Annotated in this window: 100 protein-coding genes, 1 pseudogene, 1 CRISPR repeat array, 1 riboswitch and 1 other annotated feature; of the genes and pseudogenes, 28 read left to right on the top strand and 73 right to left on the bottom strand. The window is 37.0% G+C overall.

Features of this window, described 5'->3' with window-relative positions:
• Positions 1–198: 198 nt before the first annotated feature.
• Entirely contained in the window at positions 199–1,128 is a 930-nt protein-coding gene (locus RV17_RS04260) for a peptidylprolyl isomerase (protein ID WP_071868632.1), read from the top strand.
• 307 nt (positions 1,129–1,435) lie between these two features.
• On the opposite strand, the gene RV17_RS04255 is transcribed toward RV17_RS04260, so the two are convergent.
• A complete protein-coding gene (locus RV17_RS04255; protein ID WP_067481406.1) occupies positions 1,436–1,633 on the bottom strand; it encodes a hypothetical protein in 198 nt (65 codons plus the stop codon).
• A gap of 121 nt (positions 1,634–1,754) precedes the next feature.
• The gene (locus tag RV17_RS04250) at positions 1,755–2,483 is read right to left on the bottom strand and encodes a DUF554 domain-containing protein (protein ID WP_067481408.1); all 729 of its coding nucleotides are present in this window, start codon (positions 2,481–2,483) and stop codon (positions 1,755–1,757) included.
• A 156-nt stretch (positions 2,484–2,639) separates the two neighbouring features.
• On the opposite strand from RV17_RS04250, the gene RV17_RS04245 reads away from it, so the two are divergent.
• On the top strand, positions 2,640–3,530 hold the full coding sequence (locus tag RV17_RS04245) for a LysR family transcriptional regulator (protein WP_067481411.1): 891 nt from the start codon (positions 2,640–2,642) through the stop codon (positions 3,528–3,530).
• Between the two features lie 242 nt (positions 3,531–3,772).
• Here the strand turns inward: RV17_RS04245 and RV17_RS04240 are convergent, their stop codons facing one another.
• Together RV17_RS04240 and RV17_RS04235 are read right to left on the bottom strand one after the other, a co-directional pair.
• The gene (locus RV17_RS04240) at positions 3,773–4,837 is read right to left on the bottom strand and encodes a sensor histidine kinase (RefSeq protein WP_071868619.1); all 1,065 of its coding nucleotides are present in this window, start codon (positions 4,835–4,837) and stop codon (positions 3,773–3,775) included.
• Positions 4,834–5,508: a response regulator transcription factor gene (locus RV17_RS04235; protein ID WP_067481415.1), complete on the bottom strand. Its 675-nt coding sequence runs from the start codon at positions 5,506–5,508 to the stop codon at positions 4,834–4,836. Before RV17_RS04235 ends, RV17_RS04240 begins: the two co-directional genes overlap by 4 nt.
• 142 nt (positions 5,509–5,650) lie before the next feature.
• Here RV17_RS04235 and RV17_RS04230 point away from each other — a divergent pair, with 142 nt between their 5' ends.
• Positions 5,651–7,987, top strand: a complete 2,337-nt coding sequence (locus tag RV17_RS04230; protein ID WP_067481417.1) for an ABC transporter ATP-binding protein/permease — start codon at positions 5,651–5,653, stop codon at positions 7,985–7,987.
• A 79-nt stretch (positions 7,988–8,066) separates the two neighbouring features.
• Here the strand turns inward: RV17_RS04230 and RV17_RS04225 are convergent, their stop codons facing one another.
• The 3 genes from RV17_RS04225 to RV17_RS04215 form a co-directional block, all read right to left on the bottom strand.
• On the bottom strand, positions 8,067–8,363 hold the full coding sequence (locus RV17_RS04225; protein ID WP_071868618.1) for a hypothetical protein: 297 nt from the start codon (positions 8,361–8,363) through the stop codon (positions 8,067–8,069).
• A 175-nt stretch (positions 8,364–8,538) separates the two neighbouring features.
• Positions 8,539–9,246, bottom strand: coding sequence for a DUF4811 domain-containing protein (locus tag RV17_RS04220; protein ID WP_067481421.1), 708 nt, complete (start codon positions 9,244–9,246; stop codon positions 8,539–8,541).
• On the bottom strand, positions 9,243–10,721 hold the full coding sequence (locus RV17_RS04215; RefSeq protein WP_067481423.1) for an MDR family MFS transporter: 1,479 nt from the start codon (positions 10,719–10,721) through the stop codon (positions 9,243–9,245). Before RV17_RS04215 ends, RV17_RS04220 begins: the two co-directional genes overlap by 4 nt.
• A gap of 138 nt (positions 10,722–10,859) precedes the next feature.
• Here RV17_RS04215 and RV17_RS04210 point away from each other — a divergent pair, with 138 nt between their 5' ends.
• Positions 10,860–11,333 (top strand): MerR family transcriptional regulator, encoded by a 474-nt coding sequence (locus RV17_RS04210; RefSeq protein ID WP_067481425.1) that lies wholly within the window; start codon positions 10,860–10,862, stop codon positions 11,331–11,333.
• Between the two features lie 107 nt (positions 11,334–11,440).
• Here RV17_RS04210 and xylB read toward each other — a convergent pair whose 3' ends face one another.
• Entirely contained in the window at positions 11,441–12,955 is a 1,515-nt protein-coding gene (gene xylB / locus RV17_RS04205) for a xylulokinase (protein WP_067481427.1), read from the bottom strand.
• Positions 12,956–13,120: 165 nt separating this feature from the next.
• Positions 13,121–14,275, bottom strand: a complete 1,155-nt coding sequence (locus tag RV17_RS04200; RefSeq protein ID WP_082294005.1) for a class C sortase — start codon at positions 14,273–14,275, stop codon at positions 13,121–13,123.
• 159 nt (positions 14,276–14,434) lie between these two features.
• On the opposite strand from RV17_RS04200, the gene RV17_RS04195 reads away from it, so the two are divergent.
• The gene (locus RV17_RS04195; protein ID WP_071868617.1) at positions 14,435–16,102 is read left to right on the top strand and encodes a hypothetical protein; all 1,668 of its coding nucleotides are present in this window, start codon (positions 14,435–14,437) and stop codon (positions 16,100–16,102) included.
• 229 nt (positions 16,103–16,331) lie between these two features.
• On the opposite strand, the gene RV17_RS04190 is transcribed toward RV17_RS04195, so the two are convergent.
• The 3 genes from RV17_RS04190 to RV17_RS04180 all read right to left on the bottom strand — a co-directional run bounded on the left by RV17_RS04190 (position 16,332) and on the right by RV17_RS04180 (position 20,088).
• Positions 16,332–16,607, bottom strand: coding sequence for a hypothetical protein (locus RV17_RS04190; protein WP_071868616.1), 276 nt, complete (start codon positions 16,605–16,607; stop codon positions 16,332–16,334).
• A 445-nt stretch (positions 16,608–17,052) separates the two neighbouring features.
• The gene (locus RV17_RS04185; protein WP_071868615.1) at positions 17,053–17,883 is read right to left on the bottom strand and encodes an endonuclease/exonuclease/phosphatase family protein; all 831 of its coding nucleotides are present in this window, start codon (positions 17,881–17,883) and stop codon (positions 17,053–17,055) included.
• 36 nt (positions 17,884–17,919) lie between these two features.
• Positions 17,920–20,088 (bottom strand): PTS transporter subunit IIBC, encoded by a 2,169-nt coding sequence (locus tag RV17_RS04180; RefSeq protein ID WP_071868614.1) that lies wholly within the window; start codon positions 20,086–20,088, stop codon positions 17,920–17,922.
• Between the two features lie 291 nt (positions 20,089–20,379).
• Here RV17_RS04180 and RV17_RS04175 point away from each other — a divergent pair, with 291 nt between their 5' ends.
• The 5 genes from RV17_RS04175 to RV17_RS04155 all read left to right on the top strand — a co-directional run bounded on the left by RV17_RS04175 (position 20,380) and on the right by RV17_RS04155 (position 25,923).
• Complete coding sequence (locus tag RV17_RS04175) at positions 20,380–22,674, top strand: glycoside hydrolase family 65 protein (RefSeq protein WP_071868613.1); 2,295 nt, start codon at positions 20,380–20,382, stop codon at positions 22,672–22,674.
• The gene (pgmB, locus tag RV17_RS04170; protein WP_067481439.1) at positions 22,667–23,332 is read left to right on the top strand and encodes a beta-phosphoglucomutase; all 666 of its coding nucleotides are present in this window, start codon (positions 22,667–22,669) and stop codon (positions 23,330–23,332) included. Before RV17_RS04175 ends, pgmB begins: the two co-directional genes overlap by 8 nt.
• Positions 23,325–24,332 carry an aldose epimerase family protein gene (locus tag RV17_RS04165; RefSeq protein WP_071868612.1) on the top strand — a complete coding sequence of 336 codons (1,008 nt, stop codon included), beginning with the start codon at positions 23,325–23,327 and terminating at the stop codon, positions 24,330–24,332. The genes pgmB and RV17_RS04165 overlap by 8 nt, the downstream gene beginning before the upstream one ends.
• 24 nt (positions 24,333–24,356) lie before the next feature.
• Positions 24,357–25,370, top strand: a complete 1,014-nt coding sequence (locus RV17_RS04160) for a LacI family DNA-binding transcriptional regulator (RefSeq protein ID WP_071868611.1) — start codon at positions 24,357–24,359, stop codon at positions 25,368–25,370.
• 280 nt (positions 25,371–25,650) lie between these two features.
• The gene (locus tag RV17_RS04155) at positions 25,651–25,923 is read left to right on the top strand and encodes a SemiSWEET family transporter (protein WP_067481446.1); all 273 of its coding nucleotides are present in this window, start codon (positions 25,651–25,653) and stop codon (positions 25,921–25,923) included.
• An 89-nt stretch (positions 25,924–26,012) separates the two neighbouring features.
• On the opposite strand, the gene nhaC is transcribed toward RV17_RS04155, so the two are convergent.
• The 4 genes from nhaC to tyrS form a co-directional block, all read right to left on the bottom strand.
• Positions 26,013–27,380, bottom strand: a complete 1,368-nt coding sequence (gene nhaC / locus RV17_RS04150; RefSeq protein ID WP_067481448.1) for a Na+/H+ antiporter NhaC — start codon at positions 27,378–27,380, stop codon at positions 26,013–26,015.
• Between the two features lie 79 nt (positions 27,381–27,459).
• A complete protein-coding gene (gene tyrP / locus RV17_RS04145; protein WP_067481450.1) occupies positions 27,460–28,917 on the bottom strand; it encodes a tyrosine-tyramine antiporter in 1,458 nt (485 codons plus the stop codon).
• Positions 28,918–29,155: 238 nt separating this feature from the next.
• A complete protein-coding gene (gene tdc / locus RV17_RS04140) occupies positions 29,156–31,033 on the bottom strand; it encodes a tyrosine decarboxylase (RefSeq protein ID WP_067481452.1) in 1,878 nt (625 codons plus the stop codon).
• A 290-nt stretch (positions 31,034–31,323) separates the two neighbouring features.
• Positions 31,324–32,580, bottom strand: coding sequence for a tyrosine--tRNA ligase (gene tyrS / locus RV17_RS04135; RefSeq protein ID WP_067481454.1), 1,257 nt, complete (start codon positions 32,578–32,580; stop codon positions 31,324–31,326).
• A 108-nt stretch (positions 32,581–32,688) separates the two neighbouring features.
• Positions 32,689–32,892, bottom strand: a binding site (T-box leader).
• 295 nt (positions 32,893–33,187) lie between these two features.
• Between tyrS and RV17_RS04130 the strand changes: the two genes are divergently transcribed.
• On the top strand, positions 33,188–34,483 hold the full coding sequence (locus RV17_RS04130; protein WP_067481456.1) for a polysaccharide deacetylase family protein: 1,296 nt from the start codon (positions 33,188–33,190) through the stop codon (positions 34,481–34,483).
• Between the two features lie 347 nt (positions 34,484–34,830).
• Here the strand turns inward: RV17_RS04130 and nagE are convergent, their stop codons facing one another.
• Both nagE and RV17_RS04115 read right to left on the bottom strand, forming a co-directional pair.
• Entirely contained in the window at positions 34,831–36,825 is a 1,995-nt protein-coding gene (gene nagE / locus RV17_RS04125; protein ID WP_071868610.1) for an N-acetylglucosamine-specific PTS transporter subunit IIBC, read from the bottom strand.
• Positions 36,826–37,075: 250 nt separating this feature from the next.
• The gene (locus RV17_RS04115) at positions 37,076–37,672 is read right to left on the bottom strand and encodes a TetR/AcrR family transcriptional regulator (RefSeq protein WP_067481462.1); all 597 of its coding nucleotides are present in this window, start codon (positions 37,670–37,672) and stop codon (positions 37,076–37,078) included.
• Positions 37,673–37,893: 221 nt separating this feature from the next.
• Here RV17_RS04115 and RV17_RS04110 point away from each other — a divergent pair, with 221 nt between their 5' ends.
• Both RV17_RS04110 and RV17_RS04105 read left to right on the top strand, forming a co-directional pair.
• Positions 37,894–38,775 (top strand): ABC transporter ATP-binding protein, encoded by an 882-nt coding sequence (locus RV17_RS04110; protein ID WP_067481464.1) that lies wholly within the window; start codon positions 37,894–37,896, stop codon positions 38,773–38,775.
• Between the two features lie 21 nt (positions 38,776–38,796).
• Entirely contained in the window at positions 38,797–40,407 is a 1,611-nt protein-coding gene (locus tag RV17_RS04105; RefSeq protein ID WP_071868609.1) for an ABC transporter permease, read from the top strand.
• A 61-nt stretch (positions 40,408–40,468) separates the two neighbouring features.
• Here RV17_RS04105 and RV17_RS04100 read toward each other — a convergent pair whose 3' ends face one another.
• From RV17_RS04100 to RV17_RS04070, 7 genes are all read right to left on the bottom strand, one after another.
• Complete coding sequence (locus RV17_RS04100; RefSeq protein ID WP_067481468.1) at positions 40,469–41,128, bottom strand: Crp/Fnr family transcriptional regulator; 660 nt, start codon at positions 41,126–41,128, stop codon at positions 40,469–40,471.
• A gap of 12 nt (positions 41,129–41,140) precedes the next feature.
• The gene (locus RV17_RS04095) at positions 41,141–41,671 is read right to left on the bottom strand and encodes a ferritin-like domain-containing protein (protein WP_067481470.1); all 531 of its coding nucleotides are present in this window, start codon (positions 41,669–41,671) and stop codon (positions 41,141–41,143) included.
• Between the two features lies 1 nt (position 41,672).
• On the bottom strand, positions 41,673–41,903 hold the full coding sequence (locus RV17_RS04090; RefSeq protein ID WP_067481472.1) for a heavy-metal-associated domain-containing protein: 231 nt from the start codon (positions 41,901–41,903) through the stop codon (positions 41,673–41,675).
• Between the two features lie 26 nt (positions 41,904–41,929).
• Positions 41,930–43,837, bottom strand: coding sequence for a heavy metal translocating P-type ATPase (locus RV17_RS04085; protein WP_071868608.1), 1,908 nt, complete (start codon positions 43,835–43,837; stop codon positions 41,930–41,932).
• Between the two features lie 128 nt (positions 43,838–43,965).
• Positions 43,966–45,291 (bottom strand): DUF438 domain-containing protein, encoded by a 1,326-nt coding sequence (locus RV17_RS04080; RefSeq protein WP_071868607.1) that lies wholly within the window; start codon positions 45,289–45,291, stop codon positions 43,966–43,968.
• Complete coding sequence (locus RV17_RS04075) at positions 45,291–45,521, bottom strand: DUF1858 domain-containing protein (RefSeq protein ID WP_067481478.1); 231 nt, start codon at positions 45,519–45,521, stop codon at positions 45,291–45,293. The genes RV17_RS04080 and RV17_RS04075 overlap by 1 nt, the downstream gene beginning before the upstream one ends.
• A 115-nt stretch (positions 45,522–45,636) precedes the next feature.
• Positions 45,637–46,293: an HI_0552 family protein gene (locus tag RV17_RS04070; protein WP_067481480.1), complete on the bottom strand. Its 657-nt coding sequence runs from the start codon at positions 46,291–46,293 to the stop codon at positions 45,637–45,639.
• A gap of 145 nt (positions 46,294–46,438) precedes the next feature.
• On the opposite strand from RV17_RS04070, the gene RV17_RS04065 reads away from it, so the two are divergent.
• Entirely contained in the window at positions 46,439–46,759 is a 321-nt protein-coding gene (locus RV17_RS04065; protein ID WP_067481482.1) for a putative heavy metal-binding protein, read from the top strand.
• Between the two features lie 271 nt (positions 46,760–47,030).
• On the top strand, positions 47,031–47,180 hold the full coding sequence (locus RV17_RS13400; RefSeq protein ID WP_169819320.1) for a putative holin-like toxin: 150 nt from the start codon (positions 47,031–47,033) through the stop codon (positions 47,178–47,180).
• Positions 47,181–47,309: 129 nt separating this feature from the next.
• Here the strand turns inward: RV17_RS13400 and RV17_RS04055 are convergent, their stop codons facing one another.
• The 4 genes from RV17_RS04055 to RV17_RS04040 form a co-directional block, all read right to left on the bottom strand.
• Positions 47,310–48,155: an LPXTG cell wall anchor domain-containing protein gene (locus tag RV17_RS04055; RefSeq protein ID WP_071868606.1), complete on the bottom strand. Its 846-nt coding sequence runs from the start codon at positions 48,153–48,155 to the stop codon at positions 47,310–47,312.
• A gap of 252 nt (positions 48,156–48,407) precedes the next feature.
• Positions 48,408–48,704 carry a rhodanese-like domain-containing protein gene (locus tag RV17_RS04050; RefSeq protein WP_067481486.1) on the bottom strand — a complete coding sequence of 99 codons (297 nt, stop codon included), beginning with the start codon at positions 48,702–48,704 and terminating at the stop codon, positions 48,408–48,410.
• A complete protein-coding gene (locus RV17_RS04045; RefSeq protein WP_067481488.1) occupies positions 48,697–50,346 on the bottom strand; it encodes an FAD-dependent oxidoreductase in 1,650 nt (549 codons plus the stop codon). The genes RV17_RS04050 and RV17_RS04045 overlap by 8 nt, the downstream gene beginning before the upstream one ends.
• Position 50,347: 1 nt before the next feature.
• Positions 50,348–50,662 (bottom strand): rhodanese-like domain-containing protein, encoded by a 315-nt coding sequence (locus tag RV17_RS04040; protein WP_067481490.1) that lies wholly within the window; start codon positions 50,660–50,662, stop codon positions 50,348–50,350.
• Positions 50,663–50,867: 205 nt separating this feature from the next.
• On the opposite strand from RV17_RS04040, the gene RV17_RS04035 reads away from it, so the two are divergent.
• Positions 50,868–51,104 (top strand): metal-sensitive transcriptional regulator, encoded by a 237-nt coding sequence (locus RV17_RS04035; RefSeq protein ID WP_067481516.1) that lies wholly within the window; start codon positions 50,868–50,870, stop codon positions 51,102–51,104.
• A 198-nt stretch (positions 51,105–51,302) separates the two neighbouring features.
• Here the strand turns inward: RV17_RS04035 and RV17_RS04030 are convergent, their stop codons facing one another.
• The 15 genes and pseudogenes from RV17_RS04030 to RV17_RS03960 all read right to left on the bottom strand — a co-directional run bounded on the left by RV17_RS04030 (position 51,303) and on the right by RV17_RS03960 (position 69,397).
• Positions 51,303–51,866, bottom strand: a complete 564-nt coding sequence (locus tag RV17_RS04030) for a CDP-alcohol phosphatidyltransferase family protein (RefSeq protein ID WP_067481491.1) — start codon at positions 51,864–51,866, stop codon at positions 51,303–51,305.
• A gap of 85 nt (positions 51,867–51,951) precedes the next feature.
• Positions 51,952–53,883, bottom strand: coding sequence for an endonuclease MutS2 (locus RV17_RS04025; protein ID WP_071868605.1), 1,932 nt, complete (start codon positions 53,881–53,883; stop codon positions 51,952–51,954).
• Between the two features lie 379 nt (positions 53,884–54,262).
• Positions 54,263–55,144: a VOC family protein gene (locus RV17_RS04020; protein ID WP_071868604.1), complete on the bottom strand. Its 882-nt coding sequence runs from the start codon at positions 55,142–55,144 to the stop codon at positions 54,263–54,265.
• Positions 55,145–55,293: 149 nt separating this feature from the next.
• Positions 55,294–56,010: an MIP/aquaporin family protein gene (locus RV17_RS04015; protein WP_067481497.1), complete on the bottom strand. Its 717-nt coding sequence runs from the start codon at positions 56,008–56,010 to the stop codon at positions 55,294–55,296.
• Complete coding sequence (glpO, locus tag RV17_RS04010) at positions 56,007–57,839, bottom strand: type 1 glycerol-3-phosphate oxidase (protein ID WP_071868603.1); 1,833 nt, start codon at positions 57,837–57,839, stop codon at positions 56,007–56,009. The genes RV17_RS04015 and glpO overlap by 4 nt, the downstream gene beginning before the upstream one ends.
• 13 nt (positions 57,840–57,852) lie before the next feature.
• Positions 57,853–59,349, bottom strand: a complete 1,497-nt coding sequence (gene glpK / locus RV17_RS04005; RefSeq protein ID WP_071868602.1) for a glycerol kinase GlpK — start codon at positions 59,347–59,349, stop codon at positions 57,853–57,855.
• A 148-nt stretch (positions 59,350–59,497) separates the two neighbouring features.
• Positions 59,498–60,958 carry a helix-turn-helix domain-containing protein gene (locus RV17_RS04000; RefSeq protein ID WP_067481503.1) on the bottom strand — a complete coding sequence of 487 codons (1,461 nt, stop codon included), beginning with the start codon at positions 60,956–60,958 and terminating at the stop codon, positions 59,498–59,500.
• Positions 60,948–62,249: pseudogene (locus RV17_RS03995) on the bottom strand (FAD-dependent oxidoreductase). The gene RV17_RS04000 and the pseudogene RV17_RS03995 overlap by 11 nt, the downstream one beginning before the upstream one ends.
• A 510-nt stretch (positions 62,250–62,759) precedes the next feature.
• Positions 62,760–64,373: a glycoside hydrolase family 13 protein gene (locus RV17_RS03990; RefSeq protein ID WP_071868601.1), complete on the bottom strand. Its 1,614-nt coding sequence runs from the start codon at positions 64,371–64,373 to the stop codon at positions 62,760–62,762.
• A gap of 345 nt (positions 64,374–64,718) precedes the next feature.
• Positions 64,719–65,282, bottom strand: a complete 564-nt coding sequence (locus tag RV17_RS03985; protein WP_067483127.1) for a bactofilin family protein — start codon at positions 65,280–65,282, stop codon at positions 64,719–64,721.
• A 156-nt stretch (positions 65,283–65,438) separates the two neighbouring features.
• Positions 65,439–66,752, bottom strand: a complete 1,314-nt coding sequence (locus RV17_RS03980) for an NCS2 family permease (protein ID WP_067483128.1) — start codon at positions 66,750–66,752, stop codon at positions 65,439–65,441.
• Positions 66,753–66,941: 189 nt separating this feature from the next.
• Entirely contained in the window at positions 66,942–67,655 is a 714-nt protein-coding gene (locus RV17_RS03975) for a B3/B4 domain-containing protein (RefSeq protein ID WP_067483694.1), read from the bottom strand.
• A gap of 1 nt (position 67,656) precedes the next feature.
• Entirely contained in the window at positions 67,657–68,193 is a 537-nt protein-coding gene (locus tag RV17_RS03970) for a GNAT family N-acetyltransferase (RefSeq protein ID WP_067483130.1), read from the bottom strand.
• 18 nt (positions 68,194–68,211) lie between these two features.
• Positions 68,212–68,664, bottom strand: coding sequence for a MarR family winged helix-turn-helix transcriptional regulator (locus RV17_RS03965; protein ID WP_067483132.1), 453 nt, complete (start codon positions 68,662–68,664; stop codon positions 68,212–68,214).
• A 136-nt stretch (positions 68,665–68,800) separates the two neighbouring features.
• The gene (locus RV17_RS03960; RefSeq protein ID WP_071868600.1) at positions 68,801–69,397 is read right to left on the bottom strand and encodes an NUDIX hydrolase N-terminal domain-containing protein; all 597 of its coding nucleotides are present in this window, start codon (positions 69,395–69,397) and stop codon (positions 68,801–68,803) included.
• A gap of 191 nt (positions 69,398–69,588) precedes the next feature.
• Here RV17_RS03960 and RV17_RS03955 point away from each other — a divergent pair, with 191 nt between their 5' ends.
• Together RV17_RS03955 and RV17_RS03950 are read left to right on the top strand one after the other, a co-directional pair.
• Positions 69,589–70,296, top strand: a complete 708-nt coding sequence (locus tag RV17_RS03955; RefSeq protein ID WP_071868599.1) for an AzlC family ABC transporter permease — start codon at positions 69,589–69,591, stop codon at positions 70,294–70,296.
• Positions 70,283–70,612 carry an AzlD domain-containing protein gene (locus tag RV17_RS03950; protein WP_071868598.1) on the top strand — a complete coding sequence of 110 codons (330 nt, stop codon included), beginning with the start codon at positions 70,283–70,285 and terminating at the stop codon, positions 70,610–70,612. Before RV17_RS03955 ends, RV17_RS03950 begins: the two co-directional genes overlap by 14 nt.
• Before the next feature lie 455 nt (positions 70,613–71,067).
• Here RV17_RS03950 and RV17_RS03945 read toward each other — a convergent pair whose 3' ends face one another.
• From RV17_RS03945 to RV17_RS03915, 8 genes are all read right to left on the bottom strand, one after another.
• Positions 71,068–71,535 (bottom strand): hypothetical protein, encoded by a 468-nt coding sequence (locus RV17_RS03945; protein ID WP_071868597.1) that lies wholly within the window; start codon positions 71,533–71,535, stop codon positions 71,068–71,070.
• A 54-nt stretch (positions 71,536–71,589) separates the two neighbouring features.
• Positions 71,590–71,724 carry a hypothetical protein gene (locus RV17_RS13740; protein WP_256869189.1) on the bottom strand — a complete coding sequence of 45 codons (135 nt, stop codon included), beginning with the start codon at positions 71,722–71,724 and terminating at the stop codon, positions 71,590–71,592.
• A gap of 137 nt (positions 71,725–71,861) precedes the next feature.
• A CRISPR array of direct repeats spans positions 71,862–72,425; the repeat unit is 36 nt; unit sequence GTTTTGGAAGCATTCAAAACAACATAGCTCTAAAAC.
• A 219-nt stretch (positions 72,426–72,644) separates the two neighbouring features.
• Positions 72,645–73,298 carry a type II-A CRISPR-associated protein Csn2 gene (gene csn2, locus RV17_RS03940; protein ID WP_071868596.1) on the bottom strand — a complete coding sequence of 218 codons (654 nt, stop codon included), beginning with the start codon at positions 73,296–73,298 and terminating at the stop codon, positions 72,645–72,647.
• Positions 73,282–73,629: a CRISPR-associated endonuclease Cas2 gene (gene cas2, locus RV17_RS03935; RefSeq protein ID WP_067483145.1), complete on the bottom strand. Its 348-nt coding sequence runs from the start codon at positions 73,627–73,629 to the stop codon at positions 73,282–73,284. The genes csn2 and cas2 overlap by 17 nt, the downstream gene beginning before the upstream one ends.
• Positions 73,626–74,492 carry a type II CRISPR-associated endonuclease Cas1 gene (gene cas1, locus RV17_RS03930; protein WP_067483696.1) on the bottom strand — a complete coding sequence of 289 codons (867 nt, stop codon included), beginning with the start codon at positions 74,490–74,492 and terminating at the stop codon, positions 73,626–73,628. The genes cas2 and cas1 overlap by 4 nt, the downstream gene beginning before the upstream one ends.
• Positions 74,493–74,496: 4 nt before the next feature.
• Positions 74,497–78,480: a type II CRISPR RNA-guided endonuclease Cas9 gene (gene cas9 / locus RV17_RS03925; protein WP_071868595.1), complete on the bottom strand. Its 3,984-nt coding sequence runs from the start codon at positions 78,478–78,480 to the stop codon at positions 74,497–74,499.
• Positions 78,481–79,044: 564 nt separating this feature from the next.
• Positions 79,045–79,416, bottom strand: a complete 372-nt coding sequence (locus RV17_RS03920; RefSeq protein ID WP_067483149.1) for a DUF1622 domain-containing protein — start codon at positions 79,414–79,416, stop codon at positions 79,045–79,047.
• Positions 79,397–79,777, bottom strand: a complete 381-nt coding sequence (locus RV17_RS03915; RefSeq protein ID WP_071868594.1) for a DUF1622 domain-containing protein — start codon at positions 79,775–79,777, stop codon at positions 79,397–79,399. Before RV17_RS03915 ends, RV17_RS03920 begins: the two co-directional genes overlap by 20 nt.
• 233 nt (positions 79,778–80,010) lie before the next feature.
• On the opposite strand from RV17_RS03915, the gene RV17_RS03910 reads away from it, so the two are divergent.
• Positions 80,011–80,139 (top strand): methanol dehydrogenase, encoded by a 129-nt coding sequence (locus tag RV17_RS03910; RefSeq protein ID WP_067483153.1) that lies wholly within the window; start codon positions 80,011–80,013, stop codon positions 80,137–80,139.
• 55 nt (positions 80,140–80,194) lie between these two features.
• Positions 80,195–81,889 carry an oleate hydratase gene (locus RV17_RS03905; RefSeq protein ID WP_067483155.1) on the top strand — a complete coding sequence of 565 codons (1,695 nt, stop codon included), beginning with the start codon at positions 80,195–80,197 and terminating at the stop codon, positions 81,887–81,889.
• Between the two features lie 100 nt (positions 81,890–81,989).
• On the opposite strand, the gene RV17_RS03900 is transcribed toward RV17_RS03905, so the two are convergent.
• On the bottom strand, positions 81,990–82,421 hold the full coding sequence (locus RV17_RS03900) for a GNAT family N-acetyltransferase (protein WP_071868593.1): 432 nt from the start codon (positions 82,419–82,421) through the stop codon (positions 81,990–81,992).
• 252 nt (positions 82,422–82,673) lie between these two features.
• Between RV17_RS03900 and RV17_RS03895 the strand changes: the two genes are divergently transcribed.
• A complete protein-coding gene (locus RV17_RS03895) occupies positions 82,674–83,276 on the top strand; it encodes a sugar O-acetyltransferase (protein ID WP_075490992.1) in 603 nt (200 codons plus the stop codon).
• Between the two features lie 70 nt (positions 83,277–83,346).
• On the opposite strand, the gene RV17_RS03890 is transcribed toward RV17_RS03895, so the two are convergent.
• The 11 genes from RV17_RS03890 to RV17_RS03840 form a co-directional block, all read right to left on the bottom strand.
• On the bottom strand, positions 83,347–84,585 hold the full coding sequence (locus RV17_RS03890) for a class C sortase (RefSeq protein ID WP_071868592.1): 1,239 nt from the start codon (positions 84,583–84,585) through the stop codon (positions 83,347–83,349).
• A gap of 91 nt (positions 84,586–84,676) precedes the next feature.
• Positions 84,677–86,338 carry a SpaH/EbpB family LPXTG-anchored major pilin gene (locus RV17_RS03885; RefSeq protein WP_071868591.1) on the bottom strand — a complete coding sequence of 554 codons (1,662 nt, stop codon included), beginning with the start codon at positions 86,336–86,338 and terminating at the stop codon, positions 84,677–84,679.
• Positions 86,339–86,347: 9 nt separating this feature from the next.
• A complete protein-coding gene (locus tag RV17_RS03880; protein WP_071868590.1) occupies positions 86,348–87,643 on the bottom strand; it encodes a pilin N-terminal domain-containing protein in 1,296 nt (431 codons plus the stop codon).
• Entirely contained in the window at positions 87,640–92,283 is a 4,644-nt protein-coding gene (locus RV17_RS03875; RefSeq protein WP_071868589.1) for a VWA domain-containing protein, read from the bottom strand. Before RV17_RS03875 ends, RV17_RS03880 begins: the two co-directional genes overlap by 4 nt.
• 392 nt (positions 92,284–92,675) lie before the next feature.
• On the bottom strand, positions 92,676–93,923 hold the full coding sequence (locus tag RV17_RS03870) for a PTS sugar transporter subunit IIC (RefSeq protein ID WP_067483167.1): 1,248 nt from the start codon (positions 93,921–93,923) through the stop codon (positions 92,676–92,678).
• A 26-nt stretch (positions 93,924–93,949) separates the two neighbouring features.
• Positions 93,950–94,267: a PTS lactose/cellobiose transporter subunit IIA gene (locus tag RV17_RS03865; protein WP_067483169.1), complete on the bottom strand. Its 318-nt coding sequence runs from the start codon at positions 94,265–94,267 to the stop codon at positions 93,950–93,952.
• Positions 94,268–94,301: 34 nt separating this feature from the next.
• Entirely contained in the window at positions 94,302–94,622 is a 321-nt protein-coding gene (locus tag RV17_RS03860; RefSeq protein WP_067483171.1) for a PTS sugar transporter subunit IIB, read from the bottom strand.
• Between the two features lie 274 nt (positions 94,623–94,896).
• Positions 94,897–95,532, bottom strand: a complete 636-nt coding sequence (locus tag RV17_RS03855) for a DUF421 domain-containing protein (protein ID WP_071868588.1) — start codon at positions 95,530–95,532, stop codon at positions 94,897–94,899.
• An 11-nt stretch (positions 95,533–95,543) separates the two neighbouring features.
• On the bottom strand, positions 95,544–95,990 hold the full coding sequence (locus tag RV17_RS03850; protein WP_071868587.1) for a DUF3290 domain-containing protein: 447 nt from the start codon (positions 95,988–95,990) through the stop codon (positions 95,544–95,546).
• Positions 95,991–96,163: 173 nt separating this feature from the next.
• Entirely contained in the window at positions 96,164–97,549 is a 1,386-nt protein-coding gene (locus RV17_RS03845; protein WP_249024343.1) for a gluconokinase, read from the bottom strand.
• Positions 97,550–97,552: 3 nt separating this feature from the next.
• Positions 97,553–98,299, bottom strand: a complete 747-nt coding sequence (locus tag RV17_RS03840; protein WP_071868586.1) for a DUF2238 domain-containing protein — start codon at positions 98,297–98,299, stop codon at positions 97,553–97,555.
• A gap of 103 nt (positions 98,300–98,402) precedes the next feature.
• Here RV17_RS03840 and RV17_RS03835 point away from each other — a divergent pair, with 103 nt between their 5' ends.
• Positions 98,403–98,759: a hypothetical protein gene (locus tag RV17_RS03835; protein WP_071868585.1), complete on the top strand. Its 357-nt coding sequence runs from the start codon at positions 98,403–98,405 to the stop codon at positions 98,757–98,759.
• 26 nt (positions 98,760–98,785) lie between these two features.
• Here RV17_RS03835 and RV17_RS03830 read toward each other — a convergent pair whose 3' ends face one another.
• The 8 genes from RV17_RS03830 to RV17_RS03795 form a co-directional block, all read right to left on the bottom strand.
• Entirely contained in the window at positions 98,786–99,565 is a 780-nt protein-coding gene (locus RV17_RS03830; RefSeq protein ID WP_071868584.1) for a ChbG/HpnK family deacetylase, read from the bottom strand.
• A gap of 20 nt (positions 99,566–99,585) precedes the next feature.
• Positions 99,586–101,415, bottom strand: coding sequence for a beta-glucoside-specific PTS transporter subunit IIABC (locus RV17_RS03825; RefSeq protein WP_071868583.1), 1,830 nt, complete (start codon positions 101,413–101,415; stop codon positions 99,586–99,588).
• A 112-nt stretch (positions 101,416–101,527) separates the two neighbouring features.
• Positions 101,528–102,346 carry a PRD domain-containing protein gene (locus RV17_RS03820; protein ID WP_071868582.1) on the bottom strand — a complete coding sequence of 273 codons (819 nt, stop codon included), beginning with the start codon at positions 102,344–102,346 and terminating at the stop codon, positions 101,528–101,530.
• A gap of 356 nt (positions 102,347–102,702) precedes the next feature.
• Positions 102,703–103,173: a 6,7-dimethyl-8-ribityllumazine synthase gene (ribH, locus tag RV17_RS03815; RefSeq protein WP_067483187.1), complete on the bottom strand. Its 471-nt coding sequence runs from the start codon at positions 103,171–103,173 to the stop codon at positions 102,703–102,705.
• Positions 103,174–103,187: 14 nt separating this feature from the next.
• Positions 103,188–104,366 (bottom strand): bifunctional 3,4-dihydroxy-2-butanone-4-phosphate synthase/GTP cyclohydrolase II, encoded by a 1,179-nt coding sequence (locus RV17_RS03810; protein WP_071868581.1) that lies wholly within the window; start codon positions 104,364–104,366, stop codon positions 103,188–103,190.
• 16 nt (positions 104,367–104,382) lie between these two features.
• Positions 104,383–104,979: a riboflavin synthase gene (locus RV17_RS03805; protein ID WP_071868580.1), complete on the bottom strand. Its 597-nt coding sequence runs from the start codon at positions 104,977–104,979 to the stop codon at positions 104,383–104,385.
• A 1-nt stretch (position 104,980) separates the two neighbouring features.
• Entirely contained in the window at positions 104,981–106,039 is a 1,059-nt protein-coding gene (gene ribD, locus RV17_RS03800) for a bifunctional diaminohydroxyphosphoribosylaminopyrimidine deaminase/5-amino-6-(5-phosphoribosylamino)uracil reductase RibD (protein ID WP_071868579.1), read from the bottom strand.
• A gap of 118 nt (positions 106,040–106,157) precedes the next feature.
• Positions 106,158–106,294, bottom strand: a riboswitch (FMN riboswitch).
• An 80-nt stretch (positions 106,295–106,374) separates the two neighbouring features.
• A complete protein-coding gene (locus RV17_RS03795) occupies positions 106,375–107,394 on the bottom strand; it encodes a PocR ligand-binding domain-containing protein (RefSeq protein WP_071868578.1) in 1,020 nt (339 codons plus the stop codon).
• Positions 107,395–107,565: 171 nt separating this feature from the next.
• Here RV17_RS03795 and RV17_RS03790 point away from each other — a divergent pair, with 171 nt between their 5' ends.
• From RV17_RS03790 to RV17_RS03770, 5 genes are read left to right on the top strand one after another with little or no spacing between them, the layout of a single operon-like run.
• A complete protein-coding gene (locus RV17_RS03790; RefSeq protein ID WP_067483196.1) occupies positions 107,566–108,702 on the top strand; it encodes a glycerol dehydrogenase in 1,137 nt (378 codons plus the stop codon).
• Positions 108,703–108,718: 16 nt separating this feature from the next.
• The gene (gene dhaM, locus RV17_RS03785) at positions 108,719–109,117 is read left to right on the top strand and encodes a dihydroxyacetone kinase phosphoryl donor subunit DhaM (protein WP_067483198.1); all 399 of its coding nucleotides are present in this window, start codon (positions 108,719–108,721) and stop codon (positions 109,115–109,117) included.
• Between the two features lies 1 nt (position 109,118).
• Positions 109,119–110,108: a dihydroxyacetone kinase subunit DhaK gene (gene dhaK, locus RV17_RS03780; RefSeq protein WP_071868577.1), complete on the top strand. Its 990-nt coding sequence runs from the start codon at positions 109,119–109,121 to the stop codon at positions 110,106–110,108.
• Between the two features lie 33 nt (positions 110,109–110,141).
• Positions 110,142–110,744 (top strand): dihydroxyacetone kinase subunit DhaL, encoded by a 603-nt coding sequence (dhaL, locus tag RV17_RS03775; RefSeq protein ID WP_071868576.1) that lies wholly within the window; start codon positions 110,142–110,144, stop codon positions 110,742–110,744.
• A gap of 15 nt (positions 110,745–110,759) precedes the next feature.
• On the top strand, positions 110,760–111,926 hold the full coding sequence (locus RV17_RS03770; RefSeq protein WP_071868575.1) for an iron-containing alcohol dehydrogenase: 1,167 nt from the start codon (positions 110,760–110,762) through the stop codon (positions 111,924–111,926).
• 78 nt (positions 111,927–112,004) lie between these two features.
• Here the strand turns inward: RV17_RS03770 and RV17_RS03765 are convergent, their stop codons facing one another.
• The gene (locus tag RV17_RS03765) at positions 112,005–113,828 is read right to left on the bottom strand and encodes a glucose PTS transporter subunit IIA (RefSeq protein ID WP_071868574.1); all 1,824 of its coding nucleotides are present in this window, start codon (positions 113,826–113,828) and stop codon (positions 112,005–112,007) included.
• Positions 113,829–114,077: 249 nt separating this feature from the next.
• Between RV17_RS03765 and RV17_RS03760 the strand changes: the two genes are divergently transcribed.
• Positions 114,078–115,277 (top strand): enolase C-terminal domain-like protein, encoded by a 1,200-nt coding sequence (locus tag RV17_RS03760; RefSeq protein WP_071868573.1) that lies wholly within the window; start codon positions 114,078–114,080, stop codon positions 115,275–115,277.
• The last annotated feature ends 66 nt before the right edge of the window (positions 115,278–115,343 follow it).

Raw genomic sequence — 115,343 nt, 5'->3', positions numbered from 1 at the left:
ACAAAAAAATTTTTCAAGAGACCACCTTCAAAGCTACATTACAAAATTGAAAGTGGTTTATGCTAGCTTTTAATGGTACGGTCGAAATGAGCATTTATTTATAACTACTTAGTTGAAGAGGAAGCATAAAAAATGAATTATTCTCTAGTTCCTAATTCACTTCCTGCCTTCACTAAAAAATTTGGAGGACATTATTCCGTGAAAAAAACAAGCTCATTCCTACCTATCTTCATCAGCCTGTTCTTCTTGGCTGCCTGCACAGCGAATCCCGAAAACCAAACGGCTATTAGTTTCAAAGGTGGAACTATCTCAGAAAAAGACATTTTTAATCATTTAAAAAAAATTCAAGGAGCTGATGCAGCTGTTCAGCAGTTAGTTGTTTATCAAATCTTCGACAATAAGTATGGGGCTACCTTATCTACCAAAGAAATTGACGCTGAATTTGATAAAACAAAAGACATTTTAGGTGACTATTTTGAAGCACAGCTAAAGCAAGCTGGCTTTACTGAGAAAACATTTAAAGAAGAAATTAGACAACAATTGGCATACAAAAAAGGACTAGAAAAAAATGTCGAACTAAAAGATGAGGATCTACAAAAATTGTGGGCGTCCTTCCATCCAGAAGTAAAAACGCAACTTATTCAGTTACGTAGTGAAACGGATGCCAACGAAGTGAAAAAGGCTTTAGCTGCTGACGGATATTTTTCTGAATTAGCAAAAGAAAAATCCATAGAACCAAATGTAAAAAACGATGAAGGAAAAAAGACCTTTGACTCCGGAACCGAAACGATTGCAAACGAAGTAAAGGATGCAAGCTTCAAGTTAAAAGACGGTGAAGTCTCAAATCTAATTACGGCAACTAATCCAAAAACAATGGCGAAAGAATATTACCTTGTTAAAATGCTTAAAAATCAAGACAAAGGAACTGACAAAAGCCACTATTTAGATGAGTTAAAAGAAATCGGAACAAAAGCTAAATTAGCTGATCCTGAATTTATCAAAGCAACAATCAGCAAAGAGTTAAAAAATGCTAATGTCAAAATTAAAGATGAAGACTTTGAAAATAGCTTACAGTCATTCACAAAAGAAGTACCTGATAAAGAAGAAACAACAGCTACAAAAAAATAAACAGTCTTAACATTCAAGAATTGATTTCCGTATACAACAACGCACTGAAAACAATTACTTTTAGTTTTTCAACTAAAGATTTCTTGTAAAAAAGGATCGTGACAGAATTTATGTCACGACCCTTTTTACGAATAAACGTTATTCTCAGAGCAACTCCTTCGGAAATAACTCAAACCAGCTCAAAAATGGGTGAAACTCTTTTCGGATAGTCCTTCTTATTTCTTGGAAATAACTACCTTTATCGCGGCCTTCAATAACACTATGTAAGACAGCAACAAGTTCAGCAATAAAAAAATAATCAGCCACTCTATGTTCGCGGTTGAGGACTGGTTCCTTTTTTATTTTGGTTAGCCAAGCTAAGATGCCAAAAAATGATTGTCGCGATGAATACACAAAAACCGACGATTAGCTCTAAAGCTGATTCAACTGGTAAAAAAGTATTTCCTTTCTCTGAATCAAGGAAATACGCACCTTTGCTTCTTCTCACTTTTGATTGGCTAGCCACCGGCACAAACTCTAGTTTCATCTGATAGGATGTGTGTAGAATTGAGGACACTTAACTTTAAAATAAGTTAGATTTGTTATAGTTGCGCTCTCTTACTGTAATTGTTTATTGATTTTAGATTTTAGAGCAGTGGCAAAATGATATTCGTCCACAACCAACTAAGTGGCATCACTACAATCATCGCTGGAATCATATCAGCAACTGGAAACATCTTGACATGGATCATTCGAAAACCCGTCGCAAGCATCAAGAAGCCACCGCAAGCCTTGAAATCCAAAATCATTGCTGGCGTGGTCATCGGGAAAATGAATTTTGCTAATAAAAACAAAGCATAAAAAATAATAAATTGTGGTATTGCAACGACGGAAACTACAAATCCTAAATTACAAGCAAAAATCGTTGCTGTAAAAAAATCTAAAACTGATTTTGAAATCAAAATTGTATTATCTCCGGTCATTCCTGAATCAATACTTCCGTAAATCCCCATCCCACTTGCACAAAACAATACAATCACCGTGACTAACGTGTTAATGAACTCTTCATGAGACAAACCCAAATTTTCACTAGGAAATAACTTTGAAATTGGCTTTTGCATCAGATTTGCACCTTGATCGATTCGCTTGCCCAGATGAATGACTAGCCCAATCACTGTCCCAATCACTAAAGCAAAAATGACAGGTGGCATATTTTTCATCGGACCCATCGAATAAATTCCCATTCCCATTGAACAGACACCAAATACCATCATCAATTGTGTTTTAAATCGATTACTTAGCTTCTCTCCTAAAAAACCTCCAAACAGTCCGCCAAAAAAGACTGTTCCGACGTTGATCAATACTCCAGTTGGCATAAAAAAACTCCCTTCGACTTTAACGCTCTTCATTTACCTTTTATCAACAAAGCGTTCCTTTTCGCTGCATTTTTTAGTCTATCAAAGTTTTTTTATTCAACCAATTCAAATTTCATGTTAAAGTATTCGTAAACGGAATAGTTAGGAGAGGATTCCTTGAATATTCAAAAACTTGTTGTCTTTCTTGATCTAGCAAAAACATTAAGCTTTACTAAAACAGCAGAACACCTTTTCACGACACAAGGAACCATTTCCAAACAAATCATTGCTTTAGAAAAAGAACTGGACGTTCAACTCTTTGATCGTACACATCGAAAAATCGAGTTAACTGAAGCCGCTAAACTCCTTCTACCATATGCAAAAAAAATTGTCGAACAATATCAAGAGATGAACGATGTACTAGAAACGCATACAAAAAAGCAAAATCTTTCTTTAAGCATTTTAACCATACCTACTATGACTCATTATGCTGGCTTTCGTCACATCACCCAATTTTTGAAACTTCATCCAGAATTTTCAATTCAACTTAAAGAGGTTGAAAGTGCAGAAGTCCCCTATTATTCAACTGAGCAAACTGACTCAATTATTTTTGGTCGAAATTTTCATGAGCCGCCGGCAAACTTTGAATGGCTTCCAACCGAAAAAGATTATTTTGTTGCCGTACTTCCAGCTCATCATCCTTTAGCACAAGCTAAAAAATTAAATTTGCGCGAACTAAAAGACGAATCCTTTTTATTACTCGGACAACAGACCAATCTTTATCAGCCCGTAATTGATCTTTGCCACGAAGTTGGGTTTGAGCCTAACATTGTCTATAACGGTTCTCGAATGGACTTGATTCTCAACATGATTGCAAACGATATGGGCATCTCGATTGTGATGGAAAAAACGGTTAATTATCTATTAAAGGAAGATACAATACTTGTTCCCATCACACCAAACAGAGAAAGTTTTCTGGCATTTGCTAGAAAACAAGGTGAACATTCTTTAGCCTCAAATACGTTTTGGAAATACTTAAAACAAAATATACAGCTTCTTAGAAGTTAACTTTCTTGTTCAACTTCTAAGAAACTGTATAAAATAATGTATCTTTTCTTCGCTTCTCTGATATAAAAAATCATGAGGAGCTTTTTTGGTTAACTCTTTTGTACCATGTGCGCTATCTGTTCGGAGCTAAGCATTTTGTGCCACAACCTTCTGTGTTGCCAAAGTAGTTCCTTTGGCAATAAATCCTCTTTTCATAAAAATAGAGAGAGCTATTTTTAGAAAAGCATTCTTATTACTTGAAGCTAAACGCTTTGCGCCACAACCTTTTTCTCGGTATTCTCCAAACGTATCATCACCGTTGTCCCCACATTTTCAATACTGCTATAATCAATCCGACCCTGATGCAATTCTAAAATTTTCTTTACTAGTGAAAGACCCAAACCATTCCCTGCATTTTGATGGCTCGTATCACCTTGATAGAACTTATCAAAAATTTTTGTCACAGTTCCTTCATTCATTCCAATCCCAGAATCTGTCACTTCTAGCACGACTTCTTCCTTTGTTTGCGCTAGTTTTACTGAAATTTTGCCAGTAGGAAGATTATATTTGATAGCATTATCCATAATATTTAGCCAAACTTGATACAAGAGTTCTTCATTTCCAAAATACTTCACTTTTTCCATTTGGATATCCAACTGCAACTGTTCCTTTTCCCATTTTGGTTGTAAAAATAAAATCACTTCTCGAATTTGTTCGTCCAAACGAAATTCTTTTTTCTCCATCAATGTATGTTGGTTTTCTAGCTTATTTAATTTCAAAACATTTTCTGTTAATTGCGAAAGTTGCGTGATTCCTTCAATGATTCGTTGTAAAAATACCTGTCGTTCCTCACCTGAGAGGTCAGGATTTTGTAATAATTGGACATATCCTTGAATGGTTGACAAAGGCGTCTTGAATTCATGTGAAACATTGGAAACAAAATCATTACGTAAAGTTTCGATACTATTTAATTCTTGTACCATCACATTAAAATCTTGATACAATTGCTGAACTTCTGCTACTTTTTGTTGTTCATTCATCTGAATTGTAAAATCACCCTTTGCTACTTGGCTCATGTTTTTTCGTAGTTCACTAATCGGATACAAGATCCCTCTACCAACAAAAGCAGAAATCCCTGTACCAACTACTGCACTAAAGCCAGCTAAAACCATGATTGGATACAACGTTGGCCGTTCTGTCGGTGTCCAAGAGCGTTGATTTGCCAGTAAATAAACCAATCCTACAAAACAAGCAAGTGTCACTAAAATAGACAAAAAGACAATCAATGCAAAATAAATCCAGAGCTGAGAAAATATTTTTTTCTTCATTTTTTGATAACCGCCTTATATCCGAGTCCACGAATCGTCACAATTTGAAAATCTTGGTTGTTCTCAAAACGCGTACGCAAACGTTTCACATGAACATCGATCGTTCGTTCCTCCGTATTCGTGTCAATCCCCCAAATCTCATCCATTAGTTGTTGGCGCGTAAAGATTTTATTAGGATAGGATAACAATTTATACAATAATAAAAATTCTTTCTGCGGTAAAATCATTGCATCCTCTTTGCATGTCACCTCGTATGTTTCTTGGTCTAAACAAGTCTCGCCAATTATCAGACGTTGACTATGATTGATTTTTGCTCGACGTAATAAAGCCTCTACCCGCAAAACCATTTCATTGACATCCACTGGTTTCGTCATGTAATCATCTGCACCCAAATGAAACCCACGTTTCTTATCCTCAAAGGCATGCTTTGCAGTAATAATTAATACAGGCGTTTCAATATTACTTCCTCGTAAAGTATCCAATAGTGTATAGCCATCCATCGCTGGCATCATCACATCGGTAATAATCAAATCAACATGATTATTTTCAAGTTTTCTCAGCGCATCTTCGCCATTAAATGCGAGGATCACAGAAAATCCAGCTCGTTTTAACACCGATTGATACAATAATTGTAAATTTTCATCGTCTTCAACAACTAAAAGTCGGTTCATTACGCTTTTCCTCATTTTTCTAAAAAATTTCTTGAATGTTTCACTCAGTTCATATTCAGTTAACATTCATTCATTATACTTCTACTATCATTCTGTTATAGTTGTTATTATACAGAATATTTTTAATGAGAGAAGGATGAAGATGCTACAACTAAAAGATATTAAAAAGTATTATAAAGTTGGTGAAACGACAACTAAAGCATTAGACGGCGTTTCCGTTGCTTTTAGACAAAAAGAATTCGTCGCGATTCTCGGTCCAAGTGGTTCTGGAAAAACGACTATGTTGAACGTTATCGGTGGATTAGATAATTATGATTCAGGCGACATGGTAATCAACGGAAAATCAACAAAAGATTTCAAAGATAGTGACTGGGATGCCTACCGTAACAATTCGATTGGTTTTGTTTTCCAAAGTTATAACTTGATTGGACATTTAGGAATTATTGAAAATGTCGAACTTGGGATGACTTTAAGTGGCGTTCCTAAAGAAGAAAAACGAAAAAAAGCAGAAGATGCTTTGGTTCGCGTTGGCCTTTCTGCCCACATGCACAAAAAACCAAATCAACTTTCTGGTGGTCAAATGCAACGTGTAGCAATTGCCCGTGCTTTAGCAAATAATCCTGATATTTTATTATGTGATGAACCAACTGGGGCGCTAGATACCGAAACAAGTATCCAAATTATGGAATTGATTCGAGAACTTTCTAAAGAAAAATTAGTCATCATGGTCACACACAACCCTGAACTAGCTAATCAATACGCTGATCGAATCATTGAATTTTCAGATGGAAAAATTTTGGCAGACTCTCATCCACATATTGAGCGACCAAAAAATGATCAATTCAATTTGCGCCGAACAAAAATGAGTTTTTGGACAGCCCTAAAACTTTCTTTCAATAATATCCGAACAAAAAAAGGGCGAACATTTTTGACCTCTTTTGCATCAAGTATTGGGATTATTGGGATTGCGATCGTCTTAGCCTTGTCTACTGGCTTCCAAAAACAAATTGATAGTACACAATCAGAAACAATGTCAAAATTCCCAATTACGATTTCAAAAGTTACAACTAGTCAAACAAATAACTCTGCCGCACTTGGCGCAAGTAAAGCTGACTATCCAAACAAAAAAACAATCACCGCAAAAACTAGCGATGAAGATAAAGCTCAACACACAAATAAAATTGATCAAAAATACGTCGATTATGTAAATGATATTGATCCTGATCTAAGCAATAACATTGGTTTTACTCGCTCAACAGGAATTAATTTGCTTCGTGAAATTGATGGAAAAGCTCAACCAGTAAGCTTCTCGAATGCGAACCCTGACAACGATGGGCTTTCTTTCTCAAGTACGATGGCTTCCATGACTGGCGTTGGGGTCTCAACTTTCCCAACACAATTAGCAGCTGATAAAGGAAACTTTTTAAAAGACAACTATTCCCTACTTGCGGGTAATTATCCAAGTGCAGCAACTGATGTCGTTCTGATCGTTGATGGAAACAATAATACAAATATCAACGCACTTAAAAATCTTGGTTTTGATGTGAAAGAAGATCAAAAATTTGATTTTGATCAAATTATTGGCACAACATTAAAACTAGTGAACAACAATGATTACTACTCACAATTGCCAACTGGAACATTTATTCCGAATTCTGACTATGAAAAAATGTACAATGACTCAACAGAAGAATTAAAAATCGCGGGTATTTTACGTGTGAAATCTTCTTCAACAATGAATCTTTTATCTCCAGGTATTGCTTACAGCGACCAGCTAACAACACAAATCGTGAACAATAACAAGGATTCTGAAATCGTTAAAGCACAACGAGACAGTGATACAAATGTGATGACCACTGAAAAACTAGATGCCTCTGCCAAAGAAACATTTATTAGTTATCTTGGTGGCGACAGCTTACCATCAAGTATTATGATTTATCCAAATAACTTTGAAGACAAAGATAAAGTTCTTAATTATCTAGATGACTACAACAAAGGGAAATCAGAAGAAGATAAAATCATCTATTCTGACCTTGCGGGTACGATGACTGAATTAACTGGCGGATTGATGGATGCCATCACTTATGTATTAGTCGCTTTTGCAGGAATTTCATTGGTTACAAGCATGATTATGATTAGTATCATCACCTATACTTCAGTAATTGAACGAACAAAAGAAATCGGTGTGTTAAAAGCCCTGGGTGCTCGTAAAAAAGATATTACTCGAGTCTTTGATGCCGAAACTTGTATCTTAGGGATTTCTTCTGGTATTTTAGGAATCTTGATTGCTTGGTTAGCTACATTCCCAATCAACAGTATCTTGTATAGCATGACTGATTTGAAAAATGTTGCTCAACTAAACCCTGTTCACGCATTGATTTTAGTAGTTGTTTCAACTATTTTAACAATGCTTGGCGGACACATTCCAGCTCGTATGGCAGCTAAAAAAGATGCTGCTATTGCTTTACGTGCTGAATAACCAACTTATATTTACAACCAAAAAAGCAGTTGAAATCAGCGCTGATTTCAACTGCTTTTTTTATTTGTTTTTCAACTATTCACAGCTTTGGAATACTATCTTGTCCCTTATGCCAAAGTTCTTCTGCAGTGTAGCGATCGGTTTCATTCAACACAACCGTTCCATCTGGTTGAATTTCAGCTTTGCTCCCAATCCACATATTTGTCGTTGTTCCTAAAAGGTTTTTACGTGCCCCTTTGCTGTTTAGTTTGAAAGCATCTCCGAGATCTTCAACCCAGTGTGATTTTAGGTATTTGGTCTGACCATTATCAAAATCTACTTTCAAAATATTGGCTACATTTTCCACTTTGATTGCTTTCGGTATCTGTTCTTCCATTACTACTCCTCCAATCTTTTTTCAGATATCCCCCACACCGCAAAAAAGAAAGCGCTATCTCACACTAGTTTAACACGTTAGAAATCTTCCTACAATCACTCAAAAAAATAGACTAGAACCTTTACAGGTCCCAGCCTATTTTTCAAACAGTTGGTCAAACAACTGTTTTTGTCATTTATTTTTCTTTCACTTCTTGAATCAATTTGGCAAATGCTTCTTGTTGATAAGCAGCTGTCAATTTCTTGGTTAGCGCTTCTTGCTCAGATTGATTCATTTGTGGATTATTCATCATCGCTTGTTTCAAGCCGTCCTGAACATAAGCTTTTGCTTCACTTTCCATGGTACCTTGACGTTCTTTGGAAAGTTTAGCTAATTTTTCTGCTTGATCTGTACTTAAAGTAATCCAGTCTTTTGGTAACTTAAACGTATTGACGCGTTTGTCAAATTCGTGATTATTATCTGCTAAATTAAACCAAAATTTATAATGGTCGTTCTTGTATACCCAGTAAGTCGTTTTTGTGACTTTTTCAGCAGCTCCAGTGGTTGTTTCTACTTTGTTCGTTACATTGTCTGTTCCAGTAGCTGTTGGTTTTTTCTGACTGTCTTTGGTTTTATACAAGTAGATTTTTTCAGTGCCATCACCAAGTTCTTTATAAAGTAGCAGATTGGCACCCGAATCAGCACTAGAAACAATTTTTTTCGTTGTTGTTTCCGTCACTCTTTCCATTCCAAAATGGTTAGAAACATTCGCTACAATCAATCCTAAAGCTCCAACAAAAACGGCACCAAAGATTAATGAAAGGACTGTTTGCCATGCTTTTTTGGCAAAAACATTAACCAAAGCAAAGGCAAGTAAACTAATAATTAAAACACCAATTATCATGCTTGATCCCCCTTCACTGAAAGTTCTTTAAGTGGTTCTTTTTTCTTTAAGAAGAAAGCAATGACAAAACCAATGATTCCAAAAATAATCGCAACAACAAACGCAGCATGATACCCAGATAAAGTTGCATTGATTGCTTGATCTTTATAAGCCAACGGTGTTGCTTTTAATATTTCTTTGTCAGGTAAATTATCTTTTGTAACATTGGTCAAGACACTAATCAAAATCGCTGTCCCAATAGAACTTGCAATTTGACGGAATGTATTATTAACTGCCGTACCATGGCTAATCAAATTATTTGGTAAAGCATTCATTCCTGAAGTTGTAACTGGCATCATAACCATTGAAATACCAAACATCCGAATCGCATATAAAATCACGATATAAACAATTGGTGTTGTTTCTGTTAAAAATGCAAATGGTGCAGTGGCAGCAGTTAAAATAAACATACCCGTGATAGCTAAGCGTTTCGCACCATGCTTATCAAAAATCATCCCTGTGATTGGCATCATCGCTCCCATGATCAATGCACCTGGAAGTAGCATCAATCCTGAGTGGAAGGCTGATTCTCCACGAATATTTTGAATATATAATGGAACAACCATTTCAGCACCAACCATCGCCATGTTCGTTACACCAGCTAAAATGGCTGCAATGGTGAAAGTTGCTGATTTAAAGACACGAAGCTCTAAGAATGGATGTTCTAGACGTAACTGACGTAATGAGAATAAGATAATAAAAATTATCCCAACAATCAAGAAACCAATTACTTGGACACTTCCCCAACCTTCATTACCTACACTAGAAAATCCATAAAGCAAGCTACCAAATCCAATTGTTGATAGGATTGCTGAAAGTATATCAATACTTGGATTAGATAACGGAATTACGCTCTTCATCAAGAAGATTGCCAAGACTAAAACCAAAAGAACGATTGGAATAATCATTCCAAATAAATCACGCCATTGGTAATTATCAATGATATAACCGGATAATGTTGGTCCTAATGCTGGTGCAAGTCCAATAACAATTCCAGACATCCCCATGGCCGAACCTCTTTTTTCTGGCGGGAATATCGATAACATAATATTTTGCAATAATGGCATTGAAACACCAACACCTGCAGCTTGGATTAAGCGACCAATCAACAATGTTGAAAAGTTAGGTGCGATATAACAAGTAATCGTTCCAATTAAAAACACAGTCATCGCTGAAAGGTATAAGCTTCTTGAGCTGAACTTGTTAATTAGCCAAGCTGTAATTGGGATCATGATCCCATTCACTAATAAGAATCCGGTTGTTAGCCACTGTACATCGGAAGCTGTAATATCAAAAGCTTTCATCAATGTAGGAAAAGCTGTTGTCAACAGCGTTTGATTCAATACGGTACAAAAGGTACCAATTAGTAAAACAACCACTAATAATGAGCGGTTATATGGTTTGCCGTAAATATCTACGGGCTGTTTTTTACTCATGTGTCTCCTTCTTTCTAATTATTTTTGCGAAATCACTAGAATACTTTATTCCTAATCAGATAATTTGTCAACCTGCTTGACACGAAAGTCAACAAAAGTATAATTAAGGAAAGAAGAAGGTCAAAAGGAGTGACAAAAATGATTTATAACCACCTCAAAGAACTATTAAAAAATGATCATTTACTTGTTGGTATTAGTGAACTTAGTGAACTTGTTGGTGTTTCTCCACGTCAATTGCGTTATTGGGAAACGAAAGGTTTTATTCAATCTGTCGAAACCGATTCCACTGGGCCAAGAAAATATCGTTTGCCTACAGTTGCTAAGGTTGAAATTATCAAACAATACTTAGATGAAGGATATACTTTGACGAAAGCTGTTGAAAAAGCAACTGCTCATATTCAAAAAATGCATCACGTTCGTAAAGTTTTTTCAAAATGTATCAAAGAAATCGAATTATTCGATCAACGTTATACAGCGATTTCATTTGGGGATTTCAAAGAAGATGACTCTCAAATTTATATTATCCATGATGATGAAACAGATGAATTAACGTACAAAATCGTCCCTGTAGCTGAAAACGTAGACATTAAAGAACTAATTAGAGAAGCTTAGTCTTCGATCGCTCAAAATAAATTTCAAAAATTTGAAACACTCATTTTCTTCTTCAACTCAATTTATTTTGAGCACAATTAAGTGAGTGGTTCTTTTTTTTTGCTTTTTTATTCTTCTTCCACATTCTCATCGTCAAATGCACGCAATTCATGACTTATCACCTTTGTCTGACCATAAACTTGTTGATAAATCGAATAAATTTTTTGATAGGTTCGAACATTTTCGGTAATTGGTGTCGCTACTTTGTGATAACTCACAAAGCTTTTTGCACAAATTTCCAGTGAGTCAAACCAACCAACACCCACTGCTGCAATCATTGCAGCACCCATACTTGGTCCTTCTTCAACAGCCAAGGCAAAAATTTCTGCATCAAAAACATCCGCTTGAATCTGTGCCCATTCTTTATTTTTAGCACCTCCTCCCACAGAAATAATTTCAGTGAACGTTTTTCGTAGCATTTTTTCAAGCAATACCTGAACATCTTTCAAGGAAAAAGTAACACCTTCTATCACCGCACGCATAAAATGTGGAAATGTATGCTTCGTATCAATCCCTAAAAAGCTCCCTCTAATTTGTCCATCTGGATAAGGTACCCTTTCTCCAACAATATATGGAGTAAAGAGCAACCCATTTGCTCCTGGCAAAACCTTTTCAATTCCTGATAAAGCTTCTGGAAAGCTCTTCTCTTGAGCAAACGTCTGTTTCATCCACTGCAAACTATACCCTGCCGCTAAAGTAACACCCATCAAATAACAGCTAGCAGGAACTGCATGATTGAACCAATGAAGCTCCCCAGTGACTGGTTCCTGCCCCTCTCCACAAGTCAAAAATACGCCCGACGTACCAATACTTACTAAGCCTTTTTCTGAGGAAAAAATCCCCGCACTTAACGCTGCACAAGCGTTGTCCGCCGCGCCAGCCATAACTTTTACTTTTGGACTAATCTTTACATCGCCTAAAGACTCGGGCAACAACGTCCCAACACACTTTAATGATTCGACTAATGGTGGAAAATATGTGAATGGAATGCCAAAACTTTTTGCCACTTCTTCTGACCAAACTTGTCGTTCGAGATCCAGTAACAAGGTTCCTGCTGCATCTGAAAAATCTATGTGCATTTTTCCAGTTAATCGATATCTAAGATAATCTTTTGGTAATAAAATATGGCGAACTCTCGACCAGATTTCTGGTTCATTTTTCTTTACCCATAATAGTTTTGGAAGGGTGAATCCCTCCAGAACTTGATTTTTCGTAATTTCTAAAAGCTGTTCCCCCAGTTTGTCCTTAATCTGTTCACATTCTCGGCTTGTGCGAACATCATTCCACAAGATAGCTGGACGCAATACCTGCTTCTTTTCATCTAATAATACTAAGCTGTGCATTTGTCCTGAAAAACTTATTCCCTTTAGATTTTCGCTAAAATTTGCTACTTCTGCTATAAACTTCCTTAACACTTTTTGTAACGCAATGAACCAATCATCTGAATTTTGTTCACTCCAACCAGTCTGCTTCTGAAAAAAGGAATAATGCTCACTCGCACAAGCGATTACCTTGCCAGCTTTATTTGTCACAATTCCCTTTAACGAACTCGTTCCTAAATCAATCCCTACCACATATTCCATCAAAAACACTCCATTCTTTATTCTCTCTAACTGACAACTTTCGATCCCCTTCATCATGTAGTTACGTCTTTTTTTATTTTTGTGTGTCAAAAAGTAAATTTTTTTACAAAAAAATGCTGGAACAAATAATGTGTGTATCACTTGTCCCAGCTTTTTATTTTGATTTTATTCGACGATAAATTTTCGCTTACCAATTGCTAACTGTTTAACTCTTTTTCTTCTACTAATGAATAACATAGCTGATTCCTTCTTCTTTTTCACACCAAACTTAATCCTGCTGTCGTTATGGGAGACATCTACTAATTGATATTGTCCACCTGGCAATTGCTTAAATTCTACCCGTCCAAATGGATCACTCGTTGCTTCAACAGGTTCTCCCTCTCTAAAAACGAGTCGTCCTTTTTGCATTAAACGAAAAGTAGTTTCTGTTATTGGCGCCTCAGACGTATCAAGCACAGTAAAAGAAAAATCAAATATTTTTTTACTCAATTGATGGTGATAAACCAAACGATAAGCTAAATAAATTAAGGCTAACGTGGCAACAAGCACACCAACCAGAATCAAAACATACCGTAAAACTCGCCATTGATTTCCTTTTGATTCAGTTGCCTGCACTGCTTCGTTGTAAGGAATGCGGTACCCCGTCACTAATAAACGATGGGAATTAACCATATAAGGTGTACAAGTTAACAATGTAACCAGATCTCTGCCTTCTTGAATCGTTAAGGACGAAGTATCATCTGGCATTACCACTTCAATCGCATCGACTTGATAAGCTAATTTTTTGTCTAAGACAGTTAAGATAAACTGATCACCAATTTTTAATTCTTCTAAATCAGTAAAAAACAAGCGATTGGGTAAGCCTGAATGTGCGGAAATAACCGAATGTGTTGACTTCCCGCCGGTAGGAAAAGAGGTTCCCTGTAAAACTCCTGCACCAATTTCTAAAACATCAGTAGTTGTTTCATCGTAAAGTGGCAAATTGATGTTGATTTTAGGAATATTGATACTGCCAATCAATTCGGCTTGCGTGCTCTCTACCTTTTTTTCATCTTTAAAAGGATCTGCACCAGGATTGAGCCCGTTTTTTTGTAAACGTTCGTTCTCCGCTGTCATTTTTTGTTGTAAGGCATTCGTTTCTTCGACAGATTTCTTTTGCGCCTGTTCAATTCTCTTTTGATCAATCAATCCATTCAAAGAATCAACATAAAAAGGGTAGAGGGCTATCAGCAACCCAACGAGAATCAACAATAACATCGTTATTTTCAGTAATAGCTTTTTTATATTTTGTTTTCTTTGAGTTGGCTTTTCATTTTTCATACACACGCCTCCTTTGGTACCCTTTTCATTTATCATTACATAGTTAATAACCTTTTTCAACAATAGACAGTTGTTTCAATTTCTTTTCGAAATTCTTGCCTCCATTTTCAATTGGTTTTATCATAGAACTAATTCATTCAATTGAAAGGAGATTTCCCTTTGAAAAAAATCAGACCTTTTATGGTGATTGGCTTGATTGCGTTTATTTTTATTCTTCCACATTTGTTCACACACCAACTGATTCTTGGTGCAGATGCTTCGTTTCATTATAATCGCTTTTATGAAACAGCTCAGCAAATTAAAAACCATAATTTTCATTACTTTATTTCCGTTTATGGATTCCAACAAAGCGGCCGGATTGTCAACGCTGTTTACGGGCCATTTTTTGCTTATTTTCAAGGATTACTTGTACTGATTTCTGGAAGTTGGTTCCATTATCAGATAGTTTCTAATTTTATTTTGTATTTGATCGCTGGTTGCTCTATGATTACTTTGTTGAAGTATGCAAAAATAGTGGATTTGATTGTTGTACCAACTGCTGTCATTTTTATGAGTACTTATTCTATACAGTATTGGACAATCAATCAAGGGTTTACTAGCTGGGGAACAGCCTTTTTGCCTTTATGTTTACTACCAATCGTTGATTTTATCGTTAATAAAAAGTTCCCTTTGAAAAAAGTAGCTGTTTCCATAGCTTTAATGACTCAAATTCATTTACTTTCAACTATCATGCTTATTTTAATGTACGTGCCTTTTTATGTAGCTTTCTTTTTTTCGCAAACCGATCGAGGAAGCCAATTACTACAACTTGGAAAATCAATTTTACTTTACTTTCTTCTCACTGCGAATATCTGGGTTAGTCTACTAATTGTGTACTCTGGAAATGACATTTTAGCACCGTTCGTTAATAAAAACATGAGTGAAAAGGCAATTAATCTCGGTGGAAATTATTGGTTACACTATCCAAGAATATTTCCTATTATTTTAGCTATAGGTGTTCTGTTACTAGTTTTATTCCGAAAAAAGTTAACTTTCTTTGATAAATTACTCTTTGGGACAAGTTTGTTTTTCTTGTTACTCTCAACCAGTCTGGTACCTTGGACGACCCTGATAACAAATGGTGTCCCTTTTATTCGTTTGATCCAATTCCCTTTTCGTTTTTTCGTGCCCTTCACGGTACTGTTCTTACTACTCCTTGCATTGGTCTTCAGCCATTGGCATTCCCAAAAATGGTTAAAGGTAATCGGTGTATCTTTGGTAATTATTTGTACTGTTCAAACTATTCAAACACTCTCTAGTCACTTAGCCCAGTGGGAACAAACAAAATTTGTCAGCAGACATACTTATTTATTTGAAGACCAAGCTACCACCAGGAAAACATTTTTTAATAAAGATTTAGAAACTAGTTTATTTGCTTTTCAAAAAACAACGCCAGATTATCTACCAATCTATCAAGAAACTAGTGCAAATAAATATGACCGTTATAGTCAAGACATTCTAGATAATGAAACAAAATATATCAAGAGCTATTCCGACGGTGCTTTAACTGTTACGTGGAAAAACACGGGTACCCAAACAGTAAAACTGCCAATTATTGTCTACGATCGAACAAAATTAGTTCGAAATGGCCATACAATTACAGACTATCAATTAACTGATATTGGTACGCCAATCATTAAGCAACACAAAGGAATCAATAAAGTAACAGTTCATTACTCACCACCGTTTTATTTTTATTTTTCTTTCGTTGTCTCCCTTGTTACTTGGGGAATCTTATTATTGTTTTTTGGGTATCAAGTATATAAATCCTTCCGCAAAAGCAAATAAACAGTTAGGAAATTTTTTTAAATAAGAAACTATTCTCATGTATAACAACTGAATCAAAAAACACCCCTATGATAGCTGAGAATGTCAGCTATCATAGGGGTGTTTTGAGTCAATCATCTAATTTTATGCCAAGTAAAATGACGTTTAATCCTGTAAAAAGCCAGTCATTTTATAGGTGGCGGAAGCTCATTTATTCAGCGTCAGGTGGCGAAATAAGTAAACCACTACTTCATTTTCTTCGTCTCCTTCCCAAAGCAAATAAAACTGCAATAATAATCAAAATGATTCCTGCTACGACCAATTCAATATAAACATTTTCTCCAAAGGACGCGATGGATTGTTTCCCTTCACTCTCAATCAAGTTTTCTTTACTAGATGAGGGATAACTAGCCGAACTTTCTTCCACCTTGCTCTCTACAGATGACTCATCAGTCGTTTCTTCTGTTTCCGGAACATAAAATTTCACTTTACCTTTTGTATCCGTAGCAACCAATAGATTATGCATTCACTACTCCCTCCTTCCAATTTATGAAAGCTTCCTCTCATTCAAAGCCTTACCAGTTTTTTATCTTTTGACTACTGCAAAACCTCCACTTAAAATAAAACGTTATTGTTTAACGTAGACAAACTTCTTTTAAAACGATAAAAAGTCCTTTAACCTATGACTCAACTAAACCAACCTGAAATGCTCACTACTCACAGTTACTCTACGTCCTTCGAGAGTATTTTTTTGCATATATATTCTATTTTATGTATTAAATTTACCACACACACGAAGAAAGAAATATCTTTATGCTCATAGATTATTCCTAGTTTTATACTCTAAAAACAACGTCTTAAAGCTAGCTCTGCGAAAAAAACAACGCACAAAAAAACTACCGACCAAAGGTTTCTAGTCAGTAGTTTATTTGTTATTGTTTCTTGTTTCATTTCATCAACGCGTGTGCTGCTTAAAATTTAGTAATTTCTATTTCAACACCAAAATGATCACTAACAACTGGCGCATTTTTACCATCAAATACGACTTGGTGTGCGTCAACAATACTAGTTGCCGGAACAAAAATATAATCAATTCTTAGTTTCCGAGTATTTTCTTTCCAACCATCAATGGCTTGCTCTACCGTTGCTTCACCGCTCTTTACTTTTGCTATAGAATAGCTATCTCTTAGAGCAAGTGGACTTTTTTCAACGAGTGAGTAGCCTGCTTCTTGCGCTGGATTATTAAAATCACCAAGTAAGAAAAGGGGGTTAGTTTCTGTTAATAATCGTTTTTCTAACTGATGCCATTCGAAAGCAAAGCCAGAATTTTCATCCTGCCACCAAGAAAAGTGAGTACTTACGACACAAATTTCTTTTCCTTGGAATAACGTATTGCCAATCAGTAGTTTTCTCGTTCGATAATCTTGATAATTACTTGTTTCAGACACAACAATTGCTTCACTTGTCAAAGGATTTTTTGAAAGCAGAGCATTTCCTTCTTCATAAATATCATAGCCAATATGACTCATGTCCCAGCTCCAATAATAGGTCCGCCCTTTCATTGCCAACTTTTTGACTAAACAATAAGCAAAGTTATCTTCATGAATACTTTTTTGCCCACTTACTGGGCAAAAACCAATAAGCTCACTTTGAGAAACAATAACTGAATCCACTAATTGATTCACTTCTTGTAATGCAATCACCTCATAATCAGCTTCGATAATTTTCTCAACTAATTGTTGTAACTTTTGTTCAGCCTCTTTTTCTAGCCAGCTATGTGTATTTAGTGTGAGCAAATTCATTTGTCTGACTCCTTTTTTATTTCACAGATTTTCCCTTTAAATATGGATAGTTCCAACCACTTCATTCGCTTGAACATTTCCAAAACGTGGGATTTCTAACGTTTCAATTTTATCACTGTTAGTAAAAACTACCATAATTGTTTTTTCTTTACCCGCTTTTTCGACAACAGCTAGATCCATCGATGCAAGTTTTGTTCCTGCAGTAACTGTTTGTCCTTCTTTAACAAAAACTTCAAAAGCTGTTTCCGTTAATTCAACTGTATCAATCCCCATATGAATTAAGATTTCAATGCCGTCTGTTGTCTGCAAGCCCATTGCGTGTTTGCTTGGGAATATACTAATGACTTTCGCATCAACTGGTGCTACAACAGTTTCTTGTGCTGGAATAATAGCTAATCCTTCACCCATCATTTTTTGAGAAAATACAGGATCATCAACATCTTCTAGCGCAATCAGTTCTCCTGTTGCTACCGCATGAATCGCTTGCTCTTTGCCTAAAAAAGTCGTTTGTTCTTCTGTTGAACTTACTAGATTATTTTTTGGTAAAGGAATAGTTGCACCAGATTTTAACAAATCTTCAATATCAGATTTCAAAACATCTGCTTTTGGTCCATAAACGGCTTGCACTCCATTGTCTTTTACAATCAATCCCATTGCTCCAGCACGTTTCCAAGCATCTTCTGCTCCGACCTTTTCGCGATCATTGACACTCACACGTAAACGAGTCATACATGCGTCTACTTCACTAATATTTTCTTTACCACCTAACAAATGAATGATTTGAATAACTTGTTCGCTTGCTACACCTTCACTTGTAGTTGCCGTTTCCGTTGCTTCCCCGCCGTCATTGTCATAATTTCCATTACGTCCAGGTGTCGCAAAATTGAATTTTTTGATTAAAAAGTTTGCTAAGAAATAAGTTCCTACACCAAACACTACGACACACAGAACAAAGTTAAGTAGATCGCCACCTAATCCTGCCTTGATCGCTAATGGTGTCCGTGTCAATAACTCAATATTCCCAAAAGAATGTACTCGTAATGGCAAGATATCTGCCATTGCAAAAGCTGCCCCTTGGATAAAAGAATACACAATATATAAAGGCATTGCTGCAAACATAAACATGAACTCAAGTGGCTCTGTCACACCTGTCAAGAAAACTGCCAATGCTGCTGAGAAATACATTGATTTATATTTTGAGCGTTTGTCAGCATCCACATTACGATACATTGCCAAAGCCAAGCCCATTAAAATACCAGACGAACCAATCATTTGTCCGACTTTAAAACGTGCAGGTGTCCAATTTTCTAATACAAAAGCATATTGTGATGTGTCACCAGCACCTTTAAGGTTGACTAAGTCCGTTGCCCAAGCAAGCCATAATGGATCTTGACCAAATACTTGAGTTCCAGCTTGTGCACCAGATAAAATTTCATACGTTCCGCCCAATTGTGTGTAATTGATTGGAATCGTTAACATATGATGCAAACCAAAAGGTAAAAGTAATCTTTCAAGTGTTCCGTATAAGAATGGTGCTAAAATTGGCGCACTATCTTGTGATTGAGCAATCCATAGACCAAAGTTATTAATCCCTGCTTGGATATTTGGCCACACAATAGCAAGAATCAAAGCAACAATTGTAGACCATAAGATTACAACAAATGGGACAAAACGTTTCCCATTGAAAAATGATAATGCATCAGGTAATTTTCGATAATTGTAATATTTATTGTAAGCCATCGCACCAACAAATCCGGCGATAATCCCAACAAAAACCCCCATATTTAAAGCAGGTGATTCTAAAACACTAGTGAAGAAACCTTTAACCATGATTTTTGTACCAAATAAGGTATGAGTAAATGCCTCTTCATTCGCCAACATATCAGTAGTAACACCAAAAATTGCTCCAGTGATTCGATTGATTAATACAAATGAAATCCCTGCAGCAAATGCACCGCCTGCACGATCTTTTGCCCAACTACCTCCAATAGCTAATGCAAATAAAAGATGTAGATTTCCAATAATTGCCCAACCAATACTCTCAACTACACCACCAGTTGTAACTAGTGGTGCAAAATCTGGATTGATTAGTGGTAGTGACTTCCCAATACTAATCATTAACCCTGCAGCTGGCATCACTGCAACAACAACCATCAATGCTTTTCCGAATTTTTGCCAAAACTCAAAACTAAATAATTTCTTCATGTTCTCTCTCCTTTACGCAATCGGTTTCGCTACATTGCCATTATAGCTTGGGTTTTATTTTTTGTAAATGCTTTATTTTTAATCAGTGCCAAAAAAATTTTTCCTACTTCTATTAGTCTCTTTCCCTGTTAATCACATTATTTTTTCAAAATAACCGTAAACGCTCAGTATTCCGTGCTTTTCTCTTACTCCGTTTAAAATAAAAAGATTTCTTGAATTATTTTTATTGACTAACGCAATCGGTTGCGTTTATTATGGACGTATCAATATGAATTATCTAGGAGGCAAATCATGAAACAAATCAAACGTCTTTTTCAAATCGACCCATGGAAAATCAAAACGAATCAACTAAACAAAAATGAACTACGTCTACAAGAGTCCCTTACTAGTATCGGAAATGGTTACATGGGTATGCGTGGCAACTTTGAAGAAAGCTATTCTGGCGACCATCACCAAGGAACATATCTTGCAGGGGTTTGGTATCCGGACAAAACGCGAGTTGGTTGGTGGAAAAACGGCTACCCAGAATATTTCGGTAAAGTAATCAACGCCGTGAATTTTATCGCAATGGATCTACTGATTGATGACCAACCAATCGACTTAGCGACACACCAGCCAGAAGATTTTTATCTAGAATTAGATATGAAGAACGGGCTACTATCACGTCAATTCACGATCACTACTGACACAAATAAAGTACGCTTTTCTTTCGAACGTTTTCTAAGTATATCTAAAAAAGAAGCTGCGTTTATTCACTTGACTGTTGAAATGCTTGAAGGCACAGGTACAATCAAGCTTCGTTCAAAATTAGACGGAGATGTTCAAAATGAAGACAGTAATTATGAAGAACATTTTTGGTTGCCAATAGCAGTCGGTTCAAAAGAAGCGATTGGCTATTTAACTACCGAAACAATCCCTAATAACTTTGGAATTGAAACTTTCACTGTAACTTCTGCCATGCGTCATTTAATTGATGGTGAGCTAGCTTTACCAACATATGAAGAAACTGAATTGACTTTATCAGCAACATTCACCAAAACATTACAAGCTGGCGAATCGTTCACTATTGATAAAGAAGTCATTGTTTTAACCAGCCGTGATGTCGAAAAAGAAAAACAAGTTCAACGAGCAATCGAGATGCTTACTCAGCTTGATCAAACCTATGCACAAGAAAAATCAGATCAAACAGCAGCATGGGCAAAACGTTGGGAACTGGCTGACGTTGTCATCAAAGGTGATGATGAAGCACAGCAAGGAATCCGTTTCAATCTTTTCCAACTATTTTCAACTTATTATGGAGAAGATCAACGATTGAACATCGGACCAAAAGGATTTACTGGCGAAAAATATGGTGGTGCAACTTATTGGGACACTGAAGCTTACGCTGTACCACTTTATTTAGCTTTAGCTAAACCAGAAGTAACAAAAAACCTTTTGAAATATCGTCACAACCAATTGCCACAAGCTATTCACAACGCGCAACAGCAAGGATTAAAAGGCGCACTTTATCCAATGGTTACCTTCACAGGTGTCGAATGCCACAATGAGTGGGAAATCACTTTCGAAGAAATCCATCGAAATGGCGCGATTGCTTATGCTATTTATAACTATACAAATTATACTGGCGATCAAGAATACTTGAAAAAAGAGGGCTTAGAAGTCTTAGCTGAAATCGCACGTTTTTGGGCAGATCGCGTTCACTTCTCAAAACGACAAAATAAATACATGATTCATGGAGTTACTGGACCAAACGAATATGAAAACAACATCAATAACAACTGGTACACGAACACGATTGCTGCTTGGGTCTTACGTTACACAGCTGAAAAGTATTCTGAGTTCAAAAAAGAAGCGACTGCAACGATTTCTGACGAAGAGTTAGCGAAATGGACAGAAATTGCCACAAACATGTACTTCCCGACAGATCAAGAGTTAGGAATTTTTGTACAACACGATACTTTCTTAGACAAGGATCTACAACCAGTAACAGCCCTTTCTCCAAATGACTTACCTTTGAATCAACATTGGTCTTGGGATAAAATTTTACGTTCTTGCTTCATCAAGCAGGCAGATGTTTTACAAGGAATCTATTTCTTCAATGATCAATTCACAACTGAAGAGAAACGTCGTAATTTTGATTTTTATGAGCCAATGACCGTTCATGAGTCATCTCTTTCTCCAAGCATCCATGCCATTTTGGCTGCAGAATTGGGGATGGAAGATAAAGCAGTTGAAATGTACCAACGTACTGCACGTTTAGATCTGGATAATTATAATAATGATACCGAAGACGGGCTTCACATTACTTCAATGACCGGCAGTTGGTTAGCGATCGTTCAAGGTTTTGCGCAAATGAAAACAGACCACGAAACATTAAGTTTTGCACCATTTTTGCCTAAAACTTGGGAAGCCTATTCTTTCCATATCAATTATCGGAATCGTTTGATCTCTGTTGTTGTTGATAACAATCAAGTCACTTTCACTTTACTAGAAGGTGAACCGTTAACTTTCGTTGTCTATAACAAAACCTATGAATTAGCAAATACACTATCTCTATCACTTAGAAAGGAAGATGAAAATGTTTAAGGGCGTTTTATTTGACCTAGACGGTGTTATTACTGATACAGCTGAGTATCACTACCACGCTTGGAAAAAACTTGGTGAAGAAATCGGTATTTCAATTGATCGCTCATTCAACGAGCAGTTAAAAGGTGTTAGCCGTGAAGACTCTTTATCTTTAATGCTACGTTATGGAAATAAAGAGAACGATTTTACAGCTGAAGAATTTGCTGAGCTGGCTCAAAGAAAAAACGATTATTACTTGGAAATGATTCAAGCAATTACGCCCAAAGACGTTTATCCGGGAATTTTAGAACTACTAACAGACTTGAAAACAGCGAAGATTAAAATCGCTCTTGCTTCAGCAAGTAAAAACGGGCCTTTCTTACTTCAAAAAATGAACTTAACTTCTTATTTCGACGCAATCGCAGATCCTGAGAAAATTGCTCATGGTAAGCCAGCACCAGATATTTTTTTGCTGGCTGCTAAAGAAGTAGGCTTAACAACAAAAGAATGTCTTGGTATTGAAGATGCGCGAGCTGGAATCCAAGCAATTGCGGCGAGTGGCGCTCAACCCGTGGGCGTTGGTCAAAAGAAAGACCTGGGTGAAAATATTCCAATCGTTTCTGACACAACCGAATTAACACTAGCTTACCTTAAAGAAGTGTGGCGAGAACATGAATAAACCGAACATCCGCGTTACACCAATTACTCACAATTTAAAAAAAATCACTTTGAAGAACGACTTTTTAACAGTCGTTCTTCTCAATTATGGCGCTCGTCTTCATCAAATATTTGCACCTGACAAAGAAGGAAACGTTGAAAACATCTTGTTAAGTTATGATAATTACGAAGATGTTTTAGCTGATAAAAGTTTTTTTGGTGCAACTGTCGGCCCTGTCGCGGGGAGAATCCGCGACGGCAAATGGAAAAATCACCAACTTGAAAAAAACAATAGCACACATCACATTCACGGCGGAACAAATGGCTGGTCTTTTCAATATTGGGACATCGAAATTTTTGAAGAACCTGATGCAATCGGCGTGGTCTTTTATTTAAAAGATACTTTTTCTGGTTATCCAGGCCCAATAAAAGCTACCGTAACGTATCGTTTACAAAATAATCAGCTTGAAATGACCACGAAAACAACCAGTAACGTGACCACCATTACTAATCCAACCAACCATGCTTATTTCAATCTTTCAGGTAATGGACAAAGAGATATTTTAACGCATTCTTTGACGCTAAACACCTTAGGAATGTTGGAGTTAGATTCTGACAAATTACCCACAGGAAATTTACTCGAAGAAAGCGACTTATGTATAAACTTCAAGAAAACAAATTCGCTAAAACAAATTCTCGATGCTTACCCAGTTGGTTTGGATGATGTTTTTTTATTACGTTATCCTAAAGTAACTAAACCTTCACTTCTTATAGAAGAAAAGCAATCAGGTAGACAGATGGCTGTAGCAACTTCTAACAAAAGTGTGGTATTATTTTCTACGACTGGTTTTCATGCTGATTTTAAATTGAATGGTCAGAAAATGCATTCAAACTACGGATTAGCTATTGAACCACAGGAAGTACCCGACATCGTTCACTTTCCAGAATGGGGATCTATTACACTACATCCTGGTCAAGAACGCGTTACCCAAACAATTTATCAATTTATGACTACCTCATAGTTACAAGAAAGGCGTGGCAAAATAATGGCTATCACTGTAAAAGATGTCGCAAAAAAAGCAGGCGTTGCTACTTCAACCGTTTCGCGTGTAATCAACGATCACCCAAGCATCTCGGAAACAACCAAGAAAAAAGTCCGTAAAGTGATGGATGACCTTGGCTATGTTCCAAACATGACTGCCAGAAATCTCGGAAAGCGGACATCCAATGCCGTTGGTGTTATTTTGCCCCCACTGGATTCTAAAGAAAGACTTGGCAATCCGTTCTATCTTGAAATTATGGAAGCAATTAATGACGAAGCTCGGCTTTATGACATGACAACAGCGATTGCAACAGCTAAAAATTTTGAGCTTTTGCTCGAGAACGTCAAACGCATGCACCTCCAAAAGCAAGTTGATGGCTTCATTCTCGTTTATTCAGATAGCGCTGATCCAGTGATTGAGTATTTATACGAGAACCAGATTCCGTTTACCTTGATTGGACAACCTTATCAACATGAAAATAATATTGTTTATGTCGATAACGACAATCAACTACTTGGAAAACAAGCAACCGAATTTTTAATCCAAAATGGGCATAAAAATATCTTATTTGTCACAAATACTACGCATGAAAGTTTATACTTTGAGCGGTATTTTGGTTACCAAAAAGCGCTGATGCTTAATCAATTCCCCACTTTCCCTAGCGTCGTCTTGGAAAAGCCAGAAGACTATCTGACTTTTAATGATACGTTAGCGAAAACAAACGCGACTGCCTTGGTTGTCATTGATGATATTTTTGCACTGCGTACCATGCAGCTTGCAGAAATGTATGGCTACTCTATTCCTGATGATTTGTCAGTAGTGAGCTTTAATAATTCGATTTTTTCAACATTAACGCACCCTTACCTAACAAGTATTGATATCGATATTTCAGAATTAGGTAGAATGGCTATGCAGAAGCTAAGAGAGATCATCCATGATGAATTAAGCAGTGGCGTTCGCATGGTAATCCCTCATAAATTAATTAAACGAGAAACAGTCATTCCATTGGCTGAATAACCAAATAATTGAACAAAATAAAAAGCGTTAGGACGTCCATCCTAACGCTTTTTGAGACTGCGACAAAACTACCAGCCGTTCTTAACACCTTTTTCAATTTAAAGAACGCCTAAAATTAACGTTTTCAAAAACAAATTTTAGGCTTTTTCTATTTGGACTCCTTTTTCCTCAGCCCCCTTTTTTTCTGTTCAATAACAGTTGATTTCTTTTAGTTAGACGATTAACGCAAGAAACTTTATACTGTTAGATAGAACGATTGTGAAAATCAAGGAGTGTTTACATGGAAAACGAAGAAAAAAGAGAAAAAATTATTGGGCACATCGGGCGTGTTGCATCGGTTCTTTCTGTGATGATGTACGTTTCCTATATCCCACAAATCATGGATAATCTAGCTGGTTCAAAGGGAAATCCTATCCAACCTCTAGTAGCAATGGTCAACTGTATTATTTGGACCATTTACGGTACGTTCAAAAAAGAAAAGGACTGGCCTATCATCGTTGCCAATGTTCCAGGAATCTTTCTAGGTGCTATCACTTTCTTTACTTCACTATAACAAAGAAATGATTCAGTTCTTATTTAGCTATCTGTTCAACAAAAATAATCGGCATCCAGGACAATACATGTCCTAAATGCCGATTATTTTTATTTTTTCAATTTAATTCTCTTATTCAAAAGAAACCCAATTGCTATTGTAAATATTGGTGCAAACAACGGAAAATAAGCAAACGGTAGGTACTGTAACGCACTAACTTTCATCGTGCCCATAATAAACGTACCGCTAACTCCCCATGGAACTAAAGAATTGACCGCAGCACCCGCATCAGCTAACGTGCGTGTCAAATAGGTCTTACGTAAACCAGTTTGCTCAAACGACTCTTTAAAGGTCTCTCCCGGTAAAATAATCGATAGATATTGTTCACCGACAATCAAATTAATCCCGATGCTGCTTAACGCTGTGAAGCCAATCAAACGTGAAGGTCGATCCATTTTCTCGCGCAGCGTTTGAACGATCGTCCCAACGATTTCATACTTGATTAGCAATCCACCTAATGCCAAAGCTAACAAAATCAAACTGGCAGAACCAAGCATACTCATAATTCCTCCTCGAGAAAGCAATGTATTCAACTTTTCATCTGAGGTTTGAGCAAGATAACCATTCATCAAGATATCTGCGACTTTTTGAATCGTTATTTTTTGATGGATAAACGCCAAGACAACTGCTGCCGAAGAACCAACTAATAAAGTTGGAATAGCTGGAATTTTTTTAATTGCACCACCAAATAAAATAACTAGTGGAATCAACGTCCAAGGAGAGATCCAAAAACTCGCCTGCATCTTATCAATCATTCCAGTAATATTTGATAAATCTGCCGAATGGCTATTTTGACCTAACAATGTATACAAGATCAAGGACACAATAAACGCTGGCAAATCCGTATAGCGCATCGCTGCAATGTGGTCAAATAGATTTACCCCACCAATTCCTGCCGCTAAATTTGTCGTATCAGATAGTGGTGAACAGTTGTTTCCAAGGAATGCCCCAGAGACCACAGCCCCTGTTGTCATTGCGTCAGAAAATCCTAACAAATGACCAATCCCCAAGAAAGCAATTCCGATAGTTGAAATCGTCGTAAACGAACTTCCTACTGTAATCCCCACAATTGTACAAACCAAAAACGCCGTAGGTAAAAAGAAACGGATAGAAATCAATTGGAAGCCATAAACCATAATTGTTGGGATTGTCCCTGCTAAAATCCATGAGGCAACTAACACACCAATCAACAAAAAAATCAAAATTGGAATGATTCCCGGTGTGATTCCTTGCACGATTCCTGCATGGATGTCATCCCAAGAAAAGCCTCTGATTTTACCATAAAATAACAAACCCATAAAAACGATTAAGATGGGAATATGTGGTGTCAAATGAAACCCAATAATCAAAACGCCTAATATTGCTAATAGTACCACCAACACAGCGATACTTTCTTTTATCGAACTTTTTTTATTCACTTGTTCTCACTTCTCCATTATTTTTTCATGAAAAAAGTCCCACCTCGAAAATATTATTCTCTTGGTAGGACAATCTGGATTAGTGACTATGTGTCACTTGATCAGAGTATTCATCTAAATTTTCTTCTAAACTTGCTTCAACTGCAGTATTCCAAGAATCTTTCTTGAAATGATTGATGATCAATGGGATTACAAACATAACAACTGCGATAGCTGTTACAAGTAATGCATCCCCCATTGTTGCTGTTCCTAATGTAGCAAAAACAACGACAACGATTGAGAAAATCAACATACAACTAACAACCCAAGCAAAGAAGTTTCCTGACTTACCAATACGATAAGGTCGGTTCAATTCTGGATGTTTTTTTCTCATTTCAAGTAAAGAAATAGCAATCAACACATAAACAATACAATAAATAACTGTAGTTGCGTTTGTTAATGTCAAGAAAACAGCACTAACATCATCCATTACACCATAAAGAAGTGCAAATAATGAAATAACAATAGATTGTGTTAACACGACATTTTTAGAAACACCATATTTGTTTTCTTTGTGGAAACCAAATTTTGGTGGTAAAAAGCCTTCTCTGGCCACTTGGATGATTGTTTTTGATGGTCCAGTAACCCAAGCAGATAATTGTAACAACACACCAATAAAGACCATGAAGCTAAAAATATTTCCGATTACTTCTGGTAAACCTAAAATTTGGCAATCAATCAAGATTGGTTGTGTGATGTTTGCCAACTCCATTTTTCCATTTGGAACAACGTTAGCAACTAACATCGCATTGATGACATTCAATAAAACTAAACCAATCAAGGCAATGAATACACCTTTCGTATAGTTTTTCGTTGCATCTTTTAAGCGAGGCATATAAACCGAGCTCATTTCAATCCCTACAAAAATAAAAGTGATACCAGCTAGATATTTTAATGATTCCACGTGTTCTAAGTCTGGGAAAGCTTTTGACCAAGAAAATGCACCTAGATAGCCGTTTGAAACCAAACCAACTTTAAATGCTGCCAATAAACCAAGCACAAACATAATGACAACGGGAATATATACACCTAACCAAACACCGATATTTCCGCCGACTTTTGCCATATCAAATTTTAAATTCAATAAAGTAATAACCCAATAAATAACTAGAATACAAGCTAATACGAACCAATGATTATTTCCTAGTTCAACATTCCCAAACGTATTTCCAAGCAATGGGCCTAATGTTGAAGCAACCATTACCATACCAGGGAACATTTGAACCCATAGCAACCAAGCAACGACAAATCCCCATTTACTACCCAAAGCTGTTTTTACCCATAACTGTGGGCCGCCTTCTTGAGGAAGCATCGTTGAAAGTTCACCAGAAACCATTGAGATCGGACCAGCAAAGAATAAAACTGCAAAAATCGAATAAAAAATTAACGTCCAACCTACTGCTGCCAAAGTCGGAATACTTCGGACTGTAGCACACAATGCCATTGTCAGACCAATAAAGGTTCCAAGACCCATCTTACTTACTTTAGATTCACTCACGGTTGACACTCTCCTTGATTTGTTGGATAAAATAGTGTCTTTGAAGCAATCTAAGTTTGGCAATAAACAAAAGTAATTCCATCGATTCAAAGTTCGGTTTCATGCTTCAGCCTATCGCTTAAACGACAATGCTCCAAAGACGACCTCAAAACTAAGAAATGGAGAAGTGAAGTCTGGGCAATCATTCCCAGACTTCTCCTACCTTCACGAAATAAACGGGTACTCCATCTCGATTAACTTATTTTGCTTCGCTTGCCAATAATTGGTCTGCGTAGATTTTTTCCAATTTTTCTTGAAGAGCAGCTTTAATTTTTTCAGCATATTCTTCAAAGTTTTCTGCTTTATTCATATATGGTGTCATTACACTTGCGCGTAAAACTGTTACTTTTCCAGCACGGTTCCATTCTTCATCTGAGAAGCCTAGTTGGTTCACAAATTGTAATGGGCTGTTACCGTAATCAGGAATAGCAAAATCAGTATGTGAAGTTAAGAACTCATTTCCATAGATGCTACCTTTCACATATGAAGAGTAGTCATACACGTCATGGTTTAATTTATTCATAGAAACTAGATCATCATTTCCTTTTTCTTTGAACACATAATCAACCATGTTGAAATCTGGATAAGTTAATGGATGAACTTCGATTTCTTTATCGCCAACTTTAAATGACAAGTTGTTTAGGAAATTGAAGAAACGATGTGCCCCTTCAATTGATGCACCCATTAATTTTCCGTAACCAGTTACGTTTAAAGGTAATACATGGTGAGCAGCCCAAACACTAGCAGCAGTTGCCCCAGCTTTTGAACCTTCAAGAATGTACGCACCAAGTAAAGCAGGAATATCTGCTCCTTTTTCAAATACGTAAGTAGCAAAGTAAGAAATAACGTCTCTCATGCGGATATCTTTAATAACGATTCCACCAGCTGAATAAGGTACATAACCCATTTTATGTGGGTCAATTGTTACAGATTCAGCTTCAGAAATTGCTTCATATGCATGATGAACTTCTTCTAAAAGATAATTTTTGTTTTCAGTAAAGACATGATGTTTCGCATGAACATCTTTTAATTCTTCAAAAGGAATAAAGTTGTTGTCTTCGTCTAAGAAAATTGCGCGACCATATCCACCGTAAGCAGCATCTACGTGCAAGTAGAAGTAAATTCCTTCTTTTTCTAAGACACGACGCAAAGCAACGATTTTATCAATGCTATCAATTGCGCCTTCTTCAGTTGAACCAACAACTCCGACTACACCTAAGATTGGTGTTTTTTCAGCAGCTAATTCACGAACGATTTTTTCTAATTCGTTAATATCCATGCGATAGTTATGATCCACTGGTACTGGAATAACTTGGTCTAACCCAACACCGATGATATCGGCTGCTTTTAGCCATGAATAGTGTTTTGTTTGTGGCACTAACCATTTACCTAATTTTGTTAAATGTTTACCACTACGTGCTGAATGAGCTTTGATATCATCAATTTTTTCTGGAACACTATCTAACAGATTCATGATTTCTTCTGTTGACATGTTCATTAATTCCCAATCGCTCTTACCAGCAACTAATTCAGGTGTTACTTCTTGCATCGCAAGAGGTAAAGATTTGATATTACGAGCATACCAAAGACCTTCTAAGTTTGCTAAAGAACCATCGGCAACAATGTGTCCCCAGCCATCTTCATAGCTCATTAATTTTGCAAATTCATGTCCTACTTCTTCTTCCATTTGACTTGTTGCTGGAGAAGATTCGTAGGCAACGTTATTACCATTCCATAACATTGCGAAATTGTACGCTAGTAAAGATGGCATTAATGTTTCAGAGTTCATGTGTCCCCAATAACGTCCGGCATTGTGCCAAGGAACAGAATGGGTACGCATACGTGCTGAAATTTCTGATAAAACGTCTTTCGTTTTATTTACAGTGTGCTCGAAACTAGCACTACTTTTTTCTTCCGGCGTAATAATAGGCATGTCTTGAGGCATGTAGTTTTGACGCCATCCTAAATGTTCATCAACTAACTCATTTAACAAAGCTTTATAGATTTGGCCGTTCTCCGCTTTGTCACCAATGAATAGTGCATTCAGGTTTAGATCATTTGACAATGATTCACTCATGTGAAACCCTCCTAAAAAAATATTTAAATTTTGTCGAGCCCTACATTACACCTGTTCTTTAATTCTGTAAACTAAAAATAAGTCGATTTTATAATCATTTTCTAATAATATGTAATTGAACGAATTGTATGTGATTTTAAAAAAATTTAAAAAAAGGAGGGAATTTACAAAAGTAAATTCCCTCTTAAAGATTGTATTAACGACAACCGTCGTTCCCTTTTAGGATGGGTTTCAAAAGTTTGAATCTTGTAATAGAGCTTACCTTTTTCAAGGCAAAAAATTACTAAATTCTAATCAACTACTTTGGCCAAAAAGTAATTTTTCTTACCTTTTCGAATAACCACAAACTTACCATCGAATTCATCTGATGGATTTACGACAAAATTTAAATCGGTAACACGGTCACCGTTAATACTAATAGCTCCGTTTGAAACATCTTCGCGTGCTTGACGTTTTGATGGTTCAATTTTTGTTGAAACAAGTAGTTCCACGATATTTTCAGGTGTGCTTGAAATGTCAACGTTTGGCATTTTACCAAAGCCTTGCGCGATTTCTTCAGCATTTAGTTCTTTAATGTTTCCAGAGAACAAAGCTGCTGTTATTTTTTGCGCTTCTTCCAAGTCTTCTTTACTATGAACAAAAGCAGTTACTTCTTCTGCTAAACGTCTTTGTGCTTCACGTTTTTCAGGTTCCGTTTCAACTTTTTTAGCTAAATCATCGATTTCTTCTTCTGTTAAGAATGTGAAGAATTTCAAGTATTTCACAACGTCACGATCATCTTGGTTTAACCAGAATTGGTAGAATTCAAATGGTGATGTTTTCTTAGGATCTAGCCAGATTGCTCCACCAGCTGTTTTCCCGAATTTTGTTCCGTCTGCTTTTAGCATCAATGGAATTGTTAGTCCAAAGGCTTCTGCATCAGGACCTTCTAGTTTACGGATTAAGTCTAAACCAGCAGTGATATTTCCCCATTGGTCAGCGCCACCGATTTGTAATTGCACATCAAATGTTTTGTGTAAGTGCAAGAAATCAATTGATTGAAGGATTTGGTAAGTGAATTCAGTAAATGAAATCCCTACTTCTAAACGACTTGCAACGATATCTTTTGCCAACATTGTGTTAATGTTGAAGTTTTTACCGTAGTCTCTCAAAAATTCTAGTAAAGAAATGTTTGATAACCAGTCGTAGTTATTTACAAATGTGATGTTTGCATCTGCGCCAAATAATTTACCCATTTGTGCTGAAAGTGCATCAACATTGTGTTGTACTTGTTCCATTGTTTGTAAAACACGTTCTGTTTGTCGTCCGCTTGGATCACCAATTGTTCCTGTTCCGCCACCAATAAGAATATATGGATGATGGCCTGCCAATTGAAATCTTTTCATCATCATAAAGGGAATCAAATGTCCGATATGCATAGAATCGCCTGTCGGATCAACGCCACAATAAAGTGAAATACTCTTCTCTTCAACGAGTTCGCGAAGTCTTTCTTCGTTTGTTTGTTGATTAATGGCATCACGCCAAGTTAATTCATCAATAATATTCATTATATTGACCTCCGTATAGTTTTTTATGAAAGCAGGAACCTGCTAGCATTCGTAAAATTAGTAAAACTTTTTTGAGTGAACAAAAAAAGTCCCTTGACTAATAACTAGTCAAGGGACGAAAATTCGCGGTACCACCCAAATTATATGTTCTTCAAGAACATATCTCTCAAACATTTAACGCTGTCGCGTGACAAAAACTGTCAAAGACTCCTGAAATGTAATTCGTTTTAAGGCTTGTACTAGTTCGCAGCAACCACTAGCTTTCTGAAACATCGACCTTAATCACTACTTCGTTTCGTTCTTCGTCTTGTTATCTATTAACATGTGTCTATCATAGAGCCCGTTTTTTTCTTTGTCAACACAAAACAAATATTTTTTTATTAAATAACAAAAAATATTAATAATTATGATGAGTAAAATCACATTCGAGCAGTTTTTTGAATAATTTTATAACATATCATTTTTTTCGTCAGAATTGATGATAAAAATAGCTGATTTTCTCATAAATCAGCGTATCACTTTCACTTCTTTCCTGTCTTCGTTACAATAAAAGAAACAAAGTTATTCTATTATTTGAGTAAAAGTGTAAAGGTAGGGGTATAAGTTAATGGAACAAAAACAAAAAAAGATTCTTGGAGTCACTGCTGGTATAACAGTGCTAATTTCAATCTTCAGCCTATTTTTGATTATTCATGCAACTTCTAATGAAAAGTCAGCTTCTTCAACCACGGCTGAACAATCAACCGAAAGCCAACCAGCAGCTGTCAATTCCGATGATAAAAAACTGAGTGAAGCACAACAACTAGTCAAAAGTTATCACTATGATGAAGCGATCAAGCAACTAGCTGACGCTCATTCCGATGAAGCGAAGGCGTTCCTTCAAACCATCAAAAAAGAAAAAGAACAATTAGTCAAATGGGATGACCCAACAAAAATTTCTCATTTGTTTTTCCATAGCTTGATTGTTGATCCAGCTAAAGCATTCCAGTCACAACAAGCACAAGGCTATAAGGAATATATGGTCACAATTCCTGAGTTCAACAAAACGATTGAACAGCTTTATAAAAATAATTATGTTTTAGTAAATTTACCCGACTTAGTTACGATTGATGATCAAGGAAATGTTTCCTTTGTAGGTGTTTCTTTGCCTAAAGACAAAAAGCCACTCGTCCTTTCAGAAGATGATGTCAGCTACTATGAATACATGAAAGATTCAGGTTTTCCTGACAAATTGGTCATTGATAAGGACAAAGTGAAAAATGTGTATGTTAATAATAAAAAAGAACAAATCGGTGATTTTGATATGGTTCCCTTAATCGATACATTTGTTGAAGAACATCCTGATTTTTCTTATCAAGGAGCTAAGGGAACACTCGCATTAACTGGCTACAATGGTGTGCTTGGTTATCGAACATCAAAATCAGAATATGGAGATAACGAGAAAACAAATACAGAAATCAAAAAAGCGAAAAAAGTTGCTGAACAATTGAAAAAAGATGGCTGGACGTTCGCTTCTCATACTTGGGGGCATCTGAATATGACGAATGCTTCCCTAGAAGATGTGAAACGCGACAATGAACTTTGGCAAAACGAAGTCGCTCCAATCTTAGGAAAAACAACCATGTTGATTTATCCTTTTGGCGCAGATATCAGCGATTGGCACGACTATACAGCTGAAAATCAAAAATTTGATTACTTAAAATCACAAGGTTTTTCAATTTTCTGTAATGTCGATGCCTCTACTCCTTCTTGGGGACAATTAGGTGCAAACTATTACCGACAAGCACGGATCAATATTGACGGCATTCGCTTTGAATCTGAACTTTCGGGTCAAAATAATGTCTTAGAGCAGTTCATCAACGTGCCTTCTGTTGTTGATAAACAAGCTCGTGGGTTAAGCTAATAGAAGCATTCATCCAAAGAGAGTCAGAAAAAAGAAACATCAAGAAATAAATTTTTTCAAAGTAACAACTTTTTCTCACTCTGTCACAAATAAGAGTGTGGGACAAAACTAGATAGCCAGTCGTTCTCAACAAATTTCCACAAAAAAAAGCCTAAAATCAACGTTTTCAAAAACGAATTTTAGGCTTTTTTCTATTTAGGCTACTTTTATCCCAGCCTCTACGAATAAATGGTGTTCCCAAAGCAGCTTCTTCGGCTATAAGTCTTTTTTTCACAAAAATACGAGAAACTATTTCTAGAAAAAATCCTTATTGCTTGAAGCTATTTACTTTGAGCCACACCCTTTTTTTATTTTGCTTCTACTTTTCCGATTACTTCATTTCCATGAACAGAAGTCACCGTGTCTACTATGACTGTTTCAATTGCTTCTCCGTTTGTGAAAACAACAATCATATCGGTTTTTTTCTCATTCACTGCTAACATGGCTAGATCCACTTCTGCAATCAATTGTCCGCGCGCAATGTGCTGACCTTCCTCAACATAGATCGTAAACGGTTCTCCTTTTAAGTCAACCGTGTTGATTCCCATATGAAGCAACACTTCGATACCACTATCCGTCTTGATACCAACAGCATGTTTCGTTGGGAAAATACTTGCAATCGTTCCAGAAACCGGTGCAAAAATTTCTCCTGAAGTTGGGATAACCGCAAAGCCATCTCCCATCATTTTTTCAGAAAAAACCGCATCTGCAACTTCACTAATTGGAATCAATTTCCCATTTGCTACAGCGTACAGCTCATTTGTTTTTGCAACTTCCTTATCAACTGGCGTTTCATCCTCAAATGATTGTTTTGGTACGTTCATCCTCTTAGCTGGTGCTGATTGTCCATGTAGTTTACCCATTTCATCAGCAACAAATTGTACCTCAGTTCCAACAATAACTTGAATATTTGTGTCATCAATTACTTTAACTCCCGGAACACCGGTTGCTTTGATTTTTTCTTGATTCACTTGATTAGTATCTTTTACTTGTAAACGTAAGCGGGTGGTACAATTATCAATTACTCGAACATTGTCACTACCACCAAGTGCTGTATAAATTTCAGTTGCTAGGTGTGAAAACTTGTCTTCTCCGGTGGCAACTTCTGGTGTTTCCTCTCCAGTTCCCACTTCTCTTCCCGGAGTCATCAAATTGAACTTTTGAATAGCAAATCGGAACCCAAAATAATAAATAACTGCAAACGCAGCACCTTGAACAAGCAACATCAAAGGTTGATTTGCGACTGGGTTTTTCAATGACAAAAAATAGTCAACAAAACCTGCACTGAAGGCAAAGCCTGCCGTCCAATGGAAAAAGGCACTAACTGCCAATGAGATTCCCGTAAAAATAGCATGCAAAACATACAACGGCCAAGCAACAAACATAAATGAAAATTCTAATGGTTCCGTTACGCCAGTAAAAAATGAAGCAAAGCCTGCTGCAAGCATCAGGGAAGCCGTTTGTTTTTTCTTTTCAGGACGAGCACTTTGATAAATAGCTAACGCTCCAGCTGGTAAGCCAAACATCATCACAGGGAAAAATCCTGCTTGATACATCCCCGTTTGTCCAACAATTGCTTTGCCAGTATCCAACGCTTGTTGTCCGGCCAAGAAGTTTCCAATGTCATTAATTCCAGCTACATCAAACCAAAAAACCGAATTCAACGCATGGTGTAATCCAGTAGGAATCAATAAACGGTTAAACAAACCATATACGCCGGCGCCAATGAATCCTAAACCAGAAATCCCTTTACCAAATGCAACTAACACATCATATACACTAGGCCAAATGAATAATAAAATAGCCGAAACTACCAACATTCCTAATGCTGACATAATTGGAACCAACCGTTTCCCACTGAAAAATGATAAAGCCATTGGTAACTTGACTTGACTAAAACGATTGTACATTTCAGCAGCCACTAAACCAGCTACGATTCCCACAAAAACATTGTTATCCATACTATTGAATGCTGGATTGACGTCAGCAAGATTGGTTAAGCCCAACAATCCTTGAACAGAAAGCGGAGCTAAAACAGTTTGTGGAACTAAATAAGCAACTAAACCAGCTAAAGCAGCCGAGCCATCCTTATCTTTAGACATTCCTAACGCTAACCCAACAGCAAATAATAGAGCCAAATGATTTAAAATAGCTAAACCAGCATTCATCAAAAAAGTTGTTCCCGCGTTACTGATCCCCATTCCTACGATCCAATTCGCAATCCCAACTAAAAGTGATGCCGCTGGCAAAACTGCAACGGGTAGCATTAGCGAGCGACCCATCCTTTGCATATATGCTTTCATTCTCTTCCTCCCAAAAAAACAGACCATTTATTTCTCTGATCTAGTCTAAATTATTATTGATTTTCATTCTCGGAAAGTTTTCATGAAAAATAAAAAATCAACAAAAGAAAGTATACCACTTCAAATAAAAAAAAGCATGAAAATTTCACCAAACAAGAAAGATGCTCCTCATCCAGCTATTTTCATACTTAAAAATAAACTTATATTCGATTGTAAAAATAAAAACGCGCAAAACCAATCTATACCAATTTCAATTGTTAGGCGAGATTCCTTTTAATAATAACTCTGTCCACTCCGCTGTGTAAGGTAATAATTTACTATAAATAGCAGGTTTAGAAATCCCTTCGATCATTGCTTGAAAGTACAGCAACAAAAATTCATCTGAGTATTTCAAGTCCACTTTTCCTTCTTTTCGTCCACGATGAAAAAGGTCTAGCATCATGTTTAAACTCTCTTTCGTATATTCGTCCATCATTTCTGAAAATTGTTGGTTATTTCTTTTCGTATAATAAGCCATTAAATCAAGATAAAATTGTTGATCTACTCGTTTTAAGTAATCGATCTTATTTTCACTCATCTTGATTAAAGTTTCTTCAAACGAAAGATTTTGTTCCATAATTCGTTTTGCTGAATCTTTTAACTCATCCATAAACTCAAAGAATACTTGATAAATTAACGCTTCTTTGTTTCCAAAGTACTTAAAAACTGTTGCTTTACTAACAGATGTCCTAGCAATTACTTCATCAATCGTTAAACCTGCCAACCCATTTTCAGAGTTGATTATATCGAATGTTGCTTCAACAATTTGTTTCTTTTTTTCTTCTGTTCTTTTTTCAAAACCATTCATTCTACCAACCTCTTTTTTAAACTTTACTATCAGAAATAGTTCATTTTTACAATTAAAGGTATTATACACCCGAAAAATTAAACCAACAATAGTATTTTAGTTTTATTTGCGCAATGATTTTTATTGACAGTGAAAAATAAAAGGAATATCATCAGTGACAAGATTCACTACAGTTAACCAAACATGAATCTGTAGTTGAATGTGAAAGGAGTGACTTGGGGATGTCAGAAGTTGTTAAGGTACAGCATTTACAAAAAAAGTTTGGAAAATTCGAAGCACTAAAAGACGTGTCTTTTTCTGTGAACGCTGGTGAAGTTGTTGGTTTTATCGGCCCAAACGGGGCAGGAAAATCAACAACTATCAAAACATTGTTAGGAATCATTCGTAAAGATGGCGGACAAGCTGAAATTTTCGGTAAAGATGTATTTAAAGAGAGTCTTGTCATTCACGAACGTCTCTCGTATGTTCCAGGAGATGTTGCTTTATGGGGAAGTTTGACTGGTGGCGAAATCATTGACTTATTTATGAAATTACATGGAAATGGGAACAAAGAAAAACGTGATGAGTTGATTAAACGTTTTGAATTAGATCCTAAGAAAAAAGCCAAAAATTATTCAAAGGGGAACCGCCAAAAAGTTGGATTGATTGCTGCATTATCAGTAGATTCTGATTTGTATCTGTTTGACGAACCAACTTCAGGTCTTGATCCGTTAATGGAAGCAGTATTTCAAGAAGAGGTCGAAAAAATCAAACGTGCTGGGAAAGCAATCTTGCTTTCTTCACACATTCTCAGTGAAGTGGAACGCTTGGCAGATAAGATTGTTATTATCCGGCAAGGAACAGTTGTCGAAGAAGGTTCGTTAGCCGAATTAAGACACTTGACTCGCTCAACAATCACTATTGAAACACAAGGCGATGTCGCAACTCTTGCAAGTTTGTCTGGTGTTCACGACTTTGTTCAAAAAGAAAATCAAGCACATTTTTCTGCGGATACTGAACAACTCAATGAAATTTTACTTGCCGCTACAAAATTAGGAGTGAAGAAGTTTGAGTCTGTCCCACCAACACTCGAAGACTTATTTATGCGTCATTATGAAAATTAAGTCACAGGGAGGTTTTTTATTATGAACGAACGTTTTTCACGTTGGTCTGTTCTTTTCTTGCAGTACCTCAAGCGTGATTGGAAAAAAATAAGTTTTTGGGTCATTGGTTTGGGTTTATTTTCTGGTGCTTATGTTCCAGCCTTCGAAGAGATTGCAAAAGGAAATGGTCTAACAGGAATGTATGAAACGATGCAAAACCCTGCGATGATTTCAATGGTCGGACCTTCACCTGTCCATTCAGCAGCTGACTATACACTAGGTGCGATGTACGCAAACGAAATGTTACTTTTCTGTGGGTTATTTGCAGCTGTGCTATCCATTTTACACGTGGTCGGCCATACAAGAAAAGAAGAAGATCTTGGCTTAGCAGAATTGATTCGTTCCTTCAGAGTTGGTCGACAAGCCAATTCATTTGCTGTTTTAGCTGAAACTTTGTTAATCAATTTGTTACTAGCAGGACTCACTGGTGGAATTATGATTGCCTTTCAAGCTTCTTCTATAACAGTGGAAGGATCCTTGCTGTTTGGTTTTTCCGTGGGAGCTGCTGGTTTTTTAGGTGGTGTGATTGCTTTATTCTTTGCTCAACTCATGCCGGTTTCTTCAAGCGCAACTGGCACATCACTTTCACTATTAGGTCTGATGTACTTAATGAGAGCCTGGACTGACGTTAGCAAAAGTGATTTGTCCATGCTTAATCCTTTAGGTTGGACCTATTTAACGTATCCTTTTACTAAAAATAACTGGATTCCACTCCTTTACCTCCTTTTGTTTAGTATAGTAATCAGCGTTGGTGCGGGTTTATTAGAAGAACATCGTGATTTGAATTCTGGTTATTTTCCAGAAAGTGAGGGACCTGCAAGAGCCAAACGCTCGTTATTATCCGTTCCCGGTCTGTTTTTCCGTCTAAATCGAGGAGTCATTATCAGTTGGCTCGTAGCTTTTACTGTCATGGGTGCTGCTTATGGTTCGATTTATGGCGATATGCAAGATTTTTTAGAAAGTAATGAGTTAATGAAACAAATGTTTATGCAATCAGGTTCCTCTATAGAAGAATCGTTTACTAGCACGATTATGATGGTCTTAATTTGCCTTTCGGCCATTTTGCCAATTGCGTTAACGAATAAATTATTCTCGGAAGAAACTCGCGGGCACCTGGATCAATTGTTTTCAACTAAGACTTCTCGTAATACATTTTATTGGACTACAATTATTTTGGCTGTGATTGCCGGCGTGTTAGCAACTTTGTTGAGCGCGGGCTCTCTCGGGGTAACAGCATTGTCAGTGATGACTGCCACATCACCAATGACACTAGCTACTTTTTTAACAGCTGGGTTTAATCTTTTTCCGACAATTTTGTTTTTCATTGGGTTAGCTGGATTGTTCTTAGGTTGGGCACCCAAACTCGGCAAAATTAGTTACATTTATTTAGGTTATTCGTTCATGCTGAATTACTTCGGCGGAATTTTAAATTTGCCTGATTGGTTTGCCAAAACGGCCATCCAAAGTTGGTTTCCTAAGATGCCAGTGGAAACATTTGATTTTTCAACGTTTAGCACAATAATGGTCATTAGTATAGGTATGATTTGCTTAGGTGCCCTTGGCTATCGTCAAAGAGATTTGATTGTCGATTAAAAAGAGGATGAATCCAAACCATCAGTTTGGATTCATCCTCTCTTTGACATTCTAATAATAGTTACAGTTCTTCTAATCCCTCGATGTCAGTCAGTTCAATGACTCGACCTTTTCGTTGAATTAGTTGTTGTTTTTCCAACAACTTGAATTTTCTGGATAATGTTTCAGGGGTAGTTCCCAAAAAAGCAGCTAACTCTTTCATTTTCATCGGGAGGTTTAATTGAACATTTTCTTCTACTTGAAACAGGTCAAGCAAATACGTGGCTAAGCGTTCTTCCACTTTTTCCATCATCAAAAATTGTGTTTGTTGCTCAATCTTCGCCATTTTTTCTGCATTAATTTCTAACAACTTTAAGCTTAATTCTGGATAATGAAGTAACAAATTTGAAAAATCTCGTTGTCTTAACAAGCAAATTTCTGTGGGCTCTAATGCTTCAGCAAATAAGGAGTCATTAGGAACACCAAACAATTGGCTTTCTCCCTCATAACTTCCTGGCAAAGAAACACGCAACAACTGCTCCTTTCCACTAGAAGAAAGCTGGTACACTTTCAACTTTCCTTGAGCGACAATCACTAATTGAGCCTCGTCAGCTGGTGAAAAGATTTGTTCACCTTTCTTAAACTTTCGGTGGCTCACTAATTCATGGATTTTTTGTTGTTCTGCTTCTGCCAGATGATTGAATAACGGTACGACTGAGACACACAAATGTTGATGTTCCACGTAACTCCCTCCTTATTCTTCCTCCATTAACCCTTCTCGAATATCATTTCCTAAATAACTTTGCCAAGTATACAATTGGTGATTAAGCCAAGCATATAATCCTTTGAGCCATTCTGCTAATCCATATTTATTTTCTTTTTCTGCTAAAACAATTCCACGAGTAACAAATAAATTTTGAGTTGCAAAATCAGCGACCATCTCGGTCAACATTTTTTCAGGAGATTCATATTTCAACTGACCACTTTCCTTAATCATTGTATAATCGACAAATTCCGTAGTCGTTGTTGGAATGAGTTCCCCTTCATCTAATACCAATTGACTTAATTCGTCAAACAACTCATCTTCTTTCGCGATGATTGTTGGTAACTTGGTTTCTAAATAACTACGTTGGTTACCTTTAAGGTACGCTCTTATCTGTTTAAGTTTTGTACGATGAATAACTAAGTTAGACAGAATATGACTAATCATTGCTGCAGCAGTTGGCGTATGATGATCTTGTTCACTTTGAAGTTTTTCTTGTTCATATTTTTGAATTGAATTCATCTTAAGCTAACTCCTTTACTTTCATTCCTTCGACATCATAACCTAACGCTTCGATTGTCTTGCTTAAATCTTCTGGTTGAATGTCCTTTTCATTTATTTCAACTTTTACTTTGCTGGCATTAAACAAAACTTTTACTTTTTCAACACCAGTTTGTTGACTAAGTCCTTGTTCGATTTTTTGCATACAAGATGGACAAGTCAATGTTCCTAATTGGATAATTACTTTTTTCATGATAAATCCTCCCTTTCACTACATCTCTAGTTTAATTCCTCTGTTTCTTTAAATAATTGATTTCTATCAAGTTTTTTCTTTTTTTGCCGATAAGATAATAAACGCATACTATTAAAAACGACTAGTAGAATACTTAATTCATGAAATAACATACCACTCGCCATATAGACATAGCCGAAAATCAATCCAATTAGTAAGAATAAAACTGTTCCTAACGCAATCCCAATATTTTCTTTCATATTCAAAACTGATTTTTTGGTTAAATCAAACGCATAAAGCAATTTTTTAAAATCAGACTGCATCAACACAATATCGGAAGTTTCCACCGCAACATCTGTCCCGTTCCCCATTGCAATTCCAATATCTGCAATCGCTAAAGAAGGGCTGTCATTGATTCCATCACCAACAAAAGCAACTACTTGACCCTCTTTTTGTATTTTTTTGATATAGTTTGCTTTTTCTTCTGGTAATAGGTTTCCATGTATTTCCGACAGACCGATTTCTTTTCCTATGCTTTCAGCAGTCAGTTGATTATCACCAGATAACATCACGAGCCGTTTGATCCCTTTTTCTTGCAATTTCTGTAAAGTTTCTTTGACGCCCTCACGAAGTTGATCCTTGATTCCAATCAATAAGACGACCTCATTTTTTGTTGCCACAAATACTAAAGAATTACCTTCTTGTTGTAGTCGTTGCTCGTCTGCTTCAACCTCTGACAGAGAGATAGCTTGATCGCTTAACAATTGGCGATTACCTATAAATAGTTTTTCTCCTGCTACTGTCGCAATAATTCCTTTTCCTTTGATTACAGTGGTATTTGTTACTTGGTACTGTTCAATATTTCCCATCTGTTTTTCCACATACTTTACAATTGCCTGTCCCAAAGGATGATCTGATTCTTGCTCGATTCTAGCGACGAATGGCAGAACATTCGTCGCTGATTGACCATAAGACTTAACACTTGAAACACTTGGTTTTCCATTAGTTAACGTTCCTGTTTTATCGAAAACCATGGTATCTACTCGGCTAAACACTTGCATTACTTCGCTACCTTTGACCAGCACACCGTTTTTTGCACCGTTCCCGATTCCAGCAACATTGGAGACAGGAACACCTATGATTAACGCTCCTGGGCATCCTAAAACTAAAATTGTGATTGCCAAACGAATATCTTTAGAAAACACCCCAATTAAAAGTGCAAGAATCAACACAAACGGTGTGTAGTATGTTGCAAATCGGTCAATAAATCGTTCAGTTGTTGATTTAGCATCTTGTGCTTCTTCAACTAGTTCAATAATTTTCCCAAAAGTTGTCTCTTCACCGACTCGCATTGCCTGTACTTTCAATGTTCCATTTTCTAAAATTGTTCCAGCAAACACTTGATCCTTGGCTTTTTTTGCTACTCGCTGCGCTTCACCGGTAACGCTTGATTCATCAATTGAGCCTTCACCTTCTATAACTACCCCATCTACTGGAACTTGGGCACCAGTTTTAACTAATAACAAATCATCTTCCTCGACCTCATCAATCGGAATCTTTTCCACCGTGTCTTCAAAAAATTTCCAAGCTGTCGTCGGGGCTAATTGAACAAGACTTTGAATAGCAGAACGTGTTTTTTCCAATGTTTTTTGTTCAAGAAAATGACCAAATAAAAACAAGAATGCAACAATCGCAGCCTCATTATACTCACCAATCGCAAACGCACCAAAAATCGCAATTGTTACTAACAGATCAATACTGATAACTTTCACTTTAATTGCTTGGTATGCTTGAAGTCCAATTGGTAAAATCCCAAAAAGAGCCGAAATCGCCATACTTAAACGATACCCTTCTTGATACGAAAAAAATTTAGCAACAAGCGCTAAAAAGATGAAACTCCCACTAATTACCATCAATTGTTTTTTATGACTTAAAATTATTTTTTGACTATTCATTCTAACTCCTCCTTTACTTTTCAATAACAGAATAATCAAAAGAGAAGCGAAAAACATTGATAGCTATCAAGAAAACAAAAAAGATTGCAATGAGCGGTCACACTCATTACAACCTTTTATCCTTAGCTTTAGTCCAATAATCTTTTTTGTCCTTCAAGTGACTGGATTCGTGTCACATCTTGGGTTACTTCTAAACAACCAAGATAGTCGTCTGCTTCGTTTCTTAACGCAAAATAGCGAATATAGATTTTTTTCCCACGCATATCAATCCAAAACTCGGCTTCAGAACGGGCACCTGAACGAAAATCATCTAAGATTTGCTGCACAATATGCATGCTCTTTGGTGGATGACAATTTACTACTTCTCGCCCAATCACTGACGTCGTTCGTGGAAAAACACGTTCTTTTCCTTCAGAGAAAAAGCGTACTCGATCGTCGTTATCCACAAAGGTTAAATCAACGGGTAGAACTTGAAACATTGCAATCATTTGTTCCAGTTTTAACGTTCCTGTTGGTAGGACAATTGGCTCAGAAACTTCTTTCATTTCGGCTTTGTCTTGTTTTTCTACAAATACTGGTACGCTATCCGTTTCGTTCAACAAGCTTTCGGCAATTCCGTCTGTGGTTGCTTTTGCTTGTTGGATTGCCAACTGACGAGCTGGTTCGCGCTCGCTTTCTTTTTCCAATGCCTCTTGGCTCGGTTTCCAAGGAAGCGGTTCTGGAATAAAGGCAAAACCAATATCAAAACTATCTGCTGCGATTTTTTCCCAATCAGATAAACTAAAGACATCCAGCGTCATCGGCGCCATGATTTCTTCTTCTTTAAAAATCATTTCCTCGATTTCGTTTTTCGTTTCTTCCCATTTGGTAGCAATGGGGTTATATGCTGCTCGTTCGTCTTCCGCTAGCTGAATCAAAGCTTTTACCATGTCGCGAATATCATCATCCACACCCCACATCACTTTGGGTGGTGCTGAAATTCCATATTTTTCCATGTAAGAAAAAATCAATGTTTCTTTACGTGCATAATGCTTATCAATTTGTCTTAGATCCTTGAGTGCTTTAAGTAGTCGTTCTTTTTGTGTCCAATCGCCTGCTTTGATTTTTAACAATAAGTCATCAATTTCATCTGTTAACAAAGATTGTAACACTTGATTTTCTAACTTCAGCGTATGAATAGGATGCCCAGGTTGTTCATGCTCCAAATTCGATCGATGAATCTCATTAATTGATCCCTTAAATACTGCCGCATGAATGTTACATAATCGTTGGATTTCTTGTGGATTTAAGCCACTCTGAATCAATGCTTTTTCAGCTGCTGTGATTTCTGTCACATCCACTCCGTCAAACTCTTGATTAAACAATTCTTTCGCTGCTTCAAACGAACCACCTTCATGTAACAACGTTAAAATTTCTACAATGCGTTCTTGTCGTTGCTGTCTTGTTCGCTCCATCACTCTACTCCTTTCACAATAAATCCATTTTCTTCAAATAATCCGATCACTTTTTCTAAAGGAATTTTTTTCATTTTTGCACCTTTAGGAATCGTCATATAACGACCCGCTGTTTGTAACATTCCTGGTTTTGCAATTGCTTCAAAACCTAATCTATACATCAATTCCTTTACTTCGGGGTAAAGGGAAACTAGTTCAAACAAAGACTTTGATAAATCCAATTCTTTCATTGACATCCTCCTTTTTAATCATGAATGCTCGCTTATTATACGCCTCTTTACTATTATTTTCATTCAAAATTAACACACTTTTTCACAAGCCTTGCTAGAAAAGACAGGGACAGGTTTATTTTTTTAATGCAAAATACAAAGGTGCTAACTCTTTTAACGCTTTGATTGTTTCTGCTACAAGATTTTCTACTGGAGCCTCTGTTTCAAAAAACAAGCGACCAATCTGAAACGAACGATTCCCCATTGCTTCTCTCAATTTTTCTTGCCCTTTCGAATCTGCTAAATAGGTAGCCAAAGGTAAGTGATCCTCCAACTCGTGTTCCACTTGAGGCCAAATGTAATAGCGTTCTATCGCAACTTGTTTACTCCATTCTGGTAATGCAGCTAGCAACTCATTGTATTCTTCCACTCCACCACTTCGCTCTTCACTTTTATACTGTTGAAACATCAAATAAACTTGAAATTGTTTTTTATTTAATAACACAGCCAAGCATGCATTTTCTCGCTGGCGATCTTCGCTGCGGTAAGCACTCCAAAAATGACTTCGTAAATTCCAGCCATTCGTCCAACTTTCAACTTTGGGTTTTTGCATCCCATATTCTACAGGTAACGCTGTTGCAACTTCTAACTGTAACGTTTTCCACTTTTGCCACTGTTTTTTATAATCTGCTTTGATTTCTTCGATTTCTTGTGTTGAATACTGTTCTTTTAATTGCTTGAAAGTATATATTTCTCGATCAAATAATTGGAAATCAGCTTGATTCAATTCCATGTGCGCACCTCTTTCTGTCACCAGTTTTATTGTAAACAGCTCGAGTCAAAGTTGCAATTTTTACTTAGATTTTCAACACTTCCGCTGAAAAAGAGCGCTTTATTAAAAAATTTGCTATACTTTTGCTAAGAAAGGAGTGATCGAATTGATTACAACAACTACAAATAGTGTTGAAGGAACAACAATCGAGGCTTATAAAGGAATCGTGTTTGGTGAAGTAATTACTGGTATCAACGTGTTTAAAGATATCGGTGCAGGATTACGAAATGTATTTGGCGGACGCTCAAAAAGCTACGAAGATGAGCTATTACAAGCTCGAGAAGAAGCGCTAGCTGAAATGGCACGTCGCGCGGAGACTCTTGGCGCTAACGCCATCATTGGTGTAAAAATGGACTATGAGGTTCTTGGTAGTGACAACGGTATGTTAATGGTTACTTGTAGCGGAACTGCTGTAGCTACCCGATAAACAGCTTTTCTACAAGTTAGAACGAAACAAAAGCATCGCTTCTCAAAAAAAACGACTATTTTTGAGAAAGCGATGCTTTTATTCTGTTTCTAAAAATGAATGGATGTGCTATAAAAAAACATCCAGGATTATTTTAAAGTCAAGTTTTTTTTCTGACGAACATGGTATACTAACAAACGACAGTAGAGTTTATGACGGTGGCTATCCAATTAAAAGTGAGGGGGGATGCGTATGTGCGTACTTCCAAAATCCAGAGAGAGGAGAAGCCTTTTTGCCTGTTGAATCAGCTTTGGAGCTAATGATCGGTTTCGGTTCGTTAATCGCAACGATCATTTTTGGCATCCTAGCAGTAGTCAACCAAGACAAAAAAAATAACCGTCTACTGCTTCTAACCAGGACGATTATTTTTTCGTTAAATTAATCTGGTCACCGTCTTAAACGGTGCTGTTAGGGAGTTGTTGACGCAACTCCTTTTTCTATACTTATTTTAGCATATTTTCGTTTGAAACACTAGAAACAATTTTTTCCTACTTAGCCTAACTAAAGCTATTCAGGCCCTTTTTTTCATTAAAATAGCTGTGAAACTAACCAATCCTAATCCTAAAACAGCTAACCCAATTGATTGTTCGTCATTCGTTTTAGGTAACTCTTTTACCGTAGAGCTAGCTGCTAAAGGTTCCACACTTTGTTTCGTGTCTGCCGCATAAACTTCTTGGTTTTCTACGTTAGAACCAGCTGAGTGTAAAATAGACTTGATTCGACCGATACTTGACTCAAGATCTGTTTTCTTTGCCTTTGCGTCTTCAATCGCCGCTTGTGCATCTTGAATTTTCGCATCAATTTCAGCACTCGCTGTTTCAATATCTGATTGTGTATTGGTTAAAGTAGTAGATGCGTCTGTCCCCAATGAATGAATTTGTTCTTGAATCTCTTTGGCTTTTTGAATTTTTCCGTCAATATCTTTTTGTGTCGCATCAGCAATTTCTTGTGCATGCGCTAAATTTTGTTCCAATTGTTCATGTTTTTTTTGTGCGTTCTCTTTTAGTTCAGTCAAATCTTGATGAATTGTTTCTTGATTTTCTTTCAATTGATTCTTAGCATCTTCTAAAGACTGTTCGATTTCTTTTCGTCGTTCTTCCAACTTTTGAAACCAATCAGGGTCGAATCGCTGTGTTGAAGATTCTGTATTTTCGATTTCATCAGAAGTGATCATTGATTCTGTTGACTCATTTGGTTGTGTTGCTGATTGTGACTCACTCGTTGTCACCGTGTCCTCGATACTTGTCGAGCTAGTTGCTTGTGTTATTCCCGTTGTTTCTGCTAAGACTGGTTGTGCTAAAAAAAACAATCCCGAAGCAGTAACGGTCACTACTAGACTTGTAACAAATTTTTTCATGCCTGGATCCCGTCCTTATTCTTCAATATTCGTTTTAGTATAAAACAAATCAAGAAAAAGAAACATAAACATTCGAAGGAATCTGTCTAATAAAACCAAGTTACTAGCAATCCACTCTTACACTATTATCAAATTGAGTAGCTATCAGCTAACTGTTTATTTAAATCACTAATTAAAATCATTTACTGAGATCATTTACTGAGATCACATGCCAAAGAAAAGTAGTCACTAAATTCTATCATTCAGTTCCATCTAAACCAGACGATCTGGCCAAGCTGAAGTTCCCCCCATTACATTGATAACATCAAATCCTTGTGAAGCTAACCAATTACAAGCAGTTGCTGAACGTCCGCCTGATTGGCAGATGACATAATACGTCTTCTCTTTTTTCAACTGTGAGCTGGCAGCTTCTAGCTCACTTAACGGAAATGATTCCGCGTTTGGCACATGCCCCATTTGATACTCAACTGATTCACGGACATCAATAACAGGTATACTTTTCTTTTTTGTTTCTTGATAAAATTCTGCTGGACCAATACTTCTATACATAACTAATCTCCTCTGGTAACACCATTTTATACAGCGCAAACGCACCGTCTAAATTTTTCACTTTAAAGCCTGCTTGTTTCAAAATACGCTCCGCAAGATAACTACGCAATCCACTATGACAACTCACAATATATTCTTTGCCTTGATCCAACTCACCTAAACGCTCTCTCAAATCATTTAGTGGAATAGTGATTGCTTCTTTAAATTTCCCGTGAGCTAGCTCATTTTCATCGCGCACATCTAAAAGAATTTTCCCGTTTTCTAGCTCTGTTGCAAGTTCGTGCCACTGAATCGTTTCACTCACTCCTTCCGCGATATTCATCGCCGCATATCCTAATAAATTCACTGGATCTTTTGCCGAACCAAACGGTGGCGCGTACGTAAATTCTAATTCAGGTAGATCAAAAATCGTCAGTTGTCCTTTGATTGCTGTTGCCAAAATATCTAGACGCTTATCAACTCCTGCAACACCCACACCTTGCGCACCATAAATTTCACCAGTCATTGGATTAAAAATTAATTTTAACAACAACTCAGTTGCACCAGGATAATAAGAAGCATGACTTTTTCCAAGCACATGTGTCACTTGCACTGGCAATCCAGCTGCTTTCGCACTTTTTTCGCTCAAGCCAGTTGAACCTGCAGCTAAATCAAACGTTCGAACAATCGCTGTTCCAATACTTCCTTGATTCGTTCTCGGCAACCCAGCAATAACATCAGCAACTTGACGCCCTTGACGATTGGCTGGAGAAGCTAACGAAATCAGTGCATCTTCACCAGTAATTTGCTGTTTGACTACGATTGCATCACCCACAGCATAAATCGCAGGGTTGCTTGTTTGATAGTTTTCATTCACAACGATTCCGCCACGTAAGCCCAGTTTTAATCCAGCATTTTCAGCCAACGTACTTTCTGGTTGAACACCCACTGATAAAATCGTCAAATCAGAAGCTAACGTTTCACCATTTGCTAAACGAAGTTTCTTCCCTTTTTCTTCAAACCCTACAACTGATTGACTTGTTAAAACTGCTACACCTTGTTTAATTAATTCTTGTTGGACATAGACTGCCATCTCTTCGTCAAGCGTTGGTAAGACGTGTGGCGCCTGCTCTACAATCGTGACTTGCAGTCCACTCTTTTGTAAATTTTCTGCCATCTCTAAACCGATAAAACCAGCACCAACAACAACCGCTTTTTGAGGTTTCGCTTCCAATGCACGCATTACTCGGTCAATATCAGGTACATTTCTGATTGAAAAAACATTTTCAGCTGTTGAAATTCCCGAAATATTAGGAACAAATGGTTTTGCCCCTGGAGATAGAATCAGTGCATCATATTCAACCGTTTCTTTCTGTCCATTTGCTACCACTTCTACCTGCTTCTCTTCTGGAGAAATGTTCACTACTTCATGATTTGGTCGGACATCTAAGCGAAAACGAGCAGCCAATGCTTCTGGTGTTTGAACCAATAACTTTTCTCGCTCATCAATTTCTCCTGAAACAAAGTAAGGTAATCCACAGTTTGCAAACGAAACAAATGGACCCTTTTCAAATACGATAATCTCTGCATCTTCCATCAAACGTCTTAATCTCGTAGCAGCAGACATCCCACCAGCTACACCACCGATAATAACAATCTTCATTTTACTTTCCTCTCACTTTCGTTCCACGCCATTGATTCATACCACCACGAACATTCACAGCAGAATAGCCCGCTTTTCTTAACTTCTTAACAGCTTGTTTACTCCGCATACCAGATTGACAAATCACATAAACCGTTTCTTCTTGATTTCCGCGATAATTATTGATTTGCGCTAAAGGAAGATTTTTGGCTTGTCGAATATGCCCCCCTCGGTATTCAGAACTTGTCCGAACATCAACAATTTTAGGATTAGTTGGTAATTTTTCAGCCAATTCTTGCGTAGTGATTGTCGGAATAACCTTAAAAAATGAAAACATTCCTTTCCCTCTTTTCTTTTTTAGAAATATACCTCATGGGGTATATTTAACAGGAGTATTTCAAAACTGTCAAGAAAAACAATTTTGTTAACTTTGAAAAAAAGATTTTTATTTGCAAAAAATACCTACCTGAGGTATATTTCATTTATTATCATCAAAGGAGGACGTCACATTGGAAAACGAAACCAAAGAAACCAAAAAAATCATGAATCGTCTCAAACGAACCGAAGGACAAATCCGTGGCATTCAAAAAATGATTGAAAATGAACAAGAGTGCATTGACGTCATCACTCAGCTAACCGCCGTCCGTTCAAGTATTGATCGGGTGATGGGAATGATTGTTGCCGACAATCTTAAAAATTGTTTTGAAAATCCTGAAACCAATCCTGAAGAACAGTCAAAAAAACTAGAACAAGCAATCAATATGATTATTAAAAAATAAAGATTGTTGGTTCCTCTCCACAAAAAAAGGCTATGACAATATTTTGTCACAGCCTTTTCTTCCGAATAAATAGTGTTCCCAAAGCAACTTCTTCGGCAATAAGTCTTCTCTTCTTAAAAATATGGAAAGCTATTTTTAGAAAAGCATCCTTATTGCTTGAAGCTTGACGCTTTGCGCCACAACCTTCTCATAAAACATTCAGTTAAGTTTAGTCGAACGTAACATTTTTCGATACTCTAAGGCATATAGAACAAACGACAACATCAAGCATATAGCAATTACACCGAAGATTACACTTACCCACGTTTCCGCCAATTGAGGACATACTAATAAGATTACCATCCCTAAATAAATCACTGCTGTCGCCAATTTGCCATACCATTTGGCTCCACTTAATTTTACCCCATGTTTCAGTCCAATTATTCCTGCAATCATCATAAAGCCTTCTTTGATCACAAATAACCCCAGCAATAACCAGATCCATGGTCGATACCATGCCATTGATAAAATCAATACAAATTGAGTAAGTTTATCAGACAAAGGATCTAATAATTTCCCTAATTCAGTAATTTGGTTGAAACGGCGCGCGATATAACCATCCAGAAAATCAGTTAATCCTGAGACAGCAATCACTAACCCTGCCAAATAAAAGGAACGTTGCCAAACAAAATAAAGATATACCGGCAACAAAACGATTCGAAAAAGCGAAAGCCCATTGGGAATTGTTTTGATTTCTTCTCGCCAATTTTGCGTAATTTTCATCTGTTAACAACTCCTTTATCAAAACTTGTTCCATTTTATTTTAACTTAAGCTCTACTAAAACACTACCGTAGTGGATTACGCTTCTTAGTGATAGTAACTATCTGTTTCTTTTTTCTTTTGATGCTGTCGCGTACGCATTTCTTTCAGCAACTCTTTATGCGCCTTTTTTGATCCTCTTTCTAAATCACGTTGTTTTTTTCTCGTTTTAAAATCAATAAACAAACTATCTAAATCGTAACCTTCAGGATATAGTTCACTTGCACTTCGTCTGAACTGCACACGTTGACGAAGAACTGCTATCTTTTCGTTGTTGAAATAAATCATTACTTTTTCTGAACCGTCATCTTCAAATACTAGTCCCTCTTTTTGATGTTCTGTTAGCCATACACGATCCCCTTTTTCAAAATGCCGTTTAGCTAATTCGTTCTTTTTATTCTCAAAGATTTGACCCAAATCAGCAAAGTCTTTTTTCTTTGTTTGATACGTTTTTTGTTGGATATACGTTTGTGCTTGATCGATCAGTTTGGAAGACATCTTCATTTTTTTCGCAATCCACAACGCTTGGCTATCCCCTGTTTCACCTACTTGTAATAAGTATTTCGGTTGTAAAGCATCTCTATCAAATGCCATCGCTGCAGGAATAAAATCTTCATGCTCCTTAGCAAACTTTTTGATTTCACCATAATGGGTCGTCGCAACTAACAAGGCACCTTGCTCATACATTGTTTCCATAATCGCAACAGCTAGTGCCGCACCCTCATTTGGTTCTGTTCCACTGCCAATTTCATCAAGTAAAACTAACGTATTTCTGTTCACCCTTTTTAGAATTTCTGCAATGTTTTGCATATGACCTGAGAAAGTACTCAACGCATTTTCTAAATTTTGTTGATCGCCAATGTCTACGAATAATTCATCGAAAATAGCAAGTTCGGTTCCTTCTTGTGCTGGAACTTGCAAACCAAACATCGCCATCAATGTAAATAATCCTACTGTTTTTAATACAACTGTTTTCCCACCAGCATTCGCGCCTGTAATCACCAATCCACGATAATCAATTCCTAACTCAAAGTCTAATGGTACTGCATTTTCAGCTAAGAAAGGATGTTTTCCTTGCTTGATTGAAATTCGTTCTGACTTATTGACGCGTGGCGTGATTCCTTGTAATTCACGGCTATACTTCGCGCGGGCAAAAATGATATCTAACGCTGTAATTGTTTCAATAATCAAACTGATTGCTTGCTCTTCTTCTGCTAGTAACCCGGTTAGTTCAGCTAACACTTGGTATTCTTCCGCAATTTCTTCTGCTTTCAGCAACTGGTACTGCTCGTTTGACTTAGCGATAACCGTGGGTTCGATAAAAACAGTCGTTCCTTTATTTGATTGTTCAATAATCGTTCCTGAAAATTTATTTTTATAACTTGCCTTGATTGGAATCGTGTAATGCTCACCCTTTTGAACAATCATTGCCTCTTGAATCATTTCTTTATAATTCGGATGCCGTAAAATTTTTAGTAAGCGTTCTTGAATTTCTTTTTCTAAATTCTGTAATTGTTTTCGTACTTTTCTTAAATTTCGTGAAGCGTCATCGCTTACTTGTTGATTAGTTATTTTTTGATAAATCATTTCTTCAACTGGCAATAAATCTGGCAAATGATTACTATACACATGTAAAGTGGGTGTTTGATATTGATTTTTCTCAAAAAACTTCGTAATCATTCGACTACTTCTCAAAAAATCAGCATATTCAACCAAGTCTGCGGGTGCTAAAATCAAGCCTTTTTTTACTTGATCTGTTAAATAACCAATTCGACTAAGTCCCATAAATGGTACATGTTGGTTACTTTCTAAAATCATTCGTGCTTCTTTTGTCTCCATTTGCCAAACCTGAACAGTTTGCAAATTTGTTTGAACAGTTGTTTGTTCAATTCGCTCCTTGGTGTATTGCCCAATCGCACGTTTTTTTACTTCTTCTTTGATTTCATTAAATTGTAGTTTTTCAATCATTTGATTATTCATATTCTCTCCTTTTCTGCGAAGAGATACCCGTCTCAAAATAAATAAACACCTAGAAACATTTCATTGCACAAAATAAACACTTACTTCAAGTCCTTTTCAAAACTCATTGGAGCAACGCAACCCACATTCGCTTATGACGTCTTTTTTCGTACAAAAAAAGGACGCAACACAGCTTAGAAGTTGTGTCCCATCCTTAAAAGGTCAAAAAGTATGTTCTTCTGACAGGTATCACTCATAAGCACACCAAATAAACCTCTAGTGGTTCATTGGTTATTCAACTTACTAATTAGATACCTGCTACACTCACAAAAATTCCCCATTCATCTAGGTTTATTTATTTTCTACTTAAATATAGCAAGCGAATTTTAGTTTGTCAATTTTATGCATCAATCTGTGGATTTCTGCCAGTGATTCTGACTTGAATTCCATTTGGATCAAAAAGAATCAATTGTCCTTCTTCATTTTTTTCATAGTCGATTGTTTTTGTTTTCCAATGTTTCTCTAGACGAGTCAATTCAGCTAGTGGTACTTCAAACGTATAGTAATTTAAGCCAAGATCATTGGGCTCCATCGCTGGGATATGTGTACCTAACCAAATGTTGCTACCAATATGATGATGATAAGAACCTGCCGCAAAAAATTTTGCTTGGTTACCAAAATCATTTTTCAAACTCAACCCGAGCACTTCTGTAAAAAATGTTTGTGTTTGGTCTAAATCACTAACTTTTAAATGAACATGACCTACAATCGTACCCTTAGGAAAGCCTTGCCAGTGCCGGCTAGCTGCTTCCAGTACACCATCGCCATCCAACTCTTCCGTTACTCCGACGATTTCACCATCTTCTTTAATCGTCCATTCACTCATCGGTTTATCTCGATAAACTTCGATGCCATTTCCTTCGGGGTCAGTTAGATACAATGCTTCGCTATACCCATGGTCACTAGCACCCGCAATCGGCGCTTCGATTTGTAAATAGTGAAGTAAAGCATCACCCAACGCTTCTCGTGTAGGTAATAAAAACGCGACATGATATAACCCAGTTTTTCGAGTAACGGGTAATGGATTTTCGATTTTGGTTAAAATCAATAGCGCTTGATCTTTCACGCCCAAAACACTTTGATTTTCTGTTGATTCAAGTAACGTTAATCCGATGACACGTTCATAGAAATCAGTCATTTTTACTAAGTTTGAAACATTTAATGCAACTACTCCGATGTGTGCCGTAGCTGTTAATTGAAAATCTGGTATTAAAATTGCCATCGCACTTTCCTCTTTTTCTATTTATTTGATTACATCCAGTATACAACTTACTTTTTGTAAGTTAAAATAAAATGCTTGTCCGCAAAAAAAGTGTGAGGCAAATTTTCACCTCACACTGATAAAGATTCACGATTTAATTTGTCTAATAATCAAACCATCAATGAAAAGACACCGACAGCTACGATGGCACCAACAACTGGTCCAAGAACTGGTACCCAAGAATACGCCCAGTCCGAAGTTCCTTTATTACCAATTGGTAACACGGCGTGAGCAATACGCGGACCCAAGTCACGAGCTGGATTGATTGCATATCCCGTAGGTCCACCAAGTGATAGACCGATTGCTAAAATCAAGCCTCCAACAGCAAATACGTTCGTTCCAGCAGCAAATGTATTTTCACCAAATGCTAGTAGACCTAAAACTAAAACAAAGGTCCCAATCAACTCTGTAATAAAGTTTGCAGGATAATTTCTAATTGCTGGTCCAGTGGCAAACGTTCCTAAAATAGCACCTTGATCTTTCGTTGCTTCCCAATGTGGTAAGTAAGATAGCCATACTAATACTGCACCAAGAAATGCACCTAACATTTGAGCAATAATGAATGGAAAAACAAGATTCCAACCGATTGCACCTGTCATCGCCATTGCAATACTAACTGCAGGGTTTAAGTGGGCTGGTCCCATAAACCCAGAAATATAAACAGCCATCGTTACTGCCATCCCCCAGCCTAAAGCAATGACAATCCAACCAGACGCTTGTGCTTTACTCTTGTTCAAGTTAACAGCTGCACAGACACCATCACCAAGTAATACTAAAATCAACGTACCAATAAACTCTCCCATGATTTGGGTCATTTCTGCGCTCATTTATTCTCCTCCTTTAATTCACGTAAATCTGACTCATCGACCAATTGATTGAAGCGACTTGTTTCTTGTTCTTTTTCTTCTTCAGACCAGTTGAAATAAGTAGCAATTGCGTCAATCACAGGTTGTTTTAATTCATCTAACTGATCGCGTTCAAACAACAGATGGTTTGTTCGACGGATGAAGTAATCACCTGGTGTTAAAACCATTTCATTTTCTAACCCATAACGTAACCGAGCAGATTCTGCCAAACTCAACCCAGCATATGGTGTCATTTCTTTAGCTAATTCAAAGATTCGTTTAGCATTCGTCCCATAAAAATCAGCGATATAACGTGCATCTTCTTCAGACAAGCCAGCTTCCACACCGCTTTTTGCTAATTCTTCGACTGTTTCTTCTAGTTTTGTTGGATCAAAATCGCCACCGGAAATAGCATAGGTTTTTGAATCAATTTCTTTGAAGGTCAAGTCATATTTTTCTTGTAATAGTTTGCGAATCAAGGTCAATGCCCCTTCAGACATCTTGCGGTAATCGGTAATTTTCCCACCTGACAAAGTTACTAATCCATCTGGTTCGATTTCAAGAGAACTTCCTCGAGAAATGGCAGATGGTGCTAAATCTTTTTCGCCACGACTATTTTCTAAATGATTCAAGACATCTTCGACTTCAATTCGAGAAAGTTGATTTTCTTTAAATTGAGTTACTGCATCAATCACTTGATTAAAACTTTTATCTGAGATGGAACCATTATCGCCACCATTGTAATCTGAACCAGAATTACCAATCAATAACGGACGCAATCCCGCCCAGCTTGCTTCAATATCATCTAAAGTAATCGCTGCTTCTGGATAACGATGATTGATAACATCTAAAAGATAGTCAACATCTTCTTGTGTTACTTTTGGATCAGTATATTCTCCTTGATAATCCGTATCTGTTGTTCCAAAATACGTTTTGTTTTCACGAGGAATAGCGAAGACCATTCGACCATCTTGCTTGCCAGTATCAAAGTAAGTTGGTTGTGGTACTGGTAATTTCTTGCTATCAACAACTAGATGAATCCCTTTTGTCGGACGCATTTTTGGTACAACTGCCCGAGAGAAATTCATATTACGAACTTTATCGACCCAAGGCCCACTTGTATTGATTACAACTTTTGCTTTGATTTCAACTACTTCGTCGGTCAATAAATCTCTTGCTTTAACGCCAACGATTTGATTTCCTTCATACAAAAAGCCAACCGCTTTCATTTTACTTACCAAGTAAGCACCATCTTCAGCTGCTTTTTTGATGTTGTCAATGACTAATCGTGCATCATTGTTACGAAAATCAAGGTACACGCCCGCACCTAACAACCCCTCTTTTTTCAAAAATGGTTCACGTTTTAAAACTTCATCTGACGCCAATGTATAATTTTCATACTTTGTCCCAATCACATTAGCCAAACGATCGTATAAATCCATAGCAATTTTGACAGAAAACATATTGAAAGTCGTTGCACCTTCATCTTCATAAATAGGTAGTAGCATTGGATCTGGCTTAGGAATGTGTGGTGCAATCTGCTGTACCACAGCACGTTCAGTAACTGTGTCTGCTACAACTTCGACATCAAAATTTTTCAAATAACGAATTCCACCATGAACTAGTTTAGTTGAACGTGAAGAAGTTCCTTCAGCAAAATCTTGCATTTCGATTAAACCAGTCTTCATGCCAGCCGCAGCAGCTTGCACTGCTACCCCAGCACCAGTAATCCCACCACCAATGATGAGTAAATCCAACTCTTCTTTTTGCATTGCTTGAATACTTGCTTGTCGTGTTTTCTTTGAGAACATGGTTTTTCCTCCCTTATTCAAATACGCGTGTTGCTTCTACAGCTTTTTTCCAGCCACTGTAAAGTTTCTCACGTCTTGGTTCTTCCATTTGAACCTCAAACATTTTTCCAGCTTCGTAAAATTCACGAATTTCATCCATATCTTTCCAATAACCTACTGCTAAACCTGCCAAGAAAGCTGCTCCTAAAGCAGTGGTTTCCAAGTTTTCAGCTCGTTGGATTGGTGTGTTCAAAATATCTGTTTGAAATTGCATCAAATACTCATTGTTGGCAGCTCCACCATCTACTTTTAATACTGGAATTTGAATGCCCGTATCTGCCTGCATTGTTTCAATGATGTCACGCACTTGATAAGCAATTCCTTGTAATGTTGCTTTAATGATATCTTCTTTCGTCGTTCCACGAGTAATCCCAAACATTGCTCCACGTGCGGCTTGATCCCAATAAGGGGCACCTAGACCTACAAATGCTGGAACAACATAGACTTCATCATCACTTGTTGAACGTCTTGCCGCTTCCTCTGAGTCACTTGCTTTTTGCATCATCTGTAACCCATCGCGTAGCCATTGGATAGAAGAACCTGCCACAAAAATACTTCCTTCTAACGCATAGTACACTTTGCCATTGATCCCATAACCAATCGTGGTTAATAAATTATTTTTTGATAATTGTGGCGTTTCTCCAGTGTTCATGACAATAAATGAACCTGTACCATACGTATTTTTTACCATCCCAGGTTCAAATGCCATCTGACCAAATAATGCTGCTTGTTGGTCGCCAGCCATTCCTGAAATTGGTGCCTCACTACCATAAAAATGATAGCCTTGTGTATGACCATAAACTTCTGAATTTGACGTTGCTTTTGGTAGCATTGCACGAGGAATGTTCAACAAATCAAGAATCTCTTGATCCCATTCTAAGTTATGAATATTAAACAACATCGTTCTGCTGGCGTTTGAATAGTCTGTTACGTGTGCTTGTCCATCCGTCAACTTCCAAACCAACCATGAGTCAATTGTTCCAAAAAGTAATTCGCCTTTTTCTGCACGCTCTTGCGCACCCTCCACATGGTCTAAAATCCAACGAATTTTAGTAGCCGAGAAGTAAGCATCAATCACTAATCCTGTTTTTTCATGGAAGAATTTTTGATAACCTTCTTCTTTCAATTGATTCGCAATATCTGCTGATTGACGAGATTGCCAAACAATTGCGTGATAAATTGGTCGTCCTGTATCTTTTTCCCAAACAACTGTCGTTTCACGTTGATTCGTAATACCAATCCCAGCGATTTGATTGGGTTTGATTCCTGATTCAATAAATGCTCCTGCAATAACTGATTGAACTGAGTTCCAAATTTCATTTGCATCGTGCTCTACCCAACCATCTTGAGGAAAATGTTGAGTGAACTCTTTTTGCGAACTGCCGATGTGTCTTCCCTTTTTGTCAAAGATGATCGCTCGTGAGCTCGTTGTTCCTTGATCAATGGCCATAATGTAAGTTGATTCTGTCATTGTTATCCCTCCATTTTTTGCAAACGCTTTCTTTAACTGAACTAATCATACAATGTATTTAAAAAAAGAAACTGCCAAAAATTGATTTTTTTGAATTATTTTTGACAGTTTTCTTTCAACCCCTTGATACATCTGGTTTTCAAAGATATTAATTTTTTTCTTTTTTGTAGCGTTCAATTTGTTTTTTCAATCGCACAATGTCATAACTAGAAGCAAATTCAGAAAGATAATACCGATTCTCTTCCTTATTGATTTGATTAAACGTTATGATAAGATCGTATTTTTTCCCTTCTTGATACGATTCTACCTGAACACCGCTGATTCCCTTAAGCTCGCTCAATAAAAATTGTTGGAAAGCAATGCGGTAAATCGGTAACGTTGTCAAATCAATCCCGATAACTACCAATTTAGCAATATAAAAATCAATCATCATCAGAACGCTGGCATATAAAATCATTAAGTTATCCAACGTTTGAGCATCAAACTTTTTCGCAGGTAACTGCTTGATTGCTGTTTCTTTTAGTTGTTCCAATAACTTGCTTAAAGAATGACCAAGCATTTTTTTCTGCTGTTCGAGCAAATGTTTACGATCATAAATCGTTAATTTACCATAAAAGAAATATAATTCATTGTTGATTTGCGAGAGTTGATACCCCACAGCCTTTTCTTCACTAATTTTTAATCTCCTTGGACGGTAATGCCATAACATTGTTTCTCGAATGTATGTATCCAAAACCGCAGTTGGTAATTTTTTGCTTCGGGTTAACTCATATTGGTAAAAAGTCTCCTCTTCTAAAATAGAAAAAGAAACAAAAAAACTATAAAACATCAGTGTTTCATATGCACTTAAATCCGCTGCTAATCGACTCAAATATAAAATCAAGATCGAGTCAACTGCTTGATATAGCCGGTCCTCTTGATACAGCTTTTTCTTTTCCCGCAAAGTTGAAAAAGTAGTTTTTTCGCTCACCAATCGCTTCTTCGTAATTCCAACCCAACAAGCTAGTTGGGCAGTCGAAAATGCGGAAAAACTAGTTTCTAACACATTTTCCAACCCTAAAATAATGGTCTTTTTATCTGGTGTATTTTGAAGATAAAGTGGACGTTGTTCTTCAGGAATAAATTGGAATAATTCGTAATAAAAATACCGTACTTGGAGTTCTTCTCCGTAAAGTTGACCATTCTTTATCTGGATTCCAAACTCTTTCAATAATAGATTTAATTCTTTGATTTTACGAAAAACAGACGACTCACTGATAGAAAAAGCCGTTGCTAATTGAACGATTGAAGCTTGCTGATGTTCCAATAAATATGTCAGTAATTTATATTTCAAGCTATCTTGTAAAAGATGTAACACAATTTGTTCCAAACTTACTGTTTCATCCAAAGACAAGATTACTTGATAATCGGTTCGAACAACTTCTACTTTTTTTTGCATACTTAAACCAATCAGTTCAATTTCTTCCAAGTAGGAATCAAAGGATGACTTGGACAAATCCACCTCATGACGTAACTCATTCAGGGATGCCTGTCCACCTCGCAAGACCAACTGACGTAAAATTGTTACTTGTAGTTGCTCCTTCTTTTCTAGTAATTCTTCAATCCTCATAGGAAGACCCACTCATCTCTGTCAAAATCGTTTCTGGAGTCCGGTATTCTGGTTGGAAAAATAACTCATGCGCTTCCAGTTGTTGTAGCGTCCACTGCTGCTCAATCGCAATCGTCAATAAATCCAATAATCGGAAAACCGATGATTTACTTTGAAGTTGTGCACCAATCAACTGATCCGTCTCTTGATCAACTAATAACTGAAGAGAAATCTTTTCATTATTCGTCAGCGAAACACGATGTTCTTGATTGATTTTCCGAACTTTTCTTGCATAAAAAAATCGTTCACTTTCCGTTAAGCCTACACTGCCAACAAAGTGACCAAACTATTTATTACCAACGGGTCGGTAGGTGCCCACATCTTTCGTCGGTTTGCCGCTGATTGTTTGACTAACTACTTGTGCTGTTCGAATGGCATTGTTCACTAGCGAAACATACATTTTTTCTTGTGTTGGTCGAAAGGTTACTTGGATGGCATCGCCAATAGCATACACATCTTTTCGTGAAGTTCGTAAATAGTCGTCTACCCAAATCGTTCCATCATCATTCAGCTTGATAGTCTCTGCCCACAAACGGTTATCTGGGCGCGTATGATTCGCTAATAAAACTACATCATAACGAGCTTTGCGTTTTTCAGATTCTAAAATAGCACCATTTTTATCGGCTAAAACTTGGACTTGTTCATTCAAGAAAAGCTGTATGCCGCTTTTTGTCATCTCATTCAGGATTGGCTCTGTCATTTGTTCATCAAGATAACGAAACAAAATCTGGTTGCGGCTTTCATAAAGATCAACTTTCTTCCCTAGAGTTGTTAAGTCTTCTGCTAATTCCACACCCACTTGGCCGCCCCCAACCACCGCTACTTTATCCGCTTGTGCGAGCACTGTTTCCAGCTCAGTAAAATTGGTTCCACTCTTAACTGAATAAATATGCTGTGCCTCAGCCTCGTCCAATCGTTTAAAGCTTTGTGCTGAACCCGTCGCAATAATCAATTGGTCAAAAGGCACCTTTTCGCCGTTGTCTAATAACACTTCGTTTTCAACTAATCCAATCGCTGACTTTTGTGTCAATACATTGATTCGACTAGTTTCTTCAAGTCTTTCTTTTGTTATCCAGTGACTTTGTTTTTTATCAACGATTTGTTTCGTCAAAAGCAGATGAAAGCTACTTGGGATAAAACCGATTTCATTTTGTTTTTCGATCAAATAGATTTCTGCTTGTGGACACGCTTCGTTAAGTAATTGAGCTGCGCGGATTCCTGCGAATGAACCACCAATGATTACAATCTTCATCTATGTTCTCCTTTTCTGATCTTCCTATTTGCAGAATAGCATTTCAACCAAAATGTTTCAAAAATATCACTCTTCTTAACGATTTTTTCTTAAAAACAACAAAAAAACTCAGAAAAAAAGAATCCTTCTCTCCCTCAGGTGAGTTCGTCTCTTTTACTAAGTTTTCTTGTGTGTGTTTGAATTGTAAATGAATTGGAGCGAATTTATGTAAAGTTTCTGATCAAGAATTATTACTCAAGCAAAAACTTCCAATGATTTGAACCACGCCGGTTGCATTTGTTAGCTACTCTTTCTTTTCACGAAAAAAATGATTCAAACATCTTAATTTTCGTTATTTAAGGTTACAAAACAATTGTATACCTTTGTTGAAAAAATCATGTGTGCATATCATATGATGCTTTGGATTATTTGTCAAAAATCTATACCTATTTTTTCGTAATAAGTTGTCAATAAAGACAGACAGCTCACGAAAATTATTGGAACTGCCTGACTTTTATCGTTTATTTCTTGTCAAACCTTTAACACAAACGCTTCATAAGGACGCATCGTCACTTCCCCAACAGGTACCTCAGTCAATTCATAGTTGGTTAAAATAATTTCTTTACTTTTTGGAACTGAAAGTGTCTGACTTTGTTCAGATAAATTGCATGCAATCAGCCATTTTTCATCACCTAAACTACGTAAATAAGCAAAAATCTCTGTGGATGTTTGCACTAATTCATACTCCCCCCACACAATAACGTCATGTTCTTTTCGTAAAGCAATCAATTGCTGATAGGTATAAAAAATCGAACTCGAATCTGTTAATGCTTGTTCCACATTGATCGTTTGATAGTTTGGATTCACATGTAACCATGGTGTTCCTGTAGTGAAGCCACCGTTTGGACTGTCGTCCCATTGCATTGGGGTACGTGCGTTATCTCGTCCTTTTGTATTGATTGACCGAATAATTTCTTCTTTGGTATAGCCTTTTTCAATTCGTTCATGATACATATTGATGGTTTCAATGTCTTCTGCTTCTGAAATGTCAGAAATCGGATAATTCGTCATTCCAATTTCTTCTCCTTGATAAATATACGGCGTCCCTTTCATCATGTGCAAAAGAATCGCAAACAGTTTGGCACTCTCTACTCGATACTGTTGGTCGTTTCCCCATCTTGAAACGATTCGCGGCAAATCATGGTTATTCCAAAATAAACTATTCCATCCTTCGTTTCCTAAAGAAGTTTGCCATTTTGACAATACTTCCTTCAACTTGGTTAAATCTAATGGTGCTAAATCCCATTTTTCTTTTCCTACTTGTTGGTCTAAGCCAACATGTTCAAATTGGAAAACCATAGATAGTTCATTTCGCTTTGGATCAGAATATCGCTTCGCAATTTCTGGCGTGGCACCCCATGTTTCGCCAACCGTTAAGAGATCTTTTCCACCAAACGTTTCAGTATTCATTTCCTGTAAATATTCATGAAGTCTTGGTCCATTTCCTGTAATTTCTTGATCTGGAAGTTTGCCTATCAAATCAATCACGTCCATTCGGAATCCGCCGACGCCTTTCTCAATCCAAAAATTCATCATGTCATAGACTTCTTGACGGACTTTTTCATTTTCCCAGTTTAAATCCGGTTGTTTTTTACTAAATAAATGCAAGAAATATTGTCCTGATGCCTCATCCAATTCCCAAGCAGAACCACTAAAAGTAGAACGCAGCTCATTAGGCACCTGACCGGCAACAGGGTCACGCCAAATGTAGTAATCACGATAAGGATTTTCTGGACTCTTGCGTGCTTCAACAAACCAAGCATGTTCATCTGAGGTATGATTGACTACCAAATCCATAATGATTCGGATATTTTTCTTTCTTCCTTCTGCAATCAATTCTTCCATATCCGTCATCGTGCCAAACTCACTCATGATTTCTTCGTAATTACTGATGTCGTACCCATTATCGTCGTTCGGTGATTGATAAACAGGTGAAAGCCAGATAGCATCAATCCCTAAATTTTCTAAATAATCTAATCGCCGAATGATTCCTTGTAAATCGCCAATTCCATCTCCATTTGTATCTTGAAAACTACGTGGATAAATTTGATAAACGACTGCGCGTTGCCACCACTGTTCACTCATATTCATTCCTCCTGCACATTTACTAAAGCAAAAAAAGAAATCGCTTACGTTTTTGTTCAACTAAATTAGCTTTTTCCCTTTAAATCTTGTTGATTGAATTGTAGCGTGACTAAATCAAATAGTAAATAGACCGTTTCTTGTCGTTTTTCATTAAAAAAACAAAAAGCCTTTCACAACAATCACTAGAAAGAATATTCGTGATGAATGTTAACGATAACAATTTTTGAATCAATTACCATCTCTTCACAACACAAAAAAATCCAGAGGACTTCTCCTCTGGATTACTTCTCTCTACCAAGATCACTTGGTGAAAAAGCTAGATGTTATTTAGTTAAATACATCATTTTATTCAGCGACTGTTACGTCACCAGTTACTGATGCACCATCTTCATCTAAAACAGCAGAATCTTTATATTCTTGTTTTTCAAATGTGATGTTTCCGTCAACTTTAGCACCGTTTAAAACAAAGCCGTTTGCTTTTACTTCGATGTTTCCTTTAACTGTTCCGTGAACGATGTTGAAGTTTTCTGATTCAACGATCAATGTTGGAACTGTTACTGTATATTCATCTGTTACTGTATGTTTATCATCTTGTGCATACAAAGCAAATTTACGGTAGATATCGTTACTTGCTTCACCTTTGTCGTGGAATTCACCAGCAACGGTTACGTCGTTATCAAATGTAACGTCTGCAGTGGTTGCAACGATCCAGTTACCGTCAGCACCTAATGCTTTTTCTAAGTCGCTTGCTTTATCACTTACTGATGCACCTGAAACTACTTCTGTTGTTGAAGCAGTGCTTGAAGAAGATGCTGCTGTTCCTTTATCTGAATCTGAGCCACAAGCTGTTAAAAACATTCCTGCTGCTGCCAAAGTTACGACTGTTGTTGCTAATTTTGTGTGTTTCATGATGTTACCTCCAATTGTTGTGAGTTAGTTTTACTCATCACAATTTTACTAATAAAACGCCTACAAATCAATAAATTGTATCTTTTCTTCTGTTTTAATTAAGAAAAAAGCCTATCTGTAAGTTATTTCACTTACAAATAGACCATGATTTATCTGCTAATTCACATTTAAAATCCACATAAAGCCAATAAAAACAAAGAATAATAAATACATGATAGGCGAAACTTCTTTTCCACGTTTGGCAGCAATCATTGTGATTGGATAGAAAATAAATCCTAACGCAATCCCATCAGAGATACTGTAAGTTAATGGCATACCAATCAAAATCAAGAAAGAAGGAATCGCAATTTCCATTTTTCCCCATTCAATTTGGCGAAGTGACTGAGCCATCAGTACACCTACAATAATCAATGCTGGTGCCGTAACTTGTGGTGTTACGATTGCTAATAAAGGTGAGAAGAACAAACCTAGCAAGAAAAATCCACCCGTTGTAATAGCAGTCAAACCAGAGCGTCCGCCCACGGCAATCCCTGCGGAAGATTCTACATAGGCGCCAACTGGCGAAGTTCCTAACAATGAGCCAGCTAACATTGCTGTTGAATCAGCTGCCAACGCTTTACCAACTCGAGGCATTTTGTTCTCTCGCATGAAGCCCGCTTGATTGGCTAAACCAACTAAAGTTCCAGCTGTATCAAAGAAAGTAACTAATAAGAAAGTTAAGACAACGACCCACATTTGTAGAGAATTAATGTCACCAATGTGTTTCAGAGCAACCAAAAATGTTGGTTTCAAACTTGGTGCAGCTGAAATGATTTGTGTTGGCATTTGGATCAAACCAGTAACTAAACCAAGTAATGTGGTTCCAATCATCCCAATAAAAATTCCACCTGGAACACGACGAACCAATAGAATAGCTGTCACTACCAAACCAAATATAGTTAACCAAGTAGATCCCACGTTCAACGGGCCTAAGCCTACCAATGTTGATTCATTTGCTACAATAATTCCACCTTCACTTAAACCTAAGAAAGCAATAAATAAACCAATTCCCCCAGAAATCGCATACTTTAAATCTGCTGGAATCGCATCAATAATCATCTCACGTAATTTAAAAATCGTAATGATTATAAAAATCAACGAAGCTACAAATACCCCTGCTAGTGCTGTTTCCCAAGGAATACCCATTCCCAAACAAACAGAATAAGCAAAGAACGCATTAATTCCTAGTGCTGGTGCAGTTGCTATCGGATAACGTGCTAAAACGCCCATTAAAATACAGCCCAGCGCACTTGCTAAGGCCGTTGCTGTAAAGACCGCTCCTTCATCCATACCAGAAGCACCCAATACAGTTGGATTAACAAATAAAATATACGCCATCGAAATAAACGTAGTAAAACCAGCTAACACCTCACGTTTGACCGTAGTATTTAGCTTTTCTAGCTCGAAGTAGGAAAGTATTTTTTCCTTCATCTGACATCCTCCTAAAAATCCGAACATTAAAAAATAAGTCCGCAAAAAAATGATTAAACACTAAAACGACGTGTTTAATCATATAATAATTAGCAACATAAGTAAACCAAAATTTAGAATAATCAGCAAAACACGAACATTTTCCAGCCTAAGCTTTCATTTAAGACGATCATACTAACATTAGTTTTTTTATTGAATAACCGTTTCAGGGTTTTCAGCTGTTAACGTACTTCTTTTTCCAGTTATGTTGAACGTTTTCTCCGTTAATTCTTTCAAAGCTTCCATTGCTTGTGCGCCACGAAATGCCTGCTCTTCATTGATTGACTCAATCACCAAGACTGCCTTTGTGGTTTCTTCCGTCAGCATCGTTCGCTGTGCTTCACGCCAATTCAAACACCGACAAATTGCGCCCTCTTCATCAAAATAAATTAGTTCTTCTGGTAAAGCCGGCGCATCATCTAGTGCACCCAAAGGCAAAAATTTTTCGCCACCAACTGCTTTTCCCAGTTGTAAATGACCTTTGATTTTTTCTAGATCTTCGCCCCCACATGGCACACCATATTCTAAAGAAATACTGTTGTAGCAGTCCACTAATGGATTGATTGGCAAAAATTTGCGGCCTTGGCTAACTCGCTTTAATAAAGCTTCAATTGATGAACGTGCGCCTTTTTTAGTTTTGAATTTCGTAAAAGCTTTACGCCACTGTGCAATCACTTCATTTTGACTAAATGGCTCCTCCGTTAGATAAACTTGTGCTTTTTTCGCCGCTTGATCCAGTAACTGAGTAAATCCCGGTTCATTGGACAGATCAACCTGATTATTCATTCCTTCAATAACTAGTAGTTCAATCGTCGCCTCCGGAAAAACTTCCCAAAATGTTGTATCAACTATCACCTTTTTCATTTCACTTTTCATCCTCTCCAAGAAGTTCTTTGACAAAGATATAATCTGTTTGTGCATCATCACCCATATAAAAAATATGTTCACTAAAATGAGTAAATCCCCATTTATCATAAAAAGCTAATGCTGTTTTATTGTGTTCCCAAACACCTAACCAAATTTTTTCTTTCTTTTTTTCCTTCGCTTTAGCAATCGCTAGTTCCATCAAACGATTTCCTAGACCCATACGTTTAAACTGTTTTCGCACATAAATGCGTTCAATTTCTAAAAAGATTGCTGGCATCTCTTCTGATTGTTGTTCATCAATATTAATTTTTAGATAAGCTGCTGGGATATCGGACACCATTAATAAATAAAATTCCGAACCAATCGTAGTTAATTCTCGACGTAACTTATCGATTTCATAAGCTTCTTCCAAATAAGTCGCCATATTTTCTGCTGTATTGAATTCTCCAAATGTGTCTACATACGTTTCAATGCTGATTGTTTGTAGTTGTTGTGCATCGTCTTCTGTTAGTTTTTTTAGCGTTATTTCTTCCATATAAAATAAGATTTCCTTTCAATAAATTCGTTTATTTCCTTTTTTTACAAAATTCCAATCATCACTTACGTTTGCACTCACTTTTTCTAATAAAGTTTTCAGTTGTTGTGCTTCCTCTTCTGTAATCCCTTGTAACGCAACTTGATTTGAATGCTCATTTTCTCGAATGATCAAAGGATAAACAGTTTTTCCTTTACTTGTTGGGTAAAGATGTCTTATTTTTCTATTTTCTTGATCTTGCTCTTTCTTGATCATCCCGTTTTTTTCCAATTTTTTAATGGCACGAGCAGTTGTTGTCCGATCTACTTTGATCATTTCTGCTAATTTTTCCTGAATAATTCCGGGATTTTCACAAATTCGAACCAGGTAAAGATACTGCCCACGTGTCAAATCAACTTCTTTGAATTCAATATTACTGATTGAGTCCAATGCTCGAGCAATCACACCAATATCTCGAAGAATCTCTACCAATTAAACCCCTCTTTTCACTTATTTATTTTCTAGTTTACTCTTATTTGTTGTAAATGCAACAATTTATTTTGATTAACTAAGAGCCAAATCAATCCGCTCATCTGCTAATTGATTTGACTCAATGGTTTGAATTACTTCACTCAAAATAAGTGTTCTCTTGTTGCTGCAAATACGCTAGTTGTTCTCTCGTTGTTCGTTTTACCGACAGTTTAGGTAAGCTATCTAATGCAAAAAAAGCCATATTTGAAGTTTCGTTATTTTCAACAAAAGAACCTTTGATAATCGAGCAACTAAAAATCAGTTTATAATATTGATAGACTTGCGGAATATCTTTTCTCAAATTCGTATCAAAAACACCTAATAAATCATTCACTTGAACAATTAATCCGGTTTCTTCTAATACTTCTTTTTGAATATTTTCTTTTGGAGACAAACCTACTTCGGCATAACCACCTGGTAACGCCCATTCTTTTGTTTTTTTGTCTTCAACCAGCAACACTTTAGCTTCTTCCTTAATGTACGCGCGAACATCAACTTTAGGTGTCGGGTATCCTTCATTTCTTTCTGTTAATTGAGATAGCTCGTCAACGGACTCCTTCCCCACCTTGCTCAGTAGCTCCAAAGAAAGCTTCTTTAACTCTTGATACCGCTCTTTGTCAAATTCATCTTTTCCATAGTACAATCCTGCTTCAGCAATCGCTAATAGCCTGCGATACATCTCTAAATCATTCATACTTCTTTTCTCCTTCCAAAAAATACAATCACTTACTCTCAGTCTAACGTAATCGTTTACGCTTAACTAAATGTTTCAATTTTCTTGACAAAACTTTAGAGAAAATTTCCAAATATTTATTTTGACACACAAGTAGAAACTCAATAAGTTTTCTGCTATTCTTAGTGGCACATCAAGAAAGGAGAAAAAGGATGAACGGACAATTAGATTATAAAACAGCCATTAAAGATACTTTGCCTACTGTTTTTGGGTATATCGGCATTGGCATTGCATTCGGTGTCGTTGGACACGCTGCTGGTCTTCATTTATTCGTTATTTTCATGCTCTCAGCTTTTGTTTACGCAGGTTCTGCACAATTCATCACTGTCAGCATGCTAACTGTTTCAAGCCCTGTATTATCAATTATTTTATCCACTTTTCTAGTCAACTCACGTATGATCTTAATGAGTACAACCTTAGCAAATTATTTGAAAGAAAATACATTAGCACAAAATATGATGCTAGGAACACTACTAACAGATGAAAGTTTTGCGTTGGGAATGAACAAATTGAATTTTAGTAAAGGAAAGCTATCATTTGAGTGGCTCAATACAGCAAATATTATTTCTTATTTAACATGGGTTGGAGCAACAATGATTGGTGCTCTGATGGGTAACTTTATTAACGATCCCAAACAACTCGGACTTGATTTTGCAATTGTTGCGATGTTTATTGGCCTGCTTTATCTTCAGGTAATCGCAGATCGGACATTACCTCTTTCTCTGCAATTTTCCGTTATTCTATTTACACTCGTATTAATCGTTCTTGGATTAATCTTTATACCAAGTAATTTATTAATTATTGTGGTAACACTTTTAGGCTGTGGATTTGGGGTGATGATGAAACATGTATTCTACTAGTTATCTTTTTTTTACTATTTTAGGTTGCGGCTTAGCGACTTGGTTATCACGAGTCTTACCTTTTCTTTTTATTAAGCGAATGAACTTTTCCCAACCCGTAGCAGAATTTTTGAGCTTCGTACCAATCGTTATCATGTCTGCCTTATGGTTCAATAGTTTATTCATTCAAAACCTGGGACATCTTCCAAGCATTGACTGGGAAAACTTACTTGCTTCCTTGCCAACAGTAATCAGTGCAATCATTTCTAAAAACTTACTAGTAATTGTCATCGTAGGGATGATCTCTTTAGCAGCTCTTCGATTTTTCATTTTATAATAAGCAAAAAAATCCTGCAATCACAGTAAAAAACACTGTATTTGTAGGATTTTTTGTATTAATTTTTATGAATTTTATGAAACTGTCCCTAATATGATTATCGTAAAAATCAGAAATACAATCACAAGAGCAAACTTTACGCTAGAAACGATCAACCTGCAACTCAAACAACAAATGAAGTTTATTTAAAAGTCTCAAGTCTCCCTACTTTGAATCTGTACTCGTTACTTCTCTGATTATATCAAGTATTTGCCAGTGACATCGTATCTTTATCTATTCTCGGTGAACATTATGTATATAGTAGAGAGGATCATCCTATCAAGCTCATGAATCATGAGTTTTTGTAGCAAAAAAACTTAAAGTAATTAACAAAATTTCACAATCTCTAGCATTCCCCTCAGATTTGTGTCAAAAATAATCTTTGTACCTATTCAAGACAGTATAGCTCTAAAGCATTATTGTATGGAATATTCAAAAGATATTTCTTCAAAATATTGCCTTTTTTTAATATCCTCTTTAGTTTCAACTATTTTTATATCAATCTTGTGTTTCCCTTTTTTCAAAAATTGACTATTTTTGTCTTCATCCAAATAAAAACCAAATTCCAGTTTAGTGGCACCAGTTGGTTGCTGGACCTCTTCGCCATCCAAATAAAGACCAGTATAATAATCGAAAGGCAAATAATCAAAGATAAAACAGATTTCATTTGAGTCTAACTTATTCAGGTTAATCATTTTTCCCAAATCTCTTTTATTTGAATCAATAATTTTGAACTGGATTGAACTGTCATTTGCCTCTTCATCACTTGTAGTGGTACTTTCAACCTTATTTTGTAGTAGATTTTCTGTACGTTTAGCGCCTACGAAAAGAAACCCTACGACAAGGATAGTTATTATTATGAGTGTAACAACAACCTTTTTCATAAATACTTCCTTTACACTTTTTTTGCCTATCTATTTGCTAAGTAGCGGTGTAAATCATTCAGTATTAGCACCTAGGAACTGGAAATCGCTTCGTCCTAGCGTGTCACTCTTTCCGACATCTTCTTTACTTGTTTGTGCTATAACCCTCACCACTGGATTTCCTTCAAAATTTTTTGCATCTTCAATCATTGTTATTTTTCCATTTGTTACATCTTTTTTTATTTGATCGTATGAATGTATACTGCTTGCTTTCAGAAACAGATGAGTTTGTCCGTCAAACAGCATAGCTCTAAAACAGTGGATTATGAACTACTTTCAAAATAGTCGTTTTGGAAGCATTCAAAACAACATAGCTCTAAAACTCCAAAGTAGCTGTAAAAAATTTATCTGCAGTTTTGGAAGCATTCAAAACAACATAGCTCTAAAACTTGTAACCCCATTGTTGAAAACAAACTTTAGTTTTGGAAGCATTCAAAACAACATAGCTCTAAAACCACATTCAAGAAAATGTTATCAACGACACAGTTTTGGAAGCATTCAAAACAACATAGCTCTAAAACTAACAAATACTTTCTACATTATCTAATTCTGTTTTGGAAGCATTCAAAACAACATAGCTCTAAAACAGTAATGCTTCTCCGCCTGCAATGTCTGTAGTTTTGGAAGCATTCAAAACAACATAGCTCTAAAACGTCTAGAATAGTATCTGTTACCTCATAACGGTTTTGGAAGCATTCAAAACAACATAGCTCTAAAACAAATATAATTGCGTTTGAAAATGGAACGTAGTTTTGGAAGCATTCAAAACAACATAGCTCTAAAACTTGACTGAATAATTTCTTCTAGTTCTTTTTGTTTTGGAAGCATTCAAAACAACATAGCTCTAAAACCTCGGCNAAGCATTCAAAACAACATAGCTCTAAAACTTGACTGAATAATTTCTTCTAGTTCTTTTTGTTTTGGAAGCATTCAAAACAACATAGCTCTAAAACCTCGGCTCAAATTTTTGAGGTTCCGTAATCGCACTATTCGCCCATAGCAAGGCTTTAGCCTGAATGCTTCATTGGTTTGATTTACTTGTCAAAGAACGAAAAAATTAGTCCTATCTGTTATCTTCTTGTCAAAAAATAATCTTGGTCTAGAATTTGTTGTGCAACACCCTCAATTGGTCGAGGTTCTAAAAATAATACATCTACATTGTATAAAGAAATATGGTCAATTAATGTTTGTAATTCTGTCGTGGTTAAATAAGAACAAGCATTCACGAATACCAATAGCTTCTTTTTCACTAGATAACGATATACTTGGATTACTTCAATCATTTTTTCTAAAATGGTATCACTTTTCGTTTCAATCCGTATTCCTAAGCACTTAAATATCTCCATGAGGGTCAACTCATCTTCTTCAAGATCTAGCGCATGTTCTAACAATTCGTGTTGCATCACTTTGGCAATTTCCATCGACAAACGATCAATTTTGGTTTTGATTTCTGGCTTTTCATTCAACTGATTTTCTAAATCTGCATAAATAAATTTCAATGTTGCAGGTGAATTTACTTCATACCCCAAGATATCTGTTATCAAAATCAGTTCAGATTCTTTGAGATTTTTTTGATTTTTATCAAACAATTTTAGTTCGCTCATCTCATCATAGCGATAAAACTGTTCAACGGTACGTGCGTAAGTCTTTACATCTTCAACTACTAAAATCGTTGATAAATTTAATTTTAACGATTCATCAAGTAGCTTAAAGTTCAGATTCATCATGTGCTTCTCCTAAAAAAACGACCCTTGCATCCGAATTTCCAATGCAAGTATCCTGTTCTCCTGTCAAATAGATCATTCGTGCAAATTGTTTTTCCGTAACCGTCAAAATTGTTACCAATCCCTTTTTAGGATTATGTTGCTTCAAGCGATTGATCATAGCAGTATTGGCAGTGTTATTCAGCAAAATCTTACTATAAACAGAAAATTGGTGCATAATAAAGCCTTCACTAAGCAAGAATTTCCGAAATCTCCGATAAATTTTTCTTTCTTCTGCAGTTTCTGTCGGCATGTCGAACATCAAAATCATTCTCATATAACGATAGCTCATATCCTAAAATTAGGCGCCCCTTCTATCTCTTTATTTAGTGATTTCACTACTTTTTTCGTATAATCACTGATGATATTGGTCAAAAACATTTTTTTGTTATGATAAGGATAGTTGTTCGTAAACAAATCAAATAGTGCTCGCTTGATTACTTGAAATTCCTGATGTCGATTTTCATAAACGATGTGATCAACTAACGGTCGAAATGGTTCCATAAAATCACTTGCTAAGTTGAAATCATTGAACTGATTCGCATGCTTTAATCCAAATTGCGTCATGCAACCTGTTTGAACAACCTCTCTTGCAAACATACTCAATAATAACGTGTAGCCATAATTCAACCCGGCATTGATTGCATTGTCCGCCTCACGTGTAAACTCTTTACCAAACAAGGCATTGAAATAGATTCTTGCGGCATGGCCTTCGCGATTACTTGGATCAAAAATTTCTAACTCGCTTTGCAAGTTGAGGAGTGAAGCTGCTTTCTCTTGAAGATCAAAGCCAGTTAACAACTGACTTTGATTCAAGATTTTTTGTGAAATGATTTCGGTCCAAATTTCCGCTTTTCTGTTTTCTTCCCATTCCAACTGCCGAGCTAATTGTAAACTGCTATCATGACGTGCATAGAAAGATAACAATTTACCAATAGGCAAACGTTTATCATCGCAAAAAAGAATCAGAATATTTTCATCAATCAAACGTTTAATTAACATGGTAGTTAACGTAATGTCTGTTGTTTCCAGTAAGAGAACATCAATTTCAGACAGATGGATCAATTCTTGTCGATCATATGTCCGAAAAACTAGATGATTGTTTTTGTAAGTCAATTTAGAATGCGTATTTACTACTACTGTCCGCCAACCCATTAACTCAGACCAACCTTCTTTGAGTCTCGTATAATCCTGTAATTGATTGGTTAATAAATGTTGCATCAACTATTTCTGCCGTATTTTTATATCTTCTACGTGGAATAGTCTCACCAAAGAATTTGAAATCGGCTGGTGCGCCTTGTTTATTTAATTGAAGTAACTGAATAAATGAAGAAGCTAGTTCTCTCATATCAGCATCCTGATTCTTTTCATATAAATCACGGACTTTCTTCTGATTTTTTCCCGCATCAATATATTGTTCAGTGAACTGTAAAATTGCTTCTAGTAATTCAGCAAATTCGTGGCGATGCTCATTCAAATACTCCAAGCTTTTACCACTAGAATCGCTCACGTGTTTCGCATGATATAGCAATTCAATCAGATGCACTGGCAAGACCATTTGATTGCCTTTTTGTGATTCCTCTGCACTTGCCAATAGGCGGCGGCGACCATCAGCAAATTGATATAAAGAATATTTTGGTAGCTTCAATTGAACTTTGGGATGGATAAAGCCTTTTTCTTCTAAGAAGGCGACTTCGTCTTGTTCAAACGCTTGACGTTCTAAAATTTTGATTCCGACTAATTGTTGGACAACTTTTGCAGCTTTTCCTTTTTCATGAGTAATAATAACAGAATACGCCACCGTTGGACTGTCAACCCCGCCATAATTGACAGGTGCCCAATTGTTTTTTCTAGCAATCAATTTTTTCGACGGTCCTTTAGGTAAGATTGATTCTTTCGTAAACGCACCTGTTTGTATTTCAACTTTCTTTACAATATTCATTTGATGATAGTTCATCACTTTTTTGATTGTCTTGATGTCTCTTTGATGATTCCAAAGGACTTCGCCCGTTTCTTCGTTAGCTACCATCTCATCACTTGTAAAAAAGTTCATAATGTTTGAATAGAACTCTTTTTTTGCAGTTGCCTTGTTAAGGGCACGAATCGAAACTTTTTGGTACTCACCATAAACAAATTCAGGCTCAAGTTTCGGATAAACTTTTAATAAAGCTTGAGCAATGACCCCATTCAAGTAAGCATCTTGTGCATGGTGATAATCATTGAGTTCACGAATTTTATATAACGAAAAGTCTTTTCGAAACTGGCTTGCTAAAGCAGATTTTAACGTAATCACACGAACTGGTTTTTCGGATGATTGTTCATTGTTATATTTTTGGTGTAAAATCTGGGCAACATTTTTTGTGATTTGGCGTGTCTCAACTAACTGACGTTGAATGAAATGTGCTTTGTCCTCTTCAGTCAAACCGCCGTTGGTTGCTTTCGTCAAATAACTAAATTTCTTTTTACTGATTAGACCAGAAGCCAAAAGTCTTTCCCAAGTAGGTCGCATTTTTTTTACTACGCTTTCAGCAGGTACCGTGTTTGATTTTCCACGATTCATGCTAGAGGTAGTCAACACGCGGTTGTCGATTGAATCATCTTTGACGAAACTTTGAGGAATAATGTGATCGATATCATAGGAAGATAAGTTGTTAATGTCTAACTCATTGCCGGTATACATATCACGCCCATTTTGCAGATAATACAAGAACAAACGATCATTTCTTAGTAAATTAGCGTCTTTGCTAATCGGTTCATCTTCCAAAATACTACTACCTAATTTTTTGATGGATTCTTCTAAATATTTCATGCGCGCTTTCGAAGCACGATTTCCCTGAGCGGTTGTTTGGTTTTCTCTCGCCATTTCTACAACAATATTTGTTGGTAATTCTCCCATGATATCAATGATTTCTTCCACGATTTTTAAGCTTTGTAAAATACCTTTTTTGATCGCGGGGCTACCTGCTAGTTCCTGTACGATTTCTTCTGTGCTCTTGTCATTATCAAAAGCTATTTTTTCGATTTCTTCTTTAAAAGATAGATTTTCATCGTTAATTAATTGCATAAAGTTACGGTTACGATTTTTCGGCAGATCATCATCATCAATTAAATAATCGAGAATCGTTTTCTGTGTTTTTTGGTCAACAATGCCATGAATCAGTTTGGCAGATAAACGTCCCCAGCCTTTGTAATGTTTACGTTCCAATTGCTTTTGTTCTTCTTCAGTCAATATGTTGGAGAACTTTTCTAATTGTTCACGGCGCATTTTACGATCTTCAAAGACAGTCAATATTTTCACGATTTGTTCAAATTGTTGTTCATGTTCTGGTTGCTCAAATAACTCTGGGCGGATCCCCAGTTTGATTAAATCATGATATGTCCCTAAACATGCATTAAAAGATTTTTCGATTCCTTCAACCTTTGGATTTTCAATGCCATACTCATTTTTCAGGAAAGCCTCTAGCATTTCTTTTTTGACTTTTCGTTGTTGTTTAAATAACTCATTGACGATTTGCCGTTTCTCTTTACTCGAAAAATTTTGTGCACGCCCGTTATCATCAATGTATCTCACCTTAGTCAATTCATTGTAAACAGTAAATGTTTCATATAACAGACTATGCTTAGGCAAGACTTTTTCCATTGGCAAATAAGAGTCGTTGTTTGTCATCCGTTCCACAAAGTCCGTTGCTGATTTTTCAATATCTACTTTTTCATTCAGATTCCAAGGTGTGATTTTCCCCATTTCTTTTCGCGTTAGCCAAGCAAACTGTCCCTTTTCTTTAGCCAACGGACCTACATAGTAAGGAATTCTAAATGTCATGAGCTGACTAATTTTTTCTTCATCCAAAAATGAATAATAGGATTTTTGATTTTTGATAATTGCTTTTAATTCTTCTAAATGAAGTTGATAAGGAATCACACCGTTATCAAAAGTTCTTTGTTTGCGTAAAAAATCCTCCTGCTCCATTTTTGCTAAGAAACCTTCCGCGCCTGTCGCTTTCGCCAACGTTTTTTTCAAATATTTGTAAAATGCTTCTTGTGTCTCGTTGCCATCGATATACCCTGCGTACCCAGCTACTTTTTTATTTTTAAATAGATCATCATATTCGTCTGGTAAGTTTTCACGAACAAATCGCTTCAATGTTTTTAGATCTTCTTTGTGATCTGTAAAACGCACAACCATACTACTTGATAATTTGGCACGTGTCGTAGCATCCGTTACTTTCAAAATATTGGCTAGCGAAATCGCATCATAGACACTTTTTGCTGCATCAAATACACTACGGAAATCCTCACCTATCTCAGCAAGTAACGTTTCCAAATTTTCTTCATACTCTTCTTTTGAAAATTGGATTTTAGCGTCTTCATTCAACGAAAATGTTTTTTTGACATTCCCTTGATTTCCAACAATCATTTTGATAAATTGAGCAAAGTCTCCTGTACTTTTTTCTTCAGGAAATAAACTTAAAATCAGTTCTGCTCGCTTCATGCGAGAGATTTTTTGCTCGGCAATCCCGTCTAAATCGACCGTTAAGTCCAATGCTTTTTCAACGTTGAATGTTTCATTATAGACTTTAATAAACTGTTCAAACGTCCCAGAAACAGAAGAATTTTCTGTATTCAGCTCCCCTTCAATCAAAAAGTGTCCTCTGAATTTAATGATGTGCGCTAGTGCAAGATAAACCAAACGTAGATCTGCTTGCTCAGAGGAATTGGCTAAATGCTCACGTAAATGATAAATCGTCGGAAACTGTTCATGATAAGCTACTTCTTCTGCTACATTTCCAAAAATCGGGTGACGTTCATTTTCTTTTTCATCTATGATAGAAAAGCTCTCATCCAAACGAGCAAAGAAATTCGCATCAACTTGATTCATTCCTTCATCAAATATTGTACGCAAATATTGAATTCGTTGACGGCGTCGAGCGATTCTTCGGCGAGTCGTTCGTTTCAATCGGCGTCCTTCAGCTGTTTCACCCTGCTCAAATAAGCGAACACCCCAAAAATTTTTTTTGACTGCTTTTTTTTGTGTATTACCCGAAATTTTCATTTTTCGTTTTATCAACTCATAATCTTCTGTCAGTACTGCCCACCCGACACTTGCTGTTCCAATATCAAGGCCAATCGTGTAATTTTTCTTCATCTTTACCCCTCCCGGATTTTCTTCTGTAACGATCCTTGTAAAAAATAAAAAGAATATTTCTGTTGTGTATTCTCGAATATGTGATAAAATATATTTGTTGGTAGCATTCAAAACAACATAGCGAGTTAAAATAAGGCTTAGTCCGTAAACAAACTTTGGCACTGTATTCGGTGCTTTTTTTGTACTCTTTTTTAAAATATTTTGTTGTTTTTTAGAACAAATAATTGCTACTTAACCATTTTAAATTATACCACTACCCACTACACAAGCAAGCCTTTTCAATGAATATACAATTGGCTATCCATCTTGTTAAAATAAGAACAAAAAAATAAAAAACAAAACCTTTATTGAATTTAAAATAACTTTAAACAAATAATTATATAGTTATTTTTATTCAGCCAAAAAAAGTGAACCAAAACAGAAAAATGTTTTGGCTCACTTTTTTTGATTTCATAGGTTCAAGTAATTCGTCTTGGACTTACACTAAAAGAAACTTCCACTCGTGAAAATAATTCAACCATCTTCATTTATTTCATCTATTAGCTGGTTTCCTTTACGTGCTATTCATTCTTCGTTTTCAGAAGGATGAATAGCACCCAACTCTTCATTCAAGAAATAAGAAATAATCGTGCGAATCCCTACTAATGCCGCTAGTTGAAAAATATCTTTCAACGTTGGTTTGATGATCGACTCGATGATTCCAGCAGAAATAATAATTTCTAAGCTTAGAAGAATGTAGCCACCTAACATTTTTTTAACTTCGGTATTCTTTTTGATTTTTGCTTGCTTGTTTAATTGCTTATCAAATGAAAAATAGAAGAAATCTTTTGCAGATAATACCGCTCCCCACAACAACAATAAGATAGCAAAAAAGTTAAATCCTAAAACGAGGTATTGTGCATAAGATAAGAATTGTTCACTCAACATATCCTTCATCCTTCACTCCCCCTTGCTCGTTTTTTTTATCTGAAATTTCCCTGTTCAAGAAATAAGAAATCACTGTTCGAATGATAACCATCACAGCCAACTTCAAAATGTCTGCCCAAGTTGGTCGAATAATCGATTCAACGATATCCGCTACAACTAAAACTTCTAAACTCAATAAAATATAACTAGCCAACAATTTTCTAACTTCTGCATTGCGTTGATTTCTTTGTGCATAACTTTTTCTTATTGAGTGAAACTGAAACAGCGTTTTAAGCACCAAAAATATTCCCACGATCAAAATTAAAATGGAAAAAATATTTAAAATAAAAATAGCCCATTCTAAATAGAAAACAAACGTTTCATCAAACATCGCTTATCACACCTCTTCCATTCTCCATAACTTTATTGTAAAGAATGCAAGAGGTCTCGTCCAACCAAAACAAAAAAGAATTCTTTTTCATATTGCTTTGATAAATTAGACAGACAATAAAACTTGTCAAAAAATCTTTTTTTCAGCACGCGTATCATTTGGTTGTTTCAAAAATTGGGTCTATCATTTAAAGCATAAGAAGGATGTCACGAGAAATAAAGGAGGATTTTCTTATGAACAAAAAACTAATAAAATTAAGCATTGGTTTAGGTGTACTAGCAATTGGCGCACTGATCGTTGGAAAGAAAACTGGTTTCTTTGAAGACGATAGTCATTTATATGACGAATATGAATCAATCTAGTCGTCCAATCATCATTTAATAGTTGCCAAAGCCAAGTACTGGAGGAAGAATCACAATGAAAAAAAGTAAAGCAATCATGATCGGGGCAGGCATTGCCAATATGGCTGCTGCTGTGTATTTAATTCAAGAAGGAAAATGGCAAGGAAATCAAATCACCTTTTACTCATTAGATGACCATGGTGCAAATGATGGGGCACCAACAGACACTGTCACAGATGAATACTGGAATAAAAATCATCCGATGGAAAACACAAAAGGGTATATCGCTCGTGGTGGTCGAATGCTCAACTATCGAACTTATGTTGACTTGATGGATTTGCTCAGCCGAATTCCATCTGCAACAGAGCCAGGGATGACTGCAGCCGAAGACACGCGCGATTTCGATGCCAAGCATCGGACATATGATAAAGCACGTCTGTTAGAAGGCGGAAAAGGAATTATTGATGGTGGAAAATTAGGATTCAACAATAAAGATCGCTTGCTCTTAACAAAACTAATTTCGATGCCTGATTCAGAAGAAGAAAAATTAGACAACGTGACAATTGCTGAATACTTCAAGGACTCTCCTCATTTCTTTGAAACAAATTTCTGGTTCATGTGGGAAACAACTTTTGCTTTCCGTACTCAAAGTTCAGCTCAAGAGCTTCGTCGTTATATGCACCAAATGATTTATGAATTTACTCAAATCGAACATTTAGTAGGGGTCAATCGTACACGCTACAATCAATACGAAAGTATTATGTTACCACTAATCAATTATTTAAAAGATCAAGGTTGTCAAATTATCTTAAATCGTTTAGTCACTGATTGGGAATTCAAAGAAACACCTATGCAAGATGAAATCACTGTGACTGGTTTAGAAATGATCAATACAGAAACAAACGAAAAAGAACATGTCATTGTTGACGATGATACAGCTGTTATCTTTACTAATGGATCAATCACTGACTCAGCAACTTTGGGCGATTACGAAACACCTGCTGCCGAAAATATGGACTATGGTGCCGCTTCAAGTTTATGGAAAAAAGCAAGTGAACGTTTCTATAATCTAGGAAATCCTGATAAATTTTTCGCTGATCGAGACACTAGTGAATGGGTCAGCTTTACTTTAACAACCAAAAATCATTTGTTGTTGAACGAAATTGCAAGAATCACAACTCAAGAACCTGGCAATGCATTAAATTCATTTATTTCAACAACGCCAATCACACCTTTAGGACATAAAGATGTCAATATGTCGATCGTGGTTCATCATCAACCACACTTTACTTCACAAAAACCAAACGAAACGGTTATTTGGGGCTACTTCCTTTACCCACGTCGTCACGGTGAATTTGTGAATAAGCCTTACATTGAAATGACTGGTCGAGAAATGCTGCAAGAACTGATTGGACAACTCTCAAAAGTTGACCCTGGTCCAGTAAATATCAGAGAAAAAGAAGAAGAAATTTTTGCTAGTGTTATTAATAACATTCCAGTGTATATGCCATATGCTTCTGCATTGTTCAATAATCGTGCAAAAACAGATCGACCAAAAGTTATTCCACAACATTCAACAAATCTTGCCTTTACAGGTGAATTTGTCGAACAACCTTATCAAATGATTTTTACAGAACAAAGTGCTGTTCGTTCTGGTGAGATTGCCGCGTTCCATTTTGCTGGAATCCCAATGTCACGTCTTGTCAAAACACCGCGTTATGATAAAGACATACCAACACTTGCAAGAGCAGCGAAAAAAATGTTTGAATAAATGTTATTTTCCTGTAGCAACCAATAAATCAATGAGAGACTAGGAAACTGTAAGATCCTAGCCTCTCATTTTTTATGCTTTTAAAACCCATCTTCAAACTTCAAAGATACTTTATAAAACGTTTCTGGCTTTTTGTTGCTTGATAGCCTAACTTTTCATAAAATTGATGAGCACCCATCCTCTCTTCACCAGAATTCAGTCGAACCCCTGCATACTTCCGCCGTCTTCCTTCTTGTTCCAATGCAGTCATCAATAAAGTTGCAATTCCTTGATGTCGTGCTCTTTTTGCTACAGCTAAGCCTAAGACATTGAACATCGTTTCCGAATACAATGTCGCATACACTTCTGCGTGAACATAGCCGACTACTTCTTCATTCGAGTCTTCGAAAACGACCAAAAAATGATGCAACCAATCTTGCTGAAGTTCTCGGATTTTTTCTTGAACACGTTGTTTGTCTAATTCATAGCCCAGATCATCAGCATTGATTGTAGCTAATGCCGCAGCATCTTTTACTAATACCTCACGTAGCATCTCACTCACCAACTTTCATCAGAAAAAAACTAGCGTACCTTAATTCACTTTTCGATTCATTCTGCCATTAATTGTACCACCAATAAACATTTGACTTAAGCATATACCTTTTACAACACGTAGATGCGTTCCCATGATACACGGGTCAGTATGAATGTTTATCCACGAGTTTCTACTAACAAAGTTGTTTGTCTTTGTAATCAGATTATGCTTAACTGAAAGAAAGACCAAACGAAACAAAGTAGGTGCATTATGAAAGAGAACTATCTTGATTTTATTCAATCCGGAAAGATGTACAACGATTTAGCTGACACACTGATTCAGACTCGCCAAACAACAATGCGGGCACTTCTGACTTACAACAACCTCTACGGGACAGATGAACCTGCCAGAAAAAAAATTCTATCTGACTTACTTGGTTCTGTTGGAGAATCTGTTTTTTTCGAACTAGGATTTCGTTGCGAATTTGGCAAACACATTCATATTGGTGAACGTTTTTATAGCAATTTTGACTGTATCTTACTAGATGGTGCAGAAATTCGAATTGGCGATGACGTCTTATTTGGACCACGTGTTGGGATTTTTACTACCAATCACGCAATTGACCCAGAAGAACGAGCAGCTGGTGCCTGCTATGCGAAACCAGTTTCAATCGGCAACAAAGTTTGGCTAGGCGCAAACGTTACGGTGAATCAAGGCGTGACCATTGGCGAAAATACAATCATCGGCTCCGGCAGTGTCGTTACAAAGGATATTCCCGCAAACGTCATTGCTGTTGGAAATCCCTGTCGCATACTGCGAACAATTACTGAAGCAGATAAAACAGATTATTTCTCCACACTCATGACTCCCTGATTTTACTTTTGTTTCTGATTCATAAATAGATACGAAAAAAAGACTGAATTTTTCCAGTCTTTTTTTGTTTTTATTTATGATATTCTTTCGTTTTCTTCCACAAAATAAATTGCTTATTTTGTTTTTTCAGACGATAGTTGCCAAAACGCTTCACTTTCAACATAAAAACTAACTTCTTATAATTGTTGATGCTCGCTTTTACAATCTGTTCGTTTGATTTCTCTTTGATGATTATTTTATAGCGTCCCCCTGGCAATTGTTCAAATAAAACGCGTCCCTGCGCATCACTGTTTTGTTGAACAGGTTGTCCCTGTGCATCCATGATTATTTGTTGATTCCAATCAGTAAGATACACAGGTTGATTTTCTTTTGGTTGACCGTCTACAAAAAGTGAAAACGCTAAGGAATAATAAAAATCTTTACTTTTTATCTGATTCCATTTTAGCCAACACCAACGACTAACACTAGCCAGAAGGACCAAGCAGATCAGCCCAAGTAAAATAAACCTGCTGATATGATACGTTGCTACTCGCTTTTCCGCTGATTGCGCCTGCTGTTCCTCATAAGGAATCCGTTTACTTGTAACTAATAAACGATGCGTATTTATCCCATAAGGCGTGCATGTCAATAAAGTCACTAAATCTTCATTTTCTTTGATAGCTAAGGCATCCACGTCAGTTGGTAAAACAACCGTGAGTTGACTAACTTCATATGCTAGTTTTTTGCCCAGCGTTTCAATATAAAATTGATCGCCGATTTTTAATTGCTCTAAGTCGGTAAACAATCTTTTCTCGGGCAAACCACTGTGTCCTGTAATCACTGCGTGTGTACTTTTCCCACCAATTGGATAGGACGTTCCCTGCAGTAAAGTCGCTCCTTTTTCCAAAAACAGTTCGTTCGTCTGATCAAAAATTGGTAGACTAACGTTGATTTTAGGAATATAGATAGCTCCAATTAAATGATTATTCAATTGTTGGTTTTGCTTTCCCTCTTTCTTTTGGAAACTCTTTGAGAAATAATCCTCTAATTTTTCAGAACCAATCAGCAAGCCTTGTTCGCGTTGCTGTTGATTGACTTTGGCCATACTGTTTAGCCGTTTTTTTTGTTCTTCTTCTCCTTTTTGGCGAACTTCTCGTTGGTAAGTTTGTAGCCTAGCTTGGTCAATTACATTGTTCAACGAATCAACAACAAATGGATACAAAAAAATAAAGAAACCAATCAAAAACAACGTCAAAGCACTGCCCTTTAAAAACAGACCTAGCGGCTCTTCTTGCGCTTGATTTTTTTCTTTTTTTGTCAGTTTCTTCATTAGCTCTCACCTCTTTCGCCAACGTTTGATTAATTAAAAAATGGGCAACGACAACTTTAACATCAGTTATCATCGCCCACTCTTCATGTCCTTAAATTTCTGTTGGTTTTTTTAATTTACGATACCCACCATAAGCAGCTAGCATTAAGAATGAACCAATTAGCAAGAACAGATAAATTCCGTTTCCACCAGTTGAAGGTAAAGCACCTTTTTTCGTATTAGGAACTTCTACATCAGTTGGTTGCCCAATTTCTTCAAAACCGTTATAGCTTCCAAGTTCTACCGTAAACTCTGTAAACGCAGCAGCCCCAGCTGGTAATGCGTAGCCGTCAGCAGCTTTCACTTCTTTCATGTAATAAGTCCCATACTCTAATCCTTGGACTTCAAATTTCCCAGTGTCTACCAAAGAAACAAACTTAGTGGCACCTGTTTGATCGTCAACCCATTCAACGCTATCTGCATCGTTCTGATAACTACTTAGGGCAGTCCCATCTTTATAGAAAACAGCATATTTTTCTTTTGCTGCATCCCATAATTCAAACTCTGCTCCTGCAAGTTTTGCTTTACTTGATGCGTCATACTTTTCAAATTGACGGCCTCCTGTTGCTACTTTTTCTGGTGGCGTCACATCTTCTGAGTAGTCGTACGCATCACCGCGTCCAATCGCAATTTTCGCCGTATTATCTTGTAGGTCATCCGGTGTGATTGTTGCTGTGAGCTTCATCGCATAATTGACGGTTAATTGTCCTCCACGCGCAGCGGCAAGTTTAGTTAATGTAGTTGTGTTAGCTGTACCATCTTTTTCTGTTAAGATTGTTAATTTGAATCCATTATCTACTTCTTCCAATGTATAATCTTCATTTAAAGTTAGTTCTGTCGTCCCTGCTGTCACAACCAATCCTTGATTAAAATAGGTTAAGCCAGCAGTTGGTTTATCTTCAATGATAAAGTGATTGATTACCGGTGTGCCGTCATCATTCACTGAGTCAATAAAGTAAGGAATCGGAGCAGTAATCGTATAATTGATCAAATGACCTTTTTCTAAATCCGCGTAAGAAACTGTCGACCCATCACTTAATTCGATTTCTTGTAATTCAGAAGGATCAATATTCATGACTTTACTAGACTCTTGTGTTTCATTTTTTGGGTATAAATGGATATCATCATTATATGTGTCTAACCATTGCCCTGGATTAGTTGTATCCGGCATCATCACTGGCATCAACACAACCATTGGTGTTGCCACTTTGGCAATAGCAGCTGGCGAATATGTTTCTAAAAACAGATACGCTTTATCCCGTTTTTCATTAGCTGTTTCTGTAACTTCCAATTGGCTGAAGACGGCTTCACCTGTGCCAGTTGTCGTGACAGTTTTTTCAGCTGTTAACTGGTAATTTTGAAACCATTCACTCGTAAGGTCACTTTGAATCAATTGGATTGCTTCTGCTGAGGTCATCCCATCATCATCCACTCCAACTGTTGTTGGATTGTCTTTTAGCAAATCATAATAGACGTCTGTGACATCAAACAGACTAAAGTCGACACCTGGTAACGGATCACCACCAAAATCATTATCCTCGAGTCCATTGTTAGGTACTTCAGCAGGCAGTGATGAGAAACTACGTTTATGTAGCGTAATCGTTACTTCCTCTGGTTTCGTTGTTACTGCTGCTGCATCAACACTAGTCCCAAATCCTTGAAACAGTGGGGCAAGCATCCCCATAATCGTTAGTACTTTCCAAAATTTTTTCATTTTTTCCTCCTATGAACCTTTTTTAGTTGTTTTTTGTCTTCGCAAGTAATACCCAACGCCTACCAGAATCATGACGCCAAGCAAAAACGTCCCTGTCTTAACTGCACCTGTTTGTGGAAACTTACTGAATGGCGGTTTATTCCCAATATTCGTCGGTTCTTCTGAATCTTTTGTAGGTGTTTTTTGTCGTTCATTATAAACGCGCGGTGTTGCACTTTCTTTTGCCTCCTCAGGTACTTTTCCTGAATGCAGTTCCAACATTTTTTGTCCAGCAACAGTTACAAAGGTTTCGTTTCCTTCATCATCAACCCATGAAGCAGGAATTTTCACCTCGATTTTTTTACTCTCTTCGTTAATCTCATACCCTTCAACACTCTGAACTTCTTCAAAATAATAAGTATTCGGTGCTAGAAGCAAACCATCTGTGTCGACTAACCCATTGTCTTTTGACTGATATTTACGAATATTTTCGTCTGTTAATGGCTCATTATTCTTTGCTTTCTCCCACTTGCTGTTAAAGCTTTTAGTAGAATCAGCTGTCAGATAAAGTTTTTCCCCTTCTTCGAGTTTATATAGGACAAATTTTGCTCCTGCTAATGGCGTACCTTCTTCATTTGTTCCCTTCGTTCGGCCATATTTAAAGAAATAAGGGTCTCGTAAATAGCCAATGTTTTTGGGATATAAATGAATTTCTTGTAGTTCCTTCGCTGTGTCCATTGGATCCATAATTGGTAAAACAACGGCTAGAGGAGTAGTCAATGTATCTTTAGCCAGATTCGTTCCACTCCCCGTATCTGTCTCTTGTTCAACAAACAAATACACCGCATCTTGGGCGTTACTCTTTCGCGGAAGACGAATTCTGCCGATTCCTCCGCCATACTTTCCATTTGTTTCACCTTCATCTTGTGTTTGAATGGTGCCAACCAATGGAATTGCTTCTTTTTCAATCAATGTATCAATCTGTTGGAAACTGTAGCCCGCCATGGTTTGCACAAATTGTTTTGCTGTCCCATTATTTGCTTTACCATAGTATTCGGTCAGATCATACACCTGAAATTTTGCTCCATTCAATGGCGTTGTTTGTGTGATGACATCTACATCCGTCGTCTTCTTATCAATTTCTTTGCCATCATTTTCATACATCTCAAAATTTTCCTGACTGTAATCCACATCACGAATGATGCGCTTATGCAAAATAATCTCAACTTCATCATTAGTTTGTGCCTGAACGATTGTCATCGGAATGAAAAGAAAAGAAAGAGTCGTTAGTATCACACCAGCTAGATTTAACAGTTTGCGACTCATTTTAATCCCTTCTTTCTTTTGTTTTGATAATAGAAGTAACTTCCACCAACTATTCCAGCCAAGCCAACTAAAATTGCTGAGATCAGCATAAAGATTTGCCTACCTTGACCGCCTGTAGCTGGAAGTGGATTTTCCGTATCATTACCTACCTCAACTGACAACGCAATTCTCTCGTTATCAATCAATTCATAAGTAAGTTCCTTTGTTTCAGCCGGGGAGCTTGCATCCATTGTCGGATAATAAGCTATTTCTGCTTTCAAACTTCCCTTTTCCTTTCCAGGAATGACTTTTGAATCCCCATCTAGCGCTGCTTGTTCTCGGTAACTAAGGGTTAACAAGAAATAGCCCGGCAATTTTCGATAACCTTCTGGTGCCTCTGTTTCAATAATTCGATAATTACCAGCTGCTAAATCTTTGGAGATAAAACTTGCTGAATCATTTTCATCCACAGCCAATCCATTTTCGATCAACTCGAAGCCATCATCTAGTTGTTTCTCAATACTAAAACTTGCACCTTCCAATTTCCGCTTGGTTACACTGTCTAATTTTTCCAGTGTCAAATCTATTGGAGCTAAGTCATTCGTTAAAGTTAATTCTAAAATATCGTCAATCATTTGGTAGCCAGTTGGGGATTGAGCTGACTCTTCATCAAGATTTATTCCATCAACAATAAAATTACCTTCTTCATTCACTTCAAATTGAAAGACTTTATTGGATAATTGATAGCCACTTGGTGCAACGCTTTCTGTAACTGTGTATTCACCTGGCATCAATCTCAGCGGTATGTCATAGTCTAAATCAGCATATTTTTCAGTATGGTAACGATAGGCGTAGAAATAACCGATACCATCCGCTTGTCGTTCCGTGTTTGGCTCCAACGGATTCCCTGTATAGGCACGGTAAGCAGGGAAAGATGCATCATTTTCTTTTGTAATCGTAAATCCTGCACCATTTAACAGCTGATCATTCGCATCTAATTTTTTCACGCGAACTTCTCGATATAAGAAGGTATTTTCAACCTCAAATTCGATCCACAACGTATTATCATTTTCATCAACGGTATAAGACAAGAATGTCCAATCTGCTGCATTTATTTGTTTTAATCGGATCCGATCATTATTTTGGATCTGTAATAACCAATCCTCTTCTTTCACCGGGTCTTGATACCCCGCAGGATTTTTTGTTTCAACAACTCGATATTCTACATATTGATAACCATCGCCAGAATGAACAAAGCTGCCTGATTTGGCTAAAGAATAGACTTTTTTTTGTCCATTTTCGTCTAACACATACGTTTCGGTGTCATCAATCTCGTAAAAAGTCAACGTTCCTTTAGTAGCATCTTTACTTTCGCCAGAAACGCCTTTTGCCACAGGCTTCCCTTGAAGTTCCCCCGAACCATTCGTTTCATAAAGAGAAAATTCAGCACCATCGATTGCTAATCGACTTTCTTTGGCTACCTTTTTCAAGTTTAGTTGAACAGGTTTGTACTCATTTTTCATTTCTAACTGTACAAATAGTTCAGCAAAGTCCGTTTCTGATTCGTTTTTCTTCTGAACGACTGATAATTTATGATGACTTCCTTCAAAATAAGAATCAGGATCATCACCTTCGGTATCATTGATTTCGCTTACTCGGTTACCTGAGGTTCCTGCCGCAGTTAATTCGTAATGGCCTAATGTTTCACCAGGTTTTGCGATATGTTTTTTGATTTGGAACTTTAAGGCCTCTTCTACTAGTTCATACCTTTCAGGCCCTTCCATTTCCTTGACCCAATAAACATTACTAATAGCGTCTTCTCCATCACTTAGTACATTAATCTTCGTATTAAAGATAGCTTGTCCATTATCTGTCGTTCGACTTTGCTCAATTAAATTAGCTTCAGATAAGCTCGGATCTGCATCATATAAGCCAAACAGCACACCTGCTAATGGCTGTCCATCTTCTCCAGTTTTCTTAATCTGTAGATTACGGTCAGGATGCTCAAAACGAATCGACGGTGCCGGGAAAAACATTTTCCCTGACTCAACATTATTCTCGTAATCTTCTTGGTTTTGGATATAAGCTAAGTTATTGACAGTGTAGAAATTCCCATCTTGGGCACCACCATCTAGTTTCACTTGATACTTGATTCGTACCATTTCGCCTTCACCCAACGAAATTGGTGAAAATTTATAGGCATGATTATCTCGTCCTTGATAACTAGTCGGCATTGCTACAACATCAGCTGGCCTTTGCCCATGCTTTTCCTCATCCCATAGCTCCGGTGCTTGATAGCGAACGCTACCTTCCGAGTTATTATCAAGATGATAATAGTTGATTTCAGCCGATGTTCCGCCATTAAACAAGGACACATTAAAACCTGTTTCATCATACAAAGTTGCTTGACGAATTGTTTTCGTAAATGTTGAAGAAATTGATTCTAGCGCTGTAACAATATCTTGTTTATTGCTTGCATTGTAATAGTACGAAGTCCCGTCGTCTTTGGAATCAGCAATATTTTGCAACACATTTCGACCAATCGCATCTAATCGTTGACGGCCACTAACAGAACCATCAATTCCTAGACCAATCGTGAAAATATTCGGTGGATCAGTCATCTTATTTTTTAACCAGTGATGATAAGCCACTGTATTAATTGCTGCACTTTTTTCTTTTGTACTCGCAGCTCCAGTCGTCGAATTATCGGCTGTACCATTACCAATCCAGTAAGATTTTGCATCTCCATCTTTAACTTCCCCGCCATAATATCTAGTTTGTGTCGCACCATTAACTAAAGGTGGGACAGGTTCATCAGCTGGTCGATCAAAATCACTTGGATAAGTCAGCGGTCCATTAAAACCTGCACCTGACGTATTTCCAGAATAGGTCTCAAAATTTCTGAAAGGTTCAATATTATTTGTTGCCGTTGTAACAGTTGTATCGGCAACTATCGTTAGATTTCCCCAGTTGCCCCACCGATTTGTATTTCTGACTCTTGTTTGTGATTGGATAGGTCCATAACTAAATGTTGGGATACCATCGCCAACAACAATTAGAATCTTCTCAGGATTTCGTTCAGCTTCACCATCATCTTCGTATAAAATTTCATAGCCTTTTCGTAATCCCAACGAAAGCGGTGTTCCCCCTTCTGGGCTTCGATAAAGAGCCGTGTTACTTGTTCGATTCGTAATTCTGTTAATGTCATTAGTCATTCCTAAGGTGTTAGAGTCAATACCATTTTGATTTCCTCCATCAACAGGATATTCAGAATAAAAATTGACCATTCCAATTCGAGCATCCATTGTTGGATTAGATAGTAAATTGCGACTAATTTCCACAACAGCTTCTTCTAAAGCGTTGTTTTTTGACTGGTTATTGTTGGCACCTGTCGTTTCATTCATACTTGCTGATTTGTCTAATACGAAAACCACATCTACCGGATGAACATCACGGTTTTCTCCACCAATCACATCAAGATAAACGTTGTATAGCGTGGTATTGTCTTCTGGGTTTATCTCACTACTAGTGCTTTCTTGCAAAACAGGTTCTACCCATTTTTTAATATAAGCACCACTATAGTCTAAATAACTATTTGCAAATGTTCGATCATTTCCCCACAGTTGAACTGTCGGTGCGCGTGTATCTGTTTCGCCAGTTCCTGCTGTTGAACCATTGTCAGTTGCATAGTTATAATTACGCCAATTGGCTCCGCCACTTTGATATTCTTCATCTGAAATTGGTTCGTCATTGCCATTCTCATATAGTTCACCCTTATCACCAGTATATGTAGCAGATTCTTGTCCACCAGCTAATACTTTCGTATAATCATTTGTTGCAAAATATGGGTAACGGTGTTGTGTATCTCCATCTGTTGGATAAATATATTTGTAAGGATCATTTGTTGCTGTGGGGCCAAGTCTTTCAAGGATACCCGCAAACAGCGGACTTTGATTTCTAACCAATGGTGTTCCTTGACTTTTCACTTCATTTGTTTCGTTGGGTTGTTCTGTGGTGTTTGTTTTTTCAGCATCTTCATTTTGGACGCTTTCATCTGTGGTGTTTTGTGTTGCGTTGTCTTCTGTTTTACTTGTTTCTATTTCTTTGTCTGTTTCTTTTACTTCTTCATCGGCGCTTTCTTCTTGCACTTTTTCATCTACGACAACTTGCAAGGGAAGTTCCCCATCTGTGATTTCTGTCCCTTTTTCTGTCTCGAAAGTCAGCGTCCCGCTCTTTGCTTCTGTCGAATAAACCTTTCCAATATACCAAGTTTCACCTGAAATTTCTTCTGTCTTCAAATCTGTACCTTCTGAATCATAAGAAGAAAGTCCCTGTCCGCGAACATTTTTTACCGTGCCAATCCCAGCAGCTGCTGTATCAATTGCTAGTCGAATCCGTCCTTCATTCGTGCTGGCCTTTTTTTCAAATTGAATCGTCCATTCTAAGGCATTTTCTTTTTCAATATAACCTCCTTCCACCTTTGCGTAATCTTCATCTAATAACACTTCCAAGTCTATTTCTGCTTCTTCTTGCACGGTTTGGCTCTCTGCTGTCTGAGCTTCAGCAAATACCTGTTGTACACTCACAGCTGTTTCAATATAAGGTGCAAGAATCATCCCAACTGCAATTAAAGGCATCATCCACTTAGAAACAACTTTCACTATCAATCACCCTTCCTTCCACTTATCAAAAGTTCATTATCTAACAATCAATCTAATCGTAATCTAATATTTACAATTAGATTATACTTTATTCTCTAATCAAAAACAAATAAAAGTTCATTGTTTTTTAATTTTTATTTGTAAATAGCTATGTATCAAGGCTTCATACTAACGATAAATAATTATCCTTTTATGAAATTAAAATGATAGAAAATTTTGAAAACTTTTTTATAACACGTATTATTTTCACAATACGTGGCTAATTACACACTAATTTGTTTTTTATGAACTATTTCAAGCTATTAGCGGACACAAAAAAGAGATTGCGACTAACGTCACAACCTCACTGCTTTCAAGCTTGTCCATTCTTAACCGAACAGCTAATTTTCTTTTTATTGCGCTACTTTACGTTGTTCTTGTACTGTTGCAACTTTTACGAATGGCAAGTAAATCAAGACTGAAAGAAGCAAGTTAACCGCAGCTAACACTCCGCCTGCCATACTCTTAGTTGCCAAAATCCCACCGATAACTGGTGGCGTTACCCATGGAGGCATAACTGTTGCTGCCGGAACGATTCCTGTTAGTGTGGCGAAGTAAGCAACACTAACTAAAATCATTGGAGTCAAGATAAACGGAATAAACATAATCGGATTCAATACGATTGGTAAACCAAACATTGTTGGTTCATTGATATTAAAGATACCTGGTGCAATTGATAAGTTTGTTACGACCATATAAGGTTTGTTTTTACGACCAACCAAGTAAATAGCTAATAACAAACCTAATGTAGCACCTGTACCACCTAAGTTAACGAAACTATCAAAGAATGGTTTATTAACAATAAAAGGTGCATCATGTCCTGCAGCAATTGCTTTCACATTTGCTTCGATTGCAGGTGCATTGATTGTTTGCATCAATGGGTCAACCATGTTTGCCCCATGTAATCCGAAGAACCATAAGAATGGTGTAATGAATGCTAATAATAATGCTGATGGATATGAGTTTGCAAGTCCCATAAATGGTTCTTGAACTAATGTGTAAAATGCACCTACAATATCAGCTACGCCAAATGCAGCAAAGATTGCAGCAATTAGTGCAAAGAATGAAATAGTAATCATTGCAGGTAATAATGAAGCAAATGCTTTTGCAACTGCTGGCGGAACACCGTCAGGCATTTTAATAATTAATTTTTCATTTCCACTTAATCGAACAAAAATTTCTGTTGAGACGATCCCAACAATAATTGCAATAAATAAACCAGTTGAGCTCATGCCCAATGCTCCGCCTAAAGCGAAGAATGATCCTAATGAAATAACACCGGCAGACACACCGTCTTTTTTATAACCATTCGCTAAATGATAAGCTAACAAGAAAGCAATCAGTACTGAAAGGATTGCAAATGTTCCGTTCCAAGCTGCGCCACCGAAACCTTTCCATGCTTCTCCACCAAAAATTGAATTCATCAACTCTTGGAATCCAGGGATTGGCAAGTTATTGATCATAACTGCTAACGCTCCTAGAATCATTAACGGCATACTTACCATAAATGAATCACGAATGGCAACCAAATGTCGTTGAGCACCAATTTTTGATGCTACAGGTATAAAATGTTTCTCCATAAATGCAACAAATCTATCCATCTTTCCTACCTCTTTCTTTTACCCCTTTACGCGTCGATTCGACGGTATAAATCAATAATTTCTTTTGCTAAATCAGTAAATGCAATTGATGTCATCAAGTGATCTTGACTATGAACAGTCAATAATGTAACGTCCACATGATTGCCTTGTGCTTCTTGTGTAAGCATTTCTGTTTGTGAATGATGTGCTTGCACTAAAGATTCTTCTGCATCTTTGATTTTTGCATCTGCTAATTCAAAGTCGCCACTTTTTGCAGCAGCAATCGCTTCCATTGCATCGCTTTTTGCGTTTCCGCCAAACATGATCAAGCCCATGATTGCCTCAAGATTTTTTTGATCTTCCATTGTTCTTCATCCCCTCTATTTTCTATTCAAGTTTTTATTGGTTAATTAAGTTTTCCGCTTGTTCTAAAACTTTTGCACCGTTCATCATGCCGTAGTCTTGCATATTGATTACGTCTAAAGGAATTCCTTTTGGTGCAAGTTTTTCTTCAAATTGATTTTTCATAAAACGAACTTGTGGGCCTAAAAGTAAAACGTCTACATTTTTATCTTCTAGATGACGATCAGCATCAGATGCTGATACAGCAAAGATATCTGCTTCTACACCTTTTTCTTCAGCCACTTTTTGCATTTTCGTTACTAATAGACTAGTACTCATTCCTGCTGAGCAGACAAGCATAATTGTTTTCTTTTCCATTTAGAACACATCCTTTTCTCTTACTTACACTTTTATATAACGCAAGTACCGTGCCAAAAATAAAAGCGCTTTACAGCACTACTCTATCAAGGGTTACAGCCACAAACCGTTCGTGCGCACACTAATAAATAAAAATACACAAGTTATTATTAGTGTGCAGTGTTTACGGTTTCATACGTGATTTCTGTGCAAAAAAAGAGCGTGAAACAGTTTTCTTTCGATCAACTGCTTCACACTTTAATTATTTTTGATTACTAAATTGATTGTACACTACTCATTTCTTATAGCCATAGAGATTTAATTTTCCAGACAAGTACTCTCCAAGATAGATTTCATTGATTTTCTGGTACCCATTTTGTTGAATTTGCTCTTCTAACCAAACCTCATCTTTTTTGATCAATTCCAACACATCTTCATTAGATTGACCATCAACGATAATTGGATAGCGGATGTTTTCATCCCCAAATTCAATCAGTGTCAATTGGCCGTTTTGTTCCAAGACAGCACGTTTTACATTTTCTACTTCGTAAATGCCATTTGCTCGAAGCTTAAACATCAATTCATTGGCTGAGATTCCATTTTTCAAACATTCATTCACATCAACGACACCATTTTGAATCAAGGTAATCGGTCGACCATCCACCACTCGTTTCACATAGCGGTTGTGTTCTTTAGCAAATTTGAGAACTAATACTAGTAACGTCCAGATAATCAGCACCAGTACAAATTGCAATACAGTAATTGAGTCATTATAGATAACACCGCCAATAATTCCACCCAATACATAATTTTGAACCTGATCCAATGCTGAAGAAGGAGCCAAGTTTCCTTTTCCCATCAAATTAATTTGAATAATCAAACAAATGATACCTAACGCAAATTTAATAATAATTGGTGTATAAAACTGCATATTTTTTCTCCTTACTCATTGATGATTTTAATCTCTGGATTAGTAACATATGCTCGTTCTAGCGTATAAGATGTCTGGTCACCGCTTAAGTTGACTTTATAAAAATCATCTGCGATTTTCACAATGATTCCGTCTGCCAGTTGTGTGGAATTGACCAAGATCTCTTCTTTCGCTAAGTTTTTTTCTTTTGAAATTTGTTCCACTAGGTTAACCATTTGAGAAGATTGGGAGTATCTACTTTGGTTCACTTGATAATCCGAATACTGAACGCCAGAAACAAACAATAAGAATAAGAAAAAGATAATGCTAAGATCTCGATACTTCGTTTGAATTCGATGTCGTAAATACAAACTAAAAACTACGACCAATAGAATCAATGAACCAAAAATAAAAAAATATTTTACATAATCATTTAAGTTCGTTTGTGCTTCCAAATAGGTGATGCTATAAAAAGTCATACAATTCCCCTCGCTCATATCTGTTCAAACTGAAAAAATTTCAGTTCTACTTTTCTCAAAAATGGCAGTCGTCATTCATAAAATAAGTCAATCCGACTGAAATAGGCAATCAAAACACGACTCATCTTTGAAACAGCATACAGCTCACGCAATTTTCGTCGTTGAGCTACACGTTAGTCAAAGTAAGTCTGAAATACTGGTTGAAACTCCGCATAGCTTTCTTGATTAGCCGACCATTTCTGCAGACGAATTGGCAACTGTTTTGAAGCTACCTGAGTAATTAACCCATACAAACCATAAATCGGTTCATTTTCACCAGCCAACCAACAATCTGCTCCTAAGATATCTGCTGTTAATTGGCACAAAACAGCTGACTCAAAAAAACCACCACTGACTGCTAAGTTACTTGGTTCATTCACCATTTCATGGAGTCGCTTAACGTTGAACAGTACCCCTTCAATCACTGCTCGAACCATCTCAGCTCGGCGGTGATGAATCGTTAAACCTTTAAATTCCGCTGTTTGATTGGCTTTCCAAAGTGGAGCTCGCTCACCGTTGATATAGGGGAAGAAACGTAATCCCTTGGCACCGATTGGCGATTGTGCTAAATAGTCCGGAATCTTTTCATAGAATTGTACGGGGTCATCTGCAAAGACTTGGCTTGCCCACTCAAGTACTTTCCCACCGTTATTTGATGGCGCACCAATCACATAAATATTTTCAGTTAGATAGTAGCAAAAGTTTTGACGCTGCCAATCCAAAACTGGTGTACTAGTTATTTCTCGAACAGCAGCACTCGTACCAATGGTCAAACTTGCTGACAATCCGTTTGCCAGATAACCACCATAAGCCGCTAAACAACCATCACTTGCCCCTGCAAAAACTTGTACGCCAGGTAAAAAGTGTAGCTCGTCAGCCAGTTCTCTTTTGATTAAATATGAAGTAGTTGGTTCTACTAACTGGCCTAATTGATCCGTGCTGATACCAAGGTAACCTAAGATTTCTTTATCCCATTGACGTTTGGCTAAATTCAATAAACCTGTAGCAGACGCCGTAGACAAATCAATTGTTGAAACACCAGTGAAAAAGCCCATGAGCAATTCCTTCAGACCCAACCATTTCGTATTTTCAGGATACATTTTTCTTTTCTTAAAATAGAGAATTTTGGCAAAAGGTGTCATTTCATGAATCGGTGTACCTGTTTTTTGATAAAAACGTTCGGCTTCATTCGCCTGCTTGAAGACCGCTATCGCTTCTTTGCTTTGAGTGTCAGACCAAATAAAGACTTGTTCAAATTCACCAGCAACCACAGGCATACAACTGTGCATCGCCACGCTAAAACTGATTTTTGTGATTCGCTGTTTTAATGAGCGAGGTATTTCTCGCAATTCATTTTGGATAATCACTAAAATTTCAGAAGCTTTTTGATAACGGACACCCCCAGATTCGCTGTAAGTTTCCAATGGTACACGATGATAAAAAATGGTTTCTCCTTGAGCAATTGCACCAAATTTGATTGCAGTGGTTCCGATGTCAATACCTAAAAATATATCAGTCATTTTTTATTCTTCCTTCTTGTGTCTTTCTGAATTGTTTTCCTCAACTTTTTGATGTACTCGAGAAAGATTACTTAATCGCTTTTCTTGATGTTTTAAATGAATATATCCCCAGCTAACTATGATCAGAGCACCAAGCATATTTACGATGCAATCTTTCATCGTATCAATCAGTGCCTCATGCCCACTTAAAATCTCGCCTTCGCCTGTCATAAATTTTTGCATGTTAGTCCCTAATAAATGATCCGCTAAAAATTCATAGACTTCCCAAAGCAACCCGACTGTTGTTGCAAAGCAAAAGGCAAACAAGCTAATAAAAAATGGACTTAATTGAAGCGCTACTCGTTTACTTCGATTTAAATAAGCGACAATAATAAATCCTAGCGAACCCAGCATTGCCGCGCTAAATCCATGTAAGATCATATCCCAAAATGGTATTTTATAGTAGAAATTGCGTACCTCACCCAAATAAATTGCACAAAACAAAAAAAGAAAGAAAAGAATTTCCATCGTATCAGGAATCTCAATATCAAATTTCTGTTCTACTTGCCTTGGTAAAAAAATAATAATCATTCCTGCCACACATTGCAAAATCATCAACACATAATCACTTTTGACATGTTCGTACTCAGTTGTCGATGTTCCAGATGGCGTTTGAATCATCATGATAATGGCATATATAGTAGAAATTGCTAGTAAAATAAAGACTAAATAAAAAATAATCTTTTTCTTGTCCAACCAGTTTTTTTTCATAACAAGCTCCTTTGCTCATCTGGTTCTTCCGATGAGTCTTTTCCCTTATAAACATGATACAATAAGTGGATAGAAAATAGGAAATAACTAAGAGGTGAATCTAGTGAATAGTGAAAAATCATATACTCAGATCAAACAACTCATTGAACAAGAAACCAATCAAGCAGGCAAAAGCTTCACTGTTGGAAAGTTCACAGGCATTGGCTGGCTATTTATCCAACATTCGCCAGAAGAACCCGCTTCACCACTAATTGCAGTCAAGCAATACGCAAAAACAGTGAATATTTATGTACCCATTGATGAAAATGAACCGCCATTGGTTGAACAATATGCTCAGATCTTTGACAAAAGCAATTTGGGTAAGACATGTATTCGGATCTCTTCTTTAACACCAACTCGTTTAGATGCTCTAAAAGCATTAGTCCAAAAGATCAAAAGAGAAGCTGAACAAAGCGCGTAACTACGCTTTGTCCAGCTTCTCTTTTTCTATTTTAAACTGGCAAAATCAACAACTTGATACTCTGTTGTTTCAAACCATTTTTTTAACTCAGAGGAAGTCAATGTTTCTAAATCTTGACAACGTGGCAAGGTTAATGTGCTGTGGTCTAAAACGTATTGATCTAAGAAACCAGGGTGAAGATGTAATTCAATCACTGTTTCTTCTGGTAATGCTTGGTAACCAAACGCATCGTCTGCAAAGTCCCTAAGCTTCGTTCCACGATTGAGTACCGTCATCAATTTATCAAAATCAGGAATTTCTGCCAGTTGATAGGGCAATTTTTTTGGTGGTTGGTATCCATAAAATAAATTGGCATGGATGCCATATTTTTCAGCCAATTCAAATAAAGCTTGTCCAACTGCTTGATCGCCAACAGAATGTGTTTCCATGTGCACTGGGAATTCACCAAGTAATTCCTTAAAATGTAAGATTTGTGCTTCCATTTCTTGTTTGATTTCATGATAGTTAAACGTCAACGTTCCACCATTTTTGTAATGACTTGAAGAGAGGAATAGCCCCTTTTCATCCACTAAACTAGGAATTTTTTTCGCATCTGTCACTGGTTTTCCTAAAGTAAAGTTGATATGCAGATTGATTTCAACCGTTGGATCAATTGCTTGGATCAACGTAACTCCAGCTTTAGCTTCAGGCATATTCACCATTAACGAAGTACTCCTAACGATTCCTTCTTCCACACTTTTGGCAATTCCTAAATTAATAGCCTCTGACATTCCTAAGTCATCTGCATTTAAAATAAATTTTCTCATCATTCAGCCTTCCTTTTCACTTACTTCGTTTGAATCAGATGATTTTTATCTGTTAATGAAATCTTGACTTCTGGATAATCAAGTGTGTTTGTTAAAACGACTGCTGTTGTCGTATCGTAATCAGCTAATTGACTGAAATCCACTTGTCCAATGACTTGTCCTGCAGTTACTCGATCACCTTGTTTAACCTGCCAAGAAAAACCTTTTCCATTTAATTCTACTGTATTGAGACCAATATGGATTAATAATTGCTTACCATCATCAGCAGTGAACCCAATCGCATGTTTTGTTTGAGCCACTAGCTCTACAACACCGCTAACAGGTGCATATACCGTACCCTCACTTGGTTTGATTGCAAAACCTTCGCCCATGCTTTTTGAAGAAAATACTGGATCATTGATTTCTGAAATCGGCAAGTACTCTCCATTTAAAGGTGCTACTACTAAGTTAGTAGATGCAACTGGTTCTGCAGAAATTATTTTCTGTTCTTCTTCACTAATTGAGACTGTTTTCATTTGCTTACGCATCCACAAAGCAGTAGCTACTAGCGCCACGAAGAATGACACACCATTCGCTAATAATTGTGCACTAAAATTATTTCCAGGTCCTACAAACATTGAGAATGTAAAAATATTGGCTACTGGGGTAAAAGAATAAGCTTTGGTTTCAAAAAAGCCACTGATTGCGCCGCCAAGTGCTGCAGAAATCGAACCAATAATAAATGGCATTTTATACTTCAAGTTAATCCCATAAATGGCAGGCTCTGTGATCCCAAAAAAGCCTGATAATGAAGCAGAGGCAGCAATTTCTTTATCTTTTCCTTTTCTTAAAAATAGCCACGCGCCAACTACAGCACCAAATTGACCAAATACACCGTTAGAACCAATTGGTAAAATCGTATCTGCACCAGTGTTTTGAATATTGATTAACGCAATTGGTAAAATTCCCCAATGTAAACCAACCATCACTAATAATTGGAACAAGCCACCTAATAATGCACCCGCTAAAATCGGACTAAACGCATACACGCTAAAGTATGCTGTACCAATCAAATTGGCGATTCCATTTCCTAAAGGACCGATCAAAGCAAAGACTGCAATTCCGGTAATGATGATTGTAAAGAAAGGAACAAATACTGTGTGAGTGACTTTAGGCAAAACTTTTTTGACACCACGTTCGATATAGCTTTGTGCCCAAATTGCTAAAATCGTTGGAACAACAGCACCACCATAAGTTTTGAAACTAATCGTTAATCCCAACAATGACGCACTATCTAAAATACTAGCATCTGTTAATGGATAGATCATTGCCGCTGCGATTGCCAACGCTATAAATTGATTTGTCTTAAATCGATTGGCTGCTGTTACTGCGATAAACAAGGGTAATAATGTGAAGACACCAGATGCTAAGATACTTAACAATTGATATAGTCCACTATCTGCCGGCAAAATATTGTACATGGAAAGTGGAATCAAAAATCCTTTTAAAATCCCCGCTGCTGCCAACACACCAATATATGGGGTGAAGATAGCTGAAATTGTCGCAAATAATTCATCGTACCATGTTTGTTTCTCTTTTGGCTCATTTACTTGTTTCTCCGCATCTTCTGGTAATAGTTTCACTAATTCATCAAAGACATCCACCACGTCACTTCCAATTACTACTTGATGTTGTCCACCAGACTCGACATATTGAATCACACCAGGTACTTCTTTGATTTCTTCTTTTTCAACTTTTTGTCCATTGTTTAAATAAAAACGTAGGCGTGTCGCGCAGTGTGTTAGTGATGAAACATTTTCTTTTCCTCCCACTGCTTCTAAAATTGCTTGTGCTCTTTGTCGATCGTCCATTTCTTTTTCCTCCTTAAAAATTGTTCGTAAAAAACAAAAAACCAAAAAAACTAGCCCTCTTCAATCAAAAGAGAGTCGTTTTTTTGGTTATGCCTGGTCGAACCAGTTACACTCAAATTTCACTTATTTTTTTGATGTGGATTAGCAGATAAAGCAAATCTTCTTCGTCCAACGTCCAACCGTAAGACTCCTGCAAATAATGCTCGATTTTCTTTACGCACTGCGCTTCTTGCACATATTGTGCACGCAGTGTTTGATACAATTCATTTTTTCGATACTCAGTTGTCTCATGGTTAAGTTTCCTAGCAATAAAATATTTAAGATGCGTCACAAAACGTAAATAGTAGAATGAATCTTCTGGGAACTCTTTATGAAAATGATACGTAATAATATTGTTCACATCACTGATAATTTTAATGTAAGGATCTACTTTTTCACGCTCACCAAGACTTGCTTGACTATTGATAAAATGTAAGGCGTAGGCGTGTGCTTCTTGTCTAGGAATTTGTTTACCTGTCTCTTCCGCCAAATAATTCACCGCCCAATTTCCCAGCTCAAATTCTTTCGGGAAAAACTTTTCGATTTCAATTCGAAACGGTGCACTTAAAGAAATTCCTTGGTCTAAACGTTGCAACATGTAGTTCGTGTGATCCGCAACATTTAAAAACAAAAGATCTGTCGTTGGTAACTGGAGTTCTTGCTCAGCTTTTTTGACAATTTGATGAGAGTAGTTCATGACTTCTAGCGGAAACTGAGCCAAGTTAATCCCATTTAAATTGGAATCATTTAATTGATATACTTTTTCGACTTCATCTTCTGCAATCGTTTTAGGAAATTTTCCAAAGCCAATTCCCACTTCTGCAACAATAACTTCTTTGCCATCTTTCATCGCTAATGCAAAATTGTTGTTGATACTCTTGATGATCTCCAACTCGCAACCTCCAATCTAAGACAATAAAAAAGCCAACATTAATACACTGCTCCCACAGTCTATTACATGCTGGTTGATGCCTGGTCGGACCAGTAACACGCCTTTTATGTGAACATCATAACGGTAACTTCTTCAAAAGTCAATGATAAATGTAACCGTTTTTCGTTTTTATTACAAATGTTATACAATTTTCCTTATTTTTCTATCGAAAACAAGAAAAATTCTGTTATTACAAATACGCATCACTTATACAAGAGCAAGGGTTGAACCTCCTACTGTTTCTAGTCAGTAAAAAGTTCAACCCTTGCTCTTTTTATTCTTTACTGAAGTAAACGAACAAATTAAGGCAGCCGCAATCAGTTGTTCCTAATTTGTTGCGTTAAGGAAATCATCTCGAGTAATCCTTGCGCCACGTTTGCCCCATTATTTCCAGCTTTTGTGCCTGAACGTTCAATTGCTTGTTCAATTGTTTCTGTCGTCAGAACACCAAACATAACTGGAATTTCTGATGCTAAACCAACTTGTGCCACACCTTTTGCTACTTCATTACTAACCAATTCGTAATGAGTCGTTGCTCCACGAATCACCGCCCCAAGAGTCAACACACCATCATATTGATTCGTTGCAACGATTTTTTTGGTCATAAAGGGAATTTCAAAGGCTCCTGGAACCCAATAAACATCAATATTTTCTTCTTCTACGCCGTGACGAACCAAGCTGTCAATTGCCCCGCTTAGTAGTTTTGATGTAATAAATTCGTTAAATCGTCCAATAACAATCCCAATTTTTTTCGTTTGTCCATGAAAGTTTCCTTCAAAAGTATGCATTGTTTTCTCCATTCTCAAATTGATAATAAGTGATGAAATCTTGTTTTTTTCGTTTGTAGATACGTATAGTTTTCTTTTTCTGGCGGGATCTCAAGCGGCACGCGTTTAACGACCTCAATTCCTTGTTCCATCAACTGTGTCACTTTTTCTGGATTATTCGTCAATAATTCGATTCTCTGAATACCCGTTTTCTTTAACATTTCTACCGCAAATTGGTACGTTCGCTCATCTGGCTCAAATCCTAAAGCAAGATTCGCATCATAAGTATCAATACCTGTTTCTTGTAGTTGATAAGCCAATAATTTATTTTTTAAACCAATGCCTCTGCCTTCTTGACGTAAATAAAGAATAGCGCCTGTTCCTCTTTCCGAAATCATCCTCATAGCTTCATGAAGCTGGTCGCCACAGTCACAACGGTGGGAACCAAATACATCGCCAGTCAAACATTCAGAATGAATACGCACGAGTAAAGGTTCTTCACTCTTTCGCACATCACCTTTTGTTAGCAATAAATGTTCTTCACCAGCGTTGTCCTCAAACAAAGTTAATTCAAAGTCACCATATGCTGTAGGTAGTTGAACAGTTGGTCGTTGCTCTTCCAAATATTGTTTCAACTCTTCGACAGTAATAAGTGGCATCTGCCAGCTATGCGCCAAAACTTTTAGTTGCTCCAAACGTGCCATTGTTCCATCTTCATTTAAAATCTCACATATATAGGCAGCTTCTGATTGATTGGTTAATTTTGCTAAATCAAGTGCAGCTTCCGTGTGTCCTCTTCGCTTCAAGACGCCGCCTTCCTTGCCTATCAACGGAAAAATGTGGCCCGGTTGATGGAACATCGTAGCTTTCGTTGTTGTTTGCCCTAAAGCTTTGATCGTCTTTGCTCGATCGTAAGCAGAAATACCAGTTACCGTTGTTTCATAATCAACACTGATCGTAAATGCTGTACCAAATGGATCGGTATTTTTTTGGACCATCTCCGTTAACTGTAGCTGCTTGGCACGTTGAAGAGTGATTGGCGCACAAATGAGTCCTCGAGCAAATTTAGTCATAAAATTAATTGTTTCTGGTGATACTAAGTTTGCAATCCCAACTAAATCTCCTTCTGCCTCCCGGCTTTCATCATCTGCTACGATAATTAAGTTTCCTTTTCGTAATTCTAGTAAAGCTTCTTCAATTTTTTTATGGTTCATCTCTCTTGTCCTTCTTTCACCACTTAAGAATTCCTTGTGCCTTTACATACTTTCCTAGTAAATCAGTTTCAATGTTGACCAATTGTCCTTGAACCAGTTTTCCTAAATTCGTTTGTTCTTTTGAGTGTGGGATCAAGCTAACCGAAAAGGTCTGCTCGGTCACTGCTGTAACAGTTAAACTAACACCATTGATTGCAATCGATCCTTGCGGAATAATTTCACCTTTAAAAGTACCCGGTAATCCGAAAACAAAAACAAAGGCATTTTCTTGCATTTTTTTTTGTAGCAAGCGAGTCGTTCCATCTACGTGCCCTGTTACCAAGTGTCCTTCTAGTCGTCCGTTATAAGGCAATGCGCGTTCCAAATTGACCGGATCTCCGACTCTCATTTGCGAAAAAGTCGTTCGCTGATACGTTTCTGGCATCATTTCCACACAGAATCGTTGATTGTTGATTGCAATAGCCGTTAGACATGTACCATTGATAGCCATACTGTCTCCAATTCGATAATTGTCTAACAATTGTTCAGACGCTTCGCAAGTAAGTTCGATTGTGTGTCCATGTCGTGTAATCTTAGTCACTTTTCCCTGCTCTTGAATCAATCCAGTAAACATTTTATACTCTGCTCCCCACGATTTTTATTGTGTTGCCTAACGCTTGGATTGTGACATTGTTCAATTCTGTTACTTTTTCAACATGTCGACTAGAGGACATACTCGCAACACTATCACCACCTAAAATTTTAGGTGCAACGTAAGTAATCAGCTCTTCCCAACACGCACTTGCCAAAAAAGCATCATGGATTTTTGCACCACCTTCAACATACACAGATTGGATCAGTCGTTCTCCTAATTTTGTTAATACCTCGGAAATCAAAACTTTCGGCAGATAAATTACCTCAACATGTTTCGGTAATGTCTGACAAATTTCAGACTGTTCTGTAAAAATCAAAACTGGCGCTGTTTCATCTTGAAAAACAGCAAGATTTTCGTGTTCGAACACCCTTCCTCGTCGATCTAAGATTACTCGATAAAACGGAAAATCGTTTATCGCACTTGTTAACTTGGGATTGTCAGTCAAAATAGTTTGACTTCCTACCAAAATTGCTTGGTAATTCGCCCTTTCTTCGCGAACTTTTTTCACCACATATTCACTTGTTAATCTGGTTCGTTGGTTCAATAATGCTAACTTTCCATCTAATGATATTGCTTGTTTTAGCGCAACAAATGGCCGCTTCTTTTCAAAAAAATAATTGTAATGTCTGTTTAAATTTCGAACCTCTTCTTCTAACACACCAACTAAAACATGAATCCCATGATCTCGTAGTTTTTTTATCCCCTGACCAGACACTATAGGATTAGGGTCTACTTGTCCGACTACTACTTGCCTGATTCCAGCAGCAATAATTGCCTCTGTACAAGGTGGTTGTTTTCCGTGATGGTCACAAGGTTCTAGAGTGACATAAATTGTTGAATTGAGTAGTTTTTCGGGAGTATCGCATAAATAATCAATTGCTACTTTTTCTGCATGCGCATCGCCATATGCTAAATGTGCGCCGACTGCTAGGACTTGATTGCCTTTCACAATGACTGCACCGACTAAAGGGTTCGTAAATGTTTTCCCACGCCCTTTTTCCGCTGCTAGAATCGCTTTTTTCATAAATCGTTCATGCAAATGAATTCCTCCTTTCCAAACAAAAAAGCCCCGTATAATTACACGAGGCTTATAGTCAAAATAAACTCAAAGAAGCACGACAAAAAAAGGGTCACTTTTCCCGTCATTTTTTCGATAAGTTTTTCTTCTCCCATCCAGACTTTAACTGTCGGTTCTAGATTTTCACTAGATCAACCGCAAACTATTGCGGGTCACGGACTTCAAGTTAGACTTGTCACCGTCGGTCGGGAATTACACCCTGCCCCGAAGAAACATATTCAATTAACAAAAAAAGCATAACGTTCAAAAAAAAGAATGTCAACTGCTTTTTTCTTTCGCTTGATTCGCGACTTGCTTCAATCCATCGGAAAATGTTTGTGTCGCTTACGGTAATTCAATGGTGTGATTCCCTTGATTTTTTTGAATGAACGTACAAAGTAACTGGCCTCAACATAACCTAATTGATCGCTAATTTCGCTGATTGTTAAATCTGTTGTCCTCAATAATTGTTCCGCCCAATAGATTTTTAATTTCGCATAAATTTGACTGAAAGGTTCTCCAAACTCTTCTTTCAACTGTCGACTTAAGTAGCTTGGACTCAAATTCGTTACATCGGCTAACATATTTAGATCAACATGACTTCCTTTATTAGCAAAAATCAGATCAATTGCAGGTTGCAGCATTTTATTTTTGGCTAGATACCTATCTTTTTCTGTCCCTAATTGGTTTTCCAATAAAGATTGACGAATGTCTGCTTGCACTGTTTTTAAATCAACTGATTGATCCGGTACTTCTGCTTTTTTTGAAATGCGGAGTGTCTGCTTATACGCTTTGATTAAATAATCTTTTTTGATTGCTTCCGTTACGATGTATTCGCTTAAACTTTCTAACATTACAGCCGTTCTCTGCAAATCAGCCAAGGTAAACTTGGGATATTGTTCAAATAATTCGTGGTGTTCTTCTTTAAATGCTTCCAATTTTTCTTGGTCTTCTACTTGTAAAACTTGTTCTAACTTTTCTTGTCCATCTATTAGCAGAACTTCTCCAGCCATGATTGCACCAACATATTGATTATCAACCATAATTGGGATTGCCATATCAACAATATTAAAATGGCAACGGTAAATAAACGGCTCTCCTGTTCGAACAGCTTCCAGACCTCCTCTTGAATCACATTTTTCACAATAAACAGCCAATTCAGGGTGATTACGTACTAACTGGCAAAAAGGTTGAACTTGGCTGTGTTTCGTAATTGGTCTACCCCGATAATCTACTAAAATAATGGCCAAATGTGTAGCGAGGGCTAGACTTTCTTGAACTTTTTCCCATTTATCTAAATCTAAAACTTGTTCGATATCAAATAAAGTTGTGCTCATTTTCTCACCTCTAGTTAGTAGTATAGGACGATTTTCTAAAAATGACAAAATAATCCTATTTCACAAAATACTTCAACACATTCTCGAAAGAAAGCGGTATCAAAGTTCAATGATTCTTTGATGATAACGCTTTATGCTATAATAGTAAACGATAACAAGGAGGAACTACTGATGAGAAAAGCACTAATTTTACCAACCAAATATGTACAAGGTGAAGATGAATTACTGAACTTAGGTTACTTCGTATCGACTTTTGGGTCTTCTGCATTACTGATTGCAAACCCGGCTGATGTGGATCGTATTCGACCACAACTAGATGCTACCGCAGAGAAATTTGGTGTATCATTTATTGAAGGCGGTTTCAGTGGTGAAGTCACTCGAGCAGAAACAAAACGATTGCAACAAGTAGCTAAAGAACAACACACTGATTGCATTATTGGTTTAGGTGGCGGAAAAGCGATTGATGCTTCAAAAGTTGTAGCTGAGGGTGAAAAATTAATTATTGTTCCAACAATTGCAGCACAAGATGCGCCAACCTCTCACTCGGCTGTTTTGTACCATGAAGACGGTTCATTTGACGACTATGCTTACTTTAAACAAAGTCCAAGCGTTGTCTTAGTGGATACAAAAGTGGTGGCAAAAGCACCTACTCGTTTCTTGGTTGCTGGTATGGGTGACGCATTATCAACTTATTTTGAAGCACGTGCAACGCATGATTCTTATTCCCGCGTTAACGCAAGTTTGCCAATGGGTTCAAGAGAAGGCTTAACTCCTCCGGCTAGTGGCACTTATGCTGCCTTAGCGATGGCAAAATTATGTTGGGAACATTTACAAGAAGACGGCTTGAATGCAAAAATTGCTTGTGATGCGAATTTAGTGACTGAATCATTGAGTAAAATTGTCGAAACAAATATTTTGTTATCTGGTTTAGGATTTGAAAGTGGTGGTTTAGCTGCGGCTCATGCCATTCATAACGGAATGACTGTTTTACCTGGTGCACATAGTTACCTTCATGGTGAAAAAGTTGCTTTTGCAACCTTAACTCAGTTAGTTCTGGAAGATGCAAAAACGGAAGAAATGAATGACGTCATGGACTTCATGGCTTCTGTTGGATTGCCATTGACGCTAGCTGATCTAGGTGTGGATCACATTACTTATGAAGAAGCACTTGAAGTAGCAAAAATCGCTTGCATTCCTGAAGAATCCATTCATTCAATGCCGTTCCCAATTGTTGTCGAAGATGTCGCAAACGCTCTAATCGTCGCTGATCGAATTGGACAAGCCTACAAAGATAGAATGCGTAACTAAAAAGGAGTTTTTTGGAATGAAAAAAAGTATCTTACTCGTTTCTCATAGTCAAATGATTACAGATGGGCTCAAAGAAATGATTGAGCAAATGGGCAAAAGTGAGAATGTCGTGCTCTTTTCCCTAGGTGGAACTTCTGACGGAGAATTAGGTAGCGATCCAACCAAAATTGTAGATGCAATCAATGAAGCAACTGATAGTGATATCTTTTTTGTCTTCGCTGATCTTGGCAGTGCTGTCTTAAGTGCTGAACTTGCATATGATTTATTAGAACCAGAACAACAAGAAAAATATGTGTTAGTTGATGCCCCCTTAGTTGAAGGAGCATTCGCAGCTGGAATCACAGCAAGTGTTTCTGACGATCCCGACCATATTGTCAATGAAGCAAAGCAGGCAGCAAAGAAAGGTTGGAAATAAAATGAAGAAAATCATTAATGAACCACAAAACATTATCGAAGAAATGCTTGAAGGAATGGTAAAAAGTTATTCAACACTTGTTCATCGCGTCGATGATTCCAGAGTAATTGCTAAAAATCAAACAGAGAATGCACAAGTCGGATTAGTTTCTGGTGGCGGAAGCGGGCATGAGCCTGCACATGCTGGTTTTGTCGGTGACGGAATGTTAAGTGCAGCGGTTTTAGGTGATGTCTTCACTTCTCCTACACCAGATCAAATCGAACGCGCTATCGAAGCAACCAACCAAGGCAAAGGTGTTTTATTGATTGTTAAAAATTATACTGGTGACATCTTGAACTTTGAAATGGCAAAAGACTTAGCCGAAATGAACGACATTCCAACAGAAATCGTTGTTGTTGATGACGATATTGCTGTAGAAGACAGCACTTATACCGCTGGAAAGCGTGGTGTTGCCGGAACAGTTCTTGTTCATAAAATCTTAGGTGACGCTGCACGAAGTGGCGCTTCTTTAGCAGAATTAAAAGAGCTCGGTGAAAAGGTTATCCAAGCAACCAAAACGATTGGCGTTGCTTTAGCAGCGGCAACTGTCCCTGAAGTTGGGAAACCTGGTTTTACTTTAGCAGAAGATGAAATCGAATTCGGCGTTGGTATTCATGGAGAGCCAGGATATCGTCGCGAAAAATTACAACCTTCAAAACAATTAGCACAAGAATTAGTTGAAAAATTAGTTCAGGCTTATCCAGAAACGCCAAAAAAAGTTGGTGTCTTGGTCAATGGTATGGGTGGCACTCCTTTAATGGAACAATTTGTCTTTATAAATGATGTGTTAACTTTACTTGCGGCTAAAGATATTGACGTTGATTTCCACAAGGTTGGGAACTATATGACCTCTATTGATATGCAAGGTCTTTCTCTGACATTGATTGATTTGACAACAACGGAATGGACAAAAGCTTTAACCAGTCCAGTTGCAACCATCTCATGGGGCTAATTTAAGAAAATGATTGACTAAAGGAGAATGACAATGGATTTAACAGTAGAAAAAGTACAAGCATGGTTGAATGATTTTTCTCAAGAAATCGAAAAAAATAAACACATGCTCAGTGAATTAGATACGCCAATTGGTGATGGTGACCATGGAAACAATATGGCTCGTGGCATGGCAGCTTATCAAGAAGCATTTGCTGCACAACAACCGAAAACTATTACTGATACATTTAAGATCTTAGCCATGTCTTTGATTTCAAAAGTAGGTGGGGCTTCCGGTCCATTGTATGGTACAGCATTCATGAATTTTGCCAAAGCAACAAAAGAAGTTACTGCCATTACAAATGAAGAACAGCTAGGTGAACTTATACAAGAAGGATTGAACGGGATCCAATTACGTGGAAAAGCCAATGTAGACGATAAAACAATGGTCGATGTTTGGGCTCCTGTAGCTGAAATACTCAAAAAAAATCAACCCTTAACAACAGAAGAAATCACATCTGCCAAAGAACATACAAAAGAGTTACAAGCCAAAAAAGGACGCGCTTCTTACTTGGGTGAGCGTTCTATTGGCCATATTGATCCGGGTGCTGCTTCCAGCGCTATTTTGTTCCAAACGTTATTACCTTATCTTAACTAGAAAGAAGCAACTGACATGAAAACAAATTATGATTTTATGATGCCTAGCGTCAATTTCTTTGGTCCTGGGGTCATTGCCAAAATTGGTGAACGTGCAAAATTGTTAGGCATAAACAATATTTTGATTGTAACTGATTCTTTTTTACATCATTTAGAAGATGGACCTGTCAAACAAACCGAAGAAAGCTTACGATTAGCTGGGATTTCTTATACTATTTTTGACGGTGTCGAGCCAAATCCTAAAATTCGTAACGTTCAAGCCGGAGCTGCGATGTATCAAGAAAATAATTGTGATAGTATCATCACTGTTGGTGGTGGTTCTGCCCATGATTGTGGTAAAGGAATTGGGATTGCCCTGACAAATGGTGAAGATCTTGCAAAATTAGCTGGAATCGAAACGTTGACCCAACCATTACCACCACTGATGGCCGTGAATACCACCGCTGGAACAGCTTCTGAAATTACACGACATGCCGTGCTAACAAACGAAGATACACATTTGAAATTTGTCATTGTTTCGTGGCGAAATGTACCTTTAGTTTCTTTCAATGATCCATTGTTGATGCTTGATGTTCCAAGTAAATTGACAGCAGCTACTGGAATGGACGCTTTGTGTCACTGTGTAGAATCTTACGTTTCAGAAAATCGTAATCCAATTACAGATGCTCAAGCAATTCAAGGAATGAAATTGATTGGCCAATATTTACGTCGAGCGGTTGCGAATGGTCATGATGTTGAAGCACGTACCAATATGGCTTATGCTTCTTTACTTGCCGGAATGGCATTCAACAATGCCGACCTAGGTTACGTTCATGCGATGGCACATCAATTAGGTGGTCAATATGATGCCCCACATGGCGTTTGCTGCGCTGTGTTAATGCCGACTGTTGAACGTTGGAATATGATTGCTAGTCCAGAACGCTTTGCTGATATTGCTACTTTCTTAGGAGAAAACATTACTGGATTATCTCCAATGGAAGCAGCTGAAAAGGGAATTCATGCACTCGAAAGAATTTCTGAAGATGTTGGTATCCCAACAAATATCAAATCAATTGGGGCAGACCCAAAAGATTTTGAATTGATGGCTGAAAATGCGTTAAAAGACGGCAACGCCTTTTCAAATCCACGCAAAGGTACAAAGTCAGACATCGTTGAATTATTCACCCGTTCTTACGAAGCCTAATTTTTACTTAACAGAGAAAAAAGGATGAAGCAAAACGAAATAACGTTTTGCCTCATCCTTTTTCGTGCATAAAATTGATTAATTCAAAACAACTTTTTCTAACAATTCACCAGATTGATGCGTGCCATCCAACCTTTTTTCACCATGAAGTGTCACTACGCGCTCCATGTTCAAGATGATGACCATGACTATTGTTGATTTTTTTTGCGTGCGAATATAATCTAAATCCATCTTTGCAATTTTTGTTTTACTTGAAACTTTATCTCCAGCTTGAACAAATAGCTCAAATCCTTCGCCATTCAACGAAACTGTGTCGATTCCCATATGAACCAAAATTTCCACGCCATTAGTTGTTTTGATTCCAATCGCATGTTTAGAAGGAAAAATTGTGGTAACAACTCCGGATACGGGCGCATAAATTTCACCATTGATTGGCTCAATAGCAAATCCATCTCCCATCATTTTTGTCGAGAATACTTCATCGGGAACATCCTCTAAAGGTACATAAGCACCTTGGGCTACCGCATGTAAATCAACTTCATTGGTTACAAAATCTTCTGTTTCTTCTTTTGGTACAAGTAGATATGTCACTAGAAACGAAGAAACTAAAGCAATCAAAATACCTAGCACTGCAAAAATAAAATATTGCCCAATGTAGGCCGGCAAACTAAAAATACTCGACAAAATATAACCATAAATTCTAACCCCAAAAAAGCTAATGAACGCTGAAGCTAAGGCACTACCAATCGTAGCCGCAGCAAAAGCTTTCTTATACTTCGATAAAATACCAAATAGCGCTGGTTCAGTGATTCCTAAAATACCTGAAATTGCTGAAGATAAGACAATTGTTTTTTCTTCTTTTGTCGTTACCTTGGTATAAATTGCTGCAGTTGCACCAGTGATTGCCATGTTCGCCATAAACATCATTGGCATTAACATATCATAGCCTTGATTTGCAAAATTTTGTAACGCAATCGGGGTCATTGCATGATGAAGCCCCGTAAATATCGCGATTGGGCGAATTGCGCCAACGACAATTCCAGCTAAGATCGGTGATATTGCAAATAGCCCTTCTACCCCACTTGCCAATAAGTTTCCTAGAAAAATACTGATGGGTCCAATGACCGTTAACGAAAGTATTCCTGCAATAAATAATGATAATGTTGGCGTGAAAACAGTTCGTAACACTTGCGGTAGAACTTTGTCGACCCAACGATAAATATAGCTTAATGCTAATACGGCAAAAATAATTGGAATAACTGTTCCAGCATAATTAAATACAGGAACTGGAACTAAGCCAAATAATAAGAATTGAGAGACTTCTCCTTGTGCAACAGCTGCCGTCATAGTTGGAAATTGCATAGCTGCTGCAATCGCAATTGCTAAATACTGATTCGTTTGAAAAATTTTCGCAGCAGATGCTGCTACAAAAAATGGTAAGAAAGTAAACACACCGCTTGCAATCATATCAATAACCAAATAGGAATCTGTTTGATTTGAAAGTACATTCAATGCTACCAATCCAGCCATCAGTCCCTTGATCATCCCAGCACCAGCAATCGCCGGCACCAGCGGACCAAAAACTCCAGAAACCGTATCCATAAACAATGATACAAGTCCCTTCTTTTCACCTGAATCAACTATCCGTGTTTCCTCCAACCCTAATTCCTTTGCCAATGGAAGAAAATAGTCTGCGACATCCGTTCCAATAACTACTTGTAGTTGGTCGCTCTGATACTTTGTCCCAACCACATGTGGAATTTTTTCTAACGCCTCATAATCAACTGCTTCAACTTTTTTTAAGTTAAATCGTAAGCGTGTCATACAGTGCCAAGCATTATTAACATTCTCTTTTCCACCAACAGCTTCAATGATTGCTTGTGAAGTTTCTTTATGATTCATTTCTCGCTCCTCCTTGTTTGCGTTTACACGAGCTATATTAGCATGGAGACATCTCGTTGTAAAACCAGTCCTATTATACAAACAACTAACAAAAAACTTTATTTAACAATATTCCCAAACAAAAAAAATGATAATTGGACTGATTTTTAAAGCTATACGACCTTTTTTTTAGGCCAAATTGACAGCGCTATAAATGACATGTTTTACTAACTACGAAGCACAAGATTATTTTCTATAGGAGTGAATATAATGACACCAACAATTATTACGAACATAAAAAGTTTTGCGATCAAACCAGATCGGCATAATTTATTAGTGGTCAAAGTTGAAACAAATAAGGGCGTTTTTGGCTTAGGTTGTGGTACTTTTCAGTTCCGCCCACTAGCTGTCAAAACTGTTGTGGATGACTACCTCAAACCTCTGCTTATAGGGCGAGATGCAAATCAAATTGAAGATCTTTGGCAAATGATGAACGTTAATTCTTATTGGCGAAACGGTCCAATTACTAATAATGCAATTTCAGGCGTTGACATGGCTTTATGGGATATCAAAGCAAAGTTAGCAGATATGCCACTCTATCAACTACTAGGCGGAAAAGCACGCACCGCAATTCCCGCATATACACATGCAGTTGCTGATAATATTGACGATTTATTCAGTGAAATTGATCGTTTCTTGTCTGAGGGATACCAGTATATTCGTTGCCAATTAGGTTTTTATGGAGGTAATCCAAAAAATTTGCAAACACCTGAAAATCCAATCGCTGGTTCTTATTTCAATCAAGAAGAATACATGGATACCACACTAAAAATGTTTGCTACCATTCAACAAAAATATGGTCATCAATTTCAGATGCTTCATGATGTTCATGAACGTCTTCATCCAAATCAGGCGATTCGTTTTGCAAAGGCTGCTGAACCTTATCATTTATTTTTCCTAGAAGACCTTTTGCCTCCTAATCAAAATGAATGGCTTACACAACTCAGAAATCAAGCTTCTACACCTATTGCTACTGGGGAACTATTTAATAATCCAATGGAGTGGCAAGAACTTGTACGAAATCGAATGATCGACTATCTGCGTGCACACGTTTCTCAGATTGGTGGAATTACACCTGCACTAAAATTAGCTCATTTTTGTGATGCAATGGGAATTCGTATTGCTTGGCATACTCCGTCAGATATCACACCAATTGGCTTAGCTGTAAATACACATTTAAATATTCATCTTCATAATGCTGCTATCCAAGAAAATATTGATGTGCCAAAAAATACACAACAGCTTTTTGGGCATATTCCTCAACCTAAAAATGGTTTCTTCTATCCAATTGAAGAAGTCGGCATTGGTGTTACATTTAATGAAGAACTAGCGGCTGAATTTCCGGTTGTTTATCGACCGCATGAATGGACACAAAGTAGGACGCCAGATGGGGCAATTGTTACGCCGTGAGAAAGGTTGTGAGAGAAGTGCTTAGCTCCAATAAATAAGAAAAAATTACCAGAAATTGCTTCCCAA

The organism is Enterococcus thailandicus (genome assembly GCF_001886265.1).
In the GTDB taxonomy this organism is placed as follows: Bacteria; Bacillota; Bacilli; order Lactobacillales; family Enterococcaceae; genus Enterococcus_B; species Enterococcus_B thailandicus.
Note: the sequence above shows the minus strand (reverse complement) of the source record. Positions and strands in the feature narration are given on the sequence as shown.

What these genes read in the sequence shown, in the direction of transcription:
- pgmB (WP_067481439.1), top strand. Translation starts at nt 22,667, where the DNA reads ATGTTTAAGGGCGTTTTATTTGACCTAGACGGTGTTATTACTGATACA.
- RV17_RS03900 (WP_071868593.1), bottom strand. Translation starts at nt 82,421, where the DNA reads ATGCTACGTGAGGTATTAGTAAAAGATGCTGCGGCATTAGCTACAATC.
- RV17_RS04035 (WP_067481516.1), top strand. Translation starts at nt 50,868, where the DNA reads ATGAATCGTCTCAAACGAACCGAAGGACAAATCCGTGGCATTCAAAAA.
- RV17_RS04155 (WP_067481446.1), top strand. Translation starts at nt 25,651, where the DNA reads ATGGAAAACGAAGAAAAAAGAGAAAAAATTATTGGGCACATCGGGCGT.
- RV17_RS04220 (WP_067481421.1), bottom strand. Translation starts at nt 9,246, where the DNA reads ATGATAATTGGTGTTTTAATTATTAGTTTACTTGCCTTTGCTTTGGTT.
- RV17_RS03810 (WP_071868581.1), bottom strand. Translation starts at nt 104,366, where the DNA reads ATGAACCATAAAAAAATTGAAGAAGCTTTACTAGAATTACGAAAAGGA.
- cas1 (WP_067483696.1), bottom strand. Translation starts at nt 74,492, where the DNA reads ATGGGTTGGCGGACAGTAGTAGTAAATACGCATTCTAAATTGACTTAC.
- RV17_RS03865 (WP_067483169.1), bottom strand. Translation starts at nt 94,267, where the DNA reads ATGGAAGATCAAAAAAATCTTGAGGCAATCATGGGCTTGATCATGTTT.
- RV17_RS04030 (WP_067481491.1), bottom strand. Translation starts at nt 51,866, where the DNA reads ATGAAAATTACGCAAAATTGGCGAGAAGAAATCAAAACAATTCCCAAT.
- RV17_RS03840 (WP_071868586.1), bottom strand. Translation starts at nt 98,299, where the DNA reads ATGAAAAAAAACTGGTTGGACAAGAAAAAGATTATTTTTTATTTAGTC.
- RV17_RS03955 (WP_071868599.1), top strand. Translation starts at nt 69,589, where the DNA reads ATGAACGGACAATTAGATTATAAAACAGCCATTAAAGATACTTTGCCT.
- RV17_RS04230 (WP_067481417.1), top strand. Translation starts at nt 5,651, where the DNA reads ATGCTACAACTAAAAGATATTAAAAAGTATTATAAAGTTGGTGAAACG.
- RV17_RS04190 (WP_071868616.1), bottom strand. Translation starts at nt 16,607, where the DNA reads ATGCATAATCTATTGGTTGCTACGGATACAAAAGGTAAAGTGAAATTT.
- RV17_RS04080 (WP_071868607.1), bottom strand. Translation starts at nt 45,291, where the DNA reads ATGGAGCGAACAAGACAGCAACGACAAGAACGCATTGTAGAAATTTTA.
- RV17_RS04185 (WP_071868615.1), bottom strand. Translation starts at nt 17,883, where the DNA reads ATGAATTTGCTCACACTAAATACACATAGCTGGCTAGAAAAAGAGGCT.
- RV17_RS04025 (WP_071868605.1), bottom strand. Translation starts at nt 53,883, where the DNA reads ATGAATAATCAAATGATTGAAAAACTACAATTTAATGAAATCAAAGAA.
- RV17_RS03970 (WP_067483130.1), bottom strand. Translation starts at nt 68,193, where the DNA reads ATGGAAGAAATAACGCTAAAAAAACTAACAGAAGACGATGCACAACAA.
- RV17_RS04045 (WP_067481488.1), bottom strand. Translation starts at nt 50,346, where the DNA reads ATGAAGATTGTTATTATCGGTGGTGTAGCTGGTGGGATGTCTGCTGCT.
- RV17_RS03915 (WP_071868594.1), bottom strand. Translation starts at nt 79,777, where the DNA reads ATGTTTGATGAAACGTTTGTTTTCTATTTAGAATGGGCTATTTTTATT.
- RV17_RS04085 (WP_071868608.1), bottom strand. Translation starts at nt 43,837, where the DNA reads ATGAATAGTCAAAAAATAATTTTAAGTCATAAAAAACAATTGATGGTA.
- RV17_RS03895 (WP_075490992.1), top strand. Translation starts at nt 82,674, where the DNA reads ATGAAAGAGAACTATCTTGATTTTATTCAATCCGGAAAGATGTACAAC.
- RV17_RS03850 (WP_071868587.1), bottom strand. Translation starts at nt 95,990, where the DNA reads ATGACTTTTTATAGCATCACCTATTTGGAAGCACAAACGAACTTAAAT.
- RV17_RS03975 (WP_067483694.1), bottom strand. Translation starts at nt 67,655, where the DNA reads ATGAAAAAGGTGATAGTTGATACAACATTTTGGGAAGTTTTTCCGGAG.
- RV17_RS03765 (WP_071868574.1), bottom strand. Translation starts at nt 113,828, where the DNA reads ATGAATCATAAAGAAACTTCACAAGCAATCATTGAAGCTGTTGGTGGA.
- xylB (WP_067481427.1), bottom strand. Translation starts at nt 12,955, where the DNA reads ATGGAATATGTGGTAGGGATTGATTTAGGAACGAGTTCGTTAAAGGGA.
- nagE (WP_071868610.1), bottom strand. Translation starts at nt 36,825, where the DNA reads ATGAAAGCATATATGCAAAGGATGGGTCGCTCGCTAATGCTACCCGTT.
- RV17_RS04215 (WP_067481423.1), bottom strand. Translation starts at nt 10,721, where the DNA reads ATGAGTAAAAAACAGCCCGTAGATATTTACGGCAAACCATATAACCGC.
- RV17_RS13740 (WP_256869189.1), bottom strand. Translation starts at nt 71,724, where the DNA reads ATGATTGAAGATGCAAAAAATTTTGAAGGAAATCCAGTGGTGAGGGTT.
- RV17_RS04115 (WP_067481462.1), bottom strand. Translation starts at nt 37,672, where the DNA reads ATGAATGGTTTTGAAAAAAGAACAGAAGAAAAAAAGAAACAAATTGTT.
- RV17_RS03770 (WP_071868575.1), top strand. Translation starts at nt 110,760, where the DNA reads ATGAAAACAAATTATGATTTTATGATGCCTAGCGTCAATTTCTTTGGT.
- RV17_RS03860 (WP_067483171.1), bottom strand. Translation starts at nt 94,622, where the DNA reads ATGGAAAAGAAAACAATTATGCTTGTCTGCTCAGCAGGAATGAGTACT.
- RV17_RS03880 (WP_071868590.1), bottom strand. Translation starts at nt 87,643, where the DNA reads ATGAGTCGCAAACTGTTAAATCTAGCTGGTGTGATACTAACGACTCTT.
- RV17_RS04235 (WP_067481415.1), bottom strand. Translation starts at nt 5,508, where the DNA reads ATGAACCGACTTTTAGTTGTTGAAGACGATGAAAATTTACAATTATTG.
- RV17_RS04050 (WP_067481486.1), bottom strand. Translation starts at nt 48,704, where the DNA reads ATGTATAGAAGTATTGGTCCAGCAGAATTTTATCAAGAAACAAAAAAG.
- RV17_RS04075 (WP_067481478.1), bottom strand. Translation starts at nt 45,521, where the DNA reads ATGAAAGAATTGGATTTATCAAAGTCTTTGTTTGAACTAGTTTCCCTT.
- RV17_RS03890 (WP_071868592.1), bottom strand. Translation starts at nt 84,585, where the DNA reads ATGAAGAAACTGACAAAAAAAGAAAAAAATCAAGCGCAAGAAGAGCCG.
- RV17_RS03920 (WP_067483149.1), bottom strand. Translation starts at nt 79,416, where the DNA reads ATGAAGGATATGTTGAGTGAACAATTCTTATCTTATGCACAATACCTC.
- tdc (WP_067481452.1), bottom strand. Translation starts at nt 31,033, where the DNA reads ATGAGTGAATCATTGTCAAATGATCTAAACCTGAATGCACTATTCATT.
- dhaL (WP_071868576.1), top strand. Translation starts at nt 110,142, where the DNA reads ATGGATTTAACAGTAGAAAAAGTACAAGCATGGTTGAATGATTTTTCT.
- RV17_RS03945 (WP_071868597.1), bottom strand. Translation starts at nt 71,535, where the DNA reads ATGAAAAAGGTTGTTGTTACACTCATAATAATAACTATCCTTGTCGTA.
- RV17_RS03990 (WP_071868601.1), bottom strand. Translation starts at nt 64,373, where the DNA reads ATGAGTGAACAGTGGTGGCAACGCGCAGTCGTTTATCAAATTTATCCA.
- RV17_RS03855 (WP_071868588.1), bottom strand. Translation starts at nt 95,532, where the DNA reads ATGCAGTTTTATACACCAATTATTATTAAATTTGCGTTAGGTATCATT.
- RV17_RS04225 (WP_071868618.1), bottom strand. Translation starts at nt 8,363, where the DNA reads ATGGAAGAACAGATACCGAAAGCAATCAAAGTGGAAAATGTAGCCAAT.
- dhaM (WP_067483198.1), top strand. Translation starts at nt 108,719, where the DNA reads ATGAAAAAAAGTATCTTACTCGTTTCTCATAGTCAAATGATTACAGAT.
- RV17_RS03830 (WP_071868584.1), bottom strand. Translation starts at nt 99,565, where the DNA reads ATGAGAAAATTTATTTTAAATGCAGATGACTTAGGAATGTCAGAGGCT.
- RV17_RS04040 (WP_067481490.1), bottom strand. Translation starts at nt 50,662, where the DNA reads ATGTTTTCATTTTTTAAGGTTATTCCGACAATCACTACGCAAGAATTG.
- RV17_RS04095 (WP_067481470.1), bottom strand. Translation starts at nt 41,671, where the DNA reads ATGAATTCAATTCAAAAATATGAACAAGAAAAACTTCAAAGTGAACAA.
- RV17_RS04250 (WP_067481408.1), bottom strand. Translation starts at nt 2,483, where the DNA reads ATGCCAACTGGAGTATTGATCAACGTCGGAACAGTCTTTTTTGGCGGA.
- RV17_RS04105 (WP_071868609.1), top strand. Translation starts at nt 38,797, where the DNA reads ATGAACGAACGTTTTTCACGTTGGTCTGTTCTTTTCTTGCAGTACCTC.
- RV17_RS04180 (WP_071868614.1), bottom strand. Translation starts at nt 20,088, where the DNA reads ATGAAGAAATTATTTAGTTTTGAGTTTTGGCAAAAATTCGGAAAAGCA.
- cas2 (WP_067483145.1), bottom strand. Translation starts at nt 73,629, where the DNA reads ATGAGCTATCGTTATATGAGAATGATTTTGATGTTCGACATGCCGACA.
- RV17_RS04020 (WP_071868604.1), bottom strand. Translation starts at nt 55,144, where the DNA reads ATGGCAATTTTAATACCAGATTTTCAATTAACAGCTACGGCACACATC.
- RV17_RS04175 (WP_071868613.1), top strand. Translation starts at nt 20,380, where the DNA reads ATGAAACAAATCAAACGTCTTTTTCAAATCGACCCATGGAAAATCAAA.
- glpO (WP_071868603.1), bottom strand. Translation starts at nt 57,839, where the DNA reads ATGTTCTCAAAGAAAACACGACAAGCAAGTATTCAAGCAATGCAAAAA.
- RV17_RS03790 (WP_067483196.1), top strand. Translation starts at nt 107,566, where the DNA reads ATGAGAAAAGCACTAATTTTACCAACCAAATATGTACAAGGTGAAGAT.
- RV17_RS03960 (WP_071868600.1), bottom strand. Translation starts at nt 69,397, where the DNA reads ATGAATGATTTAGAGATGTATCGCAGGCTATTAGCGATTGCTGAAGCA.
- glpK (WP_071868602.1), bottom strand. Translation starts at nt 59,349, where the DNA reads ATGACAGAATCAACTTACATTATGGCCATTGATCAAGGAACAACGAGC.
- RV17_RS03980 (WP_067483128.1), bottom strand. Translation starts at nt 66,752, where the DNA reads ATGAAGGAAAAAATACTTTCCTACTTCGAGCTAGAAAAGCTAAATACT.
- RV17_RS04165 (WP_071868612.1), top strand. Translation starts at nt 23,325, where the DNA reads ATGAATAAACCGAACATCCGCGTTACACCAATTACTCACAATTTAAAA.
- csn2 (WP_071868596.1), bottom strand. Translation starts at nt 73,298, where the DNA reads ATGAATCTGAACTTTAAGCTACTTGATGAATCGTTAAAATTAAATTTA.
- ribH (WP_067483187.1), bottom strand. Translation starts at nt 103,173, where the DNA reads ATGCATACTTTTGAAGGAAACTTTCATGGACAAACGAAAAAAATTGGG.
- RV17_RS03910 (WP_067483153.1), top strand. Translation starts at nt 80,011, where the DNA reads ATGAACAAAAAACTAATAAAATTAAGCATTGGTTTAGGTGTACTAGCA.
- cas9 (WP_071868595.1), bottom strand. Translation starts at nt 78,480, where the DNA reads ATGAAGAAAAATTACACGATTGGCCTTGATATTGGAACAGCAAGTGTC.
- RV17_RS03905 (WP_067483155.1), top strand. Translation starts at nt 80,195, where the DNA reads ATGAAAAAAAGTAAAGCAATCATGATCGGGGCAGGCATTGCCAATATG.
- RV17_RS03805 (WP_071868580.1), bottom strand. Translation starts at nt 104,979, where the DNA reads ATGTTTACTGGATTGATTCAAGAGCAGGGAAAAGTGACTAAGATTACA.
- tyrS (WP_067481454.1), bottom strand. Translation starts at nt 32,580, where the DNA reads ATGAATATTATTGATGAATTAACTTGGCGTGATGCCATTAATCAACAA.
- RV17_RS04015 (WP_067481497.1), bottom strand. Translation starts at nt 56,010, where the DNA reads ATGAGCGCAGAAATGACCCAAATCATGGGAGAGTTTATTGGTACGTTG.
- RV17_RS04000 (WP_067481503.1), bottom strand. Translation starts at nt 60,958, where the DNA reads ATGAGGATTGAAGAATTACTAGAAAAGAAGGAGCAACTACAAGTAACA.
- RV17_RS04130 (WP_067481456.1), top strand. Translation starts at nt 33,188, where the DNA reads ATGGAACAAAAACAAAAAAAGATTCTTGGAGTCACTGCTGGTATAACA.
- RV17_RS04070 (WP_067481480.1), bottom strand. Translation starts at nt 46,293, where the DNA reads ATGGAATTGAATCAAGCTGATTTCCAATTATTTGATCGAGAAATATAT.
- RV17_RS04240 (WP_071868619.1), bottom strand. Translation starts at nt 4,837, where the DNA reads ATGAAGAAAAAAATATTTTCTCAGCTCTGGATTTATTTTGCATTGATT.
- RV17_RS03760 (WP_071868573.1), top strand. Translation starts at nt 114,078, where the DNA reads ATGACACCAACAATTATTACGAACATAAAAAGTTTTGCGATCAAACCA.
- RV17_RS03950 (WP_071868598.1), top strand. Translation starts at nt 70,283, where the DNA reads ATGTATTCTACTAGTTATCTTTTTTTTACTATTTTAGGTTGCGGCTTA.
- RV17_RS03985 (WP_067483127.1), bottom strand. Translation starts at nt 65,282, where the DNA reads ATGAAACACACAAAATTAGCAACAACAGTCGTAACTTTGGCAGCAGCA.
- RV17_RS04055 (WP_071868606.1), bottom strand. Translation starts at nt 48,155, where the DNA reads ATGAAAAAATTTGTTACAAGTCTAGTAGTGACCGTTACTGCTTCGGGA.
- RV17_RS03870 (WP_067483167.1), bottom strand. Translation starts at nt 93,923, where the DNA reads ATGGATAGATTTGTTGCATTTATGGAGAAACATTTTATACCTGTAGCA.
- RV17_RS04090 (WP_067481472.1), bottom strand. Translation starts at nt 41,903, where the DNA reads ATGAAAAAAGTAATTATCCAATTAGGAACATTGACTTGTCCATCTTGT.
- dhaK (WP_071868577.1), top strand. Translation starts at nt 109,119, where the DNA reads ATGAAGAAAATCATTAATGAACCACAAAACATTATCGAAGAAATGCTT.
- RV17_RS04200 (WP_082294005.1), bottom strand. Translation starts at nt 14,275, where the DNA reads ATGAAAAATGAAAAGCCAACTCAAAGAAAACAAAATATAAAAAAGCTA.
- RV17_RS03795 (WP_071868578.1), bottom strand. Translation starts at nt 107,394, where the DNA reads ATGAGCACAACTTTATTTGATATCGAACAAGTTTTAGATTTAGATAAA.
- RV17_RS04110 (WP_067481464.1), top strand. Translation starts at nt 37,894, where the DNA reads ATGTCAGAAGTTGTTAAGGTACAGCATTTACAAAAAAAGTTTGGAAAA.
- RV17_RS03885 (WP_071868591.1), bottom strand. Translation starts at nt 86,338, where the DNA reads ATGAAAAAATTTTGGAAAGTACTAACGATTATGGGGATGCTTGCCCCA.
- RV17_RS04210 (WP_067481425.1), top strand. Translation starts at nt 10,860, where the DNA reads ATGATTTATAACCACCTCAAAGAACTATTAAAAAATGATCATTTACTT.
- RV17_RS03825 (WP_071868583.1), bottom strand. Translation starts at nt 101,415, where the DNA reads ATGGACGATCGACAAAGAGCACAAGCAATTTTAGAAGCAGTGGGAGGA.
- RV17_RS03845 (WP_249024343.1), bottom strand. Translation starts at nt 97,549, where the DNA reads ATGACTGATATATTTTTAGGTATTGACATCGGAACCACTGCAATCAAA.
- RV17_RS04160 (WP_071868611.1), top strand. Translation starts at nt 24,357, where the DNA reads ATGGCTATCACTGTAAAAGATGTCGCAAAAAAAGCAGGCGTTGCTACT.